Here is a 115,343-nt window from a genome sequence, read left to right as displayed (position 1 = left end):
GGCTCGACGCGCCCGTCGTGATCTCCGCACCCGGCTGGTAGCGCAGCGGCTCGCCGTCGCCGAACTGCCGGGCGTACTGCAGGTGGATGTAGACGTCGTCGAGCGGCGGGACCAGGCTCCCGCGGTTGTAGGCCAGCGACACCGCGACGAACCCCGCCCCGAGCAGCAGCGCCACCGCCCCGGAGACGACGGGTGCGCGGGTACTCCGGTCGGTGGAGGGGGGCGTCACGCCCCGCATCGTCGCCGGTCGGGGTGCGGATACCTGCATGAGGGTGCCGGGGGTCCCTCCGTAGAATCCGGGTGGTGAATCCCGACGTGCTCGCCGACCTGGTCCGTGACGTCGCGCGGGACGTGCTGATCCGACGCGACCTGGACGTCTCCGCCCTGCCGGCCGATGCGGGGGTCGAGCGTCCCCGCAACCCCGACCACGGCGACTACGCGACCAACATCGCGCTGCGCACCGCCAAGAAGGCCGGCGTGAACCCGCGCGAGCTCGCCACCTGGCTGGCCGAGGAGCTGGCGACCCGCGACGGCGTCGCCAGCGCCGAGATCGCCGGGCCCGGGTTCATCAACCTGCGCCTGGCCGCCGACGCGCAGGGCGCGATCGTCGGGGAGGTCCTCGCCGCGGGCGCGGGCTACGGCACCGGCGACGAGCTGGCCGGGCGCAACGTCAACCTGGAGTTCGTCTCCGCCAACCCGACCGGCCCGCTGCACCTGGGCGGCACCCGGTGGGCCGCGGTCGGCGACGCGCTGGGCCGGGTGCTGTCCGCGCGCGGCGCGAAGGTCACCCGCGAGTACTACTTCAACGACGCCGGCGCCCAGATCGACCGGTTCGTCGGCTCCCTGGTCGCGGCCGCGAAGGGCGAGCCCGCCCCGGAGAACGGCTACGGCGGGGACTACATCGCCGAGATCGCCCAGCGCGTCGTCGCGGCCGAGCCCGGCGCGTTGGAGCTGCCCGACACCGAGCGCGACGAGGTCTTCCGCCGGGTCGGCGTCGGCTTCATGTTCACCGAGATCAAGCAGAAGCTGGGAGAGTTCCGCGTCGAGTTCGACGTGTGGTTCCACGAGCAGTCGCTGCACGACTCGGGCGCGGTGGAGAACGCCGTCGCCGCGCTGAAGGAGAAGGGCTCGCTCTACGAGGCCGACGGCGCCTGGTGGCTGCGCTCGACCGACCACGGCGACGACAAGGACCGCGTCGTCATCAAGTCCGACGGCCGCCCCGCCTACATCGCCGGCGACATCGCCTACCTGCGCGACAAGCGGGCCCGCGGGTTCGACCTGTGCATCTACATGCTCGGCGCGGACCACCACGGCTACGTCGCCCGGCTCAAGGCCGCCGCGGCCGCGTTCGGCGACGACCCGGCCGTCGTCGAGGTCCTGATCGGGCAGCTGGTCAACCTGGTCAAGGACGGCACCCCGGTCCGGATGAGCAAGCGCGCCGGCACCGTCGTGACGATGGACGACCTGGTCGGGGCCGTCGGCGTCGACGCCGCCCGGTACTCGCTCGTCCGCTCGTCGGTGGACTCCGGCCTGGACATCGACCTGGACCTGCTGGCCAGCCGGACCAGCGAGAACCCGGTGTTCTACGTCCAGTACGCGCACGCCCGGCTGTCCTCGCTGGCCCGCAACGCCGCGGACCTCGGCATCACCCCCGGCGAGGACTACGGCCTGCTGGACCACGCCCGCGAGGGCGACCTGATCCGCACCCTCGGCGAGTTCGGCGACATCGTGCGCACCGCGGCCGAGCTGCGCGAGCCGCACCGGGTCGCCCGCTACCTGGAGTCGCTCGCCGGCGCCTACCACAAGTTCTACGACTCCTGCCGCGTCCTGCCCCAGGGCGACGAGGAGGTCTCCGACCTGCACCGCGCGCGCCTCGCGCTCTGCGTCGCCGCCCGCACGGTGCTCGCCAACGGCCTGGCGCTGCTCGGCGTCGACGCCCCGGAACGGATGTGACATGAGGGCACACCCCGCAGGCCCGATGCACGCGGGCCTCACCCCCGCGCCCGAGTCGGCCGGGCCCCGCCCGGAGAGCGCCGCGGCGCTCGACGAGCTGGCGCCCGCGGTCTGGCCGCGGCACGCCGCCCGCGGCGAGGACGGCGCGCTGCGCCTGGCCGGGGCCGACGTCCGCGACCTCGCCGCGACCCACGGCACCCCGCTGTTCGTGCTCGACGAGGACGACTTCCGCGGCCGCTGCAGCGAGTTCGCCGCCGCGTTCGGGGCCGAGGCCGTGCACTACGCGGCGAAGGCGTTCCTGTGCACCGAGATCGCCCGCTGGGTCGCGCAGGAGGGCCTGTCGCTGGACGTGTGCTCCGGCGGCGAGCTGGCCGTGGCGTTGCGCGCGGAGTTCCCGCCCGAGCGGATCGCGCTGCACGGCAACAACAAGTCCCTCGCCGAGCTGGAGGCCGCGGTCGAGGCGGGGGTCGGCGGGATCGTCGTCGACTCCTTCGACGAGATCGCCCGGCTCGCCGACGTCGCCGCCGCGCGGGACACCGTCGCGCCGGTGCTGATCCGGCTCACCGTCGGCGTCGAGGCCCACACCCACGAGTACATCGCCACCGCGCACGAGGACCAGAAGTTCGGGTTCTCCATCGCCGGGTCCGACACGAAGGACTCCGCGGCGCTGGAGGCGGCGCGCCGCGTGCTCGCCGCGAGCCACCTGAGCCTGGTCGGGCTGCACAGCCACATCGGCTCGCAGATCTTCGAGACCGAGGGCTTCGAGGCGGCCGCCCGCCGCGTGGTCAAGGTGCTCGCCGACCTGCACGCCGAGCACGGCGGCGAGAACCTGACCGCGCTGCGCACCCTGGACCTCGGCGGCGGCATCGGCATCGCCTACCGGCCGGGGGACACCCCGCTGTCGATGCCGGCGCTGGCCGAGGAGCTGCGCGCGATCGTCAAGCGCGAGTGCGCGGCCTCCGGGCTGGACGTGCCGGCGATCGCCGTCGAGCCGGGCCGGGCCATCGCCGGGCCGGGCACCGTCAGCGTCTACGAGGTCGGCACCGTCAAGGACGTCCCGCTCGGCGGGTACTCCCGGCGCTACGTCAGCGTCGACGGCGGGATGAGCGACAACATCCGCACCTCCCTCTACGACGCCGAGTACGACGTACGGCTGGTGTCGCGCGCCAGCGGGCACGACTCGGTCCCCGGCGGGGACGTCCCCGTGCTGTCCCGGGTGGTCGGCAAGCACTGCGAGTCGGGTGACATCGTGGTGCGCGACTGCTGGCTGCCGGCCGATCTCGCGCCGGGCGACCTGCTGGCCGTCGCGGCGACGGGGGCCTACTGCTACGCCATGGCGTCGGGGTACAACCGGCTGCCGCGCCCCGCTGTCGTCGCGGTCCGTGACGGGGTCGACCGGACCCTGTTGCGACGCGAGACACTGGAGGACCAGTTCCGTTTCGAGGTGTGAGCGCACCCGGGTGAGAACCGCCACCCGGACCTGTCTGCACCCGTCCGACCAGGAATGATCGGCGCGCGCCCGAGGGGTGCGCGCACGCGAGGAGGACACGTGGCGAGCGAGACCGGCGCCGTCCGGGTGGCACTGCTGGGCTGCGGCACCGTCGGCACCGAGGTGGTCCGGCTCATCACCGAGCAGGCCGACGAGCTGGCCGCGCGGGTGGGAGCCCGCATCGAGCTGGCCGGGGTCGCCGTGCGGCGACCGCACCGGCACCCCTGGCTGACCGAGAACTTCCCGGACCTGGTGACCACCGATGCCGGCGAGCTCGTGACCCGCGACGACGTCGACGTCGTCGTCGAGGTCATCGGCGGGATCGAGCCGGTCCGCGGCTGGCTGCTGGAGGCGCTCAAGTCCGGCCGCTCGGTCGTGACGGCGAACAAGGCGCTGCTCGCCGAGGACGGCCCGACGCTGGCCGAGGCCGCCGACGCCTCCGGCGCCGACCTCTACTACGAGGCCGCCGTCGCCGGGGCCATCCCGCTGCTGCGCCCGCTGCGCGAGTCCCTCGCCGGGGACCGCATCACCCGGGTCGCCGGCATCGTCAACGGCACCTCGAACTTCATCCTCTCGGCCATGTCGTCGGGCGGGACCTCCTACGCCGACGCGCTGGAGGAGGCGACCCGGCTGGGCTACGCCGAGGCCGACCCGAGCGCCGACGTCGACGGCTACGACGCCGCCTCGAAGGCCGCGATCCTGGCCTCGCTGGCGTTCCACACCCGCTTCACCGCCTCCGACGTGCACCGCGAGGGCATGCGCGAGGTCAGCTCGGCCGACGTCGCCGCCGCCCGCAGGCTCGGCTGCACGATCAAGCTGCTCGCCATCTGCGAGCGCGTGGTGGCCGCGGACGGGACCGAGTCGGTCTCGGCGCGCGTCTACCCGGCGATGGTCCCCGACTCGCACCCGCTGGCGGGCGTCGACGGCGCGTTCAACGCGGTGTTCGTCGAGGCCGAGGCCGCCGGCCAACTGATGTTCTACGGCCAGGGCGCCGGCGGCGCGCCGACCGCCTCCGCGGTGCTCGGTGACCTCGTCGCGGTGGCCCGCAACCGGGTCGGCGGCGGCCGCGGGCCGCGCGAGTCGGCCTACGCCAGCCTGCCGGTGCGCCCGATCGGCGAGGTGCCGACGCGCTACCACGTCGACCTCGAGGTGGCCGACCGCGAGGGCGTGCTCGCCGCCATCGCGAGCGAGTTCGCCCGGCACGGCGTCTCGATCGCCGCGGTCCGCCAGACCGGCGGCGTGAACGGTTCGGTGGACCGGGCCGACGGCTCGGACCGCAGCCAGGCCCGGCTGACGGTCGTCACGCACTCGGCGCCGGAGGCCGCGCTGTCGGCCACGGTGTCGGCGCTGCTGGACCTCGACCACGTGCTCGGCGTCGCCGGGGTGCTGCGGGTCGAGGGACTGGGCCGCGCGGTGAGCGCACTGGGTATGGGCGAATGACCACAGGTGGGGGATCAGGGAGTGGACCGGTCGTGACGGGCAGCGTGCGAGGAGTCCGGGGGCCGGCGTCCGGTCCCTTCGGTCCGGTGACCCAGGTCGCCGGTGCGGTCGCGCCGCCGCCGCCCGGCCAGTGGCCGGGTGTCATCGAGGCCTACCGCGACCGGATGCCGGTGCAGCCGGACTGGACCGTGGTGACGCTGGGGGAGGGCGGTACGCCGCTGCTCCCGGCCCCGCGGCTGTCCGAGCTGACCGGCTGCCAGGTCTACCTCAAGGTCGACGGCGCCAACCCGACCGGCTCGTTCAAGGACCGCGGCATGACGATGGCGGTCACCGCCGCGCTCGCCGACGGCAAGTCCAGCGTGCTGTGCGCGTCCACCGGCAACACCTCCGCGTCGGCGGCCGCCTACGCCACCCGTGCCGGGATGACCTGCGCGGTGCTCGTGCCGACCGGGAAGATCGCGCTGGGCAAGCTCGCCCAGGCCGTCGCGCACGGCGCCCGGATCCTGCAGATCGACGGCAACTTCGACGACTGCCTGGAGCTGGCCCGCAAGACCACCGCCGACTACCCGGCGATCGCGCTGGTCAACTCGGTGAACCCGACGCGCATCGCCGGGCAGGCCTCGGCCGCCTACGAGATCTGCGACCAGCTGGGCCGCGCCCCGGACGTGCACTGCCTGCCGGTCGGCAACGCCGGCAACATCACCGCCTACTGGCACGGCTACCGCGGCTACCACGCGGACGGCATCATCGACGCGCTGCCGCGGATGTTCGGGTTCCAGGCCGCCGGTGCCGCACCGCTGGTGCACGGCGCCCCGGTGAGCGACCCCGAGACGATCGCGACCGCCATCCGGATCGGCGCCCCCGCCTCGTGGAAGGGCGCGACCACCGCCCGCGACGAGTCGAACGGCAAGTTCGCCGCCGTCACCGACGACGAGATCCTCGCCGCCTACCGGATGCTGTCCGCGCAGGAGGGCGTGTTCGTCGAGCCCGCGTCGGCCTCCAGCGTCGCCGGGCTGCTGCAGAGCCACGCCGACGGGTCGCTGCCGACCGGCTCCCTCGTGGTGTGCACGGTGACCGGTCACGGCCTCAAGGACCCCGACACCGCCCTGCTCACCGCGCCGGACCCGGAGATCGTGCCGATCGACCCCGGTGCCGTCGCCGCGGCGCTCGAGCTGGCCTGATGGGCCGCCCGACGCGCGTACTGGTGCGGGTGCCGGGGTCGACGGCCAACCTCGGCCCCGGCTTCGACACCCTCGGCATGGCCCTCGCCCTCTACGACGAGATCGAGGTCGAGACCTTCGAGACGCCGGGGCTGTTCGTCGACGTCGCGGGCCAGGGCTGCCGGCACGTCCCCCGCGACGAGCGGCACCTGGTCCTGCGGGCGATGCGCCTGGCCTTCGAGACGTTCGGCGGGGCGCCCGCGGGGCTGCGGCTGCGCTGCCTCAACGCGGTGCCGCACTCGCGCGGCCTCGGCAGCTCCGCGGGGGCGGCCGTCGCCGGGGTGACGGCCGCGGCCGTGCTGGCCGGGCGGGACCCGGAGCTGGAGCGCGACGCGTTGCTGCAGCTCTCGGCCGGGATGGAGGGCCACGCCGACAACGCCGCGGCCAGCCTGCTCGGCGGGTTCGTGGTCGCCTGGGAGACGGCGGGTGCCGCCCGGCGCTTCCACGCCGAGAAGCTGGACGTGCACCCCGACGTGCACCCGGTCGCCTGCGTGCCCGACCTCGAGTCCGCGACCAAGACCACCCGCGGGCTGCTGCCCGAGCAGGTCCCGCTGGTCGACGCCGCGTTCACCGGCAGCCGTTGCGCGCTGGCGGTGCTGGCGATGACCCGGCGGCCGGACCTGCTCATGGCGGCCACCGAGGACCGGCTGCACCAGCCCTACCGGCGGCCGGCGTACCCGTCGTCGCTGCGGCTGGTCGAGGCGCTGCGCGAGCACGGCGTACCCGCCGCGATCTCCGGCGCCGGGCCGACGGTGCTGGCGCTGACCGGCGACGGCGCGCTGCCCGACGGCGTCGACACCGACGGTTTCGCGGTGCAGCGGCTGCCGGTCGACACCACCGGTGTGCAGGTCGAGATCCGCTGAGCACCGGTGCCCGCCGGGAACGTGAGGTACGCGACCCCGTGTGTCGGCGCGTCGCCCGAGGGGGGTTGTTGCCGCCCCGGGGTGTACGGACTAGTCTCGCCCGTGCATGGCGATCCACGCGACATCGGCGTAGTCTTGCGGCCGGGCCCGCTCGCCCGATCTCCTTTCTGAACTGGACTCGGAATCCCGAACGGGCGGCCTGACTCCCGCGACGTCGTCGTGGGACTCCATCTGTGAATGCTGCCGATACGGGGTCTCCGTATCGGCCGAGCGTGTGACATCCCCTGACCTGGACAGGTAACCGGGTCGGTCAGGAAGGAACTCTGTGAGCGAGACCGATCTCGCCGGTACCGGGACCGCGTCGGCCGAGGCGGCGCCCCGCCGACGCGGCGGCCTGTCCGGCATGGTGCTGGCCGAGCTGCGCCAGCTGGCCACCGAGCTGAACGTCCCGGACATCTCCGGCATGCGAAAGGGCGACCTGATCGCGGCCATCAAGGAGCGTCAGGGCGGAGCGGCGGCGGCCCCCGCGAAGAAGCCGAAGGCGAAGGCGGACCCCGCTGCCACCACCGGCTCCGACGGTGCGGACGCGCCGCAGCTCGCCCTCGGCGACACCGCCGCGGCCCCCGCCGGCAACGGCTCCGCCGCGCCGGCCGCCCCCCAGGCACCCGCCGAGCAGGCCGGTGACCAGGGCGGACAGGCCGCCGAGCAGGCCGAGGCCCCCGCGCCGCGCACCCGTCGTCGCCGTGCTGCGACCCGTCCGGCCGGCGCCCCCGACGCCACCGTGACCGACGCCGCCACCGGCGACACCGGCACCTCCGCCGGCAACGGTGCGGCCCCGGCCGCCGCCGAGAGCGCCCCGGCCGCCGCGCCCGAGCAGGCCGCCCCCGCCGCGAGCGCGCCGGAGCAGGCCGACAGCACCCCGGCCCCGGCCGAGGAGCGTCGTGAGGACGCCGACGGCGCCGGTCGTCGTGGCCGGACCCGCCGCCGCGGGCAGGGCGACGACAACGGCCAGAAGGACACCGCCCCCCAGGGCGCCCCGAAGGACACCGCCACGGACGCGGGCCAGCGGGACGCGGGCCAGAAGGACGCCCGTCGCGACGCCGACGGCGACGACCCCGCCACCGACGGCGACCGCCGTCGCGGCCGTGGGGCCGACCGCAACGCCGAGCGCGGTGCCGACCGCAACGGTGGCGACCGCACCGGTGAGGGCCGCGACGACAACGGTCGTGGCAACGGCGACAACGGCCGTGGCGGGCGCAACCGCGACGGCGACGACTCCGGCCGCGGCAACCGCGGGAACCGCAACAACGACCGGACCGGCGACCGCGGTGACAACCGTGGTGAGCGGAACGGCGACCGGAACAACGACCGCAACGCCGACCGCGTCAACGACCGGAACAACGACCGGAACAACGACCGCGGTGCCGACCGGAACGACTTCCGCGACGACGACGGCGACGACGGTGACGGCCGCGGCCGCCGCGGCCGCCGGTTCCGCGACCGCCGTCGCGGCCGGGACCGCGAGCGCACCGGTGGCGGCGCCGCCGGCGGTGGCGTGGACACCGAGATCCGCGACGACGACGTCCTGCTGCCGGTCGCCGGCATCGTGGACATCCTCGACAACTACGCGTTCGTCCGGACCACCGGCTACCTGTCCGGCCCCACCGACGTCTACGTGTCGATGTCGATGGTCCGCAAGAACGGCCTGCGGCGCGGCGACGCCATCACCGGCGCCGTCCGCCAGCCCCGCGAGGGCGAGCAGCAGCGGCAGAAGTTCAACCCGCTGGTGCGCGTCGACTCGATCAACGGGCGGGACCCGGAGGCCGCGCGCAACCGGCCCGAGTTCACCAAGCTGACCCCGCTCTACCCCAACGAGCGGCTCCGCCTGGAGACCGACCCGTCGCAGCTGACCACCCGTGTGATCGACCTGATCATGCCGGTCGGCAAGGGGCAGCGTGCGCTGATCGTCTCCCCGCCCAAGGCGGGCAAGACGACGATCATGCAGAACATCGCGAACGCGATCACCACGAACAACCCCGAGTGCCACCTCATGGTCGTCCTCGTCGACGAGCGGCCCGAGGAGGTCACCGACATGCAGCGGTCGGTGAAGGGCGAGGTCATCGCCTCGACCTTCGACCGCCCGCCGGCAGACCACACCGCCGTCGCCGAGCTGTCCATCGAGCGGGCCAAGCGCCTGGTCGAGATGGGGCACGACGTCGTCGTCCTGCTGGACAACATCACCCGCCTCGGCCGCGCCTACAACCTGGCCGCGCCCGCGTCGGGCCGGATCCTGTCCGGTGGTGTCGACTCCACGGCGCTGTACCCGCCGAAGCGCTTCCTCGGCGCCGCGCGCAACATCGAGGACGGTGGCTCGCTCACCATCTTCGCGACCGCGCTGGTCGAGACCGGGTCCACGATGGACACGGTGATCTTCGAGGAGTTCAAGGGCACCGGCAACGCCGAGCTCAAGCTGGACCGGAAGATCGCCGACAAGCGGATCTTCCCGGCCATCGACGTCGGCGACTCGAGCACCCGCAAGGAGGAGCTCCTGATGTCGCCCGACGAGCACGCGGTGATGGTGAAGCTCCGCCGCGTCCTCGCCGCGCTCGACGACCAGCAGGCGCTCGACCTGGTGCTGAGCCGGCTCAAGAAGACCAAGACCAACATCGAGTTCCTGATGCAGGTCGCCAAGAACACCCCCGGCAAGGACGAGGACTAGTCCGAGCCGTGCCGTCCGGGCCCCGGTGGGAATTCCGCCGGGGCCCGGATGGTTGAATGGACCGTCAGCTTCCCGGCACCGGTTCACCCTGGTCGTACCAGGGACCCGGCGGCCAACGATGAGGAGAGAGCCATGCGCGAGGGAATCCACCCTCAGTACGTCGACACCCAGGTCACCTGCGGTTGCGGCAACCAGTTCACCACCCGCAGCACCAAGAACAGCGGCGCCATCAGCGTCGAGGTCTGCTCCGCCTGCCACCCGTTCTACACCGGCAAGCAGAAGATCCTGGACTCCGGTGGCCGCGTGGCCCGCTTCGAGGCCCGCTACGGGAAGCGCGAGCGCGCCGCCAAGTAGCTCCCGACACGGCGCCCGTCGCCTCGCCGCACGCGAGGAGGCGGGCGCCGTTTCGCGTTCCCACCCCAGCGCCTCGAAGGAATCTCCGATGAGCACGCAGTCGGTCGACGCCCTGCTCGACGAGCACGCCGAGCTGGAGCAGCGCCTCGCCGACCCCGACGTCCTCTCCGACCAGGCGCAGGCCCGCAAGCTGGGCCGTCGCTACGCCGAGCTCGGTCCGGTCGTGCGCTGCGCCCGCGAGCTCGCCCAGGTCCGGGAGGACCGCGACGCCGCCCGTGAGCTCGCCGCCGAGGACCGCGCCTTCGCCGCCGAGGCCGACACCCTGGACACCCGCATCGTCGAGCTCGAGACCGAGCTGACCGAGCTGCTGCGCCCGCGCGACCCGCACGACGGCGACGACGTCCTGATGGAGGTCAAGTCCGGCGAGGGCGGCGAGGAGTCCGCACTGTTCGCCGGCGACCTCGTGCGCATGTACAGCCGCTACGCCGAGAGCCGCGGCTGGAAGGTCGAGGTCCTCGGCGCCACCCCGTCCGACCTGGGCGGGTACAAGGACATCACGCTGTCGCTGCGCAGCAAGGACCCGGTCGACGGGGTGTGGGCCGCGCTGAAGTTCGAGGGCGGCGTGCACCGCGTGCAGCGCGTCCCGGTGACCGAGTCGCAGGGCCGCATCCACACCTCCGCGGCCGGCGTCCTGGTCTTCCCCGACGCCGACGACACCCCCGACGTCGAGATCCACGACGCCGACATCCGGGTCGACGTCTACCGGGCCTCGGGCCACGGCGGGCAGAGCGTCAACACCACCGACTCCGCCGTGCGGATCACGCACCTCCCGACCGGCATCGTCGTGACCTGCCAGAACGAGCGCTCCCAGCTGCAGAACAAGGCCCGCGCGATGGACGTGCTGCGGGTCCGGCTGCAGGCGAAGGCCGAGGCCGAGGCGGCCGAGGCGGCGTCGGAGCAGCGCCGCTCGCAGGTCCGCACCGTGGACCGCTCCGAGCGGATCCGCACCTACAACTACCCGGAGAACCGGATCTCCGACCACCGCGTCGGGTTCAAGGCCTACAACCTGTCCGCGGTGCTCGACGGCCACCTCGTCGACGTCCTCGCCGCCCTGACCGCGGCCGAGCGCGCCGAGGCCATGGCGGGGGAGCAGGAGCAGGAGTGATCCCCCGCTCAGGTGATGCACCGGTCACGTGGGGTGTCCCCGAGCCCCGCAGCCGCGACACTGGAGGCGTGACCGAGACGACGACCCCGGCGGTCGGCAGCCGGCTGCCGCTCCGGGTGGCGATCGCGGAGGCCGAGCGCACCCTGGCGGCCGCCGGCGTCGCGTCCCCCCGCGTCGACGCCGAGCTGCTCGCCGCGCACGTGCTCGGCTCCTCGCGGTCCACGCTGCTGATGACCCCGCTGGTGGACCCGCCTGTCGTCGAACGGCTGCAGGCCCTCGTGGCCCGCCGTGCCACCCGCGAACCGTTGCAGCACATCCTCGGCACCGCGGTACTCGGCCCGGTCGAGGTCGCCGTCGGACCGGGGGTGTTCACCCCGCGCCCGGAGACCGAGCTGCTGCTGGAGTGGGGCCTCGCCGCGATCCGCGACGTGTCCCGCCCCCGGGTGCTCGACCTCTGCACCGGCTCCGGCGCGCTCGCGCTGGCCTTCGCGGTGTCCCGGCCCGACGCCGAGGTGCACGCCCTCGAGGCCGACCCGTCGGCGCTGTCCTGGACCCGGCGCAACCTCGACGCGCACGTGGCCGCGGGCGGGCGCCCGGTGACCCTGCACGTCGCCGACGTCCGGTGGACCGACCTGCTCATCGAGCTGGAGGGTGCGGTCGACCTGGTCGTCTGCAACCCGCCCTACGTCCCGGACGGGACGCCGGTGCCGCCCGAGGTGGAGCGCTGGGACCCGCCCGGCGCCGTGTTCGGCGGTCCCGACGGCACCCAGATCATCCAGGCCGTCGTGCGCGGGGCCAGCGGATGGCTGCGGCACGGCGGACACCTCGCGATCGAGCACGACGACACCCACGGCGAGACGGTCCCGGCGCTGCTGCGCCGCCGTCGCACGCTGGGCGAGGTCACCGAGCACGACGACCTCACCGGCCGCCCGCGCTTCGTCACCGCCCGCCGCGTCCCCTGCCCCTGACGCCCGTCCCACCCGGCGGGGAGCGGTCGTCCGGACGCCCCGCCGGTGCCGCGGATGTGAGCCGCCCCGCACCCCCGCGCGGCGCGGTCGTATCCTCGCGGATCGTGAGTGCACCGCAGACCCAGCCGCTGTTCGACTGCAGCGTCCCCGCCGAGCGCACACGCGGCCTGACCGCCGCCGCGCGCGCCGTCCGGGCGGGGGAGCTGGTCGTCCTGCCCACCGACACCGTCTACGGCATCGGCTGCGACGCGTTCAACGGCACCGCCGTGCGCGCGCTGCTGGCCGCCAAGCGGCGCGGCCCGGACATGCCGGTCGGCGTGCTCGTCGGCTCCTGGACCACCATCGACGGCCTCGTCTCCACGGTCCCGCAGTCCGCCCGGGCGCTGATCGAGGCGTTCTGGCCGGGCGAGGTGTCGCTGGTGCTGGAGCACGCGCCGTCGCTGGCCTGGGACCTGGGCAGCACCCGCGGGACGGTGATGCTGCGCATGCCGCTGCACCCGGTCGCGCTGGAGCTGCTGCGCGAGGTCGGGCCGATGGCGGTGTCGAGCGCGAACACCTCGGGCAACCCGCCGGCGTCGAACGTGACCGAGGCGATCACCCAGCTGGCCTCGAGCGTGCAGGTCTACCTCGACGGCGGCCCGTCCGGTGACCCGGTCGCGTCCACGATCGTCGACCTCACCGGCGCCCGGCCGCGCATGCTGCGCGAGGGCGGGGTGACCGCCGAACAGGTCGAGGAGGTCGTCGGCCAGGAGATCGACCGGGTCTGAGCGGGCCACCCGCGGGTGTGATCACGCCTGCACGGCCGCGGCCTGCGGGGATGGCAGCGGGTAGCGTGTCCCGGCGTGAGCGAGCAGACCTTCTGGGGACCGGACTTCCACGCACTGCAGCAGCAGGATCCCGAGATCGCGGGCGTCGTGCTGGACGAGCTCGAGCGCCTGCGCGGCGGACTGCAGCTCATCGCGAGCGAGAACCTGACCAGCCCCGCGGTGCTGGCCGCGCTCGGGTCGACGCTGTCGAACAAGTACGCCGAGGGCTACCCCGGCCGCCGCTACTACGGCGGCTGCGGCGTCGTCGACGTCGCCGAGAACATCGGCAACGCGCGGACCAAGGAGCTCTTCGGCGCCGAGCACGTCAACCTCCAGCCGCACTCCGGTGCGAGCGCGAACCTCGCCGCCTACGCGGCGTTCGCCAAGCCCGGCGACACCGTGCTGGCCATGGACCTCAAGCAGGGCGGCCACCTCACGCACGGCAGCAAGGTCAACTTCTCCGGCCTGTGGTTCGACGCGGTGTCCTACACCGTCCGCGAGGACACCGAGGTCATCGACTACGACCAGGTCCGCGACCTGGCCAAGCAGCACCAGCCGAAGATCATCATCGCCGGTGCGACCGCGTACCCGCGCCTGATCGACTTCGCGGTGTTCCGCGAGATCGCCGACGAGGTCGGCGCCAAGCTCATGGTCGACGCCGCGCACTTCATCGGCCTGGTCGCCGGCAAGGCGATCCCGTCGCCGGTGCCCTACGCCGACGTCGTCACCGCCACCACGCACAAGGTCCTGCGCGGCCCGCGCGGCGGCATGGTGCTGTGCCGCGAGGAGCACGCGAAGGCCATCGACAAGGCCGTCTTCCCGTTCTCCCAGGGTGGCCCGCTGATGCACGCGGTCGCCGCGAAGGCCGTCGCGATGAAGGAGGCGGCGCAGCCGGAGTACCAGGCCTACGCCCGCCAGGTCATCGCGAACGCCCAGGCGCTGACCAAGAGCCTGGAGTCCGAGGGCATGCGCGCCGTCTCCGGCGGCACCGACAACCACCTCGCGCTGCTGGACCTGCGTCCGATCGGCGTCACCGGCTCGGAGGCGGAGACCCGCTGCGACCGCGCCGGCATCACGCTGAACAAGAACGCGATCCCCTACGACCCGGCGCCGCCGATGAAGCCGTCCGGCATCCGGGTCGGCTCGCCCAGCGTCACCACGCAGGGGATGACCGAGGCCGACATGGCCGAGGTCGGCGCCCTGCTGGCCCGCGCGGTCAAGGCCGAGCACGACACCACGGCCGGCGACGCCGAGCTCGCCGACGTCGCGAAGGCGGTCACCGCGCTCGTCTCGAAGGCACCGGCCTACCCTCGGGGGTGACCTGAGACCCACGGCGGAGGCGGAGAGGCGCTCGCGACGTGCCCACTGACCAGTTCACGTACGGACTCCCCATCCGGGAGCTCCTGCTCGTCGGGCTGGTCGCCGCCGTCGTCACGCTGCTGCTGACCGGGCCGGTCCGGATGCTGGCGCTGAAGGTCGGCGCGGTCGCCTGGCCGCGGGGACGGGACGTGCACGTCACCCCGACCCCGCGGTGGGGCGGCCTGGCGATGTTCGGCGGGGTGCTGGCCGGGCTGCTGCTGTCGCTGCAGCTCCCGGCCCTGCGGCTGGCCTACTTCGAGCAGAGCACCGAGGTCGTCGGGGTCGTCGTCGCGACCGGGTTGCTGGTCGGCGTCGGGATGCTCGACGACCGCTACGACCTCGACGCCCTCACCAAGTTCGCCGCGCAGGTCACCGCGGCCGGGCTGCTGGTCCTCTACGGGGTCCAGTGGCTCCAGATCTGGATCCCGATCGGCGGCGACTCGTTCCTCAGCGGGTCGGTGCTGGCGCTCGGGCAGAGCCAGTCGGTGCTGCTGACGGTGCTGGTCACCGTCGTCCTGGTCAACGCGATGAACTTCGTCGACGGGCTCGACGGGCTCGCGGCGGGGATCGGGCTGATCACGACGCTCGCGACCGCGGTGTTCTGCATCGGGCTGATCAGCGAGAACGGCAATGATCCGGCCACGTTCGTCCCCGCGCTGCTCGCGGTGGTGCTCGCGGGATCCTGTCTGGGGTTCCTGCCGCACAACTTCCACCCCGCGCGGATCTTCATGGGCGACACCGGCTCGATGATGGTCGGGGTGATGCTGGCCGCCGCGATCACGAGCGCGTCCGGCCGCGTCCCACAGTCGGACACCCCTTCGCCCGGGGATCTGCTGGCGCTGGTCTCCCCGGTGGTCGTGCTGGTCGGCATCGTGTTCATCCCGTCGCTGGACCTGCTCATGGCGGTCGTGCGCCGGACCCGGGCCGGGACCAGCCCGTTCAGCCCGGACAAGATGCACCTGCACCACCGCCTGCTCCAGGTCGGGCACAGCCACCGGCGCGCGGTGCTGCTGGTCTACCTGTGGGTCGCGGTGATCGCCTTCGGTGCGGTCGCGCTCGCCCTGGTCCCGCGCACCGGCCTGGTGCTCGCCGCGACCGGGATCGCGCTGGTCGTGGCGTTCGTGGCCTCGGCCGTGCCGCACCGGTCGCGGATGCGCACCGCCTCCGCGGCACCGGCCGCCGCGGGGGAGACGGCGATCGCCTCGACCGACGACCTCCCGGACGCCGGGCCCGAGCGCGGGACGCCCCCCGCCCGGCCGTCCGCCGGCGGTCCGGTCGTGGACGGTCCCGGACCGCCGGGCCACGCCGCGGCGGCGCCCGCGCCGGGCAGGGTCGTGCCGGGCGGGGACACCTCCGGTCGGGATCCGTCACGGCGGGACACACCGGGCCGGGACGCATCCGGTGGGCCTGCGCCGTGGACGCGAGGCGCGCACCGGCCGAGCGGCGGGCGTGGCCCGTCGCGGACCGGGACGCGACGCGCGCCCGCCGGCACCGGGGGACCGGTGGCCGCCGGTGCTGCGGGACCTGCGCTCGCCGGACCCGGACCCGCCCGGCTCACGGGCGCCCCGACCGGGGGGCCGGAGCACCTCGGCGCGACGACGGCCGCCGAGGCCGGGCCGCCCACACCGCCGCCCCCGTCCCGGCCCGTCGCCGCCCGTCCGCGGATGCCACGCGGCACGGCCGCCGGACCGCCGACGCCGGACCCGACCGGCCCCGGGCCGACCCCACCCCGCCCGCAGCCCCCGCGCGGCACCGGTCACCGCGCCCACCCCGCCGCGACGCCGGGGTCGGGGCCGGACCAGCCGACCGTCCCCACCCCCGCGCACCACCCCGCCCGCGACCGCGACGTCTGACCTGCGCCGGTCCTCGCCCTGGGGAGAGGTGTCCGCGCTCACGGATCGGGCCCCGCCCGGCCCCGTCCGGCCCCGTATGCCGCCCGGTCCCGGGCCCGCCGAGCGCGTCGAGAAGCACCCGGGTGCTGCTCGACAGCGGTCCGACTGCGCTCAGGCACTTCTCGACGCGGGCCGGGCAGCACGGGACATCGCGGGGGACGGCGCCGGTCGGGGTGCCGGACCCGCCGGTTACCGTGTGCGCGGAGCCGTACCCGCTGGTGGGGCGGCCGGTGAGCCGGGAGGCGGACGCACCGTGTGGCGATGGGACCGCTGGGGGACCGTGGAGTACGACGGTCCCGCGCTCGGTCAGGCGCAGGTCGTGCGGCGGCTGTCGGGGTCGATGGCCCGCGGCGCCGCCCTGGTCGGTGTGGCCACCACGGTGGTCTGCGCCGTCGGCGGGGTCGTCGCGGCCGGGGTCCCGGGCCTGTCCGCCGCGGCCCTCGGTGGCCTGCTGGCCACCGGCTCGGCCCTGCTCACGCCGGTGCTGATGCTGCGTACGACCCATCTCGAGCCGGGCGCTGTGATGCTGGCCGCATTCGGCGGCCTCGCGATGAAGGCCATCATCCTCCTGCTCGCCCTGTTCACCCTCGGGGGGACGGCGGGCCTGCACCGCATGTCACTGGCCGTCACCATGCTCGTCGTCTTCATCACGACGACGGCGGCGGAGGCCTGGGCGGGGCAGAAGCTCCAGATCCTGATCGGCACCGATCCGGGGTCCACAGATGCCTGACCTGGGGTTCGACGACCGTTTCGTCCGTTCCTGCGGTGCCCTCGCGGGCCTCCACGGGGGCTATCGAGGGCGTCGGGCGGATGACCGGGCGGCGACCGCCGGGGGAGTTAACGGTGAATCACCCGACGCGACGCGCCGGACCCGACCAAGATCGTTTCGTCGGACGAACGCGCAGGTGAGGTGCGTACGAGCCCCCGACATCGTGTAGAAGTACGGCTGATAGCATCCGCCACGTAGGCGATGTGGGTGACTTCCGGTGTTTCGACCCGGCCGCCCGGAAACACATCGCGCCACGAGGCACCTTGCAGGCGATCCCCCGTTCCGCGTGGATGCGGAACGGGAGCACCGGAAGGACCCCCATTGGGCACGTTGGTACTGGCGGCCGAGGAGTTCACTCCGCCCGGCGCAGGTCTGTTCGAGTACCCGCCGATCTTCGGCGCCGTCACCAAGCCGATGGTGCTGGCGGTCCTGTCGCTGATCATCGTCGCGGCCGTCTTCACGCTGGGCACGCGCAAGCTGTCCATCGTCCCGAGCCGATTCCAGTTCGGACTGGAGTCCTTCTACAACATCCCGCGCAACACGATGGCGCGTGACCAGATCGGCTCCGAGGACTTCAAGCGGTACATCCCGCTGATCCTCGGCCTGTTCAGCTTCATCCTGGTCAACAACATCTTCGCGATCATCCCGGTGATCCAGTTCCCGACGCTGTCGCGGATCGGGTTCCCCATCGCGCTGGCGTTGTTCGTCTACGTCTTCTACCACTACGCCGGGTTCAAGAAGCACGGGTTCTTCGGCTACATCAAGCACGCCGCGCTGCCGCCGGGCGTCCCGGTCTTCATCGCGCCGCTGATCATCGTGATCGAGCTGCTGCAGAAGTTCCTGGTGCAGCCGCTCTCGCTGGCACTGCGTGTGTTCGCCGCGATGTTCGCAGGCCACCTCATCCTCGCCCTGACCGCCGTGGGTGCGGCGTTCCTGGTGTCGGCGGGCTCCGCGCTCGTCATCGCGTCCCCGGTGGTGTTCGCCGCCGGGATCGCATTCACGTTCCTGGAGGCGCTGGTCCAGGTCATCCAGGCCTACGTCTTCGCCCTGCTCGCCGCCGTGTTCATCGGCGCGGCGATCTCCGAGGACCACTGACAGCACCACCGAGACCCCGGTGCCGCCTGCACCGCGCTCGCACCACCTGCTTCATCCGCCGGCCCGTCCGGGCCGATACACCGAACGACCCGCATCCCGCGGACCCGACGGAAGGAAACCCGAAGTGAACGTCACCCAGGTTCTGGCCCAGGAAGCCGCCAACATCAACCCGGGCCTCGCGGCCATCGGGTTCGGCGCCTCGGCCATCGGCGCCGGTATCGGCGTCGGCCTGATCTGGTCGGCCGTCATCAGCGGCACCGCCCGCCAGCCGGAGGCCCGCGGCCAGCTGATGGGTATCGGCTGGACCACCTTCGTCCTCGCCGAGCTGGTCATGCTGATCGGCCTGGTGCTCTTCTTCATCGCGCAGTAAGAGCCGGCAGATCACTCTCATGCCGGTCCCGGTACCGGCGGCCATGTCAGGGAAGGACACACGGTGGAACTGATTCTCGCCGCCGAACAGCCGCTTCCGATTCTCCCGCACCTCGATGAGCTCGTGCTCGGTGTGGTCGCGTTCGCGATCCTGCTGTTCCTGCTCTGGAAGTTCGCGGTCCCGCGCTTCGAGACGCTCTACGAGGAGCGGACCGACGCGATCGAGGGCGGCCTCAAGCGTGCTCAGGAGACCCAGGAGCAGGCGGACCGGCTGAAGAAGGAGTACGAGGAGCAGCTCGCCGGCCTCCGGGCCGAGGCGGCGCGCATCCGCGACGACGCCCGGGCCGAGGGCCAGCAGATCAAGGCCGAGCTCCGCGAGGAGGCCGAGGCCGAGGCCGCGCGCATCAAGGCCCGTGGCGAGGAGCAGGTGGCCGCGTCGCGCGACGCCGCCCAGCGTGCTCTGCGCAACGAGGTCGGGGGCCTGTCGGTCCAGCTGGCCGAGCGCCTGCTGCGCGAGCAGCTGGCCGACGACTCGCGTCGCTCCGCGACGATCGACTCGTTTCTCGGTGAGCTCGACCAGCAGGGCGTGGCCCAGCGGAGCGGGGCGAACTGATGGCGGCTGTCCTGCAGCCCGCCAGCCGTGAGTCCCTCGCGGCGCTGACCGAGCGGCTGGACTCCTGGACCGACTCCGCGTCGGCCCGGGACCTGACCACGACCGCGGACGAGCTGTTCGCGGTGGCCCGGTTCCTGGACTCCGAGCGCTCCGTCCGGCGCCTGCTGGCCGACGCGTCCTCCCCCGAGGACGCCCGCGCGGACCTCGTCCGCCGGCTGTTCGGGTCCCAGCTCTCGCAGCCGACCGTGGACCTCGTCTCCGAGCTGGCGCGCAAGCGCTGGTCGAAGGCCCGCGACATCGTCACCGGCGCGGAGGGCCTGGCCCGCCGCACGGCCATCGCGATCGCGGACCGCAACGGCTCCCTCGACGAGGTCGAGGACCAGCTGTTCCGGTTCGGCCGGATCGTGGCCCGCGAGCCGCAGCTGGCGAGCCTGCTCGGCGACGGCGCCCGGCCCGTCGAGGGTCGCGTCCAGCTCCTGGACTCGGTGCTCGGCGAGAAGGTCTACCCGGTGACGGCGACGCTGCTGCGCGAAGCGGTCCGGCTGCCCCGCAGCCGGCACCTCGACGTCGTCGCCGAGGAGCTCGCCGAGCTCGCGGCGGCCCGCCGGGACCGCTCGGTCGCCAAGGTGCGCACACCCGTCGAGCTCTCCTCCGAGCAGGAGACCAAGCTCGCCGAGACCCTGGGCCGTATGTACGGCCGCACGATCTCCCTGCAGGTCGAGCTCGACCGGAGCCTCCTCGGAGGCCTGGTCGTGCAGGTCGGCGGCGAGGTCATCGACGGCAGTGTGGCGGGTCGACTCGCCGCAGCTCGCCGATCCCTGCCCAGCTGACCTGCTTCGGACGCGATCGCCGGACCCCGGCGGAACGACCCGAAGACCCCGTTCGAGAGAAGGAACGACGCAGCCATGACAGAGCTGACGATCTCCTCCGAGGAGATCCGGAGTGCGATCTCCAGCTACGTCTCGTCGCTGGAGAGCGGCACGTCCCGCCGTGAGGTCGGGATCGTCGCCGACACCGGTGACGGCATCGCCCACGTCGAGGGTCTGCCCTCGGCCATGACCAACGAGCTGCTCGAGTTCGAGGGCGGCGTCCGCGGCGTCGCCCTGAACCTCGAGCAGAACGAGATCGGTGCGGTCGTCCTGGGCGACTACACCGGCCTCGAGGAGGGCCAGCAGGTCACCCGCACCGGCGAGGTCCTGTCCGTGCCGGTCGGCGAGGGCTACCTGGGCCGGGTCGTCGACCCGCTGGGCAACCCGATCGACGGCCTCGGCGACGTCGAGAGCGACGCCCGCCGCGTGCTCGAGCTCCAGGCGGCCGGCGTGATGGACCGCCAGTCCGTCGGCGAGCCGCTGCAGACCGGGATCAAGGCCATCGACGCCATGACCCCGATCGGCCGCGGCCAGCGCCAGCTGGTGATCGGCGACCGCAAGACCGGCAAGACCGCGGTCTGCGTCGACACGATCATCAACCAGAAGGAGAACTGGGAGTCGGGCGACCCGTCGAAGCAGGTCCGCTGCATCTACGTCGCCATCGGCCAGAAGGGCTCCACGATCGCCGGTGTCCGGCAGTCCCTCGAGGACGCCGGTGCGCTGGAGTACACGACGATCGTCGCGGCCCCCGCGTCCGACCCGGCCGGCTTCAAGTGGCTCGCGCCCTACACCGGCTCGGCCATCGGCCAGCACTGGATGTACCAGGGCAAGCACGTCCTGATCGTGTTCGACGACCTGTCGAAGCAGGCCGAGGCCTACCGCGCGATCTCGCTGCTGCTGCGCCGCCCGCCGGGCCGTGAGGCCTACCCGGGCGACGTCTTCTACCTGCACTCGCGTCTGCTGGAGCGCTGCGCGAAGCTCTCGGACGAGCTCGGCGCGGGCTCGATGACCGGTCTGCCGATCATCGAGACCAAGGCGAACGACGTGTCGGCCTACATCCCGACCAACGTCATCTCGATCACCGACGGCCAGGTCTTCCTCGAGTCCGACCTGTTCAACCAGGGTGTCCGGCCGGCGATCAACGTCGGTATCTCGGTCTCCCGGGTCGGTGGCTCGGCGCAGATCAAGGCCATGAAGACGGTCTCGGGCTCGCTGCGTCTGGACCTGTCGCAGTACCGCGAGCTGGAGGCGTTCGCCGCCTTCGGTTCCGACCTCGACGCCGCCTCGGCCGCCGCTCTGGGCCGTGGCGAGCGCCTGGTCGAGCTGCTCAAGCAGGCGCAGTACGCGCCGGTCTCGGTGCAGGACCAGGTCGTCTCGATCTGGCTGGGCACCTCCGGCAAGCTCGACTCGGTGCCCGTCGCCGACGTGCAGCGCTTCGAGTCGGAGTTCCGCGAGTACTCGCGTCGCCACGCCTCCGGCGCCCTGAACGAGATCACCGACACCGGGAAGCTCTCCGACGACGCCGTCGAGACGCTGACCAAGTCGGTCGACGAGTTCAAGCGCAACGAGTTCACCGCGTCCGACGGTTCCTCGGTCGTCCCCAAGGAGAAGGCCGAGAAGGCCCTCGACGAGGACGATGTCGAGCAGGAGACCGTCACGGTCAAGAAGAACTGAGGCTGATACCCGATGGCGGCACAGATCCGGGTGCTGCGCCGGCGTATCCGGTCGACGCAGTCCATCAAGAAGATCACCCGTTCCCAGGAGCTGATCGCGACCTCACGGATCGCGAAGGCCCGGGCGCGGGTGGACGAGGCACGTCCGTACGCCGAGCTGATGACGAGCACCCTGTCGGAGCTCGCGTCGAACTCGGCGCTGGACCACCCGCTGCTCGTCGAGCGGGAGCAGCCGAAGCGGGCCGCGGTCCTGGTCGTCACCAGTGACCGCGGTCAGTGCGGCGGCTACAACGCCAACGTCCTCAAGGAGGCCGAGCAGCTCCAGGCCCTGCTCCGCGAGCAGGGCAAGGAGCCGGTCCTCTACGTGATCGGCCGCAAGGGCGTCTCGTACTACCGGTTCCGCAACCGGGAGATCGAGCAGTCGTGGACCGGCTTCTCCGAGCAGCCGGGCTACGAGCACGCGGCCGAGGCCGCACGGACGCTGGTCGACTCGTTCATGGCGGGGGAGGACGACCACGACGGCAACACCGACGGTGTGACCGGCGTGGACGAGCTGCACCTCGTCTACACCAGCTTCAAGAACATGATCACCCAGGTGCCGCAGGCCCGGCGGATGGCTCCGCTCGAGGTCGAGTACGCGGCCGACAGTGCCTCGGCGAAGCCGGTCGACGAGATCGACAGCGACGCCGACACGGCCGAGAGCCAGCGGGACCACCCGGAGAGCAAGGGGCTCCAGCCGCTCTACGAGTTCGAGCCGGACCCGGACACGCTCTTCGACGCGCTGCTGCCGAAGTACATCGGGGCCCGCCTCTACGCGGCCCTGCTGGAGTCGGCGGCGTCGGAGTCGGCGAACCGGCAGCGGGCCATGAAGGCCGCGACGGACAACGCCAACGAACTGATCCGTAGCCTGACCCTGGAGGCCAACCAGGCTCGCCAGGCACAGATCACCCAGGAGATCAGCGAGATCGTCGGTGGGGTCGACGCTCTCGCCAGCGCAGGAAGTGAGAGCTGATGACCACGACCGCCGAAACTTCGGCCGGCCCGATCACCGGGCGCGTCGTCCAGGTGACCGGCCCGGTCGTCGACGTCGAGTTCCCGCGTGACCAGGTCCCGAACCTGCTCAACGCCCTCACGCTGGAGGTGGACCTCTCCGGCGACAAGCGCAAGCTGACGCTGGAGATCGCCACGCACCTGGGTGACAACCTGGTCCGGGCCATCTCCATGCAGCCGACCGACGGCGTCGTGCGCGGCCAGGAGGTCACCGACCTCGGCCGCCCGATCTCCGTGCCGGTGGGCGACCAGGTCAAGGGCCACGTGTTCAACGCCCTCGGCGACTGCCTGGACGACCCGTCCATCCAGTTCACCGGTGACCTCCGGTCGATCCACCAGAAGGCCCCGCGCTTCGACGAGCTCGAGGGCAAGACCGAGATGCTGGAGACCGGCATCAAGGTCCTGGACCTGATGACGCCCTACGTCGTCGGCGGCAAGATCGGTCTGTTCGGTGGTGCCGGTGTCGGCAAGACCGTGCTGATCCAGGAGATGATCCAGCGTGTCGCGCTGAACTTCGGTGGCACCTCGGTGTTCGCCGGCGTCGGTGAGCGCACCCGTGAGGGCAACGACCTCATCACGGAGATGACCGAGTCGGGCGTCATGAAGAACACCGCCCTGGTGTTCGGTCAGATGGACGAGCCGCCGGGCACCCGTATGCGCGTCGCGCTCTCCGCGCTGACCATGGCGGAGTACTTCCGTGACGTGCAGGAGCAGGACGTCCTCCTGTTCATCGACAACATCTTCCGGTTCACCCAGGCCGGCCAGGAGGTCTCGACCCTCCTCGGCCGCATGCCGTCCGCGGTGGGCTACCAGCCCACCCTGGCCGACGAGATGGGCGAGCTGCAGGAGCGGATCACCTCGACCCGTGGTCGTTCGATCACCTCGATGCAGGCGATCTACGTCCCCGCGGACGACTACACCGACCCGGCTCCGGCGACGACGTTCGCGCACCTCGACGCCACCACCGAGCTCTCCCGGCCGATCTCCCAGAAGGGGATCTACCCGGCGGTGGACCCGCTGACCTCGACCTCGCGGATCCTGGACCCGCAGTACGTCGGTGACGAGCACTTCCGCGTCGCCAACGAGGTCAAGCGGATCCTGCAGAAGTACAACGACCTGCAGGACATCATCGCCATCCTCGGTATCGACGAGCTGTCCGAGGAGGACAAGCAGCTCGTCGGCCGGGCGCGTCGCATCGAGCGCTTCCTGTCGCAGAACCTCCTGGTCGCCGAGCAGTTCACCGGCCAGCCGGGCTCGACGGTCCCGCTCAAGGAGACCATCGAGGCGTTCGACAAGATCGCCAAGGGCGAGTTCGACGACGTCCCCGAGCAGGCGTTCTTCCTCTGCGGCGGTCTCGACGACCTGGAGAAGAACCGCAAGAAGCTCGAGGGCTGATCACCGATGCCTGCTGAGATGACCGTGGAGCTGGTCTCCGTGGAGCGCCGGCTGTGGTCGGGCGACGCACGCTTCGTGCTCGCCCGGACCACGGTCGGCGAGGTCGGCATCCTGCCCGGCCACCAGCCGATGCTGGCCCAGCTGGAAGAGGCCGGGGTCGTCCGCATCGACTCCACCGACGGCTCGAAGCGCACCATCGCGGTGCACGGCGGGTTCCTGTCGGTGTCGGCGGAGCGGGTGTCCATCCTGGCCGAGTTCGCCGAGCAGGCGGACGAGATCGACGTCGAGCGGGCCCGGCGGGCGCGCGACGGCGCCGACTCGTCCACCGACGAGGGCAAATCGGCGATCGCCCGGGCCGAGGCCCGCCTTCGGGCGGCCGAGGCGAACTAGTACGGGGACCGGGCACGGCAGTGGAGCTCATCGCGGCGTTCGTCGGAGTTCTGCTGCTGTGCCTGGTCGTCCCCCTGGTCTGGCTCGCCGTACGGCGGGTACGACTCATGCGCAACGGCGGTGTGGACCTGTGTCTGCGCCGCCGTTTCGCTGTCACGGACTGGCACTTCGGCGTCGGGCGCTACGAGGGCGAGCGGTTCGCCTGGTACCGCCTGACCAGCTTCCGGATCGGTGCGACCGTCGTGATGGACCGGGCCGACCTGGAGATCGTCGACCGGCGGCCGCCGCACCGGTCGGAGGAGTTCGCGATCCCGATGGCGGTCGAGGTGCTGCGCTGCCGCGGCCGCGACGCCGCCGGCCGGGGCATCGACGTCGAGCTGGCGATGTCGGCGGGCGTCCGCACCGGCTTCATGGCCTGGCTGGAGTCCACCCCGCCGGGGCAGGGGCACGGCTACCGCGAGGCGTCCTGACCTCGCCGGATCGGTAGCTCTACGGACCTGTCGTCCGTTCTGTCCGTTCTATGCTGCCGTCGTGGATCTGGTCTTCCTGGCGTTCGCGGGCATTCTCGGCTGGCTGGCGTGGACGTCGTTCCGCGAGGCCCGCGACGGGCACGCCCGCTGGACGCGCGGCCTGGCCGCGACCCCGGTGACGGTCGCGGAGCTCGTCGCCATGGCCGGCTCCGTCCGCGACGAGCTCGACGCCCCGGCGTTCCGCCAGGTGGTGTCGCTGTCCGGCACCGTCGAGCCGCTCGACGACGAGGCCCGCCCGGCCCCGCTCACCGGGGTCGACGCGGTCTGGTTCCGGTTCGTCGAGGAGGCGCTCTCCCGCGGCCGGGACGACCGGGAGGAACGGCAGGTCGTCGCCGAGCAGCGGCGGGAGCGGCCGTTCCGGCTGACCGACGGCGGCGCGGAGGTCGTGGTCGACCCCCGCGACGCGCACACCGAGATCCCGGTCGCCGAGCGCCGCCGGGTCACCGACGACGGCGAGGGCCGCGAGTTCGGCCTGTTCCGCCTCGTCGACCCGACGGTGGCCCGCGAGCGCACCGAGTGGCGGATCGAGCCGGGCTCCCGGCTCACCGTGGTGGGGGAGGCCCGGCTGTCCGGGGACCGGGTACGCCTGTCCGCCGCGGCCGACCACCCGCTCACACTCACCGTCGCCGAGCGCGGCGACCACCTGGAGCGCAGCCGGAGCCGCAGCGGCACCGCGATGCGGCGGGCCGTGGCGTTCGGCTGCGGCGCCGTCGTCGCGCTGCTGGTGGCGGTGCTGACCTGAGCGGGCCGTCCTGAATGGGCCGTCCGGAGCGGGTCCGGTCAGGCGTCGGTGGTCGGGGCGCCGTGCGGGCCGCCCGGCTGCCACAGGACGTCGCCGTCGGGGTTCGCGACCCGGCCGAGGATGAACAGCAGGTCCGAGAGCCGGTTGAGGTACTGCGCGGTCAGCGGGTTGGTGTGCTCCCGGTCGACCTCCAGCAGGCCCCACACCGACCGCTCGGCACGCCGGGCGACGGTCCGGGCGACGTGCAGGTACGCCGCCCCGGGGGTGCCGCCGGGGAGGATGAAGGAGTTGAGCTTGGGCAGCTCGGGGTTGAACTCGTCGCACCAGCCCTCGAGCCGGGTCACGTAGCCCTCGGTGACCCGCAGCGGCGGGTACTCGGGGTTCTCGACGATCGGGGTGCACAGGTCGGCGCCGACGTCGAACAGGTCGTTCTGGATCTGCCGCAGCGGGTCGACGATCCGATCCGGGAGTCCCCCGACGGTCACGGCGACCCCGATCGCGGCGTTCGCCTCGTCGGTGTCGGCGTAGGCCGCCAGCCGGGCGTCGGTCTTCCGGACCCGGCTGAAGTCGCCCAGGGCCGTCGTACCGTCGTCGCCGGTCTTCGTGTAGATCCGCGTCAGATGCACCGCCACCCCGACAGGCTAGGGGCGCCGGTGCCTCGGCGACCAGATGCGGGGGTGCGCCGGACGGTCCGAAGGGTCAGGGCCGTCCGGGGCGGGCATCCGGCGCGGTGACGGTCCCGTTACCGTTCCGGGCGTGGTGGAGCATTTCGCGGTCAACGGCGGGGCCCGGCTGAGCGGGTCCGTCGACGTCGTCGGGGCGAAGAACAGCGTGCTCAAGCTCATGGCGGCGGCGCTGCTGGCCGAGGGGCGGACGACGCTCGAGAACTGCCCGGAGATCCTGGACGTGCCGCTGATGGCCGACGTCCTGCGGAGCCTGGGCTGCACGGTCGCGATCGAGGGGTCGACCGTGCACATCGACGTGCCCGCCGACCCCGGGGCGGAGGCCGACTACCGGTCGGTGTCCAAGCTGCGCGCGTCGGTGTGCGTGCTCGGGCCGCTGGTGGCGCGCTGCCGGCGGGCGGTCGTCCCGCTCCCCGGGGGCGACGCGATCGGCTCGCGCCCGCTGGACATGCACCAGAACGGGCTGCGCAAGCTGGGCGCGACCACCGACATCGTGCACGGCAGCGTCACCGCGACGGCGGGTGACCTGCACGGCGCGCAGATCTGGCTGGACTTCCCGAGCGTCGGGGCGACCGAGAACATCCTGATGGCCGCGGTGCTCGCCGAGGGCACGACCGTCATCGACAACGCGGCCCGCGAGCCGGAGATCGTCGACCTCTGCGTGATGCTGCAGCAGATGGGCGCCAAGCTCGAGGGCGTCGGCAGCTCCACGCTGACCGTGCACGGCGTCGCCGGGCTGCAGCCGACCACGCACCGCGTCATCGGGGACCGGATCGTCGGTGCCACCTGGGCGTTCGCGGCCGCCATGACCCGCGGCGAGGTCACCGTGCGCGGCGTCGACCCGCACCACATCGACCTGGTCCTCGACAAGCTCCGCAGCGCGGGCGCCGAGGTCACCACCGCCGAGCAGGAGTTCTCGGTCACGATGCCCGGCCGCCCCGAGGCGGTCGACTTCGTGACGCTGCCCTACCCGGGCTTCGCGACGGACCTGCAGCCGATGGCGATCGCGCTGTCCGCCGTCGCCGAGGGCACGTCGATGATCACCGAGAACGTGTTCGAGGCGCGCTTCCGCTTCGTCGACGAGATGGTGCGCCTGGGTGCGGACGCCCGCACCGACGGGCACCACGCCGTCGTACGGGGGCGGCCGGAGCTGTCCAGCGCGCCGGTGTGGGCCAGCGACATCCGGGCGGGCGCCGGGCTGGTGCTGGCCGGGCTGTGCGCGCGGGGCACCACCGAGGTCTGGGACGTCGCGCACATCGACCGCGGCTACCCGCGGTTCGTGGAGAACCTGTCCGCACTGGGCGCCGACATCCGGCGGGTCGCGGGCGAGCCGGAGCGGTAGGCGCTCAGCCCCGCAGGGTCGCCGACGGCGACTCGCCGTGGCGGCGCCGGTACTCGGCGGCGAACCGGCCGAGGTGGGTGAACCCCCAGCGCAGCGCCACGTCGGTGACGGTGCTGGCGGCCGGGTCGGCCGCGGCCAGCTCGGCGTGCACCCGGTCCAGCCGGACCGAGCGCAGGTACTCGGTGGGGCTGGCGCCGACGTGGGTGCGGAACCCGTCCTGCAGCGCCCGCACACCGACCCCCACGGCCTCGGCGACGTCGGCGACGGTCAGCGGCTCGTCGGCGTGCCGGTCGATGAGCTCGACGGCGCGGCGGACCAGCTTGGGCAGCGGGCGCCGGGTGTCGTCGTGGAGCGCCTGGCTGTAGTTGTGCGCGTGCCCGGCGAGGAGCTGGCCGAGCAGGACCGACTGCAGGTGCACCAGGGCGAGCGGGCTGGCGAGCAGCGGGCCGTCGTCGCGGATCTCGGCCCACAGCAGCTCCACCAGCCGCCGCCAGGAGCGTCCGGCGGCCGAACCGAGGTCGAGCGGCGCGGCGAAGCGCAGCGGCCGGACGGCGGGGAGCCCGGTGAGGGCGGCGAGCTCGCGTTCCACCGCGGCTCGCTCGAAGCGGACGATGAGCTGCGGGCTGGCGGCGGACCGGGAGACGGCGAGCGCGTCGCCGGGGGAGATGACCACGCCGCTGCGCGGGTCGGCGACGACCCGGTCCGCCCCGACGGTGACCTCGGACCGTCCGCCCAGCGGGATCTCGACGAGGTAGAAGTCCCGCTCGGCGCTGGCCGCGATGCGGACCGGTGCGCCGTAGTCCAGCCGGCAGACGCCGACCCCGCCCACCCGGTCCGACCGGTACCGCGCGGCCAGCGGCGTGGACCGCTCGACGAGCCTGAGGTCGTGCGGGCAGAAGTCCTGCCCGACGATCTCGCGGGTCTCGTCGACGTCGTGGCTGGACAGCCGGACGCGGTGGGCGGTGGCGGTGGCGGTCACGGGCACTCCTCGGGAGCGACGGAGCGGCCGGTCCCGGCGACCGGCCGCTCCGCTCAGGTCGTCATTCTCCGACCTGCACCGTCGTTTCGGGTGTCGCCCGCGTTACGGTCGTCACGAAAACGCGAGTCCTCAGCAGGGGATACGCCGCCAGCACGGTCACGAGCGCGACGACGAAGCCCAGCGAGGTCACCCCGGTCTCCTGCAGGACCCCGCCCAGGACCGACGCCCCGACCACCGAGACCACGCCGGCGAGGTTGACCGGCTCCGCCTCGTCCGGCGCCGCGACCCGGCGGCGGCGCACCACGAAGAAGTCCGCGATGATCACGCCCGCGAGCGCGGTCGTCGTGACCCCGAGCAGGCCGAGATAGCTGTTGACCAGGCCGAGGATGTCACCGGCGACCATCAGCAGCCCGATCACGTTCCCGACGACGACCATCGCCACCCGGCCCGGGTTGCTGCCGAACAGCCCGTCGGCCAGGTTCGACAGCGCCAGCGACCCGCTGTAGGTGTTGAGCACCTGCGCCTTGACCTGCGCCACGTACATCAGGACGAAGCCCAGCGTGCCGGCGAGCACGATGAAGAACGCGCCGGCGTTGTTCGCGATCATCCAGGTCACCTTGTCGGCGACGCTCGTGCCGGACTGGGTCGCGGCGACCGCCGGGTTCCGGCCGAGGTAGTCCGAGACCAGGCCCGAACCGGCGTGGATGAGCACGGTCCCGAGCGCGACCACGACGACGTCGATCATGATCGAGCCACCGACGGCGAGGATGCCGACGTCGCGGCTGGAGCGGGCGTAGCGGGCGAAGTCGGCGTCGACCAGGGCCAGCGCGCCGGCCGACCCGGCCAGGATCGACAGCACCGCGGTGAACCGCTCCGCGCCGCTGCCGTAGCCGGGCACGACCGGGCCCGCGGCCAGCAGCTCGCTCATCGACAGCCCGGAGCGGACGAACGCGACGACGGCGAGTGCCACCGTCAGCACCACGAACACGACCAGCAGGACCATCGAGGTCCGCTGCACCAGCGACAGCCCGAACACGGTCAGCCCGATCCAGGCCAGGGTGAGCACGCCGTAGAAGACGATCGCGTTGGCGAGCGTCGGCTCCCAGCCGAACATGAACAGCGTGCCGTAGTAGAGCAGCGCGTTCTCCAGGGCCAGGAAGCCCAGGATCATGAACGCGAAGATCAGCGACGCCAGCGCCGACCCGCGCACGCCCAGGCCGTAGAAGCGGGCGGTCACGGTGCTGGAGGTCCCCGAGACGTAGGCGACGTGGCCGACCAGCCAGCCCAGCGCGCCACCGAAGACGGCCACGACGACACCGGCGAGGATGCCCCAGCCGACGCCCGCGATCAGCGTGACACTGCCGCCGATGGCGAGCTGGATCAGGGTGGAGGCGATGCCCGCGGTGTTGGTCATCAGCCCCCAGCCCGAGCGGCGCTCGGAGTCGGGCACCGCGGTCAGTGCGTGGTCTTCCATCTGTGCGCGCAGCTGCGCCGGTGCGGAGCCGGAGTCGGTCATGGCGGTCCCTTCGTGGGCGACGGTCCAGGCCGTCGATGCCGCGGAACGCTAGGAGCGCCCGCCACGACCGGCGATCCGTCCGGCGCACCGTTTGTCCGCGCAACGCACCCCGCTGTCCGCGCAGGTCCGGACGGGGCCGTGGACGCGTTGACGGCCGCCGTCGCGGAGGGCTCCGATGGCGCCGCCGGCCGGGGCCCGCCCGGCCGTACGAGGAGGGAACGACCACCATGAGCGACCGGCCCGGAGCCTTCTCCCACGTCGGGGTCACCGTCCCCGACCTGCCCGCCGCCGTCGCGTGGTACCGGGAGGTGCTCGGCCTGTACCTGGTGGCGGGGCCGATCGAGGTGCTCGAGGACGGCTCCCCGCTCGGCGACGCCGCCGCCGCGATCTACGGCGAGGGCTTCACCCGCTTCCGCTTCGCCCACCTGGTGCTGCCCGACGGCGTCGGCCTGGAGCTGTTCTGCTTCGACCGGCCCGCGGTGCGCCGCCGCGACGACGACTTCGAGTTCTGGATGACCGGCATCAACCACTTCTCGCTCACCTGCGCCGACGCCCGCGGGCTCGCCGAACGGATCGCCGCGGCCGGGGGCCGGGTGCGTGCGGAGCCGGTGACGCTCGACGCCGGACGTGGCTTCGAGATCGTCTACTGCGCCGACCCGTGGGGAACGGTGATCGAGGTCTGTTCGCACCCCTACGCCCAGATGTGGGCCGCCGGCTGAGTCCCGACGCCGGAGCGGCGACGCCGTTGCTCCGAACGGCCCATCAGTCCGGCGGACCGGCCTGCGCCGTGCCACCCTTCGCGTCGACTCGACGAGGAGGCCCGTGATGGTGAGCACCCCCGACGCCGCGGACGTCTCTCAGGCCGGCCGCGAGGCGGGCCGCGGGGCGCGGGACGCCGCGCACTCGACACCGGTGCGCGTCGCCGCCCGGGTCGGCATCGCCGCGAACGGGGTGCTGCACCTGCTGATCGGCTGGCTCGCCGTCCAGATCGCGCTCGGCTCGGGCGGGCAGGCCGACCAGAACGGCGCCCTCGGGGCGATCGCCGCCGAGCCGGTGGGCCGGGTGTTCCTGTGGGTGCTGGTCGTCGGGTTCGCCGCGGTCGTCCTGTGGCGGACCGTCTCGGCGGTGTGGGGTTTCCAGTACATCGGCGACAGCACGAAGCGGACGGTGAAGCGGGTCGTCGCCGGCGGGCAGGCCGTCGTCTACGCGGTGCTCGCCGTCACCGCGGCGACCACCGCGATCAGCGGACGCGCGTCGAGCGGCGGCGGTGGGCGGGCGACCGCCGGGCTGCTGGGGCTGCCGGGCGGGCAGGTCCTCACCGTGCTGGTCGGGCTGGGTGTGCTGGTCGGCGGCGGGGTGATGGCCTGGAACGGCTACCAGAAGAAGTTCACGGAGGACCAGGACCTCGGCGGCGCCGACAGCCGGCTGCGGCGGATCAACGCCCGCACCGGGCAGGCCGGGTACATCGCGAAGGGGATCGCGATCGGTGTGCTGGGCATCCTGATGGGCGTCGCCGCGCTGACCTTCGACCCGCAGCGCGCGAACGGGCTCGACTCGGCGCTCAAGACGCTGCGCGAACAGCCCTACGGGGTGTTCCTGCTGGTCGCGGTGGGCATCGGGATCGCCTGCTACGGGGTGTTCTGCTTCCTCGACGCCCGCTACCACCGGGTGGACTGAGCGCTCAGTCCAGGGAGCGGCGGCTCAGGACCACGCGGGCGTCCTGCACGTCCTTCGGGAAGACGAGCAGCGCCCAGCCGCCGCCGTCGGCACGCGAGGTCGTCGCGCGGATGCCCTCGGAGCGCAGCCGGTCGCGCAGCACCCGGGCCGCCTCCGGCCCGGGCACCCGGGAGACCTCGGTGAGCAGCCCGGTCGCCACCGGGTCGTCCGGGTCGTCGGTCGGGAGCGCGTGGTGCTTCTGGTGGCCGTAGGTCCAGCGCAGCAGCAGCCCGAGCACCAGCAGCACCACCGCCAGGCCGATGACGGCGCCGAGCCGCGGGACCAGGTCGAGCTCCATCCGCCGATGGTCGCACCCGGACGGGCGACGCGCCCTGTCCGAGGGGTCGGGTGGTGAACCGATCCAGCGCTCGGTTTCCCGCGCGCGTCGCGTACTTTGCCGAACACAGGACTGTGACGAGGGACGACTCCGTGCCCGTCGCCGGCTACTGACGAGTAGTCTCTGTCCGCATCACAGGCAGTGCCGACTGTGCTCCCGCGACGACACGGAGGTTCCGGTGCCGTACCCCACCGATCGTGAGCGCGACCGTCCGTGGGTGATCCGCACCTACGCCGGTCACTCCTCGGCGGAGAAGACCAACGAGCTCTACCGCCGCAACCTGGCCAAGGGCCAGACGGGTCTGTCGGTGGCCTTCGACCTCCCGACCCAGACCGGCTACGACCCGGACGACGAGCTCGCCAAGGGCGAGGTCGGCAAGGTCGGCGTGCCGGTCAGCCACATCGGTGACATGCGCACGCTGTTCGAGGGCATCCCGGTCGCCGAGGCCAACACCTCGATGACGATCAACGCCCCGGCGATGTGGCTGCTCGCGCTGTACGTGGCCGTCGCCGAGGAGCAGGCGGAGCAGTCCGGCCTGGACTACGCCGAGGTCCGCGCGAAGCTCGCCGGGACGACCCAGAACGACATCGTCAAGGAGTACCTGTCGCGGGGCACCTACGTGTTCCCGCCCGGGCCCAGCCTGCGGCTCATCACCGACATGGTGGCCTGGTCGGTCGGCGAGATCCCGAAGTGGAACCCGATCAACATCTGCAGCTACCACCTGCAGGAGGCCGGGGCGACGCCGACGCAGGAGCTGGCCTACGCGCTGTCCACGGCGATCGCCGTCCTCGACTCGGTGCGCGACTCCGGGCAGGTGCCGCCGGAGAAGTTCGGCGACGTCGTCGGGCGCATCTCGTTCTTCGTCAACGCCGGCATCCGGTTCGTCGAGGAGATGTGCAAGCTCCGGGCGCTGGGCCGGCTCTGGGACGAGATCACCCTGGAGCGCTACGGCGTCGAGAACCCCAAGCAGCGACGCCTGCGCTACGGCGTGCAGGTCAACTCGCTCGGGCTGACCGAGGCGCAGCCGGAGAACAACGTCCAGCGCATCGTGCTGGAGATGCTCGCCGTCACCCTGTCCAAGGACGCCCGGGCCCGTGCGGTGCAGCTGCCCGCCTGGAACGAGGCACTCGGCCTGCCGCGGCCGTGGGACCAGCAGTGGGCGCTGCGGATGCAGCAGGTGCTGGCCTACGAGACCGACCTGCTGGAGTACGAGGACATCTTCGACGGCTCCCGGGTCGTCGAGGCGAAGGTCGCCGAGCTCGTCGAGGGCGCCCGCGCGGAGATCGACCGGGTGCAGGAGATGGGCGGCGCGGTCGCGGCCGTGGAGTCCGGCTACATGAAGGGCGAGCTGGTCAACTCCCTCGCCGCCCGTCGTCGCCGGCTGGAGTCCGGCGACGAGGTCGTGGTCGGGGTCAACAAGTTCGACACGACCGAGCCGAGCCCGCTGCAGGCCGAGGGCGCCGACGCGATCTTCACCGTCGACCCGGCGACCGAGCGGTCCGCGGTCGAGGCGATCCGCGAGTGGCGCGCTGCGCGGGACCAGGACGCCGTCGACGAGGCGCTGCGGGCGCTGCGCGACGCGGCCAAGACCGAGCAGAACCTCATGCAGGTCTCGATCGACTGCGCGAAGGCGGGCGTGACCACCGGCGAGTGGTCCGGTGCGCTGCGCGAGGTGTTCGGGGAGTTCCGGGCCCCGACCGGGGTGGCGGGGGCGAGCATGTCCGGCGAGGGCGCCACCGAGATCTCCGAGGTCCGCGAGCGGGTCCGCGCCACCGGCGACGAGCTGGGGCAGCGGCTGCGGATGCTGGTCGGCAAGCCCGGCCTCGACGGTCACTCCAACGGCGCCGAGCAGGTCGCCGTGCGCGCCCGCGACGTCGGGTTCGAGGTGGTCTACCAGGGGATCCGGCTGACGCCGTCGCAGATCGTGGCGGCGGCGGTCCAGGAGGGCGTGCACGCCGTCGGGCTGTCGGTGCTGTCCGGGTCGCACCTGGAGGTCGTGCCCGCGGTCGTGCGGGGGCTGCGCGACGCCGGGGCCGGGGAGGTGCCGGTCGTCGTCGGCGGGATCATCCCGCCCGAGGACGAGAAGCGGCTGCGCGAGGGCGGGGTCGCCGCGGTGTTCACGCCGAAGAACTTCCGGCTGACCGGGATGATGGACGAGATCGTCACCCTGATCCGGCAGTCCCAGGGTCTGGACTGAGTGCCCGGCCGGGCGGCACACGCCGCCCGGCCCGGGGCTCAGCCCTCGTCCTTCTCGCTGCCCCGGCGGCTCAGCAGCCGGAAGCCGGGGATCCCGATGATCGCCTGCCGGACCTCCTTGAGCACGTCCAGGAGCTCGTGCACGTCCGGTCCGACACGGTCGAGCGTGGTGAGGATCGGCATGATGTCCTCCTCCATGTGCTCGGTGAACTTCGGCAGCTGGTCCACCAGCCGGATCGCGGCGCGCACCTCCTCCTCGGAGAGCTCGTCGACGAAGCGCTGGGCCAGCGGGGCCGCCCGGCGGGCCAGCGGGCCGTAGAGGTCCAGCAGCTCACCGGCCTGCTCGCTGGCGCCCGCGGCCTGCCCGACGACCTCGCCCGCCCGGTCGGACACCGCCTTCGCCGCGGTGACGACACCGGTCGCGTCGGTGGTGACGGTCTCGACCTGCCCGATGAGGCCGCCGGCGCGCTCGCTGATCTCGCCGACGGTCCGGATGAGCCCGCCCGCCTCGCCGGTGACGGTGTCGACCCGCGCGAGCAGCCCGCTCGCGTTCCCGGTGACCACCGAGACCTGCTCGACGATGCCCTCGGCGTTCTGCGAGACCGTGGTGACCCGGCGGACCAGGTCGCCCGCCTCCTCGGAGACGGTGGTGACCCGGCGGACCAGGCCGTCGGCCTGCTCGGACACGGTGGTGACCTTGCGGACCAGGGTGTCGGCCTCGTCGGCGACCCCGCCCACCCGCGCGACCAGCTCCTCGGCGTCCCCGGCGACACCGGTGACCCGCCCGACCAGCTCCTCCGCGTTCCCCGCGACGCCGGTGACCCGGGTGACGAGCGCCTCGGCCTGCTCCGCGACCGGGCGGACCCGGGCCACGAGCTCGGTCGCCTCCCCGGCGACGGTGTCGACGGTCCCGATCAGCCCCTCGGCCCGGTCGACGACGCCGTCCACCCGGTCGAGCAGCTGCTCGGCGCGGGTCGCGATCGTGCCGATCCGGCCGACCAGCGAGCCGACCTCCTCCAGCAGCTCCCCGGCCCGGGCGGGCAGCCCGGCGACGGTCCCGGCGAGGTCACCGGTCGCCTCGACCACGGAGGCCGCGCCGGAGAGCAGGTCGGACGGGCCGGGAACGTCGATACCCGCGATGCGCAGCGCCATGGCCCGGATCATTCCAGTCCGGCGGCCGCGCGGCTCAGGAGTCGGGGGTGCGGGCGCAGAGCTCGTCGACGGTGAGGTCGCGCGGCGGCAGGTTCGCCGCGGTGAACCCGAACGGCGCGGCGAGCTCCAGCCAGCGCCCGGAGTCCTGCAGCGCGGTGAGCCCGCGGTCGAACTCGTCGCGGAAGGCACCGTCGGCGGGGCGGAACGCGAACGCCCCGGCCCCGACGACCGGTCGTCCCGCGACCTCGGGGGCGAACGCGGCGGTCACCTCCAGGCCGATGCCCGCGTTGCGGCGGACCTCGTCGAGCAGCGAGATGCGGGTGAGCGCCCCGACCTGCGCGCCGCCGTTCGCGACCTCGCGCACCAGCGCGCCCTGCGAGTCGACGGTGACGATGTGCTCGGCCCGGATGCCCGCCGCGAGCGCGTACTCCTGCTCGGCGCTGCCGTCGAGCACCGCCAGCGTCGCCCCGGACCGGCGGACCCCGGCCAGCGTCGCGACGCCCAGCGGGTTCCCGGCCGGGACCACCAGGCCGGTGCCCGCCACGTAGTCGGGGCGGGAGAACGCGACCTGCTGGCAGCGCAGCGCGGTGATCGTCAGCCCGACCGCGATGACGTCGAAGCGGCCGTCGAGCAGGCCGGGGACGAGCTGGTCGAACCTCGTCTGGACCGCGGCCAGGCCGCTGCCGCCGTGGCCGGTGACGACCGCGCGGGCCACCTCCGGGCTCTCCCCGGTGGCCCGGCCGGAGCCGTCGGTGTAGCCGAACGGGCGCTCCCCGGACAGTCCGACGACGACGTCGCCGCCGGCCTGCAGCCGGGACAGCGGGTCCGACGGCCCCCCGCACCCGCCCAGCAGTGGCGCGGCCAGCGCGGTCCCGCCGAGGGCGGCGGCCGCCCCCAGCAGGCGGCGCCGGCTCAGCCGGGTGGTGGTGCGGATCTGCATGGTCCCGCGAGCCTAGGTGCCGATCAGTCGGTCCACTCCGGGGCCCGCTTCTCCAGGAACGACGCCATGCCCTCGCGGGCGCCCCCGGACTGCGACATCGACGCCATGACCTCGGCCGCGACACCGTAGGCGTCGGCCTCGGGACGGTCGAGCTGGGCGTAGAGGGTCTGCTTGCCGACGGCCTTGGACAGCCTGCTGCCCCGGGTCGCACGGGCGAGCAGCTCGTCCACGCGGGCGTCGAGGTCGTCGTCGGGGACGGCGTAGTTGACCAGGCCCCAGTCGGCGGCGGTGGCCGCGTCGACCGGGTCCCCGGTCAGGGCCAGCTCCATCAGCCGCTTGCGGCCGATGTTCCGCGCGACCGGGACGGCCGGGGTGTGGCAGAACCAGCCGCCCTTGCCGCCGGGCAGCGCGAACGTCGCGGACTCCGCGGCGACGGCGAGGTCGCAGGACGCGACGAGCTGGCAGCCCGCGGCCCAGGCCGTCGCGTGGACCCGGGCGATCACGACCTGCGGCACCTCCTGCACGGTGCGCATGACCGTCGTGCACAGCCGCAGCAGGGAACGGACCCCCGCGAGGTCGCGGGCGGCGACGTCGCCGAAGTCGTGCCCGGAGGAGAAGGCCTTGCCCTCCCCGGCCAGCACGATCCCGGTCGCGTCGCTGCGTCCGGCGCTCTCGAAGGCGTCCAGCAGCTCGCGCAGGTGGTCCTCGGTGAGGGAGTTGCGGCGCTGCGGGCGGTTCATCGTGATCCGGACCGTGTCGCCGTCCTGCTTCACCAGGAGGTGCTCGTAGTCGGTCATGGAACGACGGTAGCCCGGAATCCGCTCGCCGCCGAGGGGTGGACACGCTACCGTGACCTCGTGACCGGATTCGTTGATCCGGTCACGGCGAGGAACGGGGGAGCGGTGGCGGTACCGGACGGGATGGCGGCGGAGGACACCGCGCGGATGGAGCGGGTGCTCGACGCGGCGGCCGAGCTGCTGGTGCGCCGCGGCTACCGGGGGGTGACCGTCGAGGACGTCGCGCGCCGGGCGGGGGTCGGCAAGGGCACCGTCTACCTGCACGTCCGCACCAAGGACGCGCTGTTCCTCACCGTGCTGCTGCGCTCGCAGCGGCGGCTGTTCGCCGACCTGGCCGACCGGATGCTCGTCGAGCCCGCGGTGGCGCTGCCCTGGGGCATGTCGCGCGCGCTGTACGAGCGGCTGCGCGCCGACGAGGTGGCGCGTGCGCTGTACCTGGGCGACGGCGAGGTCCTCGGCCGGCTCGCGCACGAGGCCGCCGGGACCCTCGGGGAGCTGGGCCGCCGCCGGGACGCCGTGGTGCGCGAGCACTTCCGGCTGCTGCGGTCGGCCGGCCTCGTCGACGACGCGCTGTCCCCGGACGAGCAGGTCCACGCCTGGGGTGCGTTGACCTGGGGCTACCTGTTCACCGAGAGCGCGGCGAGCCCGTTCGCCCCCACCGATCCGCGGCGCACCGCGGAGCTGATCGAGCACGGCGTGGCCCGCCTGCTGACCGGGCCCGCCCCGGCCGCCCAGGCGTCGGAGGTCGCCGCGGCCGTCGCCGGTCTGTACCGGCCGCTCGTCGAGCACATCGACGCGGAGTGGAGACGTCGCGTCCGCTGACCCGGGCGCGCGAGGAGAGGAGTGGTGAGATGGCCGCACCGGACACCGGAGCCGTGGACCTGCTGGACCCGGCCCTGGCCGCCGACCCGTACGCCGCCTACGCGCGCCTGCGCGAGCAGGCCCCGACCACGACCGTGACGATGATGGGCAGCCCGCCCGCCGTCCTCGTCACCCGCTACGACGACGTGCGCGCCGTCCTGACCGACCCGCGGTTCGTCACCGACCGGACGCTCGCGGGCGGGCCGGACACCCGCGAGAAGATCATGGCGAGGATGGGGGTACCCGACGACGTCGCGGGCTACCTGGTGCGCACCATCCTCACCGTCGACGGTGAGGAGCACACCCGGCTGCGCAAGCTCGTGTCGCGTGCGTTCACGGTGAAGCGGGTGGCGGCGCTGCGCCCGCGGGTGGAGGAGATCACCGCCGCCCTGCTCGACGACGTCGCCGCCGCCGGAGCCGGTGGCGCGCCGGTGGACCTGGTGGAGGCGCTGGCCTACCCGCTGCCGATCACCGTGATCTGCGAGCTCGTCGGGGTGCCCGAGCCCGAGCGCCCGCAGTGGCACGAGTGGGGCGCGGTGCTGACCACGATGGACCGCGAGCGGACCGGGCCCGCGCTGCGGGCGGCGATCGCCCACGTGCACGCCCTCGTCGACGCCCGCCGGGTCGAGCCCGCCGACGACCTGGTCAGCGCCCTGATCGCCGCCCAGGACGACGACGGCGACCGCCTCTCGGACCGCGAGATGGTCACGATGATCTTCGCGATCGTCATGGCCGGGCACGAGACGACGGCGCACCTGGTCGCCAACGGCGTGCTGGCGCTGCTGGGCGCCCCGGACCAGCTCGCCGCGCTGCGGGCCGACCCGGCGGGCTGGCCGGGCGCGGTGCACGAGCTGATGCGCGCCCGCGGCCCGGTGCAGTTCACCCAGTTCCGGTACCCGACCGTCGACGTCGAGCTGGGCGGCACCGTCGTGCCCGCCGGGTCCCCGGTCATCGCCGGGCTGCTGCCGGCCAACCACGACCCGCGCGCCTTCGACCGGCCCGACGAGCTCGACGTCGCCCGGGAGACCGGGCGGGGCGAGGGACACCTCGGGTTCGGGCAGGGCGCGCACTACTGCCTGGGCGCCGCGCTGGCCCGGCAGGAGGGCGAGGTTGCCTTCCGGATGCTGTTCGACCGCTTCCCCGGCCTGCGGCTCGCCGTACCGGCCGCGGAGGTCCCCTGGCTGCCCCGCCCCGGGTTCAGCCGGGTGGCGGCGCTGCCGGTGCTCACCGGGTGATCGCCGGGGGTGGAGCGCCGGGTGCGGTGCACTGCGTCCCGCGCTCCACTCCCGCCGATCATGCCCGCGCGTCGTGCAGGGCCAGCAGCGCCCAGGCGGCGAGCGACTGGGCGTCGGTCAGCTCGCCGCGGCGGACCATCGCCTCGAACCCGTCCGCGGTGAACCAGGCGGCACGCATGTCCTGCTCGGAGTGCTCGCGGCGCGGCGGGCCCGCGGTCAGCCCGGTCGCGAGGTAGACGTGACCGCGCTGGCTGGACATGCCCGGCGCGCAGTCCAGCGTGCCGAGCAGGGTCATCCGCGCCGCGGCCAGCCCGGTCTCCTCGACGAGCTCGCGCACCGCCAGCTCGGCCGGGTCCACGTCGGCCCGGTCGGGCGCGGTGCCCGCCGGGAACTCCCAGCGGCGGCCGCCCACCGGGTAGCGGTACTGCTCGACCAGGTGCAGACGGCCGTCGTCGTCGCGGGGGATCACCAGTGCGTAGGTGGGCTTGTCGACGACGCCGTAGATCCCCCCGGTGCCGTCGGCACGCCGGATGCCGTCCTCCCGGACGGTCATCCAGTCGTTGGCGTACACCTGGCGGCTCGAGGTCTGCTCGATCACCCGCCCAGGATGATCCATCCACCCGGCCTTACAGTGAGCCGGGTGCGTCTCGTCATCGCCCGCTGCCAGGTGGACTACGTCGGACGGCTGACCGCCCACCTGCCCATGGCCCTCCGTCTGCTTCTGGTCAAGCGGGACGGCTCGGTGAGCATCCACGCCGACGACCGCGCCTACAAGCCGCTCAACTGGATGTCGCCACCGTGCTGGCTCACCGAGGAGCCCGGCGTGTGGACGGTGAAGAACAAGGCCGACGAGTCGCTGGTCATCACCATCGACGAGGTGCTGCACGACTCCAGCCACGAGCTCGGCGTCGACCCCGGCCTGGTCAAGGACGGCGTCGAGGCGCACCTGCAGGAGCTGCTCGCCGCGCACCCGGAGACCTTCGGGGAGGGCCACACGCTGGTCCGCCGCGAGTACATGACCGCCGTCGGCCCGGTCGACCTGCTGCTGCGCGACGGGAACGGCGCGCACGTCGCGGTCGAGGTGAAGCGCCGCGGCGAGATCGACGGCGTCGAGCAGCTCACCCGGTACTTGGAGCTGATGAACCGCGACCCGCTGCTCGCGCCGGTGCACGGGGTGTTCGCGGCCCAGCAGATCAAGCCGCAGGCGCGCACGCTGGCCGTCGACCGCGGGATCCGCTGCGTGACCGTCGACTACGACGCGCTGCGCGGGATGGCGCGCGACGACCTGCTCCTGTTCTGACCCGGACGGCCCGAGCGGCCCCGCCGGGCCAGCGCGGGCCCGGCCGGGCCCTGCCGTGGCGTCTAGCCTGACCACGTGAGTGCCACCGCCGCTGACTCCGCCCCCACGACCGCCGCCGTGCCCGCCTCGGGGGACTTCGCGTCCCTCTCCCCGCGCACCGGGGAGGAGCTCGCCCGCTACCCCGTCCACGACGGCGAGCACGTGCGTGCCGCCGTCCGCGACGCCGGCGAGGCCGGGGTGTGGTGGGACGGGCTCGGGTTCGCCGAGCGCCGTCGCCGGCTCGCGGCCTGGAAGAAGGTGCTGGTCGCGCAGCTCGACCGGGTCGCCGGTGTCGTCGCCGCCGAGACCGGCAAGCCGCTCGACGACGCCCGCCTCGAGGTCGTGCTCGCCATCGACCACCTGGACTGGGCCTCGGCCAACGCCGCGAAGGTGCTCGGGAAGCGTTCGGTGTCCCCGGGCCTGCTGATGGCGAACCAGGCGGCGTCGGTGGCGTACCGGCCGCTGGGCGTCGTCGGCGTCATCGGGCCGTGGAACTACCCGATCTTCACGCCGATGGGCTCGATCGCCTACGCGCTGGCGGCCGGCAACACCGTGGTGTTCAAGCCCTCGGAGCTGACCCCGGGCGTCGGGCACGAGATCGCCCGCACGCTCGCCGAGGCCGTTCCCGAGGTGGGCCGCCACCCGCTGCTGACCGTCGTCACCGGGTTCGGGCCGACCGGCGCCGAGCTGTGCCGCGCCCCCGGCGTCGGCAAGATCGCGTTCACCGGGTCCGCCGCGACCGGCCGCCGGGTGATGGCCTCCTGCGCGGAGAACCTGGTGCCGGTGCTCATGGAGTGCGGCGGCAAGGACCCGCTGATCGTCGACGCCGACGCCGACCTCGACGCCGCCGCGGACGCCGCCGTCTGGGGCGGGATGTCCAACGCGGGCCAGACCTGCGTCGGGGTGGAGCGGGTCTACGTCGTCGAGTCCGTCGCGGGCCGGTTCCTGGAGAAGGTGCGGGCCGCGGCGTCGAAGCTGCAGGTCGGCACGGCCACGAACGAGGGCGACCTCGGGCCGATGACGATGCCGTCGCAGACCGAGATCGTGCGCCGGCACGTCACCGACGCCCTGGAGCGCGGCGGCCGCGCGATCGTCGGCGGCGCCGACTCGGTGCCCGCCCAGGGCGGGTCGATCTCGCCGGTCGTCATCGCCGACGTGCCCGAGGACTCCGTCGCGGTCACCGAGGAGACCTTCGGCCCGCTGGTCGTGGTCAACCGGGTGCCCGACGTCGACGAGGCGGTCCGCCGCGCCAACGCCACCGGTTACGGCCTCGGCGCGACCGTGTTCTCCGCGAAGCACGGCGAGCAGATCGCCGAGCGGCTGCGCTGCGGGATGGTCTCGATCAACGGCGTGATCTCCTTCGCCGGGATCCCGTCGCTGCCCTTCGGCGGGGTGGGGGAGTCGGGCTTCGGCCGCATCCACGGCGCCGACGGGCTCCGCGAGTTCACCCGCGCCCAGTCGATCGCCCGGCAGCGGTTCGGGATGCCGATCGTCGTCACCAGCTTCAAGCGGACCGCGCGGACGATGCAGACGCTCGTCGGCATCGTGAAGGCCCGGCACGGGCGCTGACCCACCGCCGTGCCGGTCAGCCGACCGGCGCGGCCCAGTGGTCGACGACGGCCCCGGCGAACGCCGCCGGGGCCTCCAGCGGCGGCAGGTGCCCGCTGCCGTCGACGACGAGTGCCGATCCCGCCGGGAGGACCGCGGCGGCGGCGTCCGCCCGGCGCCCGGACCACAGCGGGTCGGCCGCGCCCGCGACCAGCAGTGTGGGCGCGGTGACGCGGCGCAGGACCCCGGTCAGGTCGGGGCGGCGCAGCATCATCGCGACCATGACCCGGTTCATGCCCGTGCGGTGCCCGCGCAGGAAGGCCTCCTCGACGCGGCGGACGGCCTCCGGGTCCCCGGCCCGGGCGGCGGGGGAGAGCAGCGTGTCGACCACGACGCCCCGCAGCGGGTGTGGCCCGGTGAGCCGGTGGAGCGCGACCAGGGCGGCGATCCGCGCCCGCTGCGACGGCGGCAGCGGCGTGTGCGGCGCGGCGACCGCGACGAGCGTGCGGCACCGCCCCGGGTGGCGTGCGGCGAAGTGGTACCCGACATGACCGCCCCAGGCGTTGCCGATCCAGTCCACCGGTCCGTCGGCGCCGACCGCGTCGAGCACCTCCAGCGCCGCGTCGGCACACCCGGCGAACGACGTGCCCCGCGGCGGTGGGCCGCTCCGTCCGTGCCCGGGCCCGTCGACGAGCAGCAGCGTGCGCCGGGCGCCCAGCTCCGCGCGGACACGGTCCCACTGCGTCGAGTCGACCAGGAGGCTGTGCCACAGCAGGGCGGGCGGACCCGAGCCCTCGACCGTGACGGACAGTCGTCCCGCGCGGGTCCGGACGGTGGTCGGCATGGCCCCTCCAGATACTTCGGAATCCGTAGCTTCGGTTTCCGAAGTATCATGACGCGCCATGGACGCGTCAAGCCTTCCCGCGGACCGGCCCGCCGTCGGCCAGCTCCTGGTCCGCACGCTCCAGCACTTCCGGGCCGAGGTCTTCGCGGTCGCCGCCGAGCGCGGGTTCGGTGACATCCGCGAGGCGCACCTGCAGATCTTCGGCAACCTCGGCGGGGTGGACGGCGTCCGGCTGACGACGCTCGCCGCACGGGCGCACCTGAGCCTGGCCGCCACCGCCGAGCTCGTCGACGACCTGCAGCGGCGCGGCTACCTCGAACGCGTCCGCGACCCCGACGACGGGCGGGCCCGGCTGATCCGCCCGACGGCACGCGGCCGGGTCGCGCTGGAGGTCGCGGGCGGGCGGGTGGCGGAGATCGAGGGCCGGTGGTCGGCCCTGCTCGACGACGGCGAGTTCACCGGCGCCTGTGACGTGCTCGCCCGGCTCCTGGCCCGTCTCGACGGGGCGTCCTCACCCGACGACCAGGGCCGTTCCTGCACCTAGGGGTGGTCCTGGTCGCATGTTACCCACTGGTAGCACCTTGGGATGACAGGATCGGCGCCGACGCGGAAGACAGGGTTGTCCCGATCCAGGAGGTTGCAGCGTGGCACGTGAGTTCCGGACCGTCGGAGTGGTCGGCCTCGGCACGATGGGGGCGGGCATCGTCGAGGTCTTCGCCCGCAACGGTCTCGACGTGATCGCCGTCGAGGTGGACGAGGCGGCGGGGGAGCGCGGCCGGGCCCACCTGGCGGCCTCGACCGACCGCGCCATCGAGCGCGGCAAGCTCACCCGGGAGCAGGCCGACGAGCTCCTCGGTCGCATCACCGTCACCACCACCCTGGCCGACCTGGCGCCGGCGCAGCTGGTCGTCGAGGCCATCCCGGAGAGCCTGGACGCCAAGACCGCGCTGCTGGCCGAGGTCGACAAGGTCGTCGCCGAGGACACCATCCTCGCCTCGAACACCTCGTCGCTGTCGGTCACCGAGCTGGCCGTGCGCACCACCCGCCCCGGCAAGGTCGTCGGGATGCACTTCTTCAACCCGGCACCGGTGCAGAAGCTGGTCGAGGTCGTGCGGACCGTCGTCACCGAGCCCGACGTCATCTCCGACGTCCAGGCGTTCGCCGACTCCCTCGGCAAGGTCCCGGTCGTCATCGGCGACCGCGCCGGCTTCATCGCCAACGCGCTGCTGTTCGGCTACCTGAACCACGCCGCGAAGATGTACGCCGAGCGCTACGCCAGCCGCGAGGACCTCGACGCCGGCATGCGCTACGGCTGCGGCTACCCGATGGGCCCGCTGGCCCTGCTCGACCTCATCGGCCTGGACACCGCCTACGAGATCCTCGAGACGATGTACGGCGAGTCGCGCAACCTGATGCACGCGCCGAACCCGGTGTTCAAGCAGATGATCACCGCCGGGCTGCTCGGCCGGAAGACCGGGCGCGGCTTCTACACCTACTCCGCCCCGCACAGCTCCACCGTCGTCGCCGACGGCGAGACCCCGGCCTCGGCCGTGCCCGACGACGTGACCCTGCGCGACGTACAGCGGGTCGGCGTGATCGGCACCGGCACCATGGCCTCGGGCATCGTCGAGGTGTTCGCCAAGGCCGGCTACGACGTCGTCGTCCGCGGTCGCAGCGACTCCAAGGTCGAGGGCTCGGTCGCGCTGGTGCGCAAGTCCCTGGACAAGGCGGTCGCCCGCGGCAAGCTGGACGAGGCGGGCCGCGACGCCGTCCTCGCCCGGATCAGCGGCACCACCGCGCTGGAGGACATGGCCGAGGTCGACCTCGTCGTCGAGGCCGTCGCCGAGGAGCTCGACGTCAAGCGGGCGATGTTCGGCGCGCTCGACGAGATCTGCAAGCCGGGTGCGATCCTGGCGACGACGACGTCCTCGCTGCCCGTCGTCGAGTGCGCCGCGGTCACGGGCCGCCCCGGCGACGTGATCGGCATGCACTTCTTCAACCCCGCGCCGGTCATGAAGCTGGTCGAGGTCGTGTCCACGATCGGCACCTCGCGCGACGTGGCCGCCACCGTCCTCGACGTGTGCCAGAAGCTCAAGAAGGTGCCGGTGAGCTGCGGCGACCGGGCCGGGTTCATCGTCAACGCGCTGCTGTTCCCGTACCTGAACGACGCGGTGAAGATGCTCGAGGCCCACTACGCCACCGCCGACGACATCGACGCCGCCATGAAGACCGGCTGCGCGCTGCCGATGGGCCCGTTCGAGCTGCTCGACGTCGTCGGGCTCGACGTGTCGCTGGCGATCGAGAAGTCCCTGCACGCCGAGTTCCACCAGGCCGGGTTCGCCCCGGCGCCGCTGCTGGAGCACCTGGTCACCGCGGGGCGGCTCGGGCGCAAGACCGGGCACGGGTTCCGGGACTACACCAAGCGCTGAGAGATCCCGATCTCCCTGGGAGACTGGGAGCATGGCAGGCAGGCGTGCGCGACGGCCCCGCCCCTCGGAACGGGGGCGGGGCCGTCCCGTCGCACCGCCGCTCGGCAGCGGCATGACGACCGACCTGGAGAGCGGCCGCGACGGCGAGCACTACGTCCGCCGGGTGCCGGGTGGCACCACGGTGAAGCACTACCGGTGCCCCGGCTGCGACCAGCTGCTGCCCTCGGGGATGCCGCACGTGGTGACCTGGCCCGCCGAGGACGGCCGCGGGGTCGAGGAGCGGCGGCACTGGCACCTGCCGTGCTGGAACGCGCGCGACCGTCGTCGGGCGGGGTTCCGGCGGCACTGAGCCGCCCGGCTCCGCGTCAGCGGGTGCGGGCGGCGCGCTTGCTGCCGCCGTAGCCGCTGCGGGCCCGCGGCGAGGGCCGGGGGCGGCCGGACCCGGAGGACCCGCTGCCCGCCGGCCCGGCCGGGGGCTCCGGCTCGCTCTCCGCGGCCGCGGCGGACCGGCGCTCCTTCGCCGCGACGGCCTCCTCGACCGTGCGGGGCGTGCTCGCTGCGGTGTCGGCGGCGACCGGTGCGGCGGGAGCCACGGCGGTGTGCGGCTCGGCGATCCCGGCCGGGGGCTGCTCGACGGGGGCCTGCCCCGCGGGCGGCTCGTCGGCGGGCAGGTCGGCCAGGGCCGGGCCCGCGTCGAGGTCGTCGACGCCGGACTCGATGAGCGACCGCGCGCCACGCAGCTGCTCGGCGACCCGGGCGCGCAGCCCGGTGAGCTGCTCGACGCGGCGCTGGGCGGCGGAGGTGGTCGCCTCGGCGTCCCGGCGGGCGTCGGACCGGACCTTCTCGCCGTCGGTGCGGGCCTGGTCCAGGTCGCGGCGGATCCGCTCCGCGGCCTCGCGCTCACGGCGCGAGATGTCGGCCTCGAGCGCGTCGCGCTCGGCGAACAGCGAGGTCAGCGCCTCGGTGCGGCGCTGGTCCATCGCGATCCGGAAGTCGTGCTCGACCTGCTCGCGGTTCTCCCGGGCCTCGGTGTCGGCGCGGGTGATCCGGGCGGTGACGGTGCGCTCGGCCTCGGTGAGCTCGCGCTCGGTGGTGCTGCGTTGCTCGGCGAGGTCGCGCTCGGTCGTCGTGCGCTGCTCGGCCAGCTCGGCCTCGGTGACACGGCGCCGCTCGGCGAGCTCGGCCTCGGTGCGCTCGCGCAGCGCGGCCAGCTCCCGCTCGACGCGGGCCTGCTTCTCCTCGACGGCGCGCTCGCGCTCGGCGGACCGGTGCGCGGCCTCCGCGGCCGTGGCCTCGGCCTGCGCGACCGTCTGCTCGGCCCGGACGCGCGCGTCCTCGACGACGGTGCGGGCGTGCTCCTCGGCCTGGCGGCGCTGCTCAGCGATCTCGCGGTTCGCCGCGGCGTGCATCTCGGCGACCTCGTCCTCGGCGAGGCGCAGCATCGACCGGAGCCGCTCGCTCATGCCCTGCACGCTCTGCGGCGGGCCGGCGAGCCGGTTGACCTGCTGCTGCATGGCCTCGGAGCGGGTACGGGCGTCGTCGAGCTCGCGGCTCAGCCGGGTGTTCTGGGCGACCGCGGCGTCACGGTCGGCCGCCAGCATGCGCACCTCGGCGTCGAGCCGGCGCAGATGGCTGTCGACCTGCGCCTGGTCGTAGCCGCGGCGCGCGATCGAGAAACCGGTCCGGGGTACGGGCACATCGTGGTCACCGGCCATGTCGTTCACCGTACCGTCGCCGACGTTCCACAGCCGTGAGTTCGGCACCGAGGGTCACGGGGTTCACCCCGCTATGGACAGAGGCCCCGTCCGTGTGACACGGACGGGGCCTCCGGGTGACCGAACGGGGGATCAGACGCCCCGGAACCGGTTGATGCCGGAGAGGTGCTTCTCGCGCTTCTCCGGGTTGGTGACACCGAGTCCCTCCTCGGGCGCCAGCGCGAGCACGCCGACCTTGCCCTGGTGGAGGTTCTGCTTGACGTCGTTGGCGGCCTGGCCGGTCTCGGTCAGCGGGTACACCCGCGACAGCGTCGGGTGGATCATGCCCTTGGCGACGAGCCGGTTGGCCTCGTAGGCCTCGCGGTAGTTCGCGAAGTGCGAGCCGACGATCCGCTTGAGGTTCATCCACAGGTAGCGGTTGTCGAACTCGTGCATGTAGCCAGAGGTCGAGGCGCAGGTGACGATCTGGCCACCCTTGCGGGTGACGTAGACCGAGGCGCCGAAGGTCTCGCGGCCCGGGTGCTCGAAGACGATGTCGGGGTCCTCACCGCCGGTGAGCTCGCGGATCTTCGCGCCGAGCCGCTTCCACTCCTTCGGGTCCTGGGTGGTCTCGTCCTTCCAGAACTTGTAACCCTCGGCGTTGCGGTCGATGACCAGCTCCGCGCCCATGTCGCGGCAGATCTGGGCCTTCTCCTCCGAGGAGACGACGCAGATCGGGGTGGCGCCGCCGTTGAGGGCGAACTGGGTGGCGTACGAGCCGAGGCCGCCGGAGGCACCCCAGATCAGCACGACGTCGCCCTGCTTCATGTCGGCGCCGTTCTTCGACACCAGCTGGCGGTACGCGGTGGAGTTGACCAGGCCCGGGGACGCGGCCTCCTCCCAGGTGAGGTGGTCCGGCTTCGGCATCAGCTGGTTGGACTTGACCAGGGCCAGCTCGGCGAGGCCGCCGAAGTTGGTCTCGAAGCCCCAGATGCGCTGCTCGGGGTCCATCATCGTGTCGGAGTGCCCGTCGGGGCTCTCCAGCTCGACCGAGAGGCAGTGCGCGACGACCTGGTCGCCCGGCTTCCAGCTGTTCACGCCCGGCCCGGTCCGCACGACGACACCGGCGAGGTCGGAGCCGACCACGTGGTAGGGCAGGTCGTGCCGCTTGGCCAGCGGCGAGAGCTTGCCGTAGCGCTTGAGGAAGCTGAACGTCGAGACCGGCTCGAAGATCGAGGTCCAGACGGTGTTGTAGTTGATCGCACTGGCCATGACGGCCACGAGCGCCTCACCGGGGCCGAGCTCGGGGACCGGGACGTCCTCGACGCGCAGGCTCTTGCGCGGGTCCTTCTCCTTGGTGGTCAGACCCTCGAACATGTCCGCGTCCTCGGCGCGGACGGTGACGCCCTGGTAGTGCTCGGGCACCTCCAGGCCTCCGACGTCGGTGAACCGTCCGGCGAGGATGGCGTCGCGGATGTCCTTCACTGCTGGCCTCCGATGGCGACGTTGTCAGGGGAGTCGGGTGGGCTCACCCGATGATGCTTGGGATACCGCAAGTTACTGCGTAGTATCTTAACCGTAGGTCGCCGGTGAGGGTGATACCCGAAGTGCGCTTCGTGATGCACCCCACCGGACGTCCGTACTGTCCTTCGGGACGGGGTCGTGCCTCGTCCGTCAGTGCGCGTCCGCGGCCGGCTCGACGAGCTCGACCAGCACTCCACCGGCGTCCTTCGGGTGCACGAAGTTGACCTTCGAGTTCGACGTGCCGCGGCGCGGGGCGTCGTAGAGCAGGCGCAGGCCCTTCGCCCGCAGCGCGTCCGCCGCGGCGGCGACGTCGGTGACCCGGTAGGCGACCTGCTGCAGCCCCGGGCCGTTGCGGCCGATGAACTTCGCGATCGTCGAGTCCTCGTTCAGCGGGGCGAGCAGCTGCACCTTCGTGGCGCCGGCCGCCTCGCCCGGTGCTCCCAGCATGGCCTCGCGCACGCCCTGCTCGGTGTTGGTCTCGGTGTGCACCGCGACCAGGCCCAGGTTCTCCGCGTACCAGCGGATGGCCTCGTCCAGGTCGGGCACCGCGATGCCCACGTGGTCCACGGCCACGACCAGCGGCGACAGGGCGTCCTCGGTTGTCGTCATGGGGGCAGAAGCTACCGGTTCTACTCGTCGGTAGGAGCCTGTGCCGCTGGTCACCCCCACCGTTCGGTGCGTCCGGACGGGTCGTGGCCGTGGGTATGGTGGCGGCCCACCTGACAACGAAGCCTGATGGAGGACCCCGTGTCCGGAACCGTGATCGTCGCCGGCGCCCGCACCCCGATGGGCCGTCTGCTCGGCTCCCTGAAGGGCTTCTCCGGGGCCCAGCTGGGCGGCGTCGCCATCAAGGCCGCGCTCGAGCGCGCCGGTGTGGCCCCCGACCAGGTCCAGTACACGATCATGGGCCAGGTCCTCACCGCCGGCGCGGGACAGATCCCGGCGCGTCAGGCCGCCGTCGAGGCCGGCATCCCGATGGACGTCCCGGCGCTGACCATCAACAAGGTCTGCCTGTCCGGTGTCGACGCCATCGCGCTGGCCGACCAGCTCATCCGCGCCGGCGAGTTCGACATCGTCGTCGCCGGTGGCCAGGAGTCGATGACCCAGGCCCCGCACCTGCTCACCAAGTCCCGCGAGGGCACCAAGTTCGGTGACACCACCCTCACCGACCACATGGCCTACGACGGTCTGTTCTGCGCGTTCGACCAGGTCGCGATGGGTGCCTCCACCGAGAAGTACAACGAGCGCTACGGCCTGACCCGCGAGGAGCAGGACGCCTTCTCCGCCCGCTCGCACCAGCGCGCCGCCCGCGCCGCGCAGGACGGCACGTTCGACCAGGAGATCGCCCCGGTCGAGATCCCGCAGCGCAAGGGCGACCCGGTCGTCTTCTCGACCGACGAGGGCGTGCGCGGCGACACCACCACCGAGGGCCTCGGCAAGCTCCGGCCGGCCTTCGCCGCCGACGGCACCATCACCGCGGGGTCGGCCTCGCAGATCTCCGACGGCGCGGCCGCCGTGGTCGTGATGAGCAAGGCCAAGGCCGAGGAGCTGGGCCTGGACTGGATCGCCGAGATCGGCGCGCACGGCGTCGTCGCCGGTCCGGACGCCTCGCTGCACGAGCAGCCCGCGAACGCGATCGCCAAGGCGTGCGAGAAGGAGGGCATCCAGCCCGCCGACCTCGACCTCGTCGAGATCAACGAGGCGTTCGCCGCGGTCGGCATCGTCTCCGCCCGCAAGCTCGGCATCGACGAGGAGAAGGTGAACGTCGACGGCGGCGCCATCGCCCTCGGCCACCCGATCGGCATGTCCGGCGCCCGGATCGCGCTGCACCTGGCGCTCGCGCTCAAGGCGCGCGGCGGCGGCGTCGGTGCGGCCGCGCTGTGCGGCGGCGGTGGCCAGGGCGACGCGCTGATCGTGCGCGTCCCCAAGTCCTGATCTCCGTGTAGTCCACGTCGGCCCCCGCCTCGGCGGGGGCCGACGTGCATCCGCCCCCCGACAAGGAGGCCGACCGTGCCCGGACCGCCGGACCCCCGCGACCTGGTGGAACGCGCCCGTCGCGGCGAGCAGCTCGCCGTCGCCCGGCTCATCTCGATGGTGGAGAACGCCGGCCCGCAGCTGCGGGAGGTGTCGGCGGCGCTGTCGCCGCACACCGGGCGGGCGCACGTCGTCGGGCTGACCGGGTCCCCGGGGGTGGGCAAGTCGACGTCGACGTCGGCGCTGGTCACCGAGCTGCGGACGCGCGGGCGCCGGGTCGGGGTGCTGGCGGTGGACCCGTCCTCACCGTTCAGCGGCGGGGCGCTGCTGGGCGACCGGGTGCGGATGGGCGACCACGCCGACGACGACGGCGTCTTCATCCGGTCGATGGCCACCCGCGGGCACCTGGGCGGGCTGTCCTGGGCGACGCCGCAGGCCCTGCGGGTGCTCGACGCCGCGGGCTGCGACATCGTGCTGATCGAGACCGTCGGCGTCGGGCAGTCCGAGGTGGAGATCGTCGGGCTCGCCGACAGCACCGTCGTGCTGCTCGCGCCCGGGATGGGCGACGGCATCCAGGCGGCCAAGGCCGGGATCCTGGAGATCGGCGACGTCTTCGTGGTCAACAAGGCCGACCGCGAGGGGGCCCGCCGCACGGTGCGCGAGCTGCGGAACATGCTCCACCTGCGCACCCCGGACGGCGCCGAGCCGTGGGAGCCGCCGGTGCTCTCGACGGTCGCGTCCCGCTCGGAGGGGATCGGGGCCGTCGCCGACGCCCTCGACGAGCACCTCGCCTGGGCCGAGAAGTCCGGTGAACGGGAACGGCGGCGTCGCGAGCGGGCGCGCCGTGAGATCGAGGGCATCGGGATGGAACAGGTCCGGGCCCGGATGGAACGGGTGCGTGGTGGCGACGCGCTCGACACCCTCACCGAGCGGGTGCTGGGCGGCGAGCTGGACCCGTGGGCCGCCGCCGACGAGCTGCTGGAGCAGTCGGGCTGAGCCGATGCCCCCCGGTCAGGGGGGCGTGGACCCGGGCAGCGTCGCGAGCCGGTCGAGGACGCGCTGCGACCCGCTGCGCAGGGCGAGTGCCCGGGCCCGGGCGTGGGCGGCGCGCGCGGCGGGGCCGTCGCCGTCGCGCAGGGCGGTGAGCACCTCGTCCAGGGCGAGGTCGGTGCGCTCGCGGACCGGGCGCTGCGGCGGGCCGTCGGCGACGGCGAGCCACGCGGGGGCGGTGTGGACGTCGATGGTCGGGCGGGGCCCGGTCTCGCCGCTGTGCCCGGCCTCGTCCCCGGGGACGGCCCCACCGGGCCCGGCGGCGCCCGTCGAGGTGGCCGCACGCCGTCCGCCGGTGCCGTGCGGTCCGGCCGGATCCGGAGCGCCGTCCTGCACGTCGACGGCCGGCAGCTCGGCCAGCAGCCGCTCCCGCCGGTGCCGGGCCTCGTCCGCGGCGCCCGGGTCACCGGCCCGCAGGGCCGCGGACTCCGCCTCGACGTAGGCCGCCCACGCCCGGTCCGGGGCGGCACGGTCGCGTTCCTGGTCCCCGAGCCGCAGCGCGGCCGCGGCGAGCAGCCCGGTGAGTGCCCGCACCCGGCGCGGGTCCCGCGCGTGCGCGGCCGGCTCGCGCAGCTGGGCGACCACGGCGGCCACCGCGTCGTGGGCGGCGGCCGTGCCCAGCCGGTCGTCCAGCGCGGTGGTGGCGGCCCACTGGGCGCGCAGCAGGTCCAGCTCCTCCTCCCCGACGGCGGCGGCCCGCTCCAGCGCCGCGCGCAGCCGCGCCGCCCCGTCGAGGGGGTCCGGCCCGGTCGCGTCGGCGAGGCCCAGCCCGGCGGGGGTGCTGTCGTACAGCTCGGCCAGGAGGGCGCGGTGCGCGGCGTCCGGGACGGCGTGGCCGTTCTCCCAGCGCGACAGCTGGGTCTTCAGGCTCGCGGCCCGCGCGGTGCCGCCGCTCCCGGCGACGAGCTCGGCCAGCGCGCGGGCCGCCTCGGACTGGGACCAGCCCCGCCGGTCGCGCGCCGCCCGCAGCGCCGCGCCGGTACCGGACCGGGCGGGGGAGGGCCGGTCGGTGGAGGGCGGTGGAGCGTGCACGCGACCGATTCTGTCGGTGCCCCGTCGTAGGGTCAACACCGTTGACGCAACCCGCGTCACCACCACCCCCGAACCCTCCGGAGCGTGCTCGTGGACCTCATCGACTACCTGGCGTGCGTGGGTCTGTCCGGCCTCAGCGGAGCGCTGGCCGGGCGGGCCGCGGTGCGGCGGATGCTGTGGCCCCGGCCGCCCCGCGGATCGGTGATGCGCAGCTGGCGCGGCCCGGGACACGGCGGTCCGCCACCGGGCGGGCCGCGACGGCGGAGACGGGCCGGCTGAGGTGCGCGGGTCAGGCGAAGTCGCCGGCGGCGCGGCGCACCGAGCGCAGCAGCGCGGTCAGCTGCTCCTCCTCGGCCGGGTCCAGCCCGGACAGGCCGAAGTCGATGCCGGTCACCGCGGCCGTGGCCTTCTCCAGCCGGGCACGCCCCTCGGTGGTCAGCTCGACCAGGGTGGCGCGGCGGTCGGTGGGATGCGGCATCCGCCGGACGAGGTCGTCGCCCTGCAGACGGTCGACGATGTTGGTCACGCTCGTCGGGTGCAGCTGCAGGCGCTCGCCCATCACCCGCATCGGGAGGCTGCCGCGGCGCGCGAAGTCCAGCAGCACCAGGGCCTCGTAGCGGGCGAAGGTCAGCCCGTGCGGCCGCAGCGCCGCGTCGACGGCGGAGAGCAGGATCTGCTGCACCCGCATCACGCTGGTGACCGTCGCCATCGTGCGCGCGGGGCCGACCCGCTCCTCCCAGAGCTCGGCCGCACGCTGGATCGGGTCGAAGGGGAGCGACCCGCGGGATGCCATGGCCCGACGCTAGCAAGTGCCGTGACCGGATCCGTTCCGTATGCCGGGCGTGGCACGGTGTCGGCATGCTCTTCGCCTTCAGCATCGCCCCGTCCGGATCGGACTCCGGGGACGGCAGCGTCGGTGCGGCCGTCGCCGAGGCCGTCCGGGTGGTCCGCGAGTCCGGCCTGCCGAACGAGACCACCTCGATGTTCACCACCATCGAGTCCGAGACCTGGGACGAGGGGATGGCGGTGGTCAAGCGCGCCGTCGAGGCCGTCACCGCCGTGTCGCCGCGGGTCAGCCTGGTCCTCAAGGCCGACATCCGGCCCGGGTACCAGGGGCAGCTGCAGGCCAAGGTGGAGCGGGTCGAGGAGCACCTGCGCGGAGGCGGCGCGTGAGCGCCCCGGCCGCACCGGGGGCCGGGGGACCCGGCCCGGCCCGGGTCGTGCTGGTCCACGGCGCCTGGCACCGCGGTGTGTCGTGGGCGCCGGTGGCCGGGGCACTGGCGGCCCGGGGTGTGGAGGCGGTCACGCCGGACCTCCCGTCCGACACGCCGGGGGTCGGCCACGCCGAGCTCGTCGACGCGGTCCTGGCCGGAGCCGGCGACGGGCCGGGCGGGCCCGGTACCCGGGGCGACGGTCCGCCGGTGGTGCTGGTCGGTCACTCGCTCGGCGGTCTCGTGGCCACCGCGGCCGCCGGCCGGATCGCCGACCGGGTCCGGGCGCTGGTCCTCGTCGCGGCGCTCGTCCCCGAGCCGGGTCGTCCCTACCGGGACCGGATGCGTGCCGAGCGCGACCTGATGGTCGCCGGCTACGACGCCGAGGTCCGTCGCGGCCCGGGGGTCAGCACGTACTGGCCGGACGCGCGGGCGGTCGCCGACGGGCTCTACCGGGGCGTCGCCGACGAGCTCGACGCGGCGGGACGCGACGGGCGGGCCGAGGTCGCGGACGCGGCGGCGGAGCTGCGCCCGCAGGACTGGTCGCTGCTCGCCGAGCCGTGCCCGGTGCCGTCGTGGCCAGCGGTGCCGACGGTGTCGGTGGTGTGCGCGGAGGACCGGGTCGTCAGCCCCGTCGCGGGACGGCGGGAGGCGGACCGGATCGGGGCGCGGCTCGTGGAGCTCGCGGGCGGGCACTTCCCGATGCTCACCCGGCCGGAGGAGACGGCGGAGCTGCTGGCCGGGTTCGCCGCGCCGGCCTGACGACGGGCCCGGCCGGCCGACGCGCACCGGGGCGGCCCACCGGAGCACCGGGGCCGGACGACGACGGCCGGTGACGGGAGACCCGTCACCGGCCGTCGGGCGTCCGGACCGGGTCCGGAGGCCGTGTCGTCGTCGCGGCGTACTGCGAGGAGAGCCGTCGTCAGCCCGCCATGATCGTCGAGAAGTAGTACACGCCGGCGAGGATGCCGACGAAGCTGACGGTCATGCCGATCTGGGCGAGCTTGGCCATGCCCGGCTTGCGGTAGGCGAGGAAGCCGGTGACCAGGCCCGCGGCACCCAGGATCCAGGCGGCGATCGGGACGAGGAACGCGGCGATCGCGATGATGCCCAGCGCCAGCGACGCGTAGGCCAGGGTCGGCTTGTCGGTCGTCTGCATGTTGCTCATCGGGTTGGAGCCCTCCGTTGTGCGCCGGGGTGCCGGCGGTCGTTCTGTCGGGGAAGGGAACCGCGGGGTGGGGCAACCGGGGGAACGCCCCGCCGCGATCACGCAGAGTCAGCATCGAGTCCCTGCAGGGTGTTCAACGAGTGACGAGGCCCGGTGTTGCTCCGCCGGTCCGGTGATCGTGGGAGCGCCGTCGTCCCCGCCGTCGGCCGTGCGGCCCTGTACCGGGGGCCGGGCCGGCGACCGAACGGCGCAGGGGCGGCCGGACGGAGCAGCGTCGCCCGGGTGCGGGGAGGGAACGGTCGAGGAGGGAACGGGGCCCGGAGTCGGCGAGGGGATGACGCCGACCGGCTGGGGCGCACGCGTCGCGCGGGGGCGCGTGTCACCGGGCGGGGCGTGTCACGCCGGACACACGGACGTGCCAGGATGGACGGCGTGTCTCGCCCAGATCCTCGTCAGGCGGCCCAGCGTGCGGCGATGTCCTCGGCCATGGCCGGGGCGGTCGACCTCTCCGGGCTGAAGGCCCGTGCCGATGCGGCGAACCGGCCCGCCCCGTCCGGCGGTCCCGCGGGTGCTCCGCCCGCGCCCGGTGGGGGCGACGGCTCCTGGGTCGTCGACGCGACCGAACAGGGCTTCCAGAACGAGGTCCTCGAGCCGTCGCTGCAGGTCCCGGTCGTCGTCGAGCTGTGGGCCAGCCGCTACCCGCGCGAGGAGCAGCTGTCGGCCGAGCTGGAGCGGCTCGCCTCGACCGGTGGCGGCGCGTGGCGCCTGGCCCGGGTCGACATCGACACCCAGCCCCGGGTCGCCCAGGCCTTCGGCGTGCAGCAGGTCCCGATGCTGGTCGTGCTCGTCGGCGGTCAGCCGGTCGACGCGGTCAACGGCGCGATCCCCGAGGACAGGGTCGCCGAGTGGGTGACGTCCCTGCTCGACGCGCTGCGCGACCGGATGCCGGCCATCGCCGAGGGTGAGCGCCGGGCGGCCGCGGCCGGTTCGGACGAGCCCGTCGAGGAGCCCGAGGACCCGCGCTTCACCGCCGCCGAGGACGCCCTGGAGCAGGGCGACTACGCCGCCGCCGAGGCCGCCTACACCGCGATCCTCGACACCGAGCCCGCCAACGAGCAGGCGAAGGCGGCGCTGGCGCAGGTCCGGTTCCTCGCCCGTGCCGAGCAGGCCGACCCGTCGTCGATCGAGCGGGCCGACGCCGCGCCCGACGACGTCGACGCCCAGCTCGCCGCGGCCGACGCCGAGCTGGCCGCCGACCGGGTCGAGGCCGCCTTCACCCGGCTGGTCGGCACCGTCGCCCGGACCGGGGGCGAGGACCGTGACCGGGCCCGTGGGCACCTCGTCGGGCTCTTCGAGCTCTTCCCGGCCGACGACCCGCGGGTCGCCACGGCCCGGCGCGCGCTCGCCCGCGCCCTGTTCTGAGCCGGACCCCGCCCCGATGACCCACCGGCCGCCGGTGGTCCACCCGCGGACCCCGCGGCCGCCGGAGCCGGTGCCCACGAGGACCGGGGCCGCATCGGCCGGTCAGCGGGACACGCGGTGACCGCGGACCTCCGGTCGGGCCCCGCCGCGGCGGACCCCGTGCGCACGGGGTGGACCGGGCGGACGGCGCGGCGGGCGCGCGCGGTGCGCGACGGCGTGCACCGCCTCGCCCGGCCGGTGGCGCCGGTCGTCGCCGTCGCCGCGCTGGTGACCGCGGCACTGCTGTTCCTGCTGGGCGGCCCGCCGTTGCTGCGCTGGATCCCGGCGACCGACATCGCGCGGATGCACGTCGACTTCGACACCTTCCGGGCCTCGGCGTACGCGCTGGTCCAGCACGGCCCGGGCAGCGCCGCGATCTACGACACCGGCGCCCGACTGCACAACCTCAACCCGCCGCTGCTGTCGGTGCTGCTCACGCCGCTGGCCCTGCTCGACCCGGTCACCGGCTACCGGCTCCTGACGGCGCTGTCGGTGCTGCTCGTCGCCGGGTCGGTGCTGCTGGTCTGCCGGGAGCTGCGGCTGGGCCGCCGCTGGACGACCGGCGCGCTCGTGGTGGTGCTGGCGTCGTCGCCGCTGCACGGGACGCTGCTGCTGGGCCAGATCTACCCGCTGCTGCTGGCCGGGCTGACCGCGGGCTGGGTCGCCGAACGGCGCGGGCACCCGCTGCTGGCCGCCGCCTGCTACGGCGTGACGGTCGCCCTCAAGCCCTCGCTCGCGCCGGTGCTGCTGCTCCCCGCCGTGCAGGCCCGGTGGCGGCCGTTCGTGGCCGGGATCGCCGCCGCGGCGGTCGCGACGCTCGTCGGCGTCGCCGTCGCCGGGTGGCCGACGGCGTTCCAGTGGCTGGCGATGGCGTTGTCCGAGCCGGTCGGCCCCACCCCGGACAACGCCTCGCTCCCGGGCCAGGCGCTGCGCTGGGGGATCCCGACCGTCGTCGGCACCCTGGCGGGCGCGGTGGTCGCGGTCGGCACGCTCGTCCACCTCGGGCGGCGCACCCGCCGGCACGGAGCCGGCCCGGCCGCGGGCACCGACCCGGGCGGGACGGCGCTGTTCGCGGTGCTCGCCACCGGTCTGCTGGCCGCGCCGATCGCCTGGCACAACTACCTGCTGCTGCTCGTGCCCGGGCTGCTGGCGCTCGTCGCGTCCGGGCGGGCGGGGGACACCCGCCGCCGGGTCGTCGTCGCGATCGGGTGTCTCGCCGTCGTCCCGGTGAGCTGGTCGGACCTGTGGGCCGACGGCGGCTGGGCGACCCCGCTCGGGCGGGCGCTCTACACGGCCGTGCTCCTGGTGACCTGGTGGTCGCTGCTGCGTCCGGCGACCGGACCGGTTCCCGGCGGGTCCTTCCGCTCTGCGGAAGAGTTGACCCGCGCACCGGCCTGACGGTCCAGACTCCGCGCCACCCGAGACGCAAGGAGGCTCCCGGATGGCGCAGACGTCACGGCCCGACCCCGCCCGCGGACCCACCACCGCCCCCGACGCCGTCCGCCACGGGCGCTGGGTGGCCCCACTGTGCTGGGCGGCGGTGGCACTCGAGGGCTTCGACCTGGTGGTGCTCGGCGTCGTGCTGCCGTCGCTGCTGGAGGAGCCCGCCTGGGGCCTGACCCCGGCGACGGCGTCGCTGGTGTCCACCGCCGGGCTGCTCGGCGTGATGGCCGGCGCCCTCTCGGCGGGCCCGCTCGCCGACCTCGTCGGCCGCCGCCGGGCCATGCTGGCGACCGTCGTCGCGTTCTCCGTGCTGACGCTGCTGTGCGCGGTCGCGACCGGCCCGTGGACGTTCGGCGCGCTGCGCTTCCTGGCCGGGCTCGGCCTGGGCGGGGTGCTGCCGGTGGCGCTGGCGATGGTGAACGAGCACAGCAGGCCCGGGCGCGGCGGCAGCGCGACCACGACCCTGATGACCGGCTACCACGTCGGCGCCGTCGCGACCTCGCTGCTCGGGATCCTGGTCATCCCGGTCTGGGGCTGGCGGCCCATGTTCGTGCTCGGCGCGCTCCCGGCGATCGTCCTGGTCCCGCTGCTGGCCCGGTACCTGCCGGACACGCTGCCCGCCGAGGCCCGCGCGACGGCCGCACCGGCCGGGCCGCGGTCGCGCAACCCGGTCGCCCAGCTCGTCCGCGACGGCTACCTGCGCTCGTCGGTGGCGTTCTGGGTCGCCTCGTTCATGGGACTGCTGCTGGTCTACGGCCTCAACACCTGGCTGCCGCAGATCATGCGGGTCGCCGGGTACGGGCTCGACGCGGCGCTGGCCCAGCTGCTCGTGCTGAACGTCGGCGCGATCGTCGGGCTGCTCGTCGCGGGCCGGGTCGCCGACCGGATCGGGCTGCGCACGGCGACGGTCGGCTGGTTCGTCGCGGGCGCGGTGTTCCTGGCGCTGCTCGCGGTGCCGCTGCCCGGCGGCGGGATCTACGTGAGCGTCCTGCTCGCGGGCGTGTTCGTGTTCAGCTCGCAGGTGCTGGTCTACGCGTTCGTCAGCCGGCACTACCCGGACCACGCGCGGGCCTCGGCGCTCGGTGCGGCCAGCGGGATCGGCCGGCTCGGTGCGATCTGCGGTCCGATCCTCGGCGGTGTGCTGCTCACCGCGGGCCTCGCCTACCCGTGGGGCTTCTTCGCGTTCGGGGCGGTCGCCGCGCTGGGGGCCCTGGCGGTACTGGCGGTGCCCGCCGACCGGCGCGTGACGGGGTGAGCCGATGGCGCGCGTCTGGATGGGCCCCGACGACGAGCCGTCGGGCAGGCCACCGGTCGACGGCGACCGTCCCCCGGTGGGCGGCGCCGTGACGGGGAGCACGGGTCCGGCACGGCCGACGACGGCCCGTTCCGACCTGCCCGGCGAGGAGCCCGACACGGCCGAGCGCTGACCCGCGACCGGCCCGGCGCGGGGCCGGGCCGGTCGCGGGGCGGAGCTCAGTCGCCCGCGGTGGTCCCGGTGTCCGACGCGCCCGTCCCGGAGCTCCCGTTCACGAACGTGCCGGTGCGTACCGCCCGGACACCGACGGTGCCGGGTGCGGGCGCGACCGAGGTGGAGACCGGACCGGCGTCCGGGGCGTCCTCGGAGTCGTCCGGCCCCGGGTCGACGAGGTCGGCCGGGTCCGCCGGGGCGGCGGAGACCCGCAGGTCGTCGTCCGGGGTCACCGGTGCCTCGACGTCGGTGTCCTCCGGCTCGTCGGGCAGCGCGGCGGCCGGCAGCGGCGGCGGGACCGTCGCGGCCGGGGCCGCCTCCTGCGCCGGGGCGGACAGCACCGGGCCGCCGGTCTCCTCCGGCACCAGCCACAGCACACCCGACGGCGGGAGCCGCAGCACCGCCGACGCGGGCTGGCCGTGCCACATGACCTGCTCGCCCTTGACCCGGCCGAGGTTGCCCACCCCGGATCCGCCGTAGGCCGACGCGTCGGTGTTGACGACCTCGGTCCAGTTCCCGGCGAACGGCAGGCCCACCCGGTAGTCCTCGCGCGGGGAGCCGGAGAAGTTCGCGACGCAGGCCAGCACGGTGGCGCGGCCCTCGGCGTCGACGCCGTGGCGCAGGAACGAGAACACGTTGCCCTGCGCGTCGTTGGCGTCGATCCAGCCGAAGCCGTCCGGGGTGGTGTCGCGCGACCACAGCGCGGACTGCGCGCGGTAGGTCCGGTTCAGGTCCCCGACGAGGGTGGTGATCCCGCCGTGCAGCGGCTCGTCGCTCTGCAGGTGCCAGTCCAGCGACCGCTGCTCGGACCACTCGCGCGGCTGCCCGAACTCACCGCCCATGAACAGCAGCTGCTTGCCCGGGTGCGCCCACATGTAGGCCAGCAGCGCGCGGACGCCGGCGGCCTTGTTCCAGTCGTCGCCGGGCATCCGGGTCCACAGCGACCCCTTGCCGTGGACGACCTCGTCGTGGCTGATCGGCAGCACGTAGTTCTCGCTGAACGCGTACATCAGCGAGAAGGTCATCTGGTTGTGGTGGTAGCTGCGGTGGATGGGGTCGCGCCCGGTGTAGTCGAGCGTGTCGTGCATCCAGCCCATGTTCCACTTGAGCCCGAACCCGAGACCGCCCATGTAGGTGGGCCGGGTGACGCCCGGCCACGCGGTGGACTCCTCGGCGATCGTCACGACGCCCGGGTGCTCCCGGTAGACGGTCGCGTTCATCTCCTGCAGGAACGCCACCGCGTCGAGGTTCTCCCGGCCACCGTGGACGTTCGGCAGCCACTGGCCGTCGGCGCGGGAGTAGTCCAGGTAGAGCATCGAGGCGACCGCGTCGACGCGCAGGCCGTCGATGTGGAACGACTCGAGCCAGTACAGCGCGTTCGCGACGAGGAAGTTGCGCACCTCGTTGCGGCCGAAGTCGAACACGAGCGTGCCCCAGTCGGGCTGCTCGCCGCGGCGCGGGTCGGCGTGCTCGTAGCAGGCCGTGCCGTCGAAGCGGGCCAGTGCCCACTCGTCGCGCGGGAAGTGCGCGGGCACCCAGTCGACGATCACGCCGTAGCCCGCGCGGTGCAGCCGGTCGACGAAGTACCGGAAGTCGTCGGGCGTGCCGAACCGCGAGGTCGGGGCGAAGTACGAGGTCACCTGGTAGCCCCAGGACCCGCCGAACGGGTGCTCGGCCACCGGCAGCAGCTCGACGTGGGTGAACCCGGTGGTGTCCAGGTAGGCCACCAGCCGCTCGGCGATCTCGCGGTAGTCCAGCCCCGGCACCCAGGAGCCGAGGTGCATCTCGTAGACGCTCATCGGCTCCGCGTGCGGGCGGCGCTGCGCGCGGTCGGCCATCCACGCGTCGTCGGTCCACTCGTACACGTCGCGGGTCACGACCGACGCCGTCTGCGGCGGGATCTCGGTGGCGAAGGCCATCGGGTCGGCCTTGTCCCGCCACCGGCCGTCGGGGCCCAGGATGCGGAACTTGTAGCGGTCGCCGACGCCGACGCCGGGCAGGAACACCTCCCAGACCCCGGAGCTGCCCAGCGAGCGCATCGGCAGCGCCCAGCCGGCCCAGCCGTCGAAGTCACCGGTGACCCGCACACCGCGGGCGTTCGGGGCCCAGACGGCGAAGCTGGTCCCGGCGACTGCGCCGGAGGGGGTGTCGTAGTCCCGGACGTGTGCGCCGAGGACGTCCCACAGGCGTTCGTGCCGTCCCTCGCCGATGAGGTGCAGGTCCATGTCGCCGAGCGTCGGCAGCCAGCGGTACGGGTCGTCGACCGTCTGCTCGGTCGTGCCGCCGGCGCCGTCGCCGTAGGTCACGAGCAGCCGGTAGTCGCCGCCGGAGCCGGGGACGAGGCCGGAGAACAGCCCGGCGTCGTGCACCCTGGTCAGCTCGCAGGCCTGCGCGCGGTCGCCGTTCGGCAGCACCGCCACCGAGACGGCGTGCGGCCGCAGGACACGGACCACGGTGCCGTCGACGTGCGGATGCGCGCCGAGCACCGAGTGGGGGTCGTGGTGGGCACCGCCCAGGAGCCGGTCGGTCGTCGCCTGGTCCGGTGCGTACGCATCGGTCTCGGAGCGGGTCGCTCGGGTCTCCTCGGAGGTCACTGCGGAACCGTACTGCGGGTGACGAACGCCCGCCGCGCGCGGTCGCACAGTGTTGCCGGATCGCAGTCGAGCGTGAGCGGACCGGGTCAGGCCCGCCCGCGCCGGCGCCGGTGGCGCCCCAGCGCCCGTTCCAGGACCGCCCGCAGCGCGACGGCGGCGCCGTCCCAGGTCTGCTCGGCGGCGCGGGCCCGCACCGCGTCGGAGCGCCGGGTCCAGGTCGCGTCCAGCCCGCGCACGGCGTCGGCGAAACCGGCGTCGTCACCCGGCGCGACGAACACCCCGGCGTCGCCCGCGACCTCGCGGAAGGCCGGGATGTCGGTGACGACGACCGGGCAGCCCCGCGCCATGGCCTCCAGCACCGGGAGCCCGAACCCCTCGTCGCGGGAGGCGGAGACCAGGGCGGTGGCGCCGTCGAGCAGGGCGCGGTAGCCGTCGTCGTCGACGCCGTCGTGGAACACCGGCCGGGCCGGTGCGGCGAGCCGCGCCAGCTCCGCGCGCACCCCGGGCGGGACGGGGGAGACCAGGTGGAGCTCGTGCCCGGGCAGCCGGGCCGCGGCCCGGGCCAGGGTCGCGACGTCCTTGTAGGGCATGAACGACCCGGCGTAGACGATCCGGTTCCCCGGCGGGCGGGACCGCGTCGGCGTGCCGGGCGGCAGGTGGAAGTCGGTGGCGTCCGGGACGACGGCGACCTCCCGGCGGGACAGCCGGTGCGCCGCGACCAGGCCCGCGGTCGCGGCGGACACGCACGCGACGGCGTCGGCGCCGGCCAGCAGCAGCCGCTGCGGCCACCACGACAGGTGGTAGGCCCGCCACACCGCCCGCACCGGCGCGGGCAGCCACGGCGGCGGCGCCGGATGCCGGTAGTAGATGAGGTCGTGCACGGTGAGCACCACCGCGTAGCGGCGCCCGAGCGTGCCCATCGTCTGCATCGGGCTGAAGACGACCGCATCGGGTGACCCGGCGACGATCCGGTTCACCCGCCGCGCGACCATCGGCTCCCCGGCCCCGGTCGGGGCGGGCAGGGTGTGCGCGGGCCGGTCGGGCAGCCCGTCGCGCTGGCGCGGGTCGGACACCAGCAGCTCCACCGGGGCGATCCGGTCCAGCGCGCGGACCAGCCCGGTGGTGTAGCGGCCGATGCCGTCCGGGCGTCCGGGACGGATGTAGCGGCAGTCGACGAGCACCCTCACCGCGCCACGAAACCCCGGATCTCGCGGGCCGCCCACGCCGGGGCCTCGTAGTGCACGAGGTGGCCGGTGCGCGGCAGCAGGACCAGCCGGGCGTCGGCGAAGGCGGCGGCGAGCGCGTGCTGCCCGGCCGGTGGGGCGACCCGGTCGCGGGCCCCGGCCAGCAGCAGCGTCGGCACCGTGATCCGGGGCGCCCAGGGCCGCACCGAGCCGGAACCGGCGGCGCGGAAGCACTCCAGCAGCGACGCCGTCGTGGCGAAGGTGCCGAAGTGGGCGCGGTGCTCGTCGGAGATCCAGTGACGCAGCAGCGGGTCGCGGGTGGTGGTCATCGACAGGGTGGCCGCGTCGGCGAGCAGCCTGCTGCGCAGCACGCCGTCGAGGCCGAACCGGGCGGCGCCGGAGTGCAGCAGCGCGGTGGCCGCCGTCCCGAGGCCGGTGACGCCGCCGGCGCCCGAGGCGGGCTCGGCGATCGGGTTGACCAGGACCAGCGCCCGCGGGGTGGTCGCGGCCGCGGCGCAGACGGCCGCGGCCACGATCGACCCGAACGAGTGCCCCAGCAGCACCGTGTCCGGGCCGAGGTCGGCGAGCAGCGCCGAGGCCCAGCGGGCGTAGCCGTCGACGTCGTGGGTGCGGTCGGTGAACGGCGGCGACGCCCCGAACCCGGGCAGGTCCGGCACGACGACGCGGTACCCGGTCAGCCGCGACGCCAGCGGCGCGAGCCCGTGGTGGCTGCCGCGCAGCCCGTGCAGCGCCAGCACCGGTGCCCCGTCCGGGTCCCCGAGGGTGTGCACGACGGTGGGCGCGCCGTCGACGACGTGCACGGGAGAGGCCACCGCGAGGGCGGGCGCCGGCGTCGCGGTCACCGCCGGGTGTCCGCGTGCCGGCGGGCGCGGCGCGCCGATCGGAACGCGCGCACCGGCACGACCGGGCGGGCCTTCGTCCGGTACAGCTCCTCGAAGGTGTCCACCGTGGTCGCCAGCGAGTGCTCGGAGGCGATCCGCAGGCTCGCCGCCCCCAGCGCGGCCGCGCCGTCGGGGTCGCCGAGCACCCGGGACAGCCGGTCGGCGAGCGCGGCGACGTCGCCGTGCGGGTAGCGCCAGCCGTTCACCCCGGGGCGGGCCAGGTGCGGCAGCGCACCCGCGTCGACGGCGACGACCGGCTTCCCGGTCGCCATCGCCTCCAGCGTGACCAGGCTCTGCAGCTCGGCGGTGCCGGCGTTCACGAACACGTCCAGGGCCGGGTAGACGTCGGGGATCTCGTCGTCGGTGAGCCGGCCGGTGAAGGTGACCGCGTGCTCCAGGTGCTCGGCGCGGACCAGCGCGCCCAGCCGGGCCCGCTCCTCGCCGTCGCCGACGACGATCAGCCGCGCCGCGGGCACCGCACCGGCGCGCAGCAGCGCGGTGGCGCGGACCAGCTCGTCGACGTGCTTCTCCCGGTCCAGCCGCCCGACGAAGCCGACCAGCGGCGCGTCGGCGGGGATGCCGTGCCGGGCGCGGAACGCGGGCCCGCGACCGGTGGTGTCGGGCCGGAAGCGGCCCAGGTCCAGGCCGTTGGACACGGGCAGCACCGGGCCGGGGACGCCGCCCTGCTCGGCCATCGACGCGGCCAGCGGGGTGGGCGCGGTGACCAGCCCGGCCCGGCTGAGCACGCGCACCGCGTCCCACCAGAACAGCTTCTTGAGCCCGGACTCCGGCAGGTGCAGGAAGCTGATCGCCGGGATGATGTTCTCCGGGATCATGTGCGTGGTCGCCATCGACGGGACGCCGAGGTCGGCGGCCGCGGTGAGCAGCATCCGGCCCAGCACCATGTGGCTCTGCACGTGCACGACGTCGGGCCGGACCCGGCGCAGGATCGCGCGGCAGGTCCGGCGCAGCCCGGGCGGCGGGCAGAGCCGGAAGTCCGGCGGCTTGGGGACGCGGCAGGAGCGGACCCGGTGTTCGGTCACCGGCCCGACCCGGCGCGGCGGGAGGCTTCGCAGGCCGCGCGACGGCGCGACCACGTGCACCTCGTGCCCACGGGCGGCGAGCTCGGCCGCCAGCCGCTGTGCGGCGTAGCTGGCCCCGTTGACGTCCGGTGCCCAGGTGTCGGCCCCGATCAGGACGCGCACACGTTCTCCTTCCGCGAGGTCCTGGCACGCACCCACAGCGCGCGCCCGGCCACGAGCACCAGGCCCACGCCCAGCCCCACCGCCACGATGATCCACGGCCGGTCGGCCAGCTCCGCGGCGAACCGGCCCCCGACCACCCAGCCGATCCCGACCAGCAGTGCCGAACGCACCGCCGTCAGCGGGACCACCCAGGCCACGAACCGCCGGTACGACACCCCGGCCAGGCCGATGGCCAGGAACGCGGGTATCGCGCCGACGTCCACCAGTTTCGCGCCCAGCACCAGCCGGCCCGGACGGCCCCCCACCTTCGCGCGCAGTGCGTCCCAGCGCCGCTCGGTCAGACCCAGCCGGACCAGCAGCGGAGCGACGGCCGGGCGGCGCCCGCCGCGGCCGAGGACGTAGAAGACGGTGTCGGCGACGACGTCGGCGGCGAACGCCACCAGCCACACCACCCACCAGTCGAGCAGCCCGGCGCCCGCGAGCGAGCCCGCGACGACGCTGACGACCGGCCCCTCCACCAGCACACCGAGGAAGAGCACGGCCAGCGTCACGCCGAGCGTGGGCCCGTCGGGGCGCTGGACGAGGCCCAGGACCCCGTCCAGACCGTCCACACCGAGCAGACCGGCCGGGGTCACGACAGGTCCTCGGGCCGGGTGGCGGGTGGTGGTCTCACGGTGGGTGTCCTCCTGGTCGGGGAGGATTCCACGATCCCGCGCCGGGCCGCCCGGGGAGTCGGGCGTCGCCCCGGCGTCGACGGCCGGAAGGTCCGGTGACCACCGGGTGTCGCCGACGGCCCGGACGTGCTAGGCGGTGCTGCGCGCGATCGCGGTGAGCGGGATCGGCAGCCAGGTCGGACGGCTGCGGGTCTCGTAGAGCACCTGGTAGACGGCCTTGTCCAGCTCGTAGGCGCGCAGCAGCGCGGCGTGCGCGCGCGGGTCCTCACCGGCGCGGGCGGCGTAGCCGGCGCAGAACGCGTCGCGGTTCGCGGCCGACCAGTCGTGAGCGAGACGTGCCTCGGTGGTGTCCGAACCGAGACCTGCCCCGGGCGTGTCGGACCGGGTCAGCAGGTGGTGGAAGGCGGCGTAGTCGAAGGAGAACAGCATCCCGACGACGTCGCGCACCGCGGAGTCCGGCGCGCGCCGCTCCTCGGGGGAGGCGGCCGGCTCGCCCTCGAAGTCGATGACCAGCCAGCGGCCGTCCGGGCGGCGCAGCGTCTGCCCGAGGTGCAGGTCGCCGTGCACCCGCTGCACGACGACGGGCGCGCCCAGCGCGGCCACCTCGTCGTAGACGGCGCGGATCGCGGGCACGTGCGGGGCGAGCACCGGCACCTGGTCGGCGACCTCGGTGCACCGCCGGGTCCAGTACGCCGCCAGCTCGCGCGGGTCGGCCTCGGAGGTGCCGAGCTCGGCGCGCAGCGCGACGTGCACGTCGGCGAGCGCCTCACCGAGCGCGCGGGCGTCGCCGGTGAAGTCGGTCCGGTCGCGGACCGCCGCGGTGGCCCGCTCCCAGCCGTCGTGCGAGCCGGCCGCGAACTCCTGCAGCAGCGCGAAGGTGGCGGGCTCGCCGTCGAGGACCCCCTCGATCCCGCCCTGCAGCGCCGCGACCGACGTCGACCCGGCCGCGCGCAGCGCCCGGTGCAGCTCCAGGTCGGGGTTCAGACCGGGGGACAGGCGCCGGTAGACCTTGAGGATGGAGCGCTCGCCCCAGCGGACCGAGGTGTTGGACTGCTCGGCGTCGACGACGCGGCCGGTCTCGGTCAGCGGCAGCACCGCGCCCGGCTCGGGCACGAACGACAGGTCACCGGCGGTCGCGCCCTCGGCGATCAGCCGCAGCAGCAGCGCGGTGACGGCCGGGTCGTGCAGGCCGTCGTAGAGGACCTGCCCGTCGTGGCCGCCGATCGGTGCGGCCCCGACCGGGGCGTGCGGGGCGCGGGCCAGGAGCAGCTGGTAGTGCCGGTCCGGACCGTCGGCGAAGGACACCGCGAGGACCAGCACCTCGAGCCCGGTGACGCCCTCGGCGGCGGGCAGCGGGTGCCGCGACGCGACGGCGACGCCGGTCAGCGGACGCCCCTTCTCGGCGAACCAGCGACGCCCGGGCAGCCAGTCGCGCAACAGGCCCGGGAGCGCCGTCAGGTCCTCGGAAGCTCCGGTCGGCCGCACGCGTCGTCCCCCTCCTGCCGGGCGTCCGCCCGGCCTGTGAACACCACCGCGGACCGGTCGCGACCACCGCCCGCACCACGTCCGGTACCGGTCGGCGCCACCCGGGCCCGCAGGCGAAAACCCTAACCGGGACAGGCCGACCCGGCCGGGTCAGGAGGTCGGGTGGGCGGTACTGTCCGTGTCGAATCGACCACCCGTTGGTCACGGGCGGTGATCACGCTTCTGTCCGGCATCCCCGTGCCGGGAAACCCATACTGGACGTGGTGCCCGCGGGTACCCCGCGACGGTGCGCACGCGCCCGCGTGCGGATCGCCGTCGCAGGGCGCACCGTGGGCCGGACATGCCCAGAACCTGCCCTGACCTGCCCCCCACAGCGACCGGAGGACCGGCGGCGTGACCGAGCGAGAGCCGAAGGCCGACATCCCCCCGACGATCCCGGAGACCCAGGCCCGGATCGCACCGGCCGATCCGCTCGCCGCCGTCGAACCGGTGCCCGCCGAGGCCGAGCACGTCCCGGAGCCACCGGACGTGAACTTCGCCGAGTACTACCACGAGGCGCGTCCGCGCACCCTGCGTCACCGCGCCCGGGTGCGGTCCACGGTGCGGCGCCGGTCGGTGTCGCAGGACGGCCCGGCGTCGGGGGAGAACCCGGTCTACGTGTCGTGGCTGCTGTCCCAGTCGATGCTCGGCCACGCCGACGAGCTGGCCCGCCAGTTCTCCGGGCAGGGCTCGATGTGGCAGAACCCCTACGCCAGCCCCGGCCCGCGGCACGCGGTCGAGACGGCGTCGGTGTGGTTCACCGCCTACCCGATCTCGCTGATCACCGCCTCCGGCGAGTCGTTCCTGGCCGCACTCGGGAACGAGGAGCTGTGGCAGGCGTTCGAGACGATCGGCATCGAGGGCGTCCACACCGGGCCGGTGAAGAAGGCGGGCGGGCTCTCGGGCTGGCAGCCCACCCCGAGCGTCGACGGCCACTTCGACCGCATCTCCAACGAGCTCGACCCGGCCTTCGGCACCGAGGACGAGTTCCGTGCGATGTGCGCGACCGCCACCTGGCACGGCGGCACGATCATCGACGACATCGTCCCCGGCCACACCGGCAAGGGGCCGGACTTCCGGCTCGCCGAGCTCGCCTACGGCGACTACCCGGGCATCTACCACATGGTCGAGATCGAGCAGTCCGACTGGGGGATGCTGCCGGACGTGCCGCCGGGGAAGGACTCGGCCAACCTCGACGCGGCGACAGAGGAGGCGCTGGAGAAGGCCGGCTACATCGTCGGCCGGCTGCAGCGGGTCATCTTCTACCGCGAGGGCGTGAAGGAGACCAACTGGTCGGCGACCGGCGAGGTCACCGGCGTCGACGGCGTCGTGCGGCGCTGGGTGTACCTGCACTACTTCAAGGACGGCCAGCCGTCAGTCAACTGGCTGGACCCGACCTTCGCGGGCATGCGGATGGTCATCGGCGACGCCCTGCACTCGCTGGCCGACCTCGGCTCGGGTGCGCTGCGCCTGGACGCGAACGGCTTCCTCGGCGTGGAGAAGGCGGGCTCCGGGAACCCGGGCTGGTCCGAGGGGCACCCGCTGTCCGAGGCCGCGAACCACCTCATCGCGAGCATGGTGCGCAAGGTCGGTGGGTTCACCTTCCAGGAGCTGAACCTGACCGTCGACGACATCAAGGTCACCTCCGAGGCGGGCGCGGACCTGTCCTACGACTTCATCAACCGCCCCGCCTACCACCACGCGCTCGCGACCTCGGACACCGAGTTCCTGCGGCTGACCCTGCGCACCGCGCTCGACCTGGGCGTCGACCCGGCGTCGCTGGTGCACGCGCTGCAGAACCACGACGAGCTGACCTACGAGCTCGTGCACTGGACCGCGGGCCACACCGACGAGCTGTTCCACTTCCGCGGCGAGGACATGCGCGGCGGGGACCTGGCCGACACGATCCGCCGCGACCTGTGCGACGTCCTCACCGGGCCGGACGCGCCCTACAACCTGATCTTCACGACGAACGGGATCGCCTGCACCACCGCGACCGTCATCGCCGCCTCGCTCGGCATCTCCGCGCTCGACGACATCGGGCCCGACGACGTCGGGCGCATCCGGCGGGTGCACCTGCTGCTGGTCATGTTCAACGCGTTCCAGCCCGGGGTGTTCGCGCTGTCGGGCTGGGACCTGCTCGGCATGCTGACGCTGCCGCCGGACTCGGTCTCGGACCTGCTGAACTCCGGGGACACCCGGTGGATCTCCCGGCCGGCGCACGACCTGATGGGGCACCGGCCGGACGCCGAGAAGTCCTCGTCGGGCATGCCCCGCGGGCGCAGCCTCTACGGGTCGCTGCCCGACCAGCTGACCGAGGAGACCAGCTTCGTCCGCCAGATGCAGGCGATCCTCGCCGTGCGCAAGCGCTCCGGGGTGGCGACGGCCCGTCAGGTCGACGTGCCGGACGTGTCGCACCGCGGCCTGCTGGTGATGGTGCACCTGCTCGACGACGACCGGACCAGCGTGACCGTCCTGAACTTCGCCGACGAGCAGGTGGACGCGTTCGTGCGGTCCGAGCACCTGGCGCCGGGCGCGACCGTCACCGACCTGTTCTCCGGCGAGACCGTCGGGACCGTCGACGACCTCAACGGGTTCCGGATCGGGATGGCCCCGTTCCGGGCGACCGCCGTCGTCCTGGAGCCCCCGGCGGACGACGCCGACGAGGACTGAGCGTCCACACCCGTCCGCCGCCGTCCACACCCGTCGCACCGGGTGTGGACGCCCGGCAGGGGGTGTGGACGGCGGCGGACGGGGCGGGTCAGAGCAGCGGGGCCTGCGCGGGCAGCGTGATCACGTGCGCGACGTGGTCGGTCGGGACCAGCCGCACGAAGTTGTACTCGCCCCAGCGGTAGGTCTCGCCCGACACCTCGTCGTGCACCTCGACGACGTCGGTGTACCGCAGCCCCAGCGCCGGCATGTCCAGCTTCAGGGTGCCCTGCTGCGGGGCCGTCGGGTCCAGTGTGCAGACCACGAGCACCTGGTCACCGGTGGACGGGTCCAGCTTGGAGAACGCGATGACGTTCGTGTTGTCCACCTCGTGGAAGTGGATCTCGCGCAGCTGCTGGAGCGCCGGGTGGGCGCGGCGGATCTCGTTGAGCCGGGTCACGTACGGCTCCAGCGAGCGCCCCTGGTTCAGGGCGGACTCGAAGTCCCGCGGGCGCAGCTCGTACTTCTCCGAGTCCAGGTACTCCTCGCTTCCCGGCTTGACCGGGGTGCCCTCGTACAGCTCGAAGCCGGAGTAGACGCCCCAGGTGGGCGACATCGTCGCGGCCAGGGTCGCCCGGATCGCGAACATCGCCGGGCCGCCGGTCTGCAGCGACTCGTGGAGGATGTCCGGGGTGTTGGTGAACAGGTTGGGGCGGCACTCGTCGGCGTGCTCGGCGTGCATCGTCGCGAAGTCGGCGAGCTCCTCGGCCTCGGTCCGCCACGTGAAGTACGTGTAGGACTGGGTGAAGCCCAGCCGCGCCAGCCCGAACAGCCGGGCCGGGCGGGTGAACGCCTCGGCCAGGAACAGCACCTCCGGGTGGGTCCGCTTGACCTCCCAGATCAGCCAGTGCCAGAAGTTCGGCGGCTTGGTGTGCGGGTTGTCGACCCGGAAGATCGTCACCCCGTGCTCGACCCACTTGAGCACCACGCGCAGGCACTCGGCGTAGATGCCGGCCGGGTCGCGGTCGAAGTTCAGCGGGTAGATGTCCTGGTAGCGCTTCGGCGGGTTCTCCGCGTAGGCGATCGTCCCGTCCGGGCGCACGGTGAACCACTCCGGGTGCTCGGTGACCCAGGGGTGGTCGGGCGCGCACTGCAGCGCCAGGTCGAGCGCGATCTCCATGCCGAGCTCGTTCGCCCGCGCGACGAACGCGTCGAAGTCGTCGAAGTCGCCCAGCTCCGGGTCGATCGCGTCGTGCCCGCCCGCGGCGGAGCCGATCGCCCACGGGGAGCCGACGTCGCCCGGCTCGGCGTGGGTGGAGTTGTTGCGGCCCTTGCGGTGCACCGTGCCGACCGGGTGGATCGGCGGCAGGTAGACGACGTCGAAGCCCATCCGCGCGACGCGGTCGAGCTCCTTCGACGACGTCGCGAACGTGCCGTGCACCGGGCGGCCGGTCTCGTCGCGCCCGCCGGTGGAGCGGGGGAAGAACTCGTACCAGGACCCGTACAGCGCGCGGGGCCGGTCGACGAAGATCGTCCGCTCCGGGCCGCGGGTGATGAGCTCCCGGACGGGACGCTCGACCATGATCGCGACGACGGCGTCGAACAGGGCGGGGGCGACCCGCGCGCGCAGCGGCAGCGCGGTGTCCCGCAGCGTGTTCGCGGCGCCGAGCAGCAGGTCGCGGCTGTCCTTCTCGGCCGGGCGACGCCCGACCCTGGCGAGCAGCCGGGCGCCGACCTCGAGGTCGTTGGCCAGCTCCTCGGCCGTCTGGCCCGCGGCGATCTTCTTCTCCACGCCCGAGCGCCAGGTCGCCCACGGGTCGCTCCACGCGTCGACGCGGAAGGTCCAGCGACCCTCGGCGTCGGGGCGGACCCAGGCCACGAAGCGGTCGGTGCCCACCCCGTCGGGCTGCATCCGCACGTACTGCGCGTCGCCCGGCGTCCCGTCGGCCGACAGCGGGGTGAACACGACGTTCGCCGCGACGGCGTCATGTCCCTCCCGCCACACGGTCGCCCGGATCGGGACGACCTCGCCGACCACGGCCTTGGCCGGGTCTCCGCTCTCCACGAACGGGGTCACGTCGTCGATTCCGAGCCGACCGGTCATCGGCTGCACCCCCAGGAAATTGTCACCGTCGGTAGAAGTCCCACCAGAGTCGAGACGGCCAGTCTGACGCCGCCACGTCACCTGTCGCCACACCCGCGGGACCATCGGCGTGAACGGATCGGAACGGATGTGGACGGAACCGATTCGACGTGCACGGACCCACTGATCCCGCGGCAGTGCGACCCTACCGGTGGGACCCCGTCACGGCCGGGCGGGACACCGCGTGCGTGTCGGTGTTCCCGGCTACCCTCGCGGCCGTGAGAGCCCTCCGTCGTTTCACCGTCCGTGCCCAGCTCCCCGCTCCGCTCGCGCCGCTGCAGACACTGGCGACGAACCTGCGGTGGACCTGGCACGCGCCGACCCGGGAACTGTTCGCCTCCCTCGACCCCGACGCCTGGGACGCCAGCGGACAGGACCCGGTCCGCCTGCTCGGCGAGATCCCCGCCGGCCGCCTGGCCGAGCTCGCCGCGGACGACGCGGTCGCCGCCGAGGTCGCCGAGCGGGCCGCGGAGCTGGAGACCTACCTGTCCGAGCCGCGCTGGTACCGCGGCGCGGACGCCGACGGCGCGGGCAGGCCGTCGGCCGTCGCGTACTTCTCGATGGAGTTCGGCGTCTCGGAGGTGCTGCCCAACTACTCCGGCGGGCTCGGCGTGCTCGCCGGCGACCACCTCAAGGCCGCCTCGGATCTGGGCGTCCCGCTCGTCGCGGTGGGGCTGCTGTACCGGTCGGGGTACTTCCGCCAGTCCCTGTCGCTCGACGGCTGGCAGCTCGAGCACTACCCGGCGATCGACCCGCAGGGGCTGCCGCTGCAGCTGCTCACCGACGCCTCCGGCGCGCCGGAGCTCGTCGAGGTCGCGATGCCGGGGGACCGCACGCTGCACGCGCGGATCTGGCAGGCCGCGGTCGGGCGGGTCCCGCTGCTGCTGCTCGACACCGACATCGAGGAGAACGCCGGCTCCGACGACGGGGCCGACCTGCGCGGGGTCACCGACCGGCTCTACGGCGGCGACCAGAACCACCGCATCCAGCAGGAGATCCTCATCGGTGTCGGCGGGGTGCGCGCGGTCCGCGCGTTCTGCCGGCTCACCGGGCACCCGACGCCGGAGGTCTTCCACACCAACGAGGGCCACGCCGGGTTCCTCGGCTGCGAGCGGATCCGCGAGCTGTGCACCGGCTCGGCGGTGTCGTCCAACGGCGCGGGCCCGGCGACGGCGTCCGCGTCGTCCGGCGGGCTCGACTTCGACGAGGCGCTCGCCGCCGTCCGCGCGGGCACGGTGTTCACCACCCACACCCCGGTGCCCGCCGGCATCGACCGGTTCGGCCTGGACCTGGTCCGGCACTACCTGACCGACCGGCTGCTGCCGGGCCTGCCGACCGACCGGCTCCTCGCGCTCGGCGCCGAGGAGGACCCGGAGACGTTCAACATGGCGCACATGGGTCTGCGCCTGGCCCAGCGCGCCAACGGTGTCTCCCGGCTGCACGGGACGGTGTCGCGGGAGATGTTCGGCGGGCTGTGGGCCGGGTTCGACCGCGAGGAGGTGCCGATCGGCTCGGTCACCAACGGCGTGCACGGCCCCACCTGGGAGGCCCACCAGGTCACCGAGCTGCTCGGCGAGCCCGGCAGCAGCACCGCCGAGGTGTCCGACGCCGACGTGTGGGGCCTGCGCAACACGCTGCGGTCCCGGCTGGTCGACGAGGTCCGCCGCCGGGTGCGCGCCGCCTGGCTGGAGCGGGGTGCGTCCGAGCCGGAGCTGGGCTGGACCGACCACGTCTTCGACCGCGACGTGCTCACCGTCGGCTTCGCCCGCCGGGTCCCGACCTACAAGCGGCTCACGCTGATGCTGCGCGACGCCGACCGGCTCCGCAGCCTGCTGCTCGACCCGCACCGGCCGGTGCAGCTCGTCGTCGCGGGGAAGTCGCACCCCGCCGACGACGGCGGCAAGGCGCTCATCCAGCAGATCGTGCGCTTCGCCGACGACGCCGGCGTGCGCCACCGCATCGTCTTCCTGCCCGACTACGACATGTCGATGGCCCGCTACCTCTACTGGGGCTGCGACGTCTGGCTGAACAACCCGCTGCGCCCGCTGGAGGCCTGCGGCACCTCCGGCATGAAGTCCGCGCTCAACGGCGGGCTGAACCTGTCCATCCGCGACGGCTGGTGGGACGAGTTCTACGACGGCGCCAACGGCTGGGCCATCCCCACCGCCGACGGCGTCGAGGACCCGACCCGGCGCGACGACCTGGAGGCCAACGCCCTCTACGAGCTCATCGCCACCCAGGTCGGCCCCGCGTTCTACGACCGCGTCGACGGCGTCCCGCACCGCTGGGTCGAGATGGTCCGCCACACCCTCACCACCCTGCGGCCGAAGGTGCAGGCCACCCGGATGGTGCGGGAGTACGTGCAGGACTGGTACACCCCGGCCGCCCGCGCCGCCGCGGACGCGGCCGCGTCGGACTACGCCGTCGCCCGCGACATCGCGCAGTTCCGGGCCCGGCTGAACAAGGCGTGGAACCACGTCCGGATCACCGGCGTCGACGCGTCCGGGCTGCCCGACACCCCGGTCGTGGGGTCGCCGATGACGGTCCGGGCGGGGGTGGACCTGGCCGGGCTGGACCCGTCGGACGTGACGGTCGAGGCCGTCGTCGGGCGGGTCGACTCCTCCGACGAGCTGGCGGACCCGGTGACCGTCGCGATGGAGCACCGCGGCGACGGGTCCTGGGAGGTCGCCGTGCCGTTGCCGCACGCGGGGCTGACCGGGTACACGGTCCGGGTGCTGCCGCACCACCCGCACCTGGCGTCGTCGGTCGAGCTGGGGCGGATCGTCCTGGCGGGCTAGCGCAGCGTGGTCCGGCTCGTGCTGCGCTCACCCCGCGGGGCGCCGGTGGTCAGCGCTAGCTCCCGCGGTCCCGGGGGCAGCGCGCCGACCACGATGTCCTGGGTGGTGGCGTAGCCGCCGCAGGTGCCCGACCAGAGCACCCGGCCGGCCGTCGCGAGCGTGCAGGGCCCGGAGACGTACGGGTCGACCGGGGCCTCGCGGACGGCGCGCACGTGCACGGTGCCGTCGGCGGCGCGGGCCGCGGTGATCGACATCGTGAGGGCGCACGGGGCCCGCTCGCCGAACGTGGTGAGGACGGCGGGCCCCGGCTCGGACCGGCTCTCGTCGACGTCGCGGGTCACCGCGCGCACCGACACGGTGAACGGCGCGACGCAGTAGTCGCCGTACACCGGGGCGCTGGTGGTGGTCTCGGTCGAGGCCGAGTGGAGGACGGCGCCCGCGTGGTCGCGGACCTCGACGTCGTAGTGGGTGCGCAGGGCGCCCTCGTTCTCGACGGGCGGGGACCAGGACACCTGCAGGCCGAGGCCGCGGGCGCCGCCGCCGGGTACGGGGGAGACCTGCAGGGCCTGCACCGGGCCGGGCGCGGTGAGCGCCTCGGCCGGGGGCGACGGCGGGGCGGGGGTCGCCGCCGTCGTGAGCAGGGCGGTGGTGGCCACGGCGGCGACGGCGGTGGCGGCACGGAGAAGACGGGGGAGCGCTCGGGGCACGTGGACTCCAGTTCCACGGGGACAGATGCACTCGGCGTATCGGAGCAGTGTTGACCTACGTCACACGATGGAGCTGAATACGCCCGTTCGGCCTAGCAACGGTGTGGCGGTCAGTCGCCGCAGACGGGCAGCGGGGGGTGGGCGCCGGGGACCTCGCCGTGCTGGGGGAAGTACCAGGTCAGCGTGCGGTAGGCCGGGCGCCCGGCGCAGGAGCCCGGGTCGGCCGCGACCACCGTCGCGCGTTCCCGGGTCGCGGCGGCGAGCGGCTGCCCGGGGGCGGCGTAGGCGGCCGTCCCGGTGCCGGTGGCGGTCGGGCCGCCCCAGCTCTGCCACGTCAGGTCCTCGACGATGCCGGTGGAGCTCGCCCCGCCGAGGTCGACCAGCGACGGTCGCGGGGTCCCGAGGCCGCGGGCCTGCGGCCGGTCCGGGCTGCCGAGCACGATCGTCACCGGCGGTCCGGCACTCGTCGACGTCGAGTCCGACGGCGCGGCGACGGCGGACGCGCTCGGGCCCGCCGCGGTCTCCGCGCCGCGGGTCGGGGCGAGCGGGGAGGAACCCGCACAGCCCGCGCCCAGGACGCCGACCAGCAGGACGGCCGGGAGCACGAGCACGACGCGCCGGGCCGCCCGCGACGTCCCGCCGCCCGCCGGACCGTGGCCCGAGGTGGTGGGACCCGTCGTCGGCACGGGGTCAGCCGCCGCAGCACCCGCCGCCGCAGCAGTCCCCGCCGCCACCGGCCGGGGCCATCGCGGGCCGCGGCGCGGCACCGGACCGGCCGCCGAGCGCGATCGTCGAGAGCAGCTTGACGGTGTCCGCGTGCCCGTGCGGGCAGTCCGCCGGGTCCGACGACGCGGCCATCGGCCGTTCGACCTCGAACGTCGTGCTGCACTCGCGGCAGCGGAACTCGTAGCGCGGCATGCGCGGAGCCTACGCCGCGCGGCCGGTCCGTCCCAGCCTCGCGACCACCCCGGACCGCCGGTCAGCGGCTGCGCAGCAGGCGTACCGAGCGGGGCGGCAGGACGACCGTCGCCCCGGCGTCGAGCGGGGTGGTGTCGACGGGGGTGCCGTCGGGCGCGGTCGAGTCCAGGACCGGGTCGAAACCGTGGTCGCTGGGCAGCACGCAGTCGGCGGGCTCGTCGCCGGCGTGCAGGACCAGTAGCCAGTAGTCGGCCAGCAGCAGCGCGAGGGTGCGACGGCCGCCGTCGTGCCAGTCGCCGGGCTCCATCGGCCGCCCGGACGGGTCCCACCAGAGGACCTCACCGTCGACGTAGAACTGGTCGCGGTGCAGCACCGGGGACTCGCGGCGCAGCGCGGCGACCTTGGCGGTGAACGCCTCCATCGCCGCGGTCTCGTCGGTGCGGGTCCAGTCCACCCAGGAGGTCTCGTCGTCGCGGCAGTAGGCGTTGTTGTTGCCGCCCTGGGTGCGCCAGCGCTCGTCGCCGCCGGTGATCATCGGGGTGCCGATCGACAGCAGCAGCGTCGCCATCATCGCCCGGGCCGTGGCCTGCCGGGCGGCGCGGATGCCGGCGTCGTCGGTCGGGCCCTCGGCGCCGTGGTTCTGCGAACGGTTGTCGTCGGTGCCGTCGCGGTTGTTCTCGCCGTTGCCCTCGTTGTGCTTGCGCTCGTAGGACACGAGGTCGCGCAGGGTGAAGCCGTCGTGAGCGGTGACGAAGTTGACCGAGGCCCACGGGCGACGCCCGGAGAGCTGGTAGATGTCGGAGCTGCCGGTCAGCCGCGACGCCAGCTCGGCGACGCCGCCGTGACCGCGCCAGAAGTCGCGCACCGCGTCGCGGTAGCGGCCGTTCCACTCCGACCAGGCGACGCCGAAGCCGCCGACCCGGTACCCCTCGCCGGTCGCGTCCCACGGCTCGGCGATCAGCTTGCAGGTCGACAGCGTCGGGTCCTGCGCGATCGCGGTGAGCAGCGCGGAGTCCGGCGAGAACGGGCCCGACCGCGGGCGGCCGAGCACCGAGGCGAGGTCGATCCGGAACCCGTCGACGCCGTAGGCGTGCACCCAGTGCCGCATGGCGTCGCAGACCAGCCGGATGACCGTGGGGGAGCCGGCGTCGAGGGTGTTGCCGGTGCCGGTGATGTCGGCGTCGTGCCCGGACCCGCCGAGCGAGTAGTACGCCGGAGCGTCGAGGCCGCGGTAGGACAGGGTGGTGCCGCCGACCCCGCCCTCGCAGGTGTGGTTGGGGACGATGTCGAGGATGACCTCGATCCCGGCCGCGTGCAGGGTGTCGACGAGGTAGCGGAACTCGGCGACCTCGTTGCCGGGGTCCGAGGCGTAGCCGGCGTGCGGGGCGAGGAAGCCCAGCGTGGCGTAGCCCCAGTAGTTCGACGCGCCCCGCTCCAGCAGCGGCGGCTCGGGCGCGTTGGCCTGCACCGGGAGCAGCTCGACGGCCGTCACCCCGGTGCGCTGCAGCTGCGCGATGACCGCCGGGTGGGCCAGCCCGAGGTAGGTGCCGCGGTGCGCCTCGGGCACCTCGGGGTGGAGCTTCGTCCAGCCGCGCACGTGGATCTCCGAGATCACCGTCTCCGACCACGGCACGTCCGGGCGGGGCGGGCGGGGCGCCAGGTCGGTCGCGGTGACGACCGACAGCGGCACCGACCCGAGCGAGTCGACGGTGCTGGGCCGCCCCGACATCGGGTCGCCGTCCCACCCGCGGGCGGCGACGGCGTCGGTCACCCGGCCGGTGATCCGGGCCGCGTACGGGTCGACGAGGATCTTGTGCGGGTTCGCGCGCAGCCCCTCGAACGGCCGGTACGCACCGTGCACGCGGTAGCCGTAGCGCTGGCCGGGCCGCACCCCGGGCACGTGGCCGTGCCACACGCCGAAGGTGTGCTCGCGCAGCTCGACGCGCCGCTCGGTGAGACCACCGCCCTCACCGTCGGCGGCGCCGTCGATCAGGCACACCTCGACGGTCTCGGCGCTGGTGGTGGCGACCGCGAAGCGGGTCCCGTGGTCGTCGGGGTGGGCACCGAGGGGGAAGACAGGCACGATCGGCCAGGATAGGGGGGTGACTTCGCCCCGAACCCCGTCCGCGCCCGGTGTCACACCCGTTTCCACCCCGATCGACGACGAGGACGTGGTCGTCGGGATGGACGGCGCCACCGTCCGCCGCGGCGACACCACCCTGCTCGATGCCGTCGACTGGCGGGTGGAACTCGACGAGCGCTGGGTCGTCCTCGGCCCGAACGGCGCCGGCAAGACGACCATGCTCCGCCTCGCCGGTGCCGAGCTGCACCCGACCTCCGGCACCGTCTACGTGCTCGGCGAGCGCATGGGCCGGGTCAACGTCTTCGAGCTCCGCACCCGGATCGGCCTCACCTCGGCCAACCTGGGCGTCCGGATCCCGGGCGACGAGATCGTCTCCGACGTCGTCGTCTCCGCGGGCTACGCGGTCCTCGGGCGCTGGCGCGAGGAGTACGAGCGCGACGACACCGGCCGCGCCGAGCAGCTCCTGGGCCAGCTCGGCATGGCGGGATTCGCCGGGCGCGCGTACGGCACGCTCTCCGAGGGCGAGCGCAAGCGCACCCTGATCGCCCGCGCGCTGATGACCGACCCGGAGCTGCTGCTGCTCGACGAGCCCGCCGCCGGGCTCGACCTCGGCGGCCGCGAGGACCTCGTCACCCGGCTCGCCGACCTCGCCGACGACCCGTACGCCCCGGCGTCGGTGCTGGTCACCCACCACGTCGAGGAGATCCCGCCGAACTACAGCCACGGGCTGCTGCTGCGTGAGGGGCGTGTGGTCGCCGCGGGGCTCCTGGACGAGGTCATGACCTCCGAGCCGCTGTCGGAGACGTTCGGGCTGCCGCTGACCGTCGAGCGTCGCGGCAACGGACGGTTCACCGCCTACCGGCGCGACTGAGGCCGGGGCCGCGTGGGCCGTCCGGCCCAGCCGGGAGCACCGGTCCGCGCCGCCGGTTGGCGAGGGATCCCCCTCGGATGGGCCGTTCGCCGCCTTCGCGACGTACGTCCGGGGCCGGTCGCACGCGATGGTCGTGATCAGCTGTGGGCCGGAGAACCCGGCCGGCACGACGACCGGACGGAAGGTGCACCGATGTCGGCTCCCCGACGCGACGACCCCACGCGGCCCCAGCGCCGCTCTGCGGCCCCGCGGCAGTCACTGGTCGCAGGACTGACCGCGCTCACCGCCGTCGGGGTGTTCGGGGCGGCCATGGCCGGTGCGCCGGCCGGGAAGGCCACCGACTCCACCGAGGAGTGGGCCGCCTGGGCCGCGGGACAGCGGAACGAGGCGCGGCAGCCGGACGACGCGGAGATCCTGGCATCGCGCGACGCCGCCCCGGAGTCCGCGCCGGAGTCCGCCCCGTCCCCGTCGGCCGCGGCCGGGCCGAAGCTGCCGTCGCTCGACGGCGTCGGCGTGGACGAGCCGGAGGTCGTGGCCCCCGAGGCGCTGCTGCCGGCGGTGCCCCCGGCGCCGTCCGTGCTCGGTCCGATCGTGGCGGCCGCACCGGTGCCCGCGGCCCCCGTCGCGCTGCCCGCACCCGTGGCGGCGGCCCCGGTCTCGCTGCCGGTGCCCGCCGCCCCCGTGCGGAAGGTCGTGACCCCGGTGGCCGAGTCGGCCGGAGAGGCCACCGACACCGTCGGCAGGTCCGTCGCGACGACGCTCGAACGGCCCGTGGAGACCGTGGACTCCGCCGCCGCGCCCGTCACGTCCCTGGTCGCGGGTGACCGGCCGTCCGACACCTCCGGTTCCGCGACCGCCGAAGGCGCCGCCGACCTGCCGACCCGCGCCGACCGGCAGGAGGAGGTCGCCGAGGCCCTCACGGCGCTGGGCGTGCTGGCCCCGGCCGAGGCCCCGGCGTCGAGCGGCCCCGCGCAGCAGACGGAGGAGCTCGTGGCCGAGGGCACGCAGCAGTCCGGACCGGCGCAGACCGCCCCCGAGCAGACCGCCCCCGAGCAGACGGCCCCCGAGCAGACGGCGCCCGCGCAGACCGCCCCGGCGCAGACCGCCCCCGAGGAGACCGCGCCGGCGCCGACCGCACCGGCGGTGCAGGAGGCGCTCGCCGCCGAGGGCACGCCGCAGTCCGCTCCAGTGGCCGCCGCTCCCGAGGGGGTCTCCGAGCGGGAGGCGCTCTCGCTCGCCGACCAGTGGATCGCGCGGATGACGACCGGCGCGACCGAGCGCGGGCGGCTGCCCGAGCTGCTCGCGCAGGCGCCGTCCCGCGGGGCGGCAGTCGCCGGGCAGCCCGAGCGCCGGCTCGGCGCGGACGACACGTCCGCCCGGACCGCCACCGGCTCCGCCGCGGGCGACGCGGCGCCGAGCCGGACCGTCCCGGAGGAGACCACCCCGGACACGACCGGCCGGGACGGGTCCGACCTCCCGCGTGCCGAGGAGGCGTCGGACGGCGCGATCGAGCAGCGGGCGGCCGAGTTCATGGCGGCCCAGCAGCAGGCGGCCCAGCAGCAGGCGGCCGAGCGGCAGGCCGCGGAGCAGCAGGCCGCGGAGCGGAAGGCGGCCGAGCGGAAGGCGGCCGAGCGGAAGGCGGCCGAGCAGAAGGCCGCCGAGCGCAGGGCAGCCGAGCAGGAAGCCGCCGAGCAGGAGGCCGCCGAGCGCCGGGCCGAGCAGAAGGCGGCGGAGCGCGAGGCGGCCGAGCAGCGGGCGACCGAACGCCGGGCGGCCGCGGAGCGTGCCGAGCGGCAGCAGGCCGAGGAGGAGCAGAAGGCCTCGGAGCAGTGCTCGACCGACGCGTCGTCGCTGTCGGTCTCGGTGAAGCAGAACGACGAGGGCCAGGTGACGGCCGTGCGCATCTCCGGCTTCGACGAGCACTGCTCGGGCCGGACCGCCCACGTCACCGTGAACACCGAGGACGGGGGCACGTCCGCGACGAAGACGATCAGTGGTTCCTCGGTGACCGTCTCCCTGGACGAGCCGGTCGACCCCTCGTCGGTGAGGTCGACCGAGGTGTCGGTCGGCTGAGGACGGAGGCCGGACTGTGCAGGACCGGACGTCGCAGGACCCGGCGACGGGTGACGCCACCGACGAGTGGGTCCCCGTCGACTGGACGGTGACCTGGGACGCGGGGCGCCCGGAGAGGTCCACGGAGGATGCCGGGCAGCCCCACCGTCCGGCTCCGGGGACCGGTCCGGAGCCGGAGCCGCCGGTCCGGTCGTCCCCGGCTCCGACGCCGTCCGCAGGTCCGACGCCGTCCGCAGGTCCGACGCCGTCCCCGGCTCCCGCGCCGCTCCCGGCGCGGACGTCGTCGCCGCGCCCGGCGCCGGCTGCCGGACCCGCATCGCCCGCGGAGCCGCCGGCGTCGGTCCCGGTGTCACCGGCCCGCGACCGGGGAGGCGCTGCCGACACCGGGGCGCCGGTCCGGGACACGGCCGCGACGGCCGGGCCCACCGGGCCGTCGGGACCCGCGAGCGCGGCCGACCCCGAGACCCGCGCCCTGCGGGTGACCCCGCCGGCGGCACCCGCGACGTCCACCGGGCGGGTGGGACGGGCGACCGGGGAGACCACCGGTGCGCCGCCCGGCGTCGCCGGCACGACCGGCACCGGACCCACGCCGTCGCCCGGCGACCGGCCCGCGTCCGACGGCCCGGACACGTCCGACGGGAGGACCGGGACCACCGAGAAGACCGGGACGCCCGGGAGCACCGAGAGGTCCGGGACGACCGAGAAGACCGGGACGCCCGGGACCACCGAGAGGACCGGGACCACCGAGAGGACCGGGAGGACCGGGGAGACCGGGACCGCCGGGGAGGCCGCACCCCCGGCCACGACGGCGATCCCGGTGGTCACGGGCCGCCCCACCCCGGCCGCCGGGAAGGCCGCCCCACCGGTGGGCACCGGCTCCGCGACCGGTCCGGTGCCCCGTGGCGGAGCCGACCGACCGACACCGCCCCGCGGGCGGGGGCACCCCCCGTCCCGGCCACCCGCCTCGCCGCCGGGCGGACCTCCGCCCGGACCGGGCGCCGGGCGACCGCCCGCCGCGCCGCAGCACCCGGACGCTCCGCCCCGGCCGCGCCGGTCCGCACCGCCCGCCGGCCCGCGGCCCGCGCCGGTCCCGCTCCCGGCCGAGCGCGCCGGCGCGGTCCGGCCCGTCGCGCCGAACGCGCCCATCCGCTATGCCGGGGACCAACCGATGCACGGCTGGCGGCGCGGCGTCTACGCCGTCACCGCGGGCCGCTACAACCCCGGGCCGTCCCCGGCCCAGCTCGCCCGCCAGGAGCTCATCCAGCAGATCCGCCGACCGCTGGCCGGGGTCCGGCGGATCGCGGTCGCCTCGATCAAGGGCGGCGTCGGCAAGACGACCGTGTCGGCGTTGCTGGGGCTGGTCCTGGCGGAGAACCGCGGCGACCGGATCGTCGCCCTCGACGCCAACCCCGACGCGGGCACCCTGGCCGACCGGCTCACCGGCGACACGTCCGCGACGGTCCGCGAGCTGCTCGCGGGGGCCGCACACGCGTCGTCGGTCCACGATCTCGACCGCTTCAGCAGCCTGGCCGGACGCCTGCGGGTCATCGCCTCGGAGCAGGACCCGGCGGCGGGGGAGTCGTTCAGCCGGGAGGAGTACGAGGCGGTCTGCGGGCTGATCGGCCGGTTCGCCAACGTGCTCGTCACCGACTCGGGGACCGGCCTCGTGCACTCGGCGATGGAGGGGACGCTGACGCTGGCGGACGCGCTCGTCGTCGTCGGGACCCCGACCGTCGACGGGGCGACCCGGGCGTCGAGAACCCTGGACTGGCTGCACGGGCACGGGTTCTCCGCCCTCGCCGAGCAGGCCGTCGTCGTCCTGTCCCAGGACCGGTGGAGCCGGGAGATCGACCGGGACCTGGTCCGCAGGCACTTCGAGTCCCGTGTCCGCGCCGTCGTGGAGCTGCCGTTCGACCAGCACCTCGCGCACGGGGGCCGGATCGACCTGTCCCGGCTGGCGCCGGCCACCGTCGACGCGGTTCTCCTGCTCGCCGCCCGGATCACCGACGGTTTCGACGGCTGATCCGGCGGCCGACGGGGGAAACCCCCGTGTTCGGTGTGCGCACGGCGCGCGGAGGGATACCGGCCGCCCGGCGCGGCCATGATCGACGGTGGATCGGGCCCGTCCCGCCGGGGGCGGTGGACGCGTGCCCGAGGAGAGCGAGGTGGGACCGGTGACCGACGCCCGGGCCGAGTCCGTCGTGGCCCCCCTGGCCGCAACCCCGGTCGGGCCGCACGTCCTGATCGCCGACGGGACGGAGGCGTCCCGGGAGCGCGGGTTCCTGTCCAGCCTGGGCTCGTCGGGGCCGCCGGTCGCCATGCTGGTCGGGACCGCCTACCGCAGGCCGGGACTCGCGGCGGAGCTCCTCCGGCTGCTGCACGAGGTGGTGACCGGCCCCGCGGGCGCCGACGGCGAGCTGTGGCTCGCCGTCACCGACATCGCCGCCCTGGGTGCCAGGCTGCAGCAGGTCGCCGACGCCACCGGCGTCGCGCTCGTCGCCCCGTCGGGGGCCATGCGGTTCTCCGTCGGCTCCGGCATCCTCACCGGACCCACGGTCGGCGGGACCGGCTGGGTGCGCTTCGCACCGGGATCAGCACCGCAGGCACACGGCACGCGCTTCCCGCGCCCGGACTGGGAGGGGGCGCTGCCCGACGAGCCCGCGGCCGTCGGGGGAGCGGCCGTCGAGCCGGTCCCGGCCGGACTCGCGGTCCGCGGCCTGCCCGCCCCGGAGGCGGGCACGGAGAACGACGACGTGGCGCTGCGTGCCGTTCTCGACCGTCGCTTCGTGCAGCTGCTCGTCGGCGGCACCGGCCCCGTCCCGACGCCGGAGGCGATCGCCGGCGCCGCTCGGACGATCACCTCCGGGTGCCCCGTGCTGGTCGCGCCGCTCACCCCCGCAGCGCTCGTCGACGGGTTCCCGGCGGCCCTCGGCGAGGCGATCGGCGCGGACTTCGCCCTGGGCACCGGTGTCGCGCTGCGGACGGCGTCGGGGGTGGAGACCTTCGTGGTCGAACCCGGGCGGGAGACCCGGATGCGTCCGTTCCCGACGGTGCTGCGCCAGCGCCCCGACGGGGGGCAGGACGTGTTGTCGGTGGGCCTCCCACCGGCCGGGTGGGACGCGCGGGGGTGCAGCTACGTCCGCGACGACGTCGTCGCCACCGTCGTCCCGTCGGGTCTGGTCCTCGGCGCCGGGGACGCCGGGCCGGTGCCGCCCGACCCGTACGACCCGGCGGTCTGGACCCTCCACCTCGGCCACGACGGCGAGCCCGTCGGGGCCGCACTCCTGGCCGCCGCCCGCTCGCTCGTCGACTCCCTCGACGACGAGCGCCGTGCCCGTCACCGGGTCCGGCTCCGCGGGGTCTGGGCCACTCCGGAGGACGCCGAGCGCGCCGTGTCGCTCGGGCTGCTGCCCCGGCCGGCCCCGGCGAGCTGGGACACCACCGTGCCGGACCTGCGGGTCGAGTCGGCGGTGCCCGCGGCGCCCGTCCCGGCCGTCGCGGAGCCGCCCACCCCCGGGGAGCATCCGGCCGTCGACCCCGCACCGGAGCCCGGGGGCCCCGCCGACGGCCCGACCGGCGGTGCGGTCCCGGCGCCGGACGCCGACGTCACCCCGCCGGGACCGGCTGCCGACGCCGGGCCGGTCGGCCCCGTCACCGGGGACCACGGCCCCGGGGACACGGACCCCGCGGCCACCACGGGGGCCACGGACGCGCGCCCACCGCTCGTCGTCGACGACCGGCCCAGCACGGGCAGGGAACGCGAACGGTTCGTCGCCGCCGCCGGGGACCTGTACACCGAGGCCCTCGCGACGGTCAACGCGGCGCTGGCCTCCTGGCCGTCGCTGCGCACCGGGGACACGTCCGGGGTGAAGACCGACCTGGCCGCGGTGTGCCTGCACCTCGGCGACGGCGAGCGTGGCGGCGGCCCGGTCAACGAGGGCGTCCGGTCCGGCGGCCGCGACCTGCCGGAGGGGCAGCTGGCCTGTCTGGTCTCCGGGCTGCGTCGCCTCCCGACGCACCGTCGACCGGTGCTGCGTCAGGGTCGGGCGCCGGAACCGCCCTCGGACCACATCGTGGTGGGCGGGACACTCGCCGAGCCGGGATTCCTCAGCGCGGCCGGCGAGCTCGACGTCACCGTCCCCGACGCCGGCTACGACGTCCTGATCTGGCCGATGACGGCCCGCCGCACGAGCGAGCTCGTCGCGGGCCGCCCCGTCGCGGAGGTCGTCTTCCCAGCCGGTACCCGGTTCCGGACGATCGGTGTGCGGGATGCGCCCGCGCCCGAGGACATCGACGGCGGGCCGGTGGCGCCGCGTCTCGCCCTGCTGGTCCGGGAGCTCGGCGCCGACGAGGGCGAGGGCTCCGGTGGGCTCGGCGAACGCGACCAGGCGGCACTGGCGAGGCTGGAACGGGCCCTGGAGCGGCGACGCCGGATGGTGCTGCGGACGGTGGAGGACCCGGACGTCGTCCGGCGCCTCACCGTCCCGCTCCTCACGGTCGACGCGGGCGCCACCGGCGACTCGGCCGCCGCGTCGTGAGACGGGCGAGGTCCCGCGCCGCCGGACGGGCCGTGGCGCTCGGTGCGGCCGCGCTCGTCACGCTGCTGACGGCCGCCCCACCGGCCCTCGCCGCCCCGGAGGTCCCGCCGGGGTGCCTGCCCCCGCCCACGGTGACCGAACCGACGCTGCCCTGGGCACAGCGCCAGCTCGCGCCGCAGCGGGTGTGGCCGGTGACCCGGGGTGCGGGGGTCGTCGTCGCCGTCGTCGACACCGGGGTCGACGCCCGGACCCCGCAGCTCGCGGGCGCGCACGTGCTCCCGGGTGCCGACGTGGTGTCGCCCGGCCCGGCGGACAGCGACTGCTACGGCCACGGGACCTTCGTCGGCGGCATCATCGCCGCGCAGCCGGTCGAGGGCAGCGGGTTCGCCGGGATCGCCCCCGACGCGACCCTGCTGCCGATCCGGGTCACGGTCCCGGACGCGGACGGCGACGCAGGCCGGGTGACCGCCGCGTCCCTGACCGCGGGCATCCGCCGCGCCGTGGACGAGGGCGCCCGCGTGATCAACGTGTCGGCCAGCACCAGCATCCCGGACGCCGGGCTCGCCGAGGCGGTGGCGCACGCCGCCGCCCGCGACGTCGTCGTGGTCGCCTCGGCCGCCAACGGGGCGCGCACGGGTGATCCCGTCACCTACCCGGCCTCCTACCCGACGGTGATCGCGGTCGGTGCCGTCGACGCCGAGGGCGGGCGCGCCGACTTCTCCCAGACCGGCCCGTACCTGTCGCTGGTCGGCCCGGGCAGCGACGTCGTCAGCATCGGCCCGGGCGGGCCGGGCCACTGGCAGGGCAGCGGCACCAGCTACGCGGCGCCGTTCGTGGCGGGCACCGCCGCCCTGGTCCGCGCCTACCGGCCCGACCTGCGGGCCGACCAGGTCAAGCACCGGCTGGAGGCGACCGCGACGCACCCCGCGGTCCCGCTCCCCGACCCGGCACTCGGCTGGGGCACCGTGAACCCGGTCGACGCCGTCACCGCGGTGCTGCCCGAGGAGGGGACGGGGCGGGAGGCCGCCGTCGTCGCCCCGCCGGTCCGTGCACCCGATCCGGTCGCCCCGTCGTGGGGGCCGCTGACGGCGGTGCTCAGCGTGCTCGCCGCCGCCGGCACGGCCGCGGTGGTCGTGCTGCTGGTCCGGCTGGGCCCGGCCGGGCACCGTCGCGGGTGGTCCCCGCCCCGGCGGGTCGAGATCCGCGGGCCCACCCCGGCCGAGGCGGTCGCGGGTGCTGCGACGGACGACGGCGGTGTGCCGGAGCGGCCCTCCGGCATCCGGGCCGGATGAACCGGTCCCGGCCCGTGCCGGAGCGGCGGTCAGTGGAGGGCGGCGTCCAGGTCCCGCGGCAGCGACCGGGCCGGGGCGGCCAGCCCGGTGAGCGCGGCGGGGGAGAGCAGCTCGTCGACCCGCGTGGCGTCGAGCAGCCCCCGGGCCACCGCGATGTCGCCGACCGGCCGTCCGGTGGCCAGCGACTCCTTCGCGATCTCCGCACTCGTGGCGTACCCCAACGCGGGGGACAGCGCCGTGACGATCCCGACCGACCCGCGCACGCCCTGCTCCAGGTGCTCACGGTTCGCGGTGATCCCGTCGACGCAGCGGTCCGCCAGCGTCCGCGCCGCGGCCTCCAGGTGCGAGGTCGACCGCATCAGCCCGTAGACGATGATCGGTTCGAAGGCGTTGAGCTGGAGCTGCCCGGCCTCGGCGGCCATGGTGACGGTCAGGTCGTTGCCGATGACCTCGAACGCCACCTGGTTGACCATCTCGGGGATGACCGGGTTGACCTTCCCCGGCATGATCGACGACCCGGCCTGGGCCGGCGGCAGGTTGATCTCGGCGAACCCGACCGACGGGCCCGACGAGGTCAGGCGCAGGTCGTTGCAGACCTTGGACAGCTTCACCGCGACCCGCTTCAGGACGCCGGAGACCTGCACGAACGCCCCGCAGTCCTGGGTCGCCTCGATGGGGTCGCCCGCCGGGACGACCTCCTCGCCGGTGATGTCGCGCAGGTGCGCGCAGGCCACCCGGGCGTAGTCGGGGTGGCCGTTGATGCCGGTCCCGATCGCCGTGCCGCCGAGGTTGCTCTCGCACAGCAGGGCGGCCGCCTCACGCAGCCGCGCACAGTCCTCGCGCAGCATCGTGGTGTAGGTGTGGAACTCCTGGCCCAGCGTCATCGGGACCGCGTCCTGGAGCTGGGTGCGCCCCATCTTGACGACGTCGTGGAACTCCTCGGACTTGCGCGCGAACGCCGCGGCGAGGTGTTCCAGACCGGCGACCAGCTCGTGCAGGTGGGTCAGGATGCAGAGCCGGATCGCCGTCGGATAGACGTCGTTGGTCGACTGGCCCAGGTTGACGTGCGTCAGCGGGTCCAGCTCGGCGTAGTCGCCCCGGGCGTGCCCGAGCAGCTCCAGGGCCCGGTTCGCGACGACCTCGTTGGCGTTCATGTTGGTCGAGGTCCCCGCCCCGCCCTGGATCGGGTCGATCGGGAACTGGTCGGCCAGCGCGCCCGCGCGCAGCTCCCGGCAGGCCGCGACGATCGCGTCGGCCCGGCGCCCGTCCAGCCGCCCGAGGTCCCGGTTGGCCAGGGCGGCCGCCTCCTTCACCGCGGCCAGGGCGTGCACCAGCCGGGGGAAACCACCGACCGTCTCGCCGGTCACGGCGAAGTTGGCGACCGCCCGTGCGGTGTGCACCCCCCAGTAGGCGTCCGCGGGCACCTCGACCGTGCCGAGGGAATCCCCCTCCGTACGCGTCATCGCGTTCATGGCTGCTCCCCACTCTTGACAACGGCTGCCAGACTACTCAATGTTGGATGCGAAGCGCAAAGCTCAGAGTGCAATATACTGCACGCAAACAGCAGCGAGGAGTCACAATGGCCGTGTCCCCGACGCCGTCGACGCCCCAGGAACCACCGCAGCCCCGTGCCGGCCGCGGCTCCGTGGCCGCGCGCGTGCACTGGCGGTTCTGGCGCTACCCGATCGGTGTCCAGTCGCTGATCGCGGTCGCCCTCGGAGCGGCGATCGGCTGGGCGTTCCCCGTCGTCGGCGAGGGGTTGAAGATCCTCGGTGACGCGTTCCTGAACGCGGTCCAGATGGTCGTCGTCCCCCTGGTGTTCCCGCTGATCGTGCTGGGCATCTCGCGGATGGAGTCGGTCAAGAAGGTCGGCCGCATCGCCGGCAAGTCGATCCTCTACTTCGAGATCGTCACCACCGTCATCCTGCTGCTCGCGGTCGGCCTGGCGAAGGCGTTCGACCTCGGCGTCGGCGCCCCGACCTCGGGTGGTGACGCGGCCGCGGTGGGCAACCTCCAGCAGGGCGTGGACTTCCACGAGCTGCTCCTGCACGCGATCCCCAAGAACGTGTTCCAGGCGTTCGCCGAGGGCAACCTGCTCGGCGTCATCGTGTTCGCGACCCTGGTGGGCATCGCGCTGGCCGCGCTCGGGGAGAAGGCACGGCCGGTCAACGACGTCCTCGACTCCTTCGCCGGGGCCATGTTCAAGGTCGTCGGCTACGTCATCGCGTTCGCGCCGCTGGGCGTGCTCGGGTTCATCGCCTACGACGTCGCGCACTACGGCTTCGGCAACCTGGTGAGCCTGCTCGGCTTCGTGGGTGTGGTCTACCTGGGGCTGATCCTCGTCCTCGGTGTCGTCTTCCCCGTCATCGCGGCGATCTACGGCGTCCGCTACGTCGCGATGCTGCGCTCGATCGGCGACCTGGCCGGGCTGGCGTTCGTCACCCGCAGCTCGGAGGCGGTGCTGGCGCCGCTGCTGGGCCGGCTCGAGAAGTTCGGGGTGAGCCGCTCGACCTCGTCGTTCGTGGTCCCGCTGGGCTACTCCTTCAACACCGACGGCTCGGTGCTCTACCAGGCCGTCGCCCTCGTGTTCATCGCGAACGCCTTCGGTCTCGACACCTCCTGGGGCAGCCTGCTGCTGATGGTGGGTGTGCTCGTCGTGCTGTCGAAGGGCATGGCCGGGGTCGCCTCCGCGTCGGTGGTCGTGCTGCTCGCCGCGAGCACGACGATCGGGCTGCCGCCCGAGGGCGTGGCGCTCCTGCTGGGCGTCGACTTCATCGTCGACATGGCCCGTACCGGGGTGAACGTCGTCGGCAACTCGCTGGCCGCCGCCGTCATCGACAAGTCGGAGATCCGGGGCGCCCGCCGCCGCGGTGAGCCGCTGCCCGCCGACCTCGACGCGGCCGCCGCGGCCGACGCCGACCCGGCCGACGGGTCCCCGGGAGCCGCTGCCGGCGGACCCGCACCGTCGGCACCGGCCGGGGCCGACGAAGGGCGCCCGTCGCCGGTCACGGCGGACCGTGCGGGGGCACCCGCCCCGGACGAGCGGGTCGACGCGACCCAGGGGTCGCAGCGCTGATGATCGCCCCGGAACGCGCCCCGCGCGCGACCGGGCCGGGGACCGCCCCGGCTCCGGTCGCGGCGCGGGGCCCGGCCGGGCCCGGCGCGCCGGACGTCCCGGTGATCGGGATCCTGGGCGGCATGGGCCCCGCGGCCACCGCGGACTTCTACACCAAGCTCGTGGACGCGACCCCCGCGTCGCGGGACCAGGAGCACCGTCGGGTCGTCATCTGGTCCGACCCGACGGTGCCCGACCGGACCGAGAGCCTGCAGGGGCGTGGCCCCGACCCGCTGCCCTGGCTGCGCGCGGGTGCGGAGAAGCTGCAGGAGGCAGGCGCGACGCACATCGCCATCCCCTGCAACACCGCCCACGCGTTCGTGCCGGCGCTGCTGCAGTACGTCGACGTCCCGGTCGTCCACATGATCGACGAGGTCGCCCGGTCCCTCGCCGGCGCGGCGCCACCCGTCCGGTGCGCGGGCCTGCTCGCGACCGACGGGACCGTCGGGACCGGGCTCTACCAGGACTGGCTGCACCGCAGGGGGGTCGAGGGGATCGTGCCCGACGCCCGCGACCAGCGGGCCGTGATGACGGCGATCCTGTCGATCAAGGCCGGTCGTCGCGGTGCGGCCGAGACCGCGGCCCTGGCCGCGGTCGCCGACCGGCTCGCCCGGGCCGGTGCGGAGGCGGTCGTGGCCGGGTGCACGGAGATCCCGCTGTGCCTGGCCACGACCGACGTCACGGTGCCGCTGCTGGACCCGGCACGGATCCTGGCCCGGGCGATGGTGGCGCTGACGGCACCGATTTAACGTGCCGTTGATATACTGTGTGCTGCATGCAGATCGTTCCCGTCCCGCGTCGCCTGCTCAGTGACGAGGTGTTCGCGCGGCTGCGCGACGCCATCGTCCACTTCGAGCTGGCGCCGGGGGAGAAGGTCCGCGACACCGAGCTCGCCGAGCGGTTCGGCCTGAGCCGGACCCCGGTGCGGGAGGCGCTCAACCGGTTGGCGGACACCGGGCTGGTCGAGGCCAAGCCCGGTGTCTACACCCGCATCACCCCGCTGGACCGGACCGACGCCGAGCGCGCGCTGGCGGTGCTGAGGTCGCTGGACACCCTGGCCGTCGGCACGGCGGTACCCCGGATGACCGCGGCCGACCTCGAGGAGATGCGTGCGGCCAACCGCGACTTCGAGCGCGCGGTGGACACCGACGACACCGACGCCGCCCTCGACGCCGACGACCGCTTCCACGGCGTGCCGCTGCGCGTCGCGGACAACCCGACGCTGACCCGGATCGTCGAGCAGCTGCACCCGCAGATCCACCGGATCCTCTACCGGAAGCTCTCCACGCTGCTGGGCGGCCGGAACACCATCGAGCACCACGACGCGTTCGTGGACCTCTGCGCCTCCGGCGACGGCGCGGCCGCCGCGGCCTCGTCGGGGCAGCACTGGGAGCGGCTCGGCGGCCACATCACGGAGCTGTTCGCGACCAACCAGCTCGGCTGACCCGGTGCCGGCGCGGTACCCGCCACGCCGGCACCGTGCCGGTCACCCGCCGTCGGTGCGGGGTGTCTGCACCAGGCGCACCGACCGCCTGCGGTCGACGAACTGACCCCGCCCGGGCGGCAGGGTGCGCGGCCGCACCGTCCCCAGGAAGCGCCCCTCCTCGCGCGGGCAGGACAGCAGCAGCGCGGGCGAACCCAGCTCCCACATCCGCCGGATCCCGGCGTTCATCATCGACCGCGACGCGCCACCGGTGCTGCGGGCGATCACCAGGTGCAGGCCGATGTCGGCGCCCTGGGCGAGCAGCGGCACCAGCGGCTCGAGCGCGCCGGCGCCCATCCCGCCCTCCATCAGCTCGAAGTCGTCGACCAGCACGTAGTAGCGCGGGCCGGTCCACCAGTCCCGGCGCGGCAGCCGGTCCGGGGTGATGTCCGGTCCGGGGACCCGGGCCCGCAGCGTCTCCCCGACCGTCCGCAGCGCCGTGGTCAGGGCGTCGACGCCGACCGAGTAGTCCTGCTGGTACTCCTGCCCCACCGCGTCGTAGAGCTCGCGGCGCACGTCGCCGAACACGATCCGGACGTCGTCGGGGGTGTGGTGGGCGGCGACGCTGCGCGCGATGTGGCGCAGCAGACCCGTCTTCCCGGTCTCGGTGTCGCCGTAGACCAGCAGGTGCGGGCTGGTGTCGAGGTCCCACCACTGCACGCCGAGCCGGGTCTCCTCGACGCCCAGCGCCATCCGCATCTCGGCGGTGGCGCTGACCGCCGTCGGTGCGGGCAGGTCCGCGGGCGCGAGCCGCCCGGGCAGCAGCCGTACCGGCGGGGCGACCGGTGCCCGGGGCGTGGTGAGGGCCTCGGCGAGCTCGACGGTCGCCTCGGACAGGTCGTCCGTGGCACCGGACCCGTCGATACGGGGCAGCGCGGCCAGGAAGTGCAGGCGGTCGCGGGTGAGACCGCGCCCCGGCCGTCCCTCCGGGACGGTCGCCGCCACCCGGCTCCCGACCTCGGAGTCGACCGGGTCACCCAGACGCAGCTCGAAGCGCGTGCCGAGGACGTCGCGCAGCCAGGGGCGCATCTCCGCCCACCGGTTGGAGGCGATGATCAGGTGGATGCCGAAGCCGAGCCCGCGCGCGGCCAGCTCCTGGAACCGCTCCTCCAGCTCGTCGTAGTCCTGACGGACCGTGTACCAGCCGTCGACGACGAGCATGACGTCGCCGTAGGGGTCCTCGTCGAGGAAGCGGCCAGCGCGCCGGGCCCGCCGGTAGGTCGCCATGGAGTCGATGTTGTGCTCGGCGAACAGGGCCTCCCGCCGGGCCAGCAGGTTGGTCACCTCCAGCACCGTGCGGGTGACCCGGTCCCGGTCGAGCCGGTTCGCGACCGAGCCCATGTGCGGCAGCCCGGACAGCGACGACAGCGTGCCGCCGAAGTCGAGGCAGTAGAACTGCACCTGCGCGGCGGAGTGGGTCAGCGCCAGCGACGAGATCACCGTGCGCAGCAGGGTGGACTTGCCGGTCTGCGGCCCACCGACGACGCCGACGTTGCCGCCGGCCCCGGACAGGTCGGCGGTCAGCAGCTCGCGCCGCTGCTGGGCCGGCAGGTCGATCAGCCCGACCGGGGCGCGCAGGGTGCCCGAGTCCAGGGCGCCGACGGCGCGCAGCCCCAGCTCCGGGTCGTCGACCAGCGGGGGGAGCAGCTGGTCCAGCGCGGCCGGGACGACGAGCGGCGGCAGCCACACCTGGTGGGCCCGTGGCCCGATCCCGTCAGCCGCCCCAGCAGCACGTCGATCATGGCGCGGGTCTCGGTGGGCTCCTCGGGCTCCGGTTCGTCGGCCTCCGGGAGGGCCGGCGGCGGGAGGTACTCGGTGCCGAAGGCCACCACCTGCTGCTCGACGTCGTCGCGGCGCCGGCGCCGCCGGGCCGGGCGGTAGGTCGCCGAGGAGTAGGCGCCCTTGAACCGCAGCAGGGTCTGGGTGTCCGGACGCAGGTAGCCGTTGCCGGGTGCGGAGGGCAGCTCGTAGGCGTCCGGGACACCGATGATGCTGCGGCTGTCCCCGGCGGAGAAGGTGCGCAGGCCGATCCGGTAGGACAGGTGCGTCTCGACCTTGGAGATCCTTCCCTCGTCGAGGCGCTGGCTGGCCAGCAGCAGGTGCACCCCGAGGCTGCGGCCCAGCCGTCCGATCATGGCGAACACGTCGACGAACTCCGGCTTGGAGGACAGCATCTCGCTGAACTCGTCGACGACGACGAGCAGCGCGGGCATCGGCTCCAGCGGCGCCCCGGCGGCGCGGGCGGCCTCGTAGTCGCGACGCGAGGCGTACTCGAACCGGCGCAGGTGCTCCTGGCGGCGGTTCAGCTCACCGGTCAGCGCGTCCTGCATCCGGTCGACGAGCTCCAGCTCGTCCTCCAGGTTCGTGATCACCGCGGAGGTGTGGGGCAGCGCGTCGAACCCGAGGAACGCGGCACCGCCCTTGAAGTCGACGAGCACGAAGTTGAGGTCCTCGGAGGTGTGCGTCGTCGCCAGTGCGAGCACCAGCGTCCGCAGCAGCTCGGACTTGCCCGACCCGGTCGCGCCGATGCACATGCCGTGCGGGCCCATGCCGTCCTCGGCGGACTCCTTGAGGTCCAGCTCGAGCGGTGCCCCGGCGGCGGAGATGCCGATCGGCACCCGCAGCCGTCGCTTGGCGCCCGCCCGGCCGCTGCGGTAGCGGACCGGGTCGAAGGTCCGGACGTCGCCGAGCCCGAGCAGCGCGGCGAGGTCGTAGTCCGAGGCCAGCGGCTCCTCGGTCGTCCCGGTCGCGGTCCCGATCCGGAACCGGGCCACGGTGCGGGCCAGCGCCGCGGCCCCGGCCGGTCCCAGCCGGTCCGGGCGGCAGAGCGGCCGCGGCCGCGGGCGGCCCAGCCGGTCGAAGACCACGGTGCGGACCTCGTCCGGGTCGACCTCCAGGAACAGCGCGTCGGCGCGCTGGGTCCACGGCAGCGAGCCGCCGACGTCCAGGAGCACCGTGTTGCGGTAGCCCTCCAGCACGCAGCGGTGCTCCGGGTGCACGCCGACCCCGTCGAGGACCAGCACGACCAGCGGCTCGGTCGCGGTGACCGGGGACCCCGCCTCGAACCGCGGGCGGCCGGCGAACGCCGGACCGCCGAGCAGGTCCTCCGCCTCGGCCAGGCTGTCGGTCACGATCCGCCGCGCACCGGCGGCGTCGGGGGCGTCGGGGTCCTGGCCGTGCGGCAGCCACTTGCACCAGTCCCAGCGGTGCCGGTTCTCGTCGCTGCAGGCCACCGCGACCCGCAGGTCGGCGGGTCCGTGCGCGGTGACGAGCTGGGCCAGCATCGCGCGGGCCAGGCCGAGGACGGCCTCGTCGTCGCCGGTCATCTGGATCTGGGCGAACCCGCGGACGTAGACGGCGATCGGGGCGTTGGGGACGGTCGAGTAGGCGCGCAGGAAGCGGCGGAGCGCGTGCGCCGACAGCGGTTCCAGGTCCTCCACGGGCTTGGTCTCCGGCGGCTTGAGCGCCAGCGACGAGCGCCGGGTCCCCAGCCCGATCCGGATCTCGCCGAAGTCGTCGTGCGAGGGACGGCGCTCCCACAGCCGGTAGCCCAGCGCGATCGACCACAGCGAGCGCGGATCGGGGTGCAGCCACTTCGCGGCCGTCTGCTGGGCGGCCAGCGAGCGGCGGACCCGGCCACGCAGCTGGGTCAGGTAGCGGACGTAGTCGCGGCGCAGCCCGTGCAGCTTCTGCTTGTGGTTGACGGAGTTGCGCAGCAACCCGACCAGCATCATGCCCATGGCGGAGAGCACCATCAGGCCGCCGCCGACGTAGATCAGTGGACCGCCGCCGGGGCGGACGAACATCATCACCATGGCCAGCGAGCCGAGACCCATCGGCGCGTACATGAGCGCCGAGCTCATGCCCCCGCCCGACTCCTCGGGAACCGCGGGCGGCTCCTGGATCTCGACGGTCTCGTCGGGCACGGGGGGCTTCTGACGGCGCGCCCGTCGGGCGAACAGTTCGGTGCTCACGCGCTTCCCCTTCGTGGGTGATCTCCCCTGGAAAGCCCGGGCGGGGCCGCGGCGCCGCACGTGTGCGTGGGGGCGGACCTAGCGTTCCGGGCGGTTCGCGGTGGTCGACACCCTGGCAGGAGAGGACCCGAGGAACCGTGACGCAAGAGCAGATCCAGCATCGCACACGCAGCTCGGCCCGGCTACGTTTCGTCCTCGGTGAGAAGTCCGCGGACATCACGGTGCCGGCCGAGGTCCCGCTCGCCGACCTGCTGCCCGCGGTGCTGCCGCACTTCGGTGGCGAGGCGATCGAGCAGGGCGCCGAGCACGAGGGCTGGGTCCTGCAACGGCTGGGTGACCCGCCGTTCGACGAGGAACGCACGACCGGCGAGCTGGGCCTGCGCGACGGGGAGGTGGTGCACGTCCGGCCACGGGCCGACGGGCTGGCCCCCATCGACTACGACGACGTCGTGGACGGCGTGGGCGAGCAGGTCCGCACCCATCCCTGGTCGTGGAACGACAGCCGGACCCGGGCGATGCTCAGACTCCTGGCGGCACTCGCCCTGCTGACCGGGGTCCCGCTGGTCCTGCAGGTCACCGTCCCGGCGCTGGCGCTCGCGCTGGCCGGGGCCATCGCGGTGGTACTGCTGGGAGCGGCGGGGCTGGTCGCGCGCAGTGGCGTCGGGACGGTGCCCGCGGCCGGGCTGGCGGGCGTCGCCGTCTGCTACGCCGCCACCGCCGGTGTGCTGCTGATCCGCCTCATCGAGCCGGGCGCGCCGGTGATGACCGTGGTCGCCTGCGCGGCCGCGCTGGGCCTGATGGCGCTCGCCATCGGGACGGCGCTCGTCGCGGACGGCGCGCTGCTGTTCGTCGGGGCCGCGACGGCGGGCCTGGTCACGGCCGCGGCGGGCCTGGCCGGGGCGCTGGGCGGGGTGTCCGCGCCCAAGGCCGCGGCGATCGCGGTGGTGCTGTCGCTGGTGGCCGGGGTGTTCGTCCCCTCCACCGCCTTCCGGCTGTCCGGCCTGCAGCTGCCGCTGCTGCCCGGGGAGCCCGAGCAGCTCTCCGACGACGTCGAGCCGGTGCCCTACGCGCTCGTCGTCGAGCGGGGGACCGCGACGGTCGGGTACACCGCGGCCCTGCACGTCGGGCTGGGGGCGGCGCAGCTCGTGCTGCTGCCCCTGGTGCTCGTCGAGGCCACCGTCTGGGCGGTGGTGTTCGTGCTCGTCGTCGCGGCGCTGATGGCGCTGCGCGCACGGCACCTGGACTCCGTGGTGGCCCGGTGGGCGGTGCTCGCACCGGTGGTCACCGCGCTGGTGGTGTGCGCGGTCGGGGTCGCCCCGGTCCTGTCGCCGACCGCGCGGGTGCTGGGGCTGTGGCTGCCGGTGCTCGCCGCGGGCGCCCTGCTCGCCGTGGCGGCCGAGCGGCTGCCCGGCCACCGTCTGCGGCCGTACTGGGGGCGGGCCGTCGAGATCGTCGAGTCGCTGACGGCGGTCGCGGTGCTCCCGCTGCTGCTGCAGGTGCTGGGCGTGTTCGCCTGGATGCGCGGACTGGCGGGCTGAGCAGGTGCAGTCGCGTCGGGACCAGGTCCAGGCCTACTTCTACGTCGTCGGGCGGATGACCTCCGCGGTCACCCACGGACGGCCGGACGTCGTCCGCCCGCCGGGGCGGCGGCTCAGCACCGGGTTCGCCATCGGGGTGCTGGTCGCCGCGGTCCTCTGCGCCGGGTTCGGCGTGTACGGGCTGTTCAAGCCGGGTGGGAACACCTCGTGGCGGACGGCGGGCGCGATCGTCACGGAGAAGACCTCCGGGGCCCGGTTCGTCTACCTGAACGGGACGCTGCACCCGGTGCTCAATCTGGCCTCGGCACGGCTGGCGACCGGGTCGACCGCGGCACCGACGTCGGTGTCGGCGGCGTCGCTGGCCGGGACCCCGGTGGGGGCGCCGATCGGCATCCCCGACGCGCCGGACTCGGTGCCCGCCGCGGCGTCGCTGAACCGGTCCCCGTGGACGGTGTGCGCGAGCCCGCCGGCCGCGGGCACGGTCGGACCGCCGACGCTGTCGCTGCTGCTCGGCGCCCCGGCCGGTCCCGAGCCGGCGGACGACGAGGGGCTGCTCGTCGCCACCCCCGACGGCCAGGAGAGCCTGGTCTGGCAGGGCCGGCGCTACCGGCTCGGCGGGGCGGGCGTCGCCGCCGCCCTCGGCTACGACGACGTCGCCCCGGCACCCGTGCAGCCCGGCTGGCTGGCCGCGGTCCCGGCCGGACCGGACCTGGGCGTCCCGGCGATGGGCACCCCCGGTGCGCCGGGGCCCACCATCGCCGGGAGGCCCAGCCGGGTCGGGCAGGTGTACCAGGTCGACAACCCCGCGCTCGCCTCCGACGACCTCTACCTCGTCCGTGCCGACGGCGTCGCCCCGCTCAGCCGCACGATGGCCGCGCTGGCGATGTCGGGTGGCGGCAGCACGGTCCGCGTGGGGCCCGCCGACATCGCGGCGGTGCCGCGGTCGGCCGGCCCGGAGCTGGGCCGTGACCTGCCCCCGGTGCCGCCGCGGCTGGTGGTGACCCATCAGGAGGACATCCCCTGCGTCCGGGTCGACGTCGCCGATCCCGACGCCCCGGTGCGGATCGGGACGCTGCCGGCGGCGGCCGTCGCGGCGGCCACCGTCCCGGCCGGGACGCACACCCCGGGGCTGCAGGCCGACCGGATCGGCATCCCGGCCGCGTCCGGGGTGCTCGCCCGGGTGGCGGCCGCGCCGGGAGCCGCGCCCGGAGCGGCGTTCCTCGTCACCGACATCGGGGTGCGGTTCCCGGTCGCCGACGACGAGGCGTTGACCGCGCTCGGCATGCAGGGCGGCAGCGCCGTCGCGGTGCCCGAGCAGCTGCTGGAGCTGCTGCCGACCGGCCCGGTGCTCGACCGGGAGCCGGCGTTGCAGACCCGGTCACCGCAGTCGTGACCGCTCGCATGCGACTTGGCGGGGGAAATCCCCACCGATCCGGCGAACGGACGTAAGCCGTTACGTCTCCGGCGATCGGGACCGATTCACTTCAGGCGTCGGGAACCCGATCGACGGAACGCACCAGGAGGCTCGGCCGGACTGGGCCGGGCCCCGACCCGGAGGACGAACATGGCGCTGACCAAGGCGGACATGCCGCGGATCGAATCGACCGCGGCGCAGCACGACGAGACCGGCAACGGCGTACAGCAGCTCATCCGCACCGCCGCGTCCGAGGTCGAGGGTCAGTTCGACCCGACGTCGAGCGAGCTGGCGAAGGCGACCCACGCGGCCTGGCTCGACCTGCAGGAGTTCGGCAAGAAGGCGCAGGCGGACCTGCAGCACATGGGTGAGGCCATGCGCCGGGCCGCCACCGAGAACATGCAGACCGACGTCGAGAGCGCCGGCGGCGTTCCGCAGGCCAACTGAGCCCGACCCCTCTGACCAGGTAAGGAGTCCCTCACATGGACACCATGTTCTACCAGTACGAGCAGATCGAGGAAGCGCTCGCGGCGATGAAGCGCTCGGCGCAGACGCTGCAGGACGAGACCTCGCAGCTGCGCAGCGCGGTGCAGCAGCTGTTCGGCGCGGACTTCGTCGGTGCCTCGGCGGACCAGTACAACTCCACCGCCAACGAGCTGCAGCAGCAGCTGCAGGCCAAGAACCAGTACATCGACGACCTGCACCGTCAGGTCATGGACTCGATGGAGCGCATGCGCGCGTCCGACCGCGCGGGCGTCAACGCGTTCTGATGCCCCGGCCGGTGTCACCCCGACGGGGTGACACCGGCCTTCGGCCGTTGCGGAGAACGGAGCAGGGATGGGCGAGCACACGAAGGTCGACCGGGCCGCCATCGACGAGGCGGCGGGCAAGCTCGGCAAGCTGATGGACGACATCAAGGCGTTCACCGATCTCGACCCGCACTGGCCGGACGCGGGCAAGTTCTCCGTGGCCCAGTACGTCGAGCGGCGGGTCGACGACCGGCGCAACGCGGTCATCGACCACGCGAAGCGGATGAAGACGATCCTCGAGGCGATGGAGCCCTCGCTCAAGGACGTGTCGAAGATGCTGGTGGACGTCGACTCCGACAGCGCGGCGGCCGTCGGTGCGCGCATCGACGAGATGCGTGCCGACGCCGACGACGAGATCGTCGACCGCGCCAACGAGATCGAGCACCAGCAGCACAACTTCACCACCGACGACGAGTCGGAGGAGAGCAACACCTCCGACGGCGACGGGTACGACGACACCCAGGGCCAGATCATCACCGGTGTGCCCAAGGGCGAGGAGGGCGTGGGCAGCGTCCCGCAGGACGAGGTGCTCAACGCCCCCAGCCAGACCGAGGACACCGACCAGGACACCACCGACGAGGAGTTCCTGGACGAGTTCGAGGACGACCGGCCCGACTCCTGAGTCCGGTCGCCGCCCGCGCCGGCTCCACCCTTCCCGAGAGGACACCCAGGACCATGGCCGATCAGACCCGCGTCGACGTCGGCGCCGTCACCGCATCCGCCGACGCCGTCGGTGCCCTGCTGCCCCCGAGCTCCGGCTCCCGGGACCGGCTCGGCGCGGACTGGTCGCCCTCGGGGCCGTTCGCGGCGGCGCAGCAGCTCGACGGGGTGTCCGACGCGCGCGCCCAGGAGCTGCTGAGCTACGTCACCGCACTCCGCACCGAGCTCGGGGAGTTCGGTGGTTCCCTCGCCGCCACCGCCCGCAACCTGGTCGACACCGACGTCGTCTCCGGCACGCGGGTGACCGACCTGCCCGGTGACGAGGTCGTCGATGCCTGACGCCGACGACCCGGACGCGTTCGGCCTCGCCGGACAGGACACCGCGCCCCCTCCGGCGTTCAACGCCTCGGACTTCAAGACCTGGACGACGTTGCAGTTCCAGGTCGAGGGCATCGCGCCCCAGGAGGGTCAGTCCGCCGCGCCGGCGGCGTGGAAGAAGCTCGGCGACCAGTTCCAGACCGCCACCGAGCGCCTCCAGTCGATCAACGACGACGTCGCCAAGCTGGTCAAGCAGGTTGACGAGGCGCTGGAGGGACAGGCCGGGACGGCCTTCCAGGACTACGCCGACGGCGTGCTGAAGGAGAGCAAGGCCTTCGCCGCGGTCCTGGCGGACAAGAAGTACGCCGACACCGTCCGCGGCGTCGGCACCGACATCTCCACCTTCCGGGACAAGTGGTGGGAGACGGTCGAGCAGAGCTGGGAGGACCGTCGCGCGGCCCAGGACAAGGTGCGCGCGAAGGCGGTCTCGGCCGTGACGCTCGCGGCGGCGGCGGGGGACTCGTCCCTGATCGCCGACGTCGTGCAGACCTACAAGAACGTGGTGCGCCGGATCGAGAACGAGTACGAGGACGAGCTCGTCACGGCACTCCAGAAGCTGCTCGGCGGGCTGGCGGACGACTACTCGACGGCGGCCGGGGACATGGCTGCGCTGGAGATCGTGCGCGGCGAGAAGGCGCGCGGGTCGAAGGAGGCCGTCGCCAAGCTCGACAAGAAGGGTGACGACGACTCCGACGACGACTCCGACGGCTCCGGGTCCGACGACGACGATGACGACTCCGAGGGCTCCGGGTCCGGGGACGACGATGACGACACCGACTCGGACTCGGACTCCGACTCCGACGGGGCCCCGCCCACCGTCGAGGAGCTGGAGCAGCAGATCGAGGACCTCGAGGAACGCGTCGAGGAGCTGGAGACCGGTGGGACCGGCGGCGGCGACGGTGCCGGTGACGGCATCGGTGGTGCCGGTGACGGCCTCGGCGACGACGAGGGCTCGGGTTCCGGCTCGGATGAGGGTTCGGGTTCCGGCGGCAGCGGTGGCGCCCACGGTGGGGGCAACGCCGGTGGCGGCGCCCGCGACAAGGCGCTGGACGACGCCCGGAACGCGGCCGGCCAGGCCATCGACGACCTGGCGGGCGGTGGCGGTACCGGCGGCGGCACCGGCGGTGGCGACCCCGGCTCCGGCTCCGGCTCCGGCGAGACCGGGGGCTCGGGCGGGGGCGTCCCGGCCCCCGAGATCCCCGACCTGTCGACGGGCGGCGAGGACACCGGTGGCTCCGGGGGGTCGACCGCGGACCCGCAGCGGCAGGCGGCGCTCGACCAGGCGAAGAAGGCCGCCGGCGACGCCATCGACGGCCTCCGCGGCGAGACGTCCGACCCCACACGCGACAAGGCGCTCGAGGACGCCAGGAACGCCGCGAACCAGGCGATCGACGATCTGTCGGGCAGCGGCTCCGGCGGCTCCGGCGACGGCTCGACGGGCGCGGGCGGAGGTCTGACCGGCTCGCCGGGCGGCGGCTCGCCGGGGTCGGGCTCGGGCTCGGGCGGCGGTGCGAAGTCGCCGGGGTCGGGTGGCGGCAGCGGACCCGGCTCCGAGGGCGCCAAGCGCGACCAGGCGCTGGAGGACGCGAAGAAGGCCGCGAACGAGGCCATCGAGGACCTCCAGGACCCGGTCTCCGAGGGCGGCTCCGGGGACGGCAGCGGCTCCGGCGGGGGCCCGGGCTCCGGGGACGAGAGCGGCGACCCGGCGCACGACCAGGCGATGCGGGACGCGAAGGAGGCCGCCGACAAGGCGATCGACGAGCTGCGTACCGACGACCCGGTCCGCAACGACGCCCTCGACCAGGCCAAGGAGGCCGCGAACCAGGCGATCGAGGACCTCGCCGCCGAGGGGGCCGACACGGACGGCACGGCACTGCGGCCCGACGACCGCGGTCTGCTCGACCAGGCGCACGGGGCGGCCAACAAGGCACTCGCCGAGCTGGGCCCGGACGCCACGCCCGAGCAGGCGAGGGCGGCCGTCGAGAAGGCCATCGACGACCTCGGAAACCCCACCGGCGACCCGCACCGCCAGGCGGTACTCGACGAGCTGAAGAAGACCGCGACCGATGCCCTGGGCGACGAGCCGCCCGGTCGCGTCTCGGACGCGATGGACAAGGCCTTCGAGGAGCTCGGCCAGGACGCGGCGGACAAGACCGGCCTCGGGGACGACCCGGGGGCCCGGACCGCGACCGAGGGCGACGGCACCGGCGGTGGGTCGTCGGCGTCCCCGCCGGACCTGCCGTCGGCCGAGGAGCTGATGGGTGAGTCCGGTGGCGCGGGCGGCGGCGCGGACGACGGTGCCGGTGGTGCCGGGGGCGGCCCGGAGGACGGCGCGGGTGGCGGCGGCCCGGTGTCGCCGCCGGACCTGCCGTCGGCCGAGGAGCTGATGGGCGAGTCCGGTGGCGCGGGCGGCGGCGCCGACGACGATGCCGGTGGCGCCGGCGGCGGCCTCGGCGGTGGTGCCGGTGGCGGCCCGGGTGCGCTCGACCCGAGCCTGGCCCGGTTCGACACCGACGTCGCCGCCGAACGCGGCTTCGGTGTGCCGCCCGGCGGCGTCCCGAACGGGCAGGTGCTCCCCGCGGCCAACGCCGCGGCCGGCGGACCGATGGGCGGCGGTATGCCGATGGGTGGCATGCCGATGGGCGGTGCGGGGATGTCCCCGCAGGGCATGGGACAGGAGCGTGAGCGCGAGCCGCACACCTGGCTGCAGGCCGAGGGCGGGATCTGGGACGAGGACACCGACCATCTCGCCCCCGGTGTGATCGGACGGACCTGACCGTGACCACCCCCGTGCCCCCGGTGGACACCGGGTTCGACGCGATCGTCGCGCAGCTGCTCGCGGCCGACCCCGACGTGCTGTACCGGCGGGCGGACGCCGTCGACGCCGTCGTCGTCGAGCTGGAGACGGCCCGCGACGGGCTGCGCCGCGAGACCCGCCGCGTCCAGGAGGCGATGCTCGGCGCGACCGCGGACGGGTTCGCCGCCGAGTCCGCGTCGAAGGTGGCCGCACTGGAACGGTCGCTGGAGGCCGTCCGGACCTGGCCGCTCGCCCTGCGCGGCGCCGGCGACGAGCTCGGGCGCGCCCGCAGCGCGGCGATGTCGCTGCGCGAGCAGCGCGCCGCCTGGGCCGGTCACCCGCAGGCCGCCGAGGTCGAGGAGACGTTCGCCGCGGCGGCGCGCGCGGAGCTGGCCCGGGTGGAGACGGCCTTCGCCTCGTCGGGCGGTGCGCAGCAGCCGATCGCGGCGGTACCGGGGTCGTCGCCGGCCGGTGGGCCGACGGTGACCGCGGTGTCGACCACCGCGCCGCCGCAGCCGGAGGTGGTCACCGCGGTGCGGCCGGGGTCGGCGGGCCCGACGGCCGGGATCCCGGGGCTGACCGCACCCGGCCCAGAGGCGGCGGGCATCCGCGCGGCCGCGCTCCCGGAGGCACCCGCCCCGGTGACGGACGGGTCGCCCACGGCGCCGGGGGACGCGGCGTTCGCCCCGACGGCGTTCGCGCTCGGTGGCCAGACCCTCGGTGCCCCCGCGGCCGCCCCCTCCGGGACGCTGCAGTCCGCGCCGGTGACCCCCGCGCCGTCGACTGCCGCGCGAGCCACGGCCGTGGCCCCGTCGGGGGTGCTGGGGCGCCCGTCGGACAGCAGCCGGACCGGCACACCGGCGACGGTCACCGCGCCGGTCGGCACCCGGGCCGCCCTCTCCCCGGAGTCGCCCGGGGCCGACCCGGACCGGTCCGCCGATGGCGGTGGAACGCTCCCCGGGGGGCTGGTCGGGATGGCGGCGGGCGGCGTGCTCGGACGCGGTACGACCGAGGGCAGGACCCCGGCCGGGACCGGGCCGTCCCCCGCCACGGAGCGGACGGACGCGACCCGTCGCGGGGCAGGGCGCACCACCGGTCCGGACGCGGTCGGGGCGGTGTCGCTGCCGGAGGTCGAGGCGCTGCAGGCCACCACCTCCGGTGGCGGCCCGTCCACGCCGTCCGACCGGGTCCGCGCGGGTGCGGGCCCGCTGCCGTCGTCGGTGGGCCTGCCGTCCTCGCCGCCCGTGTCGTCGGGCGGACCGGCGGTGCGGGTGCCGACGCTGCCGGTCACCGGTGACGCGGCGGCGATCGCGACGCTGCCGGTCACGACACCCACCCCGGACCCCCGCAGCGCCGGACGCCTCCCGCTGTCCCCGGGCGCCGGGGAGGCGGGGATGCCCGGCGGGGCGCCGATGGGCGGGCCGTTCATGCCGATGGGGGCCGGGATGGCCGCCGGGATGAACCAGAACGACGACCGCGCCCGCGAGACCTCGCTGACCGCTGATCCCAGCAACTGGCAGGACGACGGGGTGCCGGGAGTGCTGGGCCGCAGCTGAGGCCCGGCCTCCACCCCGCCCGACCACACGAGGAGGAGACACCCATGAGCGACGCCACGGACCACGAGGGGTACTACGCCCGGCGGCTCGACGAGGCCTTCGAGCAGGTCGAGCAGGAACGCGCCCGGGTCGGGGAGGTCAGCCGGGTCTGGAAGGAGGAGCAGACGACGGTCGTCGCGAAGGACCGCTCGTTCACCATGACCTTCGACGGCCGTGGCGATCTCGCCGACCTCAGCTTCCACGGCACCCGGTACCGCTCGCTGGCGCCCACCGAGCTCGCGCACCTGATCGTCGGGACGCTGCAGGCGGGTCGGCTGCAGGCACTGGAGCGCACCGCCGCGATCGTGCAGGAGGGCGGTGGCGCGGAGGGGCTGGACCTGGTGGGACTGGCCACCGGGAAGGTCGACCCCTCCGAGATGATCGAGTCGCTGATGGGCTCGATGTTCGCCGAGATGGGCGTCGAGGACCCGACCCGGGGTGAGCGTCGTGGCCGATGAGACCTACGTCGACCTCCCCGGCGTCCGGCGCAACGCCGAGGGGGTGCGCCGCATCCGGAGCGACCTGGCAGGGCCGTTGGAGCGTCTGAACGCGCTCAGCGCGGAGTACGAGGGCTGCTGGGGCACCGACGACATCGGCAAGGCCTTCGGGGAGAAGTACTCCCCGGACTCGACCGAGGCCCGCGCCGGTGTCGGCGAGACGACCGAGGGGCTCGACATCTACGCCGACAACCTCGAGATCTCGGCGGACAACCTGTCGCGGCTCGACGAGGACAACGCCTCCCACGTCCCTCCCGCGTAGCGCACGCCGTCCGTCCCCGCACGACACCAACCCGATCCGGCCGCACCGCCGGGTCCGACCCTCACACGATCGGTGGAACGAGGAAGGAGGGAACCCTGCGATGCCAGGTGGGTCGACCGAGCTGCCCGACTCCCTCCAGAAGTTCTTCAAGGTCACCCTCGGGATGGAGTGGCCGGAGGGCAACGAGGGCAACCTGCGGGCGCTGAGCGGCGCCTGGGCCGACCTCGCCGCGGCACTGGAGCAGGCCGCGCTCGACGCGCGGCGGTCCGGGGCCGACCTCGACGACGTCCTGCGCGGCGACACCGGGGCCGCGAACGCGAAGCTCCTCGGTGAGGACTACGCCGCCAGTCTCACCGAGATGGCCCAGGGTGCCGACGAGTTCCGCAAGGCGACGAAGAACGCCGCGGCGGACATCCAAAAGGGCAAGATCATGTTGATCGTGATGGCCGCGATGACCCTCGCGGCCGTCATCGAGCTGATCGCGTCGTTGTTCGGGGCGATCTTCGTCCCGGCCGTCCTCGCCGCCGCCCGGGTCGGCCTGTGGGCGCTGCTGCGGCAGATGGTCAAGCAGATGGTCCAGGCGGTCGCGCGGCTCGGGCTGAACAAGGCGACCGCCCAGACGCTGCTGCGTGGCATCTCGAAAGCCCTCGCGGAGGCGACCAAGCGGGCGGCGCTCTACGGTGCGGCCGGCGCCGGGATCATGGGCGGCCTCGACGGTCTCATCCAGGTCGGACAGAACGAGGCGGGTGACCGCGAGGGCTACGACCTCGACTCCATCGGGCACAGCGCGATCGGTGGTGCGATCGGCGGCGCCGGTGCGGGGCTCGCGCGCGCGGCGGCCGGGGGTGTGCGCAGCTGGAGCAACAGCGCGATGCGCAACCTCAACCGGGCCCGTCCGCCCGGAGCCCCTCCCCAGCAGCTCGCCCGCCACGTCCGCGCGTTCGGCATCCTGGGCTACGCCGGTGCGCAGATCATGACCGCGCCGGCGTCCGGCGCGGTCATCAACGCGGTGTTCGGCGAGGACTCCAACCCGTTCTTCGGTGCGATCGGCGCACTCGGCGGAATGCGCAGCCGCCCCGGCGGGGACTTCGGCCTCGCGGCGAGCAAATTCCCCGTCGTCAGCCGGACGTCCCTGCTGGACCACATGAAGAAGGAGGGGCTGGGCCCCTCGGCGACCCCACCGCCCTGGATGACCTCCGCCGGTCCCGACGACGTCCTCCGGATCCCCACGACGTCCGACGGGTCGGGGCCGCCCCCCGGTACGCGCCCGTCCGGCGAGGACCCGGCGACGACCCGGGGCGACGACGGGGACTCGTCGGCGCCGTCGCGGTCGTCGGGGCAGGGGGGACCGGAGAGCCGGTCGCCGCTGGTCATCCCGTCGTCGCCGACGGTGAGCTCGACGTCGACGTCGACGTCGTCGCCGACGCCGGAGTCCGTGCCGGCGGCGGTGACCGGCGGATCGTCGGGCACCCCGTCCGGCCCGACGTGGGGCTCGGCCGCCGGCGCCCGCCCGGAACCGGTGTCGGAGCCTCCGGCCTCCTCCGTCGCGCCCGTGTCGGGCGAGTCGACGACCGTGTCGATCCCGGACGGAACGCCGGTCCCGGGCAACGGCGGCATCAGCGGCGACACGGGTGGCGGCGCCGCGGGCGGCCGCGATGCGACGGGTAGCAGCGCGCCGGGCAGCAATGCGCCGGGCAGCGACGTGCCGAGCAGTCCTGCCGCGGTCGACTTCGCGGCGGGCAGCAGTGCGTCGGGCGGCAACGTGCCGGGCAGCAACGTGCCGAGCAGTCCTGCCGCGGTCGACTCCGCGCCGGGCGGCAACGCGCTGGGGAACAGCGTGCCGAGCAGTCCTGCCGCGGTCGACTTCGCGGCGGGCAGCAGTGCGTCGGGCGGCAACGTGCCGGGCAGCAACGTGCCGAGCAGTCCTGCCGCGGTCGACTCCGCGCCGGGCGGCAACGCGCTGGGGAACAGCGTGCCGAGCAGTCCTGCCGCGGTCGACTTCGCGGCGGGCAGCAGTGCGTCGGGCGGCAACGTGCCGGGCAGCAACGTGCCGAGCAGCTCCGCCACGGTCGACTCCGCGCCGGGCGGCAACGCGCCCGGGAACAGCGCGCCGGGGAACAGCGCGCCGAGCAGCCCCGCCGCGGTCGACTCCGCGCTGGGGGACAGGGCGCCGGGCACCGGGGCTCCGGAGAACAGCGCGCCGGGCAGCACGGCTCCCGGAAGCACCGCACCGGGCAGCATCGCACCGGGAAGCGACGCGCCGCCCAGCGCCGTGCCCGGTCACGGCGCGCCGGTCGGTGCAGCGCCGGCCGGCACCGCCGCGGGCACCCCTGCCGGGGGCACCCCTGCGTCGGGCAACACCGCGTCGGGCAGCCCTGCGTCGGGCAGCCCTGCGTCGGGCAGCCCTGCGTCGGGCAGCCCTGCGTCGGGCAATGCCGCGTCCGGCAACACCGCGTCGGGCAACACCGCGTCCGGTGGCAGCTCGACCGCGCCCCGGCCGACGTCGGACACCGCGGTCAGGAGCACCGGCGGGGAGGCACCGAACCCGGCGGCGCCGGTCAGCGAGGGCCGGGACCAGGGCTCCACGCCTCAGCGGGGCACCGTCGAGGGGGAGGGCACCGGCGGCCGCGGGACCGACGCTCCGGGCCCGGCGGCGGTGCAGTCCGACGGCGCCGCCCCGCCCGGACGGGCCACGACCGGCGACGGTCCCTCCACACCGGACGGATCCCGCGACACCGTCGGGACCCGTCCGACCGAACCCACCGCATCCACCGGGACCGTGCGCGACGCGACCACCGACTCCGCAGGCGGTCCGGTCCGCGAGCCGGTCCGGGGCGAGCAGGCGCCCACGGTGGGCGGCGACGCGCGCACCCCGGAGCTCTCCCCGTCCCGCGTCGCCGACGACACCGACGGTCGTGGGACGGGTGGCCCGGTCGCCACCCCGCAGCCGCCCGCCGCGTCGTCGACCACCCAGCCGGCCACGTCCGGGGCCGGTCGCGACACCGCCACGACCTCCGGCGGAGGGCGCACCGACGCCACCCCGTCCGGCCAGGGCTCGGGGGCGAACACCCCCCGATCCGCCCAGCAGGCGCCGTCGACCGGCACGTCGGCGGGGGAGGGGCGCACCGTCGGCGGCGAGTCCGCCACCCGCGCGACCGGTGGTGGGCGCGACGCCGCCCCGACCGCCGCCGACGGCGCCCGTTCCGCGGACACCTCCCGCTCCGGGGGATCCCCGCTCGCCCCGGCCGCCGGGGACCGGGCCACCTGGGAGACGTCGGGGTCCCCGTTCACCGACCTCGACCGCACCCCGCCCACCGCACCCGTCGAGCCCACGGTCCTGCCCGCGGCCGTGTCGTCCACGCCCGCGACCGGTACGCCCCCGCCGGTGTCCACCTCGGTCACGGCGGGGTCGACCCCGGCAGCCCCGGCCCCGACGCCCTCGTCCGCGGCCCCGACGCCCCCGGCCCCGCCGTCCTCGACCCCGGCTCCGACCCAGACCCCGACGGCGTCCCCGACGTCCGCCCCGCCCCGCACCGGAACCGACGGTGCCCCGCCGCCCGCGCCGCGCACCGACGGCGCCCCGCCGGCCCCCGCACGCACCGACGGCACCACACCGGCGCGCACCGACGGCAGCACGCCGGCCCCGGCACGCACCGCCGGGTCCGGCGGGCCGGACACGACCCGGACCGGCGACCCGACGTCCGGCGAACACCGCCCGGCCACCGCCCGCGGTGCCCGCACCCCGGAGGGGGATCCTCGCGTCCCGGAGTCCCGCCCGGCCGAGTCCGGCGGGCGCTCGCGCACCCGCGACCGCGAGGACGGCACCGTCGTCCTGCCGGTGCCGACCCCGGATCCCGCCGAGTCCGGTCCGCCCGCCCCGCGCCGCGGCGACGACGGGGGGCGGTCCGCCGCACCCGGGTCCGAACAGAGCGCGCCGGTCACACCGGTCCGGTTCCGCGAGTCCACCACCTCGATCGACGAGGACGCCCGCGGCCCGATCCGCGACGCCACCGACGCGTTCGTCCGCGACGTCCTGGCCACGCCGCCGGACCGCCGGGCCCCCGCCATGACGATCACCGGCCACGGCAACGGGACCATGCGCCGCACACCGTGGTCGATCGACGGCACCGGCACCGGCCGGGCCCGGGCCGACGCGGTGCGGGCCGTCGTCCTCGAGCGGCTCGACGAGCTCGCCCGCGAGGGCGGCCTGGGGGGCCGGGACACCTCGGAGTTCCGGGTGCTGGCGCGGACGGACGCGACGCCGCTGACCCCCGGCGCGCTGCGCGACACGAACCGGATCGCGATCATCGACTACACCACCGACGACGTCACCGGCCCCCGGTCGGAGAGCACGGTGACCTTCTCCTCGGGCCAGCACCGTCCCGGCCCGGGTGCCGACGCCGACATCGTCGCGCTCGCGGGTCAGGTCCGCGAACGCCTCCGCGACGGCGGCCCGGTGCGCGTGGAGATCGTCGGCGACGGCACCGGCCGTCCCGCGCAGCGGCTGGCGCACCGCGGCGGCGCGCTGATCGAGTCCTCCGGCCGGGTCGCGAAGACCAGGCTCGGCAGCGCCGAGAAGTGGACCCGCGACCTGCTCCGGCACCCCGCCGACGACCCCCGTCCGCCGGGGCGGTGGGTGGTCCGGCCACCGTCGGCCGGCCCCGAGGCACTCCTGGAGCAACGGCGCACCGCCGGCCGGGAGCGGGCCGACGCCGTCGCGAACCGGCTCCGCGAGCTGCTCGGCGACCACGCCGACGGGGTGCGCATCGCGACCCGGGCCGCCGTCGACCGCGCTCCGGACGGGCCGGTCGGTGCCCCGTCCCGGTCGGTGCGTGCCGTCGTCGAACAGGACGCGCAGCGCCCGCCGGAGGCGGTCGGCCGCCGCGGGCCCGCCGAGGACGGCGTGCTGCGGAACGACGGCGACGGCGCCCGTGACGGGGACGGTGGCGGCCACCGCGACAGCGGCGACAGCGCCCGGAGCGACGCGGCCCCCGCCGGCGCGCCCGTCCGCATCCCGTTCGCCGAGGGCGTCCACCGGATCGCCCACCGCGACCGCGCGGCGGTCGAACGCGCCACCGACGCGTGGATCGACGACGTCGTCGCCGCGCGTGCGGCCGGCGGCCCGACGCCCGCCCTGGTGGTCACCGGGCACGGCAACGGGTCGCGCGACCTCGTCCGCCCCTGGGCCGACCGCACCGGCGCCGAGGTCACCGGCCGCGACCGCGCCCGCTCCGTGCACGACGTCGCCGAGCAGCGCCTGGCCGAGCGGCTGCGCACCGACCGGGCGGGCGGCCTCACCCGCGAGGACTTCCGCATCGTCTCCGGCGGCAGCGCGCGCCCGCCCGTCCCGGACGCGTCAGTGGAGCAGCGCCGCGTCGACGTCGTCGAGCAGCGGACCGACGACGTCGCCCGTACCGACTCGGTGCACGACGTGGCCTTCGACTCCCACGTCACCCGCCTCGACGACGACGCCCGCCGCGACCTCACGACCTTCGCGGGGGAGGTCCGTGAACGCGCCCGTCTGGCCGTCGCGGCCGGGAACCCCCCGCCCCGGGTGCTGCTCGTCGGCGACGGCATGGGGCACCGCGCCGACCGGGCCCGCGGCACCGCGGAGTCCCTCGTCGGCCGGGCCGACACCGACCGGGCCGGGCGGCCGCGCAACGACGTGGCCCAGCGGCTGGCGACGGGCCGTGCGCGGGCGCTGGCCGCGGCCGTGTTCCTGCGCGGGCAGCTCGCGGACGTCCCCGGGGTCCGGATCGTGCACCGCGCCGCGGTCGACGCACCGGACGGTGTCGTGCCCCGGCCGGGCCGCGGCGTGCAGGCGCACGTCGACGCGCCGGTGCCGCGCACCGTCATGGGCGACCCGCAGGGCCGTCACCTGCAGGACGTGCCTCGCCGGGTCCACGTCCCGCTGCTGGGCGGACGGTTCACCGCCGACGTCCGACGCGCCCTGGAGATGTGGATCGCCCGGACCGGCGACCCCTCCGCCGTGCACGTGTGGGCCGACGCCCCCGCCCGCGGCCACGGTGGGCTCTCGGCCGTGTCCCGGCGCCGCCTGACCGACCTCGGGGTCACCGTCCGCGACGTCTCCACCGACCTCCCGTCCGGCACCCGCGCGACCGACCGGATCCTCAACCACCGGCTCCGCACCGGTTCCTTCACCGGGGTCGGCACGGACATCGCGCTGTCGGTCGTCCACTCCGAGGGCGGCGTCTGGGCCGACCCGGCCGTGCGCGCCACCGGCGACGGCCCACCCGCCCCGCTCCCCGCGACCATGCCCCGCATGCCCGGCGGCGTCACCGACGGCGAGCCGCTGTTCCCGCTGCTCACCGGCCGCGTGGACGGGCTCGACGGTCCCGGTACCGGGCTGCTCGTCGCCCCACCCGGCTCGGCGCTGCTGCAGACCCTGCTCAACTCCGACCGGCTCGGCGAGGACGGGTTCCTCACGGGCCGTCTGCAGGAGCACCTCGACTCCCGCCCGGTGGACCTGACCGCGCGGGCCGACCGCGGCACCGAGGCCGACCTGCGCACCGACCTCGGCTCCGGCCGGTTCCGTGTCGACGACCACGTGCTGTCGCCGTGGACCGGCCGCGACGTGCCCGCCCCGGCCGCCGCGCCCCGCTCGCTGCTGCGGGTGCAGTCGGTGGGCCCCGAACAGCGGCGCGCCGTCGCGGACCTCATCGCGTCGATGGTCCCGGGCGCATCGGCACGGCGGTCGGGGACGGCGACGTCGTCGCAGCTCGACGCGATGCTCACGCACCGGCCGTCGGCGCTGCACCAGGGACTGCCCTTCGAGGTCGAGGTCGGCGGCCGCCGCTACGAGGCCGTCGTCGCCGTGGACCACGACCCCGGCCGCCGGGGCCACGGCCCCGACCCCGCCGCGACCGACGGCACCGAGCAGATCCGGCGCGGCACCGACAACCTCGTCGAGGGCCGCTACGACGACAGCAGCCGCGCCGTCCCGATCGCCGGCTCCGGCGGCTCGCTCGCCGGGTACGGCGGTGCCGCGGTCACCGTGACCGGGGGCGACACCGTCGGGCACCGGACCCGCAAGACGGTCAACAACGACGTCGGCTACGACGCCAAGCACACCCCGGCCGCCGACGTCCCGGTCCGCTTCACCGTCACCCTGCGCGACGAGTCCGGCGCCGTCGTCGGGCCCGGACCACGCGTCCTGGACGGCACCGCCACCGGATGGTTCGACCAGCCGACCCCGAACGCCGGCGCCCGCCCCGCCGTCGAGCTCGGTCCCGGCGCCGGGCCCGCGCTGTCCAACGCCGCGGTCCTCGACGTCCGTGGACCCGGCCCGGACGCGGTCCTGGCCGCGCTGGCCGACCAGCTCCCGCCCGGGCTGCTGCAACCGGGGTCCCCGGGCCGCAACCGGCTGCTGCACTTCCTGTCCGACAACCACCTCGCCCACCACTACGAACGGTTCACCACCGGCTGGGTGCGCTCGGACGAGCTGCGCAACCCCGGCGGGCCACCGGTGTACGTCGAGTCCCGGCTGGTGCCGAAGAAGGGGTCGTGGCTGGCCGAGCTCGACGGCAAGACCACCAAGCAGCAGCGCATCGACTGGGGCGTCGAGGGCAGCAGAAGCTCCCGTCTCGGTGTCTCCGGGGAGATCCGCGGGGGCTGGCGGTTCTTCCCGAAGGTGGCCTTCCTGCACCTCGGCCCGTACCTCGGGGTGGGCTGGAACCGCAGCCGCGGCTGGGCGGCCACCCACATCGGGGCGTCGCGGCGCAACGTCGACCAGAGCTCCCTGGGCGCCTACGAGGTCGAGTTCGTGCGCGAGACCAGGGTGCGGTGGGGGTCGACCAGCCCCGTCGCACCCCCGGCCCGGACGCCGGTGGAACTGGTCCTCGCCGACTCCCCGCACAACGCCCGCGACGCGGGACTGCCCGTCTCCGAGTCCGTCCGCGACGCCCGCAACACCGACCGCCGGACCGACACGCTCCCGCCCTACCTGGCCGCGGGCCTGGGCATCGGCCGGGGCCACATGCACTCCCTCGGCGACGCACCGACCCGGCTGCGCGAGCGGATCGACCAGATCATCGCCTCGGTCGGCGGCCCGTTCGCGGCTCTCGCCGACGGCGACGGGACCCACCGCGCGTCGAGGAGCAGCTCGACGGTGCGCGACCTCGGTGAGACCTGGCGGATGCTCGACCACAACACCACCCAGACGCTGCTGGGCACCAGCGCCGACTCCCTCTACGACGGCGGCGTCGACCTCGTGCTCGCGCGCAACCGCTTCCGCAGCACCGAGTACCTGCACCTGAGGATCACCGCCGAGATGCTCGACGTCGGCGACGAGGGCCCGCTCGACGGGATCAGCGTCAAGACCAGTGCCGGCAACCGCACCGAGTCCCTCAGCGGTGCCGCCACCGGGATCGAGGGGACGCTGGGGCTGCGGGCCGGGCTCGGGTTCGAGGCCGGCGCGGTCTACCCGGGCCTGGGGGCACGGGCCTCGGCCGGTCTCGGCCACAGCGACAGCGGTGCCGGCGGCACCATCACCGGCCGGCGCGCGGTCGCCGGTCCCGCCGGGCCCTCGCACCGGGTCACCGGCGAGAACCTCTACACCATCACCGCGGAACGGTTCAGCGAGACCAACGCGTTCGGGCGGCTCACCGGAATCGGTGCACCCGGTCGGCACGTGAGCCCCCGGACCCCGGTGGAGCTGCCCGACGGCCCGCCGATCCGGGAGCCGTTCGCGCTGGACGTGCCCGCCGACGAGATGCTCACCCCGGGCACGCCGCCGGAGGCCCAGGGCATCCGCAGCCGGCCGCGGATCACCATGGACAGCCCGGTCGGTGCCCGGCGCCGGGACTTCGCGCAGACCCTGCTGGCCGACAGCACCTTCACCTGGGTCGGTGGGGTCAGGGAGCGCCGCACCGCCGCCGAGGCCGCGCTCACCGCCGCCGCCGCCGGGGGAGACGCGGTACTGGGCCGGCGCGGGACCGAGGACGGCCGCGCGCTCGAGGCCGTCCTGGCCCCGCAGCGGGTGTCC

93 protein-coding genes and 1 pseudogene (2 of these 94 cut by a window edge) are annotated in these 115,343 nt (G+C 74.6%); 64 read left to right on the top strand and 30 right to left on the bottom strand.

Annotation, left to right across the window (positions count from 1 at the left end; all coding sequences use genetic code 11):
- On the bottom strand, positions 1 to 229 hold the start of the coding sequence (locus tag KPL60_RS25845; protein ID WP_226367472.1) for a hypothetical protein. Its footprint begins 1,865 nt before the window's first position; only the first 229 of its 2,094 coding nucleotides appear in the window; the start codon lies at positions 227 to 229; the stop codon falls past the left edge of the window.
- A gap of 74 nt (positions 230 to 303) precedes the next feature.
- Between KPL60_RS25845 and argS the strand changes: the two genes are divergently transcribed.
- The 23 genes from argS to KPL60_RS25730 all read left to right on the top strand — a co-directional run bounded on the left by argS (position 304) and on the right by KPL60_RS25730 (position 25,723).
- Positions 304 to 1,953 carry an arginine--tRNA ligase gene (argS, locus tag KPL60_RS25840; protein ID WP_226367471.1) on the top strand — a complete coding sequence of 550 codons (1,650 nt, stop codon included), beginning with the start codon at positions 304 to 306 and terminating at the stop codon, positions 1,951 to 1,953.
- A gap of 1 nt (position 1,954) precedes the next feature.
- Positions 1,955 to 3,403 carry a diaminopimelate decarboxylase gene (gene lysA, locus KPL60_RS25835; RefSeq protein ID WP_226367470.1) on the top strand — a complete coding sequence of 483 codons (1,449 nt, stop codon included), beginning with the start codon at positions 1,955 to 1,957 and terminating at the stop codon, positions 3,401 to 3,403.
- 99 nt (positions 3,404 to 3,502) lie between these two features.
- Positions 3,503 to 4,882, top strand: a complete 1,380-nt coding sequence (locus KPL60_RS25830; protein ID WP_226350065.1) for a homoserine dehydrogenase — start codon at positions 3,503 to 3,505, stop codon at positions 4,880 to 4,882.
- Positions 4,883 to 5,046: 164 nt separating this feature from the next.
- Positions 5,047 to 6,063: a threonine synthase gene (gene thrC / locus KPL60_RS25825; protein ID WP_255656744.1), complete on the top strand. Its 1,017-nt coding sequence runs from the start codon at positions 5,047 to 5,049 to the stop codon at positions 6,061 to 6,063.
- Positions 6,063 to 6,965, top strand: coding sequence for a homoserine kinase (gene thrB / locus KPL60_RS25820; protein WP_226367469.1), 903 nt, complete (start codon positions 6,063 to 6,065; stop codon positions 6,963 to 6,965). Before thrC ends, thrB begins: the two co-directional genes overlap by 1 nt.
- 325 nt (positions 6,966 to 7,290) lie before the next feature.
- Positions 7,291 to 9,684 carry a transcription termination factor Rho gene (gene rho / locus KPL60_RS25815; protein ID WP_226367468.1) on the top strand — a complete coding sequence of 798 codons (2,394 nt, stop codon included), beginning with the start codon at positions 7,291 to 7,293 and terminating at the stop codon, positions 9,682 to 9,684.
- A 132-nt stretch (positions 9,685 to 9,816) separates the two neighbouring features.
- On the top strand, positions 9,817 to 10,038 hold the full coding sequence (rpmE, locus tag KPL60_RS25810) for a 50S ribosomal protein L31 (protein ID WP_062397374.1): 222 nt from the start codon (positions 9,817 to 9,819) through the stop codon (positions 10,036 to 10,038).
- A gap of 88 nt (positions 10,039 to 10,126) precedes the next feature.
- On the top strand, positions 10,127 to 11,203 hold the full coding sequence (prfA, locus tag KPL60_RS25805) for a peptide chain release factor 1 (RefSeq protein ID WP_226367467.1): 1,077 nt from the start codon (positions 10,127 to 10,129) through the stop codon (positions 11,201 to 11,203).
- A gap of 68 nt (positions 11,204 to 11,271) precedes the next feature.
- Positions 11,272 to 12,171, top strand: coding sequence for a peptide chain release factor N(5)-glutamine methyltransferase (prmC, locus tag KPL60_RS25800; RefSeq protein WP_226350069.1), 900 nt, complete (start codon positions 11,272 to 11,274; stop codon positions 12,169 to 12,171).
- Between the two features lie 104 nt (positions 12,172 to 12,275).
- Positions 12,276 to 12,938: an L-threonylcarbamoyladenylate synthase gene (locus tag KPL60_RS25795; protein ID WP_226350070.1), complete on the top strand. Its 663-nt coding sequence runs from the start codon at positions 12,276 to 12,278 to the stop codon at positions 12,936 to 12,938.
- Positions 12,939 to 13,013: 75 nt separating this feature from the next.
- Entirely contained in the window at positions 13,014 to 14,297 is a 1,284-nt protein-coding gene (gene glyA / locus KPL60_RS25790) for a serine hydroxymethyltransferase (protein WP_226350071.1), read from the top strand.
- Between the two features lie 38 nt (positions 14,298 to 14,335).
- Entirely contained in the window at positions 14,336 to 16,189 is a 1,854-nt protein-coding gene (locus tag KPL60_RS34885; RefSeq protein ID WP_308016830.1) for an MraY family glycosyltransferase, read from the top strand.
- A 292-nt stretch (positions 16,190 to 16,481) separates the two neighbouring features.
- Positions 16,482 to 16,958, top strand: a complete 477-nt coding sequence (locus KPL60_RS25780; protein WP_226367466.1) for a hypothetical protein — start codon at positions 16,482 to 16,484, stop codon at positions 16,956 to 16,958.
- A 360-nt stretch (positions 16,959 to 17,318) separates the two neighbouring features.
- Positions 17,319 to 18,092: a F0F1 ATP synthase subunit A gene (gene atpB / locus KPL60_RS25775; protein WP_062397367.1), complete on the top strand. Its 774-nt coding sequence runs from the start codon at positions 17,319 to 17,321 to the stop codon at positions 18,090 to 18,092.
- Between the two features lie 124 nt (positions 18,093 to 18,216).
- Positions 18,217 to 18,462 (top strand): F0F1 ATP synthase subunit C, encoded by a 246-nt coding sequence (locus KPL60_RS25770; RefSeq protein ID WP_020621511.1) that lies wholly within the window; start codon positions 18,217 to 18,219, stop codon positions 18,460 to 18,462.
- A gap of 63 nt (positions 18,463 to 18,525) precedes the next feature.
- Complete coding sequence (locus KPL60_RS25765; RefSeq protein WP_062397364.1) at positions 18,526 to 19,074, top strand: F0F1 ATP synthase subunit B; 549 nt, start codon at positions 18,526 to 18,528, stop codon at positions 19,072 to 19,074.
- Complete coding sequence (locus KPL60_RS25760; RefSeq protein WP_226350073.1) at positions 19,074 to 19,904, top strand: F0F1 ATP synthase subunit delta; 831 nt, start codon at positions 19,074 to 19,076, stop codon at positions 19,902 to 19,904. Before KPL60_RS25765 ends, KPL60_RS25760 begins: the two co-directional genes overlap by 1 nt.
- Before the next feature lie 75 nt (positions 19,905 to 19,979).
- On the top strand, positions 19,980 to 21,617 hold the full coding sequence (gene atpA / locus KPL60_RS25755; protein ID WP_226350074.1) for a F0F1 ATP synthase subunit alpha: 1,638 nt from the start codon (positions 19,980 to 19,982) through the stop codon (positions 21,615 to 21,617).
- Positions 21,618 to 21,629: 12 nt separating this feature from the next.
- Positions 21,630 to 22,628, top strand: a complete 999-nt coding sequence (locus tag KPL60_RS25750; protein ID WP_226367372.1) for a F0F1 ATP synthase subunit gamma — start codon at positions 21,630 to 21,632, stop codon at positions 22,626 to 22,628.
- Positions 22,628 to 24,061, top strand: coding sequence for a F0F1 ATP synthase subunit beta (gene atpD / locus KPL60_RS25745; protein WP_062397356.1), 1,434 nt, complete (start codon positions 22,628 to 22,630; stop codon positions 24,059 to 24,061). Before KPL60_RS25750 ends, atpD begins: the two co-directional genes overlap by 1 nt.
- Positions 24,062 to 24,079: 18 nt before the next feature.
- The gene (locus KPL60_RS25740) at positions 24,080 to 24,451 is read left to right on the top strand and encodes a F0F1 ATP synthase subunit epsilon (protein ID WP_020621465.1); all 372 of its coding nucleotides are present in this window, start codon (positions 24,080 to 24,082) and stop codon (positions 24,449 to 24,451) included.
- 20 nt (positions 24,452 to 24,471) lie between these two features.
- Positions 24,472 to 24,921, top strand: a complete 450-nt coding sequence (locus tag KPL60_RS25735) for a DUF2550 domain-containing protein (protein ID WP_062397354.1) — start codon at positions 24,472 to 24,474, stop codon at positions 24,919 to 24,921.
- Positions 24,922 to 24,982: 61 nt separating this feature from the next.
- Positions 24,983 to 25,723, top strand: coding sequence for an E3 ubiquitin ligase family protein (locus KPL60_RS25730; RefSeq protein ID WP_226367373.1), 741 nt, complete (start codon positions 24,983 to 24,985; stop codon positions 25,721 to 25,723).
- Positions 25,724 to 25,761: 38 nt separating this feature from the next.
- Here the strand turns inward: KPL60_RS25730 and KPL60_RS25725 are convergent, their stop codons facing one another.
- Entirely contained in the window at positions 25,762 to 26,355 is a 594-nt protein-coding gene (locus tag KPL60_RS25725; RefSeq protein ID WP_226350078.1) for a cob(I)yrinic acid a,c-diamide adenosyltransferase, read from the bottom strand.
- A gap of 124 nt (positions 26,356 to 26,479) precedes the next feature.
- Between KPL60_RS25725 and murA the strand changes: the two genes are divergently transcribed.
- Positions 26,480 to 27,748, top strand: coding sequence for a UDP-N-acetylglucosamine 1-carboxyvinyltransferase (gene murA, locus KPL60_RS25720; protein ID WP_226350079.1), 1,269 nt, complete (start codon positions 26,480 to 26,482; stop codon positions 27,746 to 27,748).
- Positions 27,749 to 27,752: 4 nt separating this feature from the next.
- Here murA and KPL60_RS25715 read toward each other — a convergent pair whose 3' ends face one another.
- Together KPL60_RS25715 and KPL60_RS25710 are read right to left on the bottom strand one after the other, a co-directional pair.
- The gene (locus KPL60_RS25715; protein ID WP_226367465.1) at positions 27,753 to 28,727 is read right to left on the bottom strand and encodes an AraC family transcriptional regulator; all 975 of its coding nucleotides are present in this window, start codon (positions 28,725 to 28,727) and stop codon (positions 27,753 to 27,755) included.
- Between the two features lie 61 nt (positions 28,728 to 28,788).
- Positions 28,789 to 30,243, bottom strand: a complete 1,455-nt coding sequence (locus KPL60_RS25710; RefSeq protein WP_226367464.1) for a cytosine permease — start codon at positions 30,241 to 30,243, stop codon at positions 28,789 to 28,791.
- 227 nt (positions 30,244 to 30,470) lie between these two features.
- Between KPL60_RS25710 and KPL60_RS25705 the strand changes: the two genes are divergently transcribed.
- Both KPL60_RS25705 and KPL60_RS25700 read left to right on the top strand, forming a co-directional pair.
- Complete coding sequence (locus KPL60_RS25705) at positions 30,471 to 30,962, top strand: VOC family protein (protein ID WP_226350082.1); 492 nt, start codon at positions 30,471 to 30,473, stop codon at positions 30,960 to 30,962.
- A 106-nt stretch (positions 30,963 to 31,068) separates the two neighbouring features.
- On the top strand, positions 31,069 to 31,920 hold the full coding sequence (locus KPL60_RS25700) for a DUF1206 domain-containing protein (protein WP_226367463.1): 852 nt from the start codon (positions 31,069 to 31,071) through the stop codon (positions 31,918 to 31,920).
- 4 nt (positions 31,921 to 31,924) lie between these two features.
- Here KPL60_RS25700 and KPL60_RS25695 read toward each other — a convergent pair whose 3' ends face one another.
- The gene (locus KPL60_RS25695) at positions 31,925 to 32,257 is read right to left on the bottom strand and encodes a hypothetical protein (protein WP_226350084.1); all 333 of its coding nucleotides are present in this window, start codon (positions 32,255 to 32,257) and stop codon (positions 31,925 to 31,927) included.
- A gap of 217 nt (positions 32,258 to 32,474) precedes the next feature.
- On the opposite strand from KPL60_RS25695, the gene KPL60_RS25690 reads away from it, so the two are divergent.
- Positions 32,475 to 34,493, top strand: a complete 2,019-nt coding sequence (locus KPL60_RS25690) for a protein meaA (protein ID WP_226367462.1) — start codon at positions 32,475 to 32,477, stop codon at positions 34,491 to 34,493.
- Between the two features lie 38 nt (positions 34,494 to 34,531).
- On the opposite strand, the gene KPL60_RS25685 is transcribed toward KPL60_RS25690, so the two are convergent.
- From KPL60_RS25685 to KPL60_RS25675, 3 genes are read right to left on the bottom strand one after another with little or no spacing between them, the layout of a single operon-like run.
- A complete protein-coding gene (locus KPL60_RS25685; protein ID WP_226350086.1) occupies positions 34,532 to 35,644 on the bottom strand; it encodes a methyl-accepting chemotaxis protein in 1,113 nt (370 codons plus the stop codon).
- Between the two features lie 34 nt (positions 35,645 to 35,678).
- A complete protein-coding gene (locus tag KPL60_RS25680; RefSeq protein ID WP_226367461.1) occupies positions 35,679 to 36,584 on the bottom strand; it encodes a transporter substrate-binding domain-containing protein in 906 nt (301 codons plus the stop codon).
- A gap of 23 nt (positions 36,585 to 36,607) precedes the next feature.
- Entirely contained in the window at positions 36,608 to 37,381 is a 774-nt protein-coding gene (locus KPL60_RS25675) for an enoyl-CoA hydratase-related protein (protein ID WP_226367460.1), read from the bottom strand.
- 60 nt (positions 37,382 to 37,441) lie between these two features.
- On the opposite strand from KPL60_RS25675, the gene KPL60_RS25670 reads away from it, so the two are divergent.
- Both KPL60_RS25670 and KPL60_RS25665 read left to right on the top strand, forming a co-directional pair.
- Positions 37,442 to 38,203 carry a TetR/AcrR family transcriptional regulator gene (locus KPL60_RS25670; protein WP_226367459.1) on the top strand — a complete coding sequence of 254 codons (762 nt, stop codon included), beginning with the start codon at positions 37,442 to 37,444 and terminating at the stop codon, positions 38,201 to 38,203.
- 29 nt (positions 38,204 to 38,232) lie between these two features.
- A complete protein-coding gene (locus KPL60_RS25665) occupies positions 38,233 to 39,477 on the top strand; it encodes a cytochrome P450 (protein WP_226367458.1) in 1,245 nt (414 codons plus the stop codon).
- A gap of 58 nt (positions 39,478 to 39,535) precedes the next feature.
- On the opposite strand, the gene KPL60_RS25660 is transcribed toward KPL60_RS25665, so the two are convergent.
- Positions 39,536 to 40,030, bottom strand: a complete 495-nt coding sequence (locus KPL60_RS25660) for an NUDIX hydrolase (RefSeq protein WP_226368235.1) — start codon at positions 40,028 to 40,030, stop codon at positions 39,536 to 39,538.
- A gap of 87 nt (positions 40,031 to 40,117) precedes the next feature.
- Between KPL60_RS25660 and nucS the strand changes: the two genes are divergently transcribed.
- Both nucS and KPL60_RS25650 read left to right on the top strand, forming a co-directional pair.
- On the top strand, positions 40,118 to 40,777 hold the full coding sequence (nucS, locus tag KPL60_RS25655; RefSeq protein WP_226350092.1) for an endonuclease NucS: 660 nt from the start codon (positions 40,118 to 40,120) through the stop codon (positions 40,775 to 40,777).
- Between the two features lie 75 nt (positions 40,778 to 40,852).
- Positions 40,853 to 42,385 (top strand): aldehyde dehydrogenase family protein, encoded by a 1,533-nt coding sequence (locus tag KPL60_RS25650; RefSeq protein WP_374203650.1) that lies wholly within the window; start codon positions 40,853 to 40,855, stop codon positions 42,383 to 42,385.
- A gap of 16 nt (positions 42,386 to 42,401) precedes the next feature.
- Here KPL60_RS25650 and KPL60_RS25645 read toward each other — a convergent pair whose 3' ends face one another.
- On the bottom strand, positions 42,402 to 43,208 hold the full coding sequence (locus KPL60_RS25645; protein WP_178376195.1) for an alpha/beta fold hydrolase: 807 nt from the start codon (positions 43,206 to 43,208) through the stop codon (positions 42,402 to 42,404).
- A gap of 58 nt (positions 43,209 to 43,266) precedes the next feature.
- Here KPL60_RS25645 and KPL60_RS25640 point away from each other — a divergent pair, with 58 nt between their 5' ends.
- From KPL60_RS25640 to KPL60_RS25630, 3 genes are all read left to right on the top strand, one after another.
- On the top strand, positions 43,267 to 43,752 hold the full coding sequence (locus tag KPL60_RS25640; RefSeq protein WP_178376196.1) for a MarR family winged helix-turn-helix transcriptional regulator: 486 nt from the start codon (positions 43,267 to 43,269) through the stop codon (positions 43,750 to 43,752).
- A 100-nt stretch (positions 43,753 to 43,852) separates the two neighbouring features.
- Positions 43,853 to 45,637 (top strand): 3-hydroxyacyl-CoA dehydrogenase family protein, encoded by a 1,785-nt coding sequence (locus KPL60_RS25635; protein WP_226350094.1) that lies wholly within the window; start codon positions 43,853 to 43,855, stop codon positions 45,635 to 45,637.
- Between the two features lie 31 nt (positions 45,638 to 45,668).
- Positions 45,669 to 45,986 (top strand): hypothetical protein, encoded by a 318-nt coding sequence (locus KPL60_RS25630; RefSeq protein WP_062397326.1) that lies wholly within the window; start codon positions 45,669 to 45,671, stop codon positions 45,984 to 45,986.
- 16 nt (positions 45,987 to 46,002) lie between these two features.
- On the opposite strand, the gene KPL60_RS25625 is transcribed toward KPL60_RS25630, so the two are convergent.
- The 3 genes from KPL60_RS25625 to mce form a co-directional block, all read right to left on the bottom strand.
- Positions 46,003 to 47,352, bottom strand: a complete 1,350-nt coding sequence (locus KPL60_RS25625) for a hypothetical protein (protein WP_226350095.1) — start codon at positions 47,350 to 47,352, stop codon at positions 46,003 to 46,005.
- Between the two features lie 132 nt (positions 47,353 to 47,484).
- Positions 47,485 to 48,816: a crotonyl-CoA carboxylase/reductase gene (gene ccrA / locus KPL60_RS25620; protein ID WP_062397321.1), complete on the bottom strand. Its 1,332-nt coding sequence runs from the start codon at positions 48,814 to 48,816 to the stop codon at positions 47,485 to 47,487.
- Between the two features lie 189 nt (positions 48,817 to 49,005).
- Positions 49,006 to 49,464 carry a methylmalonyl-CoA epimerase gene (gene mce / locus KPL60_RS25615; RefSeq protein WP_062397320.1) on the bottom strand — a complete coding sequence of 153 codons (459 nt, stop codon included), beginning with the start codon at positions 49,462 to 49,464 and terminating at the stop codon, positions 49,006 to 49,008.
- Between the two features lie 138 nt (positions 49,465 to 49,602).
- Between mce and KPL60_RS25610 the strand changes: the two genes are divergently transcribed.
- Together KPL60_RS25610 and meaB are read left to right on the top strand one after the other, a co-directional pair.
- A complete protein-coding gene (locus KPL60_RS25610) occupies positions 49,603 to 50,790 on the top strand; it encodes an acetyl-CoA C-acetyltransferase (RefSeq protein WP_226367457.1) in 1,188 nt (395 codons plus the stop codon).
- A gap of 75 nt (positions 50,791 to 50,865) precedes the next feature.
- Positions 50,866 to 51,825: a methylmalonyl Co-A mutase-associated GTPase MeaB gene (gene meaB, locus KPL60_RS25605; protein WP_226367456.1), complete on the top strand. Its 960-nt coding sequence runs from the start codon at positions 50,866 to 50,868 to the stop codon at positions 51,823 to 51,825.
- A gap of 15 nt (positions 51,826 to 51,840) precedes the next feature.
- Here the strand turns inward: meaB and KPL60_RS25600 are convergent, their stop codons facing one another.
- Positions 51,841 to 52,911 (bottom strand): hypothetical protein, encoded by a 1,071-nt coding sequence (locus KPL60_RS25600; RefSeq protein ID WP_226367455.1) that lies wholly within the window; start codon positions 52,909 to 52,911, stop codon positions 51,841 to 51,843.
- Between the two features lie 84 nt (positions 52,912 to 52,995).
- Here KPL60_RS25600 and KPL60_RS25595 point away from each other — a divergent pair, with 84 nt between their 5' ends.
- A complete protein-coding gene (locus KPL60_RS25595) occupies positions 52,996 to 53,190 on the top strand; it encodes a hypothetical protein (protein ID WP_226367454.1) in 195 nt (64 codons plus the stop codon).
- A 10-nt stretch (positions 53,191 to 53,200) separates the two neighbouring features.
- On the opposite strand, the gene KPL60_RS25590 is transcribed toward KPL60_RS25595, so the two are convergent.
- Positions 53,201 to 53,704: a MarR family winged helix-turn-helix transcriptional regulator gene (locus KPL60_RS25590; RefSeq protein WP_062397315.1), complete on the bottom strand. Its 504-nt coding sequence runs from the start codon at positions 53,702 to 53,704 to the stop codon at positions 53,201 to 53,203.
- A 65-nt stretch (positions 53,705 to 53,769) separates the two neighbouring features.
- On the opposite strand from KPL60_RS25590, the gene KPL60_RS25585 reads away from it, so the two are divergent.
- Positions 53,770 to 54,084, top strand: a complete 315-nt coding sequence (locus KPL60_RS25585; RefSeq protein WP_073578490.1) for a thiamine-binding protein — start codon at positions 53,770 to 53,772, stop codon at positions 54,082 to 54,084.
- Entirely contained in the window at positions 54,081 to 54,884 is an 804-nt protein-coding gene (locus tag KPL60_RS25580; RefSeq protein WP_226367453.1) for an alpha/beta fold hydrolase, read from the top strand. The genes KPL60_RS25585 and KPL60_RS25580 overlap by 4 nt, the downstream gene beginning before the upstream one ends.
- Positions 54,885 to 55,044: 160 nt before the next feature.
- On the opposite strand, the gene KPL60_RS25575 is transcribed toward KPL60_RS25580, so the two are convergent.
- Positions 55,045 to 55,290, bottom strand: coding sequence for a hypothetical protein (locus tag KPL60_RS25575; protein ID WP_062397308.1), 246 nt, complete (start codon positions 55,288 to 55,290; stop codon positions 55,045 to 55,047).
- A 474-nt stretch (positions 55,291 to 55,764) separates the two neighbouring features.
- On the opposite strand from KPL60_RS25575, the gene KPL60_RS25570 reads away from it, so the two are divergent.
- The 4 genes from KPL60_RS25570 (at position 55,765) to KPL60_RS25555 (ending at position 59,621) form a co-directional block, all read left to right on the top strand.
- On the top strand, positions 55,765 to 56,712 hold the full coding sequence (locus tag KPL60_RS25570; RefSeq protein ID WP_226350100.1) for a tetratricopeptide repeat protein: 948 nt from the start codon (positions 55,765 to 55,767) through the stop codon (positions 56,710 to 56,712).
- Positions 56,713 to 56,829: 117 nt separating this feature from the next.
- A complete protein-coding gene (locus KPL60_RS25565) occupies positions 56,830 to 58,149 on the top strand; it encodes a glycosyltransferase family 87 protein (RefSeq protein ID WP_226367452.1) in 1,320 nt (439 codons plus the stop codon).
- Positions 58,150 to 58,192: 43 nt separating this feature from the next.
- Positions 58,193 to 59,449: an aromatic acid/H+ symport family MFS transporter gene (locus KPL60_RS25560; protein WP_226367451.1), complete on the top strand. Its 1,257-nt coding sequence runs from the start codon at positions 58,193 to 58,195 to the stop codon at positions 59,447 to 59,449.
- Positions 59,450 to 59,453: 4 nt separating this feature from the next.
- Positions 59,454 to 59,621, top strand: a complete 168-nt coding sequence (locus KPL60_RS25555) for a hypothetical protein (protein WP_226350103.1) — start codon at positions 59,454 to 59,456, stop codon at positions 59,619 to 59,621.
- A 46-nt stretch (positions 59,622 to 59,667) separates the two neighbouring features.
- On the opposite strand, the gene glgB is transcribed toward KPL60_RS25555, so the two are convergent.
- From glgB to KPL60_RS25525, 6 genes are all read right to left on the bottom strand, one after another.
- Positions 59,668 to 62,256 carry a 1,4-alpha-glucan branching protein GlgB gene (gene glgB, locus KPL60_RS25550; RefSeq protein WP_226350104.1) on the bottom strand — a complete coding sequence of 863 codons (2,589 nt, stop codon included), beginning with the start codon at positions 62,254 to 62,256 and terminating at the stop codon, positions 59,668 to 59,670.
- A gap of 86 nt (positions 62,257 to 62,342) precedes the next feature.
- Entirely contained in the window at positions 62,343 to 63,443 is a 1,101-nt protein-coding gene (locus KPL60_RS25545; RefSeq protein ID WP_226367450.1) for a glycosyltransferase family 1 protein, read from the bottom strand.
- Positions 63,440 to 64,303, bottom strand: a complete 864-nt coding sequence (locus KPL60_RS25540; RefSeq protein WP_226350106.1) for an alpha/beta fold hydrolase — start codon at positions 64,301 to 64,303, stop codon at positions 63,440 to 63,442. Before KPL60_RS25540 ends, KPL60_RS25545 begins: the two co-directional genes overlap by 4 nt.
- Complete coding sequence (locus KPL60_RS25535) at positions 64,300 to 65,547, bottom strand: glycosyltransferase (RefSeq protein WP_226367449.1); 1,248 nt, start codon at positions 65,545 to 65,547, stop codon at positions 64,300 to 64,302. The genes KPL60_RS25540 and KPL60_RS25535 overlap by 4 nt, the downstream gene beginning before the upstream one ends.
- Positions 65,535 to 66,182, bottom strand: a complete 648-nt coding sequence (locus KPL60_RS25530; protein ID WP_226367448.1) for a DedA family protein — start codon at positions 66,180 to 66,182, stop codon at positions 65,535 to 65,537. Before KPL60_RS25530 ends, KPL60_RS25535 begins: the two co-directional genes overlap by 13 nt.
- A gap of 168 nt (positions 66,183 to 66,350) precedes the next feature.
- Complete coding sequence (locus KPL60_RS25525) at positions 66,351 to 67,706, bottom strand: aminoglycoside phosphotransferase (RefSeq protein WP_226350109.1); 1,356 nt, start codon at positions 67,704 to 67,706, stop codon at positions 66,351 to 66,353.
- Positions 67,707 to 68,099: 393 nt separating this feature from the next.
- Here KPL60_RS25525 and treS point away from each other — a divergent pair, with 393 nt between their 5' ends.
- On the top strand, positions 68,100 to 70,418 hold the full coding sequence (gene treS / locus KPL60_RS25520; protein WP_226350110.1) for a maltose alpha-D-glucosyltransferase: 2,319 nt from the start codon (positions 68,100 to 68,102) through the stop codon (positions 70,416 to 70,418).
- Between the two features lie 88 nt (positions 70,419 to 70,506).
- Here treS and KPL60_RS25515 read toward each other — a convergent pair whose 3' ends face one another.
- On the bottom strand, positions 70,507 to 72,498 hold the full coding sequence (locus KPL60_RS25515; protein ID WP_226350111.1) for an alpha-1,4-glucan--maltose-1-phosphate maltosyltransferase: 1,992 nt from the start codon (positions 72,496 to 72,498) through the stop codon (positions 70,507 to 70,509).
- Between the two features lie 257 nt (positions 72,499 to 72,755).
- Between KPL60_RS25515 and glgP the strand changes: the two genes are divergently transcribed.
- The gene (gene glgP / locus KPL60_RS25510; protein ID WP_226367447.1) at positions 72,756 to 75,335 is read left to right on the top strand and encodes an alpha-glucan family phosphorylase; all 2,580 of its coding nucleotides are present in this window, start codon (positions 72,756 to 72,758) and stop codon (positions 75,333 to 75,335) included.
- Here glgP and KPL60_RS25505 read toward each other — a convergent pair.
- The 4 genes from KPL60_RS25505 to glgX all read right to left on the bottom strand — a co-directional run bounded on the left by KPL60_RS25505 (position 75,332) and on the right by glgX (position 79,043).
- Positions 75,332 to 75,991, bottom strand: a complete 660-nt coding sequence (locus tag KPL60_RS25505) for a fibronectin type III domain-containing protein (RefSeq protein ID WP_226367446.1) — start codon at positions 75,989 to 75,991, stop codon at positions 75,332 to 75,334. The genes glgP and KPL60_RS25505 overlap by 4 nt on opposite strands.
- A gap of 161 nt (positions 75,992 to 76,152) precedes the next feature.
- Positions 76,153 to 76,728 carry a hypothetical protein gene (locus KPL60_RS25500; RefSeq protein ID WP_226367445.1) on the bottom strand — a complete coding sequence of 192 codons (576 nt, stop codon included), beginning with the start codon at positions 76,726 to 76,728 and terminating at the stop codon, positions 76,153 to 76,155.
- A gap of 4 nt (positions 76,729 to 76,732) precedes the next feature.
- On the bottom strand, positions 76,733 to 76,960 hold the full coding sequence (locus tag KPL60_RS25495; protein WP_226350115.1) for a zinc ribbon domain-containing protein: 228 nt from the start codon (positions 76,958 to 76,960) through the stop codon (positions 76,733 to 76,735).
- Between the two features lie 61 nt (positions 76,961 to 77,021).
- Positions 77,022 to 79,043: a glycogen debranching protein GlgX gene (gene glgX / locus KPL60_RS25490; RefSeq protein WP_226367444.1), complete on the bottom strand. Its 2,022-nt coding sequence runs from the start codon at positions 79,041 to 79,043 to the stop codon at positions 77,022 to 77,024.
- Positions 79,044 to 79,143: 100 nt separating this feature from the next.
- Here glgX and KPL60_RS25485 point away from each other — a divergent pair, with 100 nt between their 5' ends.
- The 5 genes from KPL60_RS25485 (at position 79,144) to mycP (ending at position 87,817) form a co-directional block, all read left to right on the top strand.
- Positions 79,144 to 79,914, top strand: coding sequence for an ABC transporter ATP-binding protein (locus KPL60_RS25485; RefSeq protein WP_226350629.1), 771 nt, complete (start codon positions 79,144 to 79,146; stop codon positions 79,912 to 79,914).
- Positions 79,915 to 80,106: 192 nt separating this feature from the next.
- On the top strand, positions 80,107 to 81,987 hold the full coding sequence (locus tag KPL60_RS25480) for a hypothetical protein (protein WP_226367443.1): 1,881 nt from the start codon (positions 80,107 to 80,109) through the stop codon (positions 81,985 to 81,987).
- Positions 81,988 to 82,333: 346 nt separating this feature from the next.
- Positions 82,334 to 84,010, top strand: coding sequence for an AAA family ATPase (locus KPL60_RS34880; RefSeq protein ID WP_308016828.1), 1,677 nt, complete (start codon positions 82,334 to 82,336; stop codon positions 84,008 to 84,010).
- 151 nt (positions 84,011 to 84,161) lie between these two features.
- Positions 84,162 to 86,525, top strand: coding sequence for a hypothetical protein (locus tag KPL60_RS25470; RefSeq protein ID WP_226367442.1), 2,364 nt, complete (start codon positions 84,162 to 84,164; stop codon positions 86,523 to 86,525).
- A 32-nt stretch (positions 86,526 to 86,557) separates the two neighbouring features.
- Positions 86,558 to 87,817, top strand: a complete 1,260-nt coding sequence (mycP, locus tag KPL60_RS25465; RefSeq protein ID WP_226367441.1) for a type VII secretion-associated serine protease mycosin — start codon at positions 86,558 to 86,560, stop codon at positions 87,815 to 87,817.
- A 29-nt stretch (positions 87,818 to 87,846) separates the two neighbouring features.
- Here the strand turns inward: mycP and KPL60_RS25460 are convergent, their stop codons facing one another.
- Positions 87,847 to 89,280: an aspartate ammonia-lyase gene (locus tag KPL60_RS25460; protein ID WP_226368234.1), complete on the bottom strand. Its 1,434-nt coding sequence runs from the start codon at positions 89,278 to 89,280 to the stop codon at positions 87,847 to 87,849.
- Positions 89,281 to 89,396: 116 nt separating this feature from the next.
- Here KPL60_RS25460 and KPL60_RS25455 point away from each other — a divergent pair, with 116 nt between their 5' ends.
- Genes KPL60_RS25455 through KPL60_RS25445 form a run of 3 tightly spaced genes read left to right on the top strand, consistent with a single transcriptional unit; the run spans position 89,397 to position 92,376 of the window.
- Positions 89,397 to 90,893, top strand: coding sequence for a dicarboxylate/amino acid:cation symporter (locus tag KPL60_RS25455; RefSeq protein ID WP_226367440.1), 1,497 nt, complete (start codon positions 89,397 to 89,399; stop codon positions 90,891 to 90,893).
- Positions 90,893 to 91,681 (top strand): aspartate/glutamate racemase family protein, encoded by a 789-nt coding sequence (locus KPL60_RS25450; RefSeq protein WP_226367439.1) that lies wholly within the window; start codon positions 90,893 to 90,895, stop codon positions 91,679 to 91,681. The genes KPL60_RS25455 and KPL60_RS25450 overlap by 1 nt, the downstream gene beginning before the upstream one ends.
- A gap of 26 nt (positions 91,682 to 91,707) precedes the next feature.
- On the top strand, positions 91,708 to 92,376 hold the full coding sequence (locus KPL60_RS25445; protein ID WP_226367438.1) for a GntR family transcriptional regulator: 669 nt from the start codon (positions 91,708 to 91,710) through the stop codon (positions 92,374 to 92,376).
- Between the two features lie 42 nt (positions 92,377 to 92,418).
- Here KPL60_RS25445 and eccCb read toward each other — a convergent pair whose 3' ends face one another.
- On the bottom strand, positions 92,419 to 94,104 hold the full coding sequence (gene eccCb, locus KPL60_RS25440; protein WP_308016827.1) for a type VII secretion protein EccCb: 1,686 nt from the start codon (positions 94,102 to 94,104) through the stop codon (positions 92,419 to 92,421).
- Between the two features lie 248 nt (positions 94,105 to 94,352).
- Positions 94,353 to 96,263 (bottom strand): annotated as a pseudogene (eccCa, locus tag KPL60_RS25435) (type VII secretion protein EccCa); the annotation flags it as partial.
- Positions 96,264 to 96,526: 263 nt separating this feature from the next.
- On the opposite strand from eccCa, the gene eccD reads away from it, so the two are divergent.
- The 11 genes from eccD to KPL60_RS25380 all read left to right on the top strand — a co-directional run.
- Positions 96,527 to 97,927, top strand: coding sequence for a type VII secretion integral membrane protein EccD (eccD, locus tag KPL60_RS25430; protein WP_226350125.1), 1,401 nt, complete (start codon positions 96,527 to 96,529; stop codon positions 97,925 to 97,927).
- 4 nt (positions 97,928 to 97,931) lie between these two features.
- Positions 97,932 to 99,320, top strand: a complete 1,389-nt coding sequence (gene eccB / locus KPL60_RS25425) for a type VII secretion protein EccB (RefSeq protein ID WP_226367437.1) — start codon at positions 97,932 to 97,934, stop codon at positions 99,318 to 99,320.
- Positions 99,321 to 99,491: 171 nt separating this feature from the next.
- The gene (locus KPL60_RS25420; protein ID WP_226350127.1) at positions 99,492 to 99,788 is read left to right on the top strand and encodes a type VII secretion target; all 297 of its coding nucleotides are present in this window, start codon (positions 99,492 to 99,494) and stop codon (positions 99,786 to 99,788) included.
- Positions 99,789 to 99,823: 35 nt separating this feature from the next.
- Positions 99,824 to 100,111, top strand: coding sequence for a WXG100 family type VII secretion target (locus tag KPL60_RS25415; protein ID WP_226367436.1), 288 nt, complete (start codon positions 99,824 to 99,826; stop codon positions 100,109 to 100,111).
- Positions 100,112 to 100,178: 67 nt separating this feature from the next.
- Complete coding sequence (locus KPL60_RS25410; RefSeq protein ID WP_226367435.1) at positions 100,179 to 100,772, top strand: hypothetical protein; 594 nt, start codon at positions 100,179 to 100,181, stop codon at positions 100,770 to 100,772.
- Positions 100,773 to 100,825: 53 nt separating this feature from the next.
- Positions 100,826 to 101,149 carry a hypothetical protein gene (locus tag KPL60_RS25405; RefSeq protein ID WP_226367434.1) on the top strand — a complete coding sequence of 108 codons (324 nt, stop codon included), beginning with the start codon at positions 100,826 to 100,828 and terminating at the stop codon, positions 101,147 to 101,149.
- Entirely contained in the window at positions 101,142 to 103,964 is a 2,823-nt protein-coding gene (locus tag KPL60_RS25400) for a hypothetical protein (protein ID WP_226367433.1), read from the top strand. The genes KPL60_RS25405 and KPL60_RS25400 overlap by 8 nt, the downstream gene beginning before the upstream one ends.
- Before the next feature lie 2 nt (positions 103,965 to 103,966).
- Positions 103,967 to 105,541: a hypothetical protein gene (locus tag KPL60_RS25395; protein ID WP_226367432.1), complete on the top strand. Its 1,575-nt coding sequence runs from the start codon at positions 103,967 to 103,969 to the stop codon at positions 105,539 to 105,541.
- Between the two features lie 44 nt (positions 105,542 to 105,585).
- The gene (locus KPL60_RS25390; protein WP_226350131.1) at positions 105,586 to 106,038 is read left to right on the top strand and encodes a YbaB/EbfC family DNA-binding protein; all 453 of its coding nucleotides are present in this window, start codon (positions 105,586 to 105,588) and stop codon (positions 106,036 to 106,038) included.
- The gene (locus KPL60_RS25385; protein WP_226350132.1) at positions 106,028 to 106,339 is read left to right on the top strand and encodes a WXG100 family type VII secretion target; all 312 of its coding nucleotides are present in this window, start codon (positions 106,028 to 106,030) and stop codon (positions 106,337 to 106,339) included. Before KPL60_RS25390 ends, KPL60_RS25385 begins: the two co-directional genes overlap by 11 nt.
- A gap of 100 nt (positions 106,340 to 106,439) precedes the next feature.
- A protein-coding gene (locus tag KPL60_RS25380; protein ID WP_226367431.1) for a toxin glutamine deamidase domain-containing protein crosses the window boundary here: on the top strand, positions 106,440 to 115,343 show its 5' end (the start). Its footprint extends 20,253 nt past the window's final position; the window shows 8,904 of its 29,157 coding nt (coding positions 1-8,904); it begins with the start codon at positions 106,440 to 106,442; its stop codon lies off the right edge, out of view.

The organism is Pseudonocardia sp. ICBG162, assembly GCF_020496225.1.
GTDB classification, from domain to species: Bacteria; Actinomycetota; Actinomycetes; order Mycobacteriales; family Pseudonocardiaceae; genus Pseudonocardia; species Pseudonocardia alni.
The sequence above is the reverse complement of the archived record's forward strand: the minus strand, read 5'-3'. Positions and strand labels throughout refer to the sequence as shown.

Excerpts from the sequence above, each read along its gene's own strand:
- thrC (WP_255656744.1), top strand. The coding sequence starts at position 5,047 with ATGCCGGTGCAGCCGGACTGGACCGTGGTGACGCTGGGGGAGGGCGGT.
- KPL60_RS25410 (WP_226367435.1), top strand. The coding sequence starts at position 100,179 with ATGGGCGAGCACACGAAGGTCGACCGGGCCGCCATCGACGAGGCGGCG.
- KPL60_RS25420 (WP_226350127.1), top strand. The coding sequence starts at position 99,492 with ATGGCGCTGACCAAGGCGGACATGCCGCGGATCGAATCGACCGCGGCG.
- KPL60_RS25685 (WP_226350086.1), bottom strand. The coding sequence starts at position 35,644 with ATGGCGCTGCGCATCGCGGGTATCGACGTTCCCGGCCCGTCCGACCTG.
- KPL60_RS25700 (WP_226367463.1), top strand. The coding sequence starts at position 31,069 with ATGGTGAGCACCCCCGACGCCGCGGACGTCTCTCAGGCCGGCCGCGAG.
- KPL60_RS25480 (WP_226367443.1), top strand. The coding sequence starts at position 80,107 with ATGTCGGCTCCCCGACGCGACGACCCCACGCGGCCCCAGCGCCGCTCT.
- KPL60_RS25665 (WP_226367458.1), top strand. The coding sequence starts at position 38,233 with ATGGCCGCACCGGACACCGGAGCCGTGGACCTGCTGGACCCGGCCCTG.
- KPL60_RS25640 (WP_178376196.1), top strand. The coding sequence starts at position 43,267 with ATGGACGCGTCAAGCCTTCCCGCGGACCGGCCCGCCGTCGGCCAGCTC.
- KPL60_RS25400 (WP_226367433.1), top strand. The coding sequence starts at position 101,142 with ATGCCTGACGCCGACGACCCGGACGCGTTCGGCCTCGCCGGACAGGAC.
- KPL60_RS25460 (WP_226368234.1), bottom strand. The coding sequence starts at position 89,280 with ATGACGCGTACGGAGGGGGATTCCCTCGGCACGGTCGAGGTGCCCGCG.
- atpA (WP_226350074.1), top strand. The coding sequence starts at position 19,980 with ATGACAGAGCTGACGATCTCCTCCGAGGAGATCCGGAGTGCGATCTCC.
- KPL60_RS25710 (WP_226367464.1), bottom strand. The coding sequence starts at position 30,243 with ATGACCGACTCCGGCTCCGCACCGGCGCAGCTGCGCGCACAGATGGAA.
- KPL60_RS25560 (WP_226367451.1), top strand. The coding sequence starts at position 58,193 with ATGGCGCAGACGTCACGGCCCGACCCCGCCCGCGGACCCACCACCGCC.
- KPL60_RS25570 (WP_226350100.1), top strand. The coding sequence starts at position 55,765 with ATGTCCTCGGCCATGGCCGGGGCGGTCGACCTCTCCGGGCTGAAGGCC.
- mce (WP_062397320.1), bottom strand. The coding sequence starts at position 49,464 with ATGACGACAACCGAGGACGCCCTGTCGCCGCTGGTCGTGGCCGTGGAC.
- lysA (WP_226367470.1), top strand. The coding sequence starts at position 1,955 with ATGAGGGCACACCCCGCAGGCCCGATGCACGCGGGCCTCACCCCCGCG.
- KPL60_RS25555 (WP_226350103.1), top strand. The coding sequence starts at position 59,454 with ATGGCGCGCGTCTGGATGGGCCCCGACGACGAGCCGTCGGGCAGGCCA.
- KPL60_RS25445 (WP_226367438.1), top strand. The coding sequence starts at position 91,708 with ATGCAGATCGTTCCCGTCCCGCGTCGCCTGCTCAGTGACGAGGTGTTC.
- KPL60_RS25590 (WP_062397315.1), bottom strand. The coding sequence starts at position 53,704 with ATGGCATCCCGCGGGTCGCTCCCCTTCGACCCGATCCAGCGTGCGGCC.
- KPL60_RS25680 (WP_226367461.1), bottom strand. The coding sequence starts at position 36,584 with ATGCAGATCCGCACCACCACCCGGCTGAGCCGGCGCCGCCTGCTGGGG.
- KPL60_RS25455 (WP_226367440.1), top strand. The coding sequence starts at position 89,397 with ATGGCCGTGTCCCCGACGCCGTCGACGCCCCAGGAACCACCGCAGCCC.
- KPL60_RS25695 (WP_226350084.1), bottom strand. The coding sequence starts at position 32,257 with ATGGAGCTCGACCTGGTCCCGCGGCTCGGCGCCGTCATCGGCCTGGCG.
- KPL60_RS25405 (WP_226367434.1), top strand. The coding sequence starts at position 100,826 with ATGGCCGATCAGACCCGCGTCGACGTCGGCGCCGTCACCGCATCCGCC.
- thrB (WP_226367469.1), top strand. The coding sequence starts at position 6,063 with ATGGGCCGCCCGACGCGCGTACTGGTGCGGGTGCCGGGGTCGACGGCC.
- KPL60_RS25495 (WP_226350115.1), bottom strand. The coding sequence starts at position 76,960 with ATGCCGCGCTACGAGTTCCGCTGCCGCGAGTGCAGCACGACGTTCGAG.
- KPL60_RS25760 (WP_226350073.1), top strand. The coding sequence starts at position 19,074 with ATGGCGGCTGTCCTGCAGCCCGCCAGCCGTGAGTCCCTCGCGGCGCTG.
- prfA (WP_226367467.1), top strand. The coding sequence starts at position 10,127 with ATGAGCACGCAGTCGGTCGACGCCCTGCTCGACGAGCACGCCGAGCTG.
- KPL60_RS25660 (WP_226368235.1), bottom strand. The coding sequence starts at position 40,030 with ATGACCGTCCGGGAGGACGGCATCCGGCGTGCCGACGGCACCGGGGGG.
- KPL60_RS25705 (WP_226350082.1), top strand. The coding sequence starts at position 30,471 with ATGAGCGACCGGCCCGGAGCCTTCTCCCACGTCGGGGTCACCGTCCCC.
- KPL60_RS25575 (WP_062397308.1), bottom strand. The coding sequence starts at position 55,290 with ATGAGCAACATGCAGACGACCGACAAGCCGACCCTGGCCTACGCGTCG.
- KPL60_RS25625 (WP_226350095.1), bottom strand. The coding sequence starts at position 47,352 with ATGGCCGGTGACCACGATGTGCCCGTACCCCGGACCGGTTTCTCGATC.
- KPL60_RS25390 (WP_226350131.1), top strand. The coding sequence starts at position 105,586 with ATGAGCGACGCCACGGACCACGAGGGGTACTACGCCCGGCGGCTCGAC.
- KPL60_RS25630 (WP_062397326.1), top strand. The coding sequence starts at position 45,669 with ATGGCAGGCAGGCGTGCGCGACGGCCCCGCCCCTCGGAACGGGGGCGG.
- KPL60_RS25585 (WP_073578490.1), top strand. The coding sequence starts at position 53,770 with ATGCTCTTCGCCTTCAGCATCGCCCCGTCCGGATCGGACTCCGGGGAC.
- KPL60_RS25450 (WP_226367439.1), top strand. The coding sequence starts at position 90,893 with ATGATCGCCCCGGAACGCGCCCCGCGCGCGACCGGGCCGGGGACCGCC.
- rpmE (WP_062397374.1), top strand. The coding sequence starts at position 9,817 with ATGCGCGAGGGAATCCACCCTCAGTACGTCGACACCCAGGTCACCTGC.
- KPL60_RS25415 (WP_226367436.1), top strand. The coding sequence starts at position 99,824 with ATGGACACCATGTTCTACCAGTACGAGCAGATCGAGGAAGCGCTCGCG.
- KPL60_RS25675 (WP_226367460.1), bottom strand. The coding sequence starts at position 37,381 with ATGACCGACTACGAGCACCTCCTGGTGAAGCAGGACGGCGACACGGTC.
- KPL60_RS25485 (WP_226350629.1), top strand. The coding sequence starts at position 79,144 with ATGGACGGCGCCACCGTCCGCCGCGGCGACACCACCCTGCTCGATGCC.
- KPL60_RS25750 (WP_226367372.1), top strand. The coding sequence starts at position 21,630 with ATGGCGGCACAGATCCGGGTGCTGCGCCGGCGTATCCGGTCGACGCAG.
- KPL60_RS25515 (WP_226350111.1), bottom strand. The coding sequence starts at position 72,498 with ATGACCGGTCGGCTCGGAATCGACGACGTGACCCCGTTCGTGGAGAGC.
- atpD (WP_062397356.1), top strand. The coding sequence starts at position 22,628 with ATGACCACGACCGCCGAAACTTCGGCCGGCCCGATCACCGGGCGCGTC.
- KPL60_RS25645 (WP_178376195.1), bottom strand. The coding sequence starts at position 43,208 with ATGCCGACCACCGTCCGGACCCGCGCGGGACGACTGTCCGTCACGGTC.
- KPL60_RS25740 (WP_020621465.1), top strand. The coding sequence starts at position 24,080 with ATGACCGTGGAGCTGGTCTCCGTGGAGCGCCGGCTGTGGTCGGGCGAC.